Source organism: Prevotella marseillensis (assembly GCF_900625065.1).
In the GTDB taxonomy this organism is placed as follows: domain Bacteria; phylum Bacteroidota; class Bacteroidia; order Bacteroidales; family Bacteroidaceae; genus Prevotella; species Prevotella rara.
Window position 1 is genome coordinate 57,672 of record NZ_UYXY01000001.1, and the last position, 115,343, is coordinate 173,014.

The 115,343-nt window shown below is 49.0% G+C and carries 86 protein-coding genes and 5 pseudogenes (1 of these 91 only partly in view); 33 read left to right on the forward strand and 58 right to left on the reverse strand.

Features of this window, described 5'->3' with window-relative positions; all coding sequences use genetic code 11:
* The first annotated feature begins 665 nt into the window (after positions 1 to 665).
* Positions 666 to 2,441 (forward strand): hypothetical protein, encoded by a 1,776-nt coding sequence (locus tag EJL04_RS00250; protein ID WP_125103805.1) that lies wholly within the window; start codon positions 666 to 668, stop codon positions 2,439 to 2,441.
* Positions 2,442 to 2,462: 21 nt separating this feature from the next.
* Positions 2,463 to 3,872, forward strand: a complete 1,410-nt coding sequence (locus tag EJL04_RS00255) for a DUF5723 family protein (RefSeq protein WP_125103806.1) — start codon at positions 2,463 to 2,465, stop codon at positions 3,870 to 3,872.
* A gap of 429 nt (positions 3,873 to 4,301) precedes the next feature.
* Here EJL04_RS00255 and EJL04_RS00260 read toward each other — a convergent pair whose 3' ends face one another.
* From EJL04_RS00260 to EJL04_RS00270, 3 genes are all read right to left on the reverse strand, one after another.
* Positions 4,302 to 5,948: a fumarate hydratase gene (locus tag EJL04_RS00260; RefSeq protein WP_021853299.1), complete on the reverse strand. Its 1,647-nt coding sequence runs from the start codon at positions 5,946 to 5,948 to the stop codon at positions 4,302 to 4,304.
* A 762-nt stretch (positions 5,949 to 6,710) separates the two neighbouring features.
* A complete protein-coding gene (locus tag EJL04_RS00265) occupies positions 6,711 to 7,823 on the reverse strand; it encodes a hypothetical protein (protein WP_125103807.1) in 1,113 nt (370 codons plus the stop codon).
* A gap of 6 nt (positions 7,824 to 7,829) precedes the next feature.
* Positions 7,830 to 8,990, reverse strand: coding sequence for a S1C family serine protease (locus EJL04_RS00270; RefSeq protein WP_125103808.1), 1,161 nt, complete (start codon positions 8,988 to 8,990; stop codon positions 7,830 to 7,832).
* A 381-nt stretch (positions 8,991 to 9,371) separates the two neighbouring features.
* Between EJL04_RS00270 and nhaA the strand changes: the two genes are divergently transcribed.
* Positions 9,372 to 10,700 carry a Na+/H+ antiporter NhaA gene (nhaA, locus tag EJL04_RS00280; protein WP_125103809.1) on the forward strand — a complete coding sequence of 443 codons (1,329 nt, stop codon included), beginning with the start codon at positions 9,372 to 9,374 and terminating at the stop codon, positions 10,698 to 10,700.
* Positions 10,701 to 10,951: 251 nt separating this feature from the next.
* On the opposite strand, the gene EJL04_RS00285 is transcribed toward nhaA, so the two are convergent.
* The 3 genes from EJL04_RS00285 to hflX form a co-directional block, all read right to left on the reverse strand.
* On the reverse strand, positions 10,952 to 13,858 hold the full coding sequence (locus EJL04_RS00285) for a M16 family metallopeptidase (RefSeq protein WP_053397440.1): 2,907 nt from the start codon (positions 13,856 to 13,858) through the stop codon (positions 10,952 to 10,954).
* A gap of 68 nt (positions 13,859 to 13,926) precedes the next feature.
* Positions 13,927 to 15,753 carry a DUF4954 family protein gene (locus EJL04_RS00290; RefSeq protein WP_125103810.1) on the reverse strand — a complete coding sequence of 609 codons (1,827 nt, stop codon included), beginning with the start codon at positions 15,751 to 15,753 and terminating at the stop codon, positions 13,927 to 13,929.
* A gap of 12 nt (positions 15,754 to 15,765) precedes the next feature.
* A complete protein-coding gene (gene hflX / locus EJL04_RS00295; protein ID WP_125103811.1) occupies positions 15,766 to 17,010 on the reverse strand; it encodes a GTPase HflX in 1,245 nt (414 codons plus the stop codon).
* A 1,210-nt stretch (positions 17,011 to 18,220) separates the two neighbouring features.
* Here hflX and EJL04_RS00300 point away from each other — a divergent pair.
* From EJL04_RS00300 to fucO, 3 genes are all read left to right on the forward strand, one after another.
* The gene (locus EJL04_RS00300; RefSeq protein ID WP_125103812.1) at positions 18,221 to 20,185 is read left to right on the forward strand and encodes a glycoside hydrolase family 97 protein; all 1,965 of its coding nucleotides are present in this window, start codon (positions 18,221 to 18,223) and stop codon (positions 20,183 to 20,185) included.
* Between the two features lie 225 nt (positions 20,186 to 20,410).
* Positions 20,411 to 21,229: a KilA-N domain-containing protein gene (locus tag EJL04_RS00305; protein WP_021853923.1), complete on the forward strand. Its 819-nt coding sequence runs from the start codon at positions 20,411 to 20,413 to the stop codon at positions 21,227 to 21,229.
* Between the two features lie 344 nt (positions 21,230 to 21,573).
* Positions 21,574 to 22,728 carry a lactaldehyde reductase gene (gene fucO / locus EJL04_RS00310; RefSeq protein ID WP_125103813.1) on the forward strand — a complete coding sequence of 385 codons (1,155 nt, stop codon included), beginning with the start codon at positions 21,574 to 21,576 and terminating at the stop codon, positions 22,726 to 22,728.
* 90 nt (positions 22,729 to 22,818) lie between these two features.
* On the opposite strand, the gene EJL04_RS00315 is transcribed toward fucO, so the two are convergent.
* From EJL04_RS00315 to EJL04_RS00350, 8 genes and pseudogenes are all read right to left on the reverse strand, one after another.
* Positions 22,819 to 24,087, reverse strand: coding sequence for a BaiN/RdsA family NAD(P)/FAD-dependent oxidoreductase (locus tag EJL04_RS00315; protein ID WP_125103814.1), 1,269 nt, complete (start codon positions 24,085 to 24,087; stop codon positions 22,819 to 22,821).
* A 14-nt stretch (positions 24,088 to 24,101) separates the two neighbouring features.
* Positions 24,102 to 25,673, reverse strand: coding sequence for a glycoside hydrolase family 43 protein (locus EJL04_RS00320; RefSeq protein WP_125103815.1), 1,572 nt, complete (start codon positions 25,671 to 25,673; stop codon positions 24,102 to 24,104).
* A 454-nt stretch (positions 25,674 to 26,127) separates the two neighbouring features.
* Entirely contained in the window at positions 26,128 to 28,716 is a 2,589-nt protein-coding gene (gene clpB, locus EJL04_RS00325; RefSeq protein WP_125103816.1) for an ATP-dependent chaperone ClpB, read from the reverse strand.
* 771 nt (positions 28,717 to 29,487) lie between these two features.
* Positions 29,488 to 31,887, reverse strand: coding sequence for a TonB-dependent receptor (locus tag EJL04_RS00330; RefSeq protein WP_125103817.1), 2,400 nt, complete (start codon positions 31,885 to 31,887; stop codon positions 29,488 to 29,490).
* Between the two features lie 207 nt (positions 31,888 to 32,094).
* Complete coding sequence (locus EJL04_RS00335; RefSeq protein ID WP_125103818.1) at positions 32,095 to 32,985, reverse strand: YitT family protein; 891 nt, start codon at positions 32,983 to 32,985, stop codon at positions 32,095 to 32,097.
* A 130-nt stretch (positions 32,986 to 33,115) separates the two neighbouring features.
* Positions 33,116 to 33,697 carry a YitT family protein gene (locus EJL04_RS00340; protein WP_164511704.1) on the reverse strand — a complete coding sequence of 194 codons (582 nt, stop codon included), beginning with the start codon at positions 33,695 to 33,697 and terminating at the stop codon, positions 33,116 to 33,118.
* A gap of 34 nt (positions 33,698 to 33,731) precedes the next feature.
* Positions 33,732 to 34,013, reverse strand: a pseudogene (locus EJL04_RS16780) (YitT family protein); the annotation flags it as partial.
* 336 nt (positions 34,014 to 34,349) lie between these two features.
* Entirely contained in the window at positions 34,350 to 35,189 is an 840-nt protein-coding gene (locus EJL04_RS00350) for a helix-turn-helix domain-containing protein (RefSeq protein WP_125103821.1), read from the reverse strand.
* 223 nt (positions 35,190 to 35,412) lie between these two features.
* Between EJL04_RS00350 and EJL04_RS00355 the strand changes: the two genes are divergently transcribed.
* From EJL04_RS00355 to EJL04_RS00430, 13 genes are all read left to right on the forward strand, one after another.
* Positions 35,413 to 36,732, forward strand: a complete 1,320-nt coding sequence (locus EJL04_RS00355; protein WP_125103822.1) for a TolC family protein — start codon at positions 35,413 to 35,415, stop codon at positions 36,730 to 36,732.
* Between the two features lie 100 nt (positions 36,733 to 36,832).
* Positions 36,833 to 37,873, forward strand: coding sequence for an HlyD family secretion protein (locus EJL04_RS00360; protein WP_125103823.1), 1,041 nt, complete (start codon positions 36,833 to 36,835; stop codon positions 37,871 to 37,873).
* Between the two features lies 1 nt (position 37,874).
* Positions 37,875 to 39,410, forward strand: coding sequence for a hypothetical protein (locus EJL04_RS00365; protein WP_241209921.1), 1,536 nt, complete (start codon positions 37,875 to 37,877; stop codon positions 39,408 to 39,410).
* A 1,095-nt stretch (positions 39,411 to 40,505) separates the two neighbouring features.
* Positions 40,506 to 40,721, forward strand: a complete 216-nt coding sequence (locus EJL04_RS00385) for a hypothetical protein (RefSeq protein WP_005850429.1) — start codon at positions 40,506 to 40,508, stop codon at positions 40,719 to 40,721.
* Between the two features lie 11 nt (positions 40,722 to 40,732).
* Entirely contained in the window at positions 40,733 to 40,954 is a 222-nt protein-coding gene (locus EJL04_RS00390; RefSeq protein ID WP_005850431.1) for a hypothetical protein, read from the forward strand.
* A 12-nt stretch (positions 40,955 to 40,966) separates the two neighbouring features.
* Positions 40,967 to 41,563, forward strand: coding sequence for a hypothetical protein (locus EJL04_RS00395; RefSeq protein ID WP_005850434.1), 597 nt, complete (start codon positions 40,967 to 40,969; stop codon positions 41,561 to 41,563).
* A 15-nt stretch (positions 41,564 to 41,578) separates the two neighbouring features.
* On the forward strand, positions 41,579 to 42,001 hold the full coding sequence (locus EJL04_RS00400; RefSeq protein ID WP_005850436.1) for a PcfK-like family protein: 423 nt from the start codon (positions 41,579 to 41,581) through the stop codon (positions 41,999 to 42,001).
* 2 nt (positions 42,002 to 42,003) lie between these two features.
* Positions 42,004 to 43,293, forward strand: coding sequence for a PcfJ domain-containing protein (locus EJL04_RS00405; protein ID WP_005850438.1), 1,290 nt, complete (start codon positions 42,004 to 42,006; stop codon positions 43,291 to 43,293).
* A 24-nt stretch (positions 43,294 to 43,317) separates the two neighbouring features.
* Positions 43,318 to 43,575, forward strand: coding sequence for a hypothetical protein (locus tag EJL04_RS00410; RefSeq protein ID WP_005850441.1), 258 nt, complete (start codon positions 43,318 to 43,320; stop codon positions 43,573 to 43,575).
* Between the two features lie 20 nt (positions 43,576 to 43,595).
* Positions 43,596 to 43,829, forward strand: coding sequence for a DUF3873 domain-containing protein (locus EJL04_RS00415; RefSeq protein WP_005850444.1), 234 nt, complete (start codon positions 43,596 to 43,598; stop codon positions 43,827 to 43,829).
* Complete coding sequence (locus EJL04_RS00420; protein WP_005850448.1) at positions 43,826 to 44,071, forward strand: DUF6956 domain-containing protein; 246 nt, start codon at positions 43,826 to 43,828, stop codon at positions 44,069 to 44,071. Before EJL04_RS00415 ends, EJL04_RS00420 begins: the two co-directional genes overlap by 4 nt.
* A gap of 45 nt (positions 44,072 to 44,116) precedes the next feature.
* Positions 44,117 to 44,425: a hypothetical protein gene (locus tag EJL04_RS00425; RefSeq protein WP_005850451.1), complete on the forward strand. Its 309-nt coding sequence runs from the start codon at positions 44,117 to 44,119 to the stop codon at positions 44,423 to 44,425.
* A 117-nt stretch (positions 44,426 to 44,542) separates the two neighbouring features.
* On the forward strand, positions 44,543 to 44,764 hold the full coding sequence (locus EJL04_RS00430; protein WP_009276858.1) for a DUF7688 family protein: 222 nt from the start codon (positions 44,543 to 44,545) through the stop codon (positions 44,762 to 44,764).
* A 50-nt stretch (positions 44,765 to 44,814) separates the two neighbouring features.
* On the opposite strand, the gene EJL04_RS00435 is transcribed toward EJL04_RS00430, so the two are convergent.
* The 20 genes from EJL04_RS00435 to EJL04_RS00530 all read right to left on the reverse strand — a co-directional run bounded on the left by EJL04_RS00435 (position 44,815) and on the right by EJL04_RS00530 (position 60,204).
* The gene (locus EJL04_RS00435; RefSeq protein WP_005850457.1) at positions 44,815 to 45,798 is read right to left on the reverse strand and encodes a phage exclusion protein Lit family protein; all 984 of its coding nucleotides are present in this window, start codon (positions 45,796 to 45,798) and stop codon (positions 44,815 to 44,817) included.
* A 93-nt stretch (positions 45,799 to 45,891) separates the two neighbouring features.
* Complete coding sequence (locus EJL04_RS00440; RefSeq protein ID WP_005850464.1) at positions 45,892 to 46,419, reverse strand: glycoside hydrolase family protein; 528 nt, start codon at positions 46,417 to 46,419, stop codon at positions 45,892 to 45,894.
* The gene (locus tag EJL04_RS00445; protein ID WP_005850466.1) at positions 46,416 to 46,922 is read right to left on the reverse strand and encodes a DUF3872 domain-containing protein; all 507 of its coding nucleotides are present in this window, start codon (positions 46,920 to 46,922) and stop codon (positions 46,416 to 46,418) included. The genes EJL04_RS00440 and EJL04_RS00445 overlap by 4 nt, the downstream gene beginning before the upstream one ends.
* 18 nt (positions 46,923 to 46,940) lie before the next feature.
* The gene (locus EJL04_RS00450; protein WP_010185927.1) at positions 46,941 to 47,816 is read right to left on the reverse strand and encodes a toprim domain-containing protein; all 876 of its coding nucleotides are present in this window, start codon (positions 47,814 to 47,816) and stop codon (positions 46,941 to 46,943) included.
* Between the two features lie 8 nt (positions 47,817 to 47,824).
* Positions 47,825 to 48,400, reverse strand: a complete 576-nt coding sequence (locus EJL04_RS00455; protein WP_005850473.1) for a conjugal transfer protein TraO — start codon at positions 48,398 to 48,400, stop codon at positions 47,825 to 47,827.
* A gap of 2 nt (positions 48,401 to 48,402) precedes the next feature.
* The gene (gene traN, locus EJL04_RS00460) at positions 48,403 to 49,389 is read right to left on the reverse strand and encodes a conjugative transposon protein TraN (protein ID WP_005850475.1); all 987 of its coding nucleotides are present in this window, start codon (positions 49,387 to 49,389) and stop codon (positions 48,403 to 48,405) included.
* Between the two features lie 46 nt (positions 49,390 to 49,435).
* A complete protein-coding gene (traM, locus tag EJL04_RS00465) occupies positions 49,436 to 50,812 on the reverse strand; it encodes a conjugative transposon protein TraM (RefSeq protein WP_005850476.1) in 1,377 nt (458 codons plus the stop codon).
* Complete coding sequence (locus EJL04_RS00470) at positions 50,781 to 51,101, reverse strand: TraL conjugative transposon family protein (RefSeq protein WP_005850478.1); 321 nt, start codon at positions 51,099 to 51,101, stop codon at positions 50,781 to 50,783. The genes traM and EJL04_RS00470 overlap by 32 nt, the downstream gene beginning before the upstream one ends.
* 6 nt (positions 51,102 to 51,107) lie before the next feature.
* A complete protein-coding gene (gene traK / locus EJL04_RS00475; protein WP_005850480.1) occupies positions 51,108 to 51,731 on the reverse strand; it encodes a conjugative transposon protein TraK in 624 nt (207 codons plus the stop codon).
* A gap of 204 nt (positions 51,732 to 51,935) precedes the next feature.
* Positions 51,936 to 52,940, reverse strand: a complete 1,005-nt coding sequence (traJ, locus tag EJL04_RS00480; RefSeq protein ID WP_005850482.1) for a conjugative transposon protein TraJ — start codon at positions 52,938 to 52,940, stop codon at positions 51,936 to 51,938.
* A gap of 3 nt (positions 52,941 to 52,943) precedes the next feature.
* Positions 52,944 to 53,573 (reverse strand): DUF4141 domain-containing protein, encoded by a 630-nt coding sequence (locus tag EJL04_RS00485; protein ID WP_005850484.1) that lies wholly within the window; start codon positions 53,571 to 53,573, stop codon positions 52,944 to 52,946.
* 23 nt (positions 53,574 to 53,596) lie between these two features.
* The gene (locus EJL04_RS00490; protein ID WP_005850486.1) at positions 53,597 to 53,977 is read right to left on the reverse strand and encodes a DUF3876 domain-containing protein; all 381 of its coding nucleotides are present in this window, start codon (positions 53,975 to 53,977) and stop codon (positions 53,597 to 53,599) included.
* A gap of 49 nt (positions 53,978 to 54,026) precedes the next feature.
* Positions 54,027 to 56,531: a TraG family conjugative transposon ATPase gene (locus tag EJL04_RS00495; protein ID WP_005850488.1), complete on the reverse strand. Its 2,505-nt coding sequence runs from the start codon at positions 56,529 to 56,531 to the stop codon at positions 54,027 to 54,029.
* Positions 56,528 to 56,860 (reverse strand): DUF4133 domain-containing protein, encoded by a 333-nt coding sequence (locus tag EJL04_RS00500; RefSeq protein ID WP_005944155.1) that lies wholly within the window; start codon positions 56,858 to 56,860, stop codon positions 56,528 to 56,530. Before EJL04_RS00500 ends, EJL04_RS00495 begins: the two co-directional genes overlap by 4 nt.
* A gap of 10 nt (positions 56,861 to 56,870) precedes the next feature.
* Entirely contained in the window at positions 56,871 to 57,182 is a 312-nt protein-coding gene (locus tag EJL04_RS00505; RefSeq protein WP_005850490.1) for a DUF4134 domain-containing protein, read from the reverse strand.
* 201 nt (positions 57,183 to 57,383) lie between these two features.
* The gene (locus tag EJL04_RS00510) at positions 57,384 to 58,103 is read right to left on the reverse strand and encodes a hypothetical protein (RefSeq protein ID WP_005850492.1); all 720 of its coding nucleotides are present in this window, start codon (positions 58,101 to 58,103) and stop codon (positions 57,384 to 57,386) included.
* Positions 58,100 to 58,342 carry a DUF3408 domain-containing protein gene (locus tag EJL04_RS00515; protein WP_005850494.1) on the reverse strand — a complete coding sequence of 81 codons (243 nt, stop codon included), beginning with the start codon at positions 58,340 to 58,342 and terminating at the stop codon, positions 58,100 to 58,102. Before EJL04_RS00515 ends, EJL04_RS00510 begins: the two co-directional genes overlap by 4 nt.
* 19 nt (positions 58,343 to 58,361) lie before the next feature.
* Positions 58,362 to 58,709, reverse strand: a complete 348-nt coding sequence (locus EJL04_RS00520) for a DUF3408 domain-containing protein (protein ID WP_005850496.1) — start codon at positions 58,707 to 58,709, stop codon at positions 58,362 to 58,364.
* Between the two features lie 2 nt (positions 58,710 to 58,711).
* A complete protein-coding gene (locus tag EJL04_RS00525) occupies positions 58,712 to 59,152 on the reverse strand; it encodes a DUF3408 domain-containing protein (protein ID WP_005850519.1) in 441 nt (146 codons plus the stop codon).
* Between the two features lie 2 nt (positions 59,153 to 59,154).
* A complete protein-coding gene (locus EJL04_RS00530) occupies positions 59,155 to 60,204 on the reverse strand; it encodes a ParA family protein (RefSeq protein WP_075316682.1) in 1,050 nt (349 codons plus the stop codon).
* A 420-nt stretch (positions 60,205 to 60,624) separates the two neighbouring features.
* Here EJL04_RS00530 and mobA point away from each other — a divergent pair, with 420 nt between their 5' ends.
* From mobA to mobC, 3 genes are read left to right on the forward strand one after another with little or no spacing between them, the layout of a single operon-like run.
* Positions 60,625 to 61,053, forward strand: coding sequence for a conjugal transfer protein MobA (gene mobA, locus EJL04_RS00540; protein ID WP_004291488.1), 429 nt, complete (start codon positions 60,625 to 60,627; stop codon positions 61,051 to 61,053).
* Positions 61,032 to 62,279: a conjugal transfer protein MobB gene (gene mobB / locus EJL04_RS00545; protein WP_004291483.1), complete on the forward strand. Its 1,248-nt coding sequence runs from the start codon at positions 61,032 to 61,034 to the stop codon at positions 62,277 to 62,279. The genes mobA and mobB overlap by 22 nt, the downstream gene beginning before the upstream one ends.
* A 30-nt stretch (positions 62,280 to 62,309) precedes the next feature.
* The gene (mobC, locus tag EJL04_RS00550; RefSeq protein ID WP_004291482.1) at positions 62,310 to 64,328 is read left to right on the forward strand and encodes a conjugal transfer protein MobC; all 2,019 of its coding nucleotides are present in this window, start codon (positions 62,310 to 62,312) and stop codon (positions 64,326 to 64,328) included.
* Between the two features lie 131 nt (positions 64,329 to 64,459).
* On the opposite strand, the gene EJL04_RS00555 is transcribed toward mobC, so the two are convergent.
* The 7 genes and pseudogenes from EJL04_RS00555 to EJL04_RS00585 all read right to left on the reverse strand — a co-directional run.
* Positions 64,460 to 67,714: a P-loop NTPase fold protein gene (locus EJL04_RS00555; protein WP_125103824.1), complete on the reverse strand. Its 3,255-nt coding sequence runs from the start codon at positions 67,712 to 67,714 to the stop codon at positions 64,460 to 64,462.
* A 16-nt stretch (positions 67,715 to 67,730) separates the two neighbouring features.
* Positions 67,731 to 68,861, reverse strand: a complete 1,131-nt coding sequence (locus EJL04_RS00560) for an ATP-binding protein (protein ID WP_004291480.1) — start codon at positions 68,859 to 68,861, stop codon at positions 67,731 to 67,733.
* Between the two features lie 301 nt (positions 68,862 to 69,162).
* Entirely contained in the window at positions 69,163 to 69,768 is a 606-nt protein-coding gene (locus EJL04_RS00565) for an RteC domain-containing protein (protein WP_004304269.1), read from the reverse strand.
* Between the two features lie 238 nt (positions 69,769 to 70,006).
* Entirely contained in the window at positions 70,007 to 70,429 is a 423-nt protein-coding gene (locus EJL04_RS00570) for a dihydrofolate reductase family protein (protein ID WP_004291474.1), read from the reverse strand.
* A gap of 279 nt (positions 70,430 to 70,708) precedes the next feature.
* Complete coding sequence (locus EJL04_RS00575) at positions 70,709 to 72,031, reverse strand: sigma-54-dependent transcriptional regulator (protein ID WP_004291471.1); 1,323 nt, start codon at positions 72,029 to 72,031, stop codon at positions 70,709 to 70,711.
* A complete protein-coding gene (locus tag EJL04_RS00580; protein WP_004291467.1) occupies positions 72,024 to 74,342 on the reverse strand; it encodes a hybrid sensor histidine kinase/response regulator in 2,319 nt (772 codons plus the stop codon). Before EJL04_RS00580 ends, EJL04_RS00575 begins: the two co-directional genes overlap by 8 nt.
* Positions 74,342 to 75,460, reverse strand: a pseudogene (locus tag EJL04_RS00585) (tetracycline resistance ribosomal protection protein); the annotation flags it as partial. The pseudogene EJL04_RS00585 and the gene EJL04_RS00580, both read right to left, overlap by 1 nt.
* Before the next feature lie 56 nt (positions 75,461 to 75,516).
* Here EJL04_RS00585 and EJL04_RS00590 point away from each other — a divergent pair.
* Positions 75,517 to 76,557, forward strand: a complete 1,041-nt coding sequence (locus tag EJL04_RS00590; protein WP_125103825.1) for an IS630 family transposase — start codon at positions 75,517 to 75,519, stop codon at positions 76,555 to 76,557.
* 4 nt (positions 76,558 to 76,561) lie between these two features.
* Here the strand turns inward: EJL04_RS00590 and EJL04_RS00595 are convergent.
* The 9 genes and pseudogenes from EJL04_RS00595 to EJL04_RS00640 all read right to left on the reverse strand — a co-directional run.
* Positions 76,562 to 77,368 (reverse strand): annotated as a pseudogene (locus tag EJL04_RS00595) (GTP-binding protein); the annotation flags it as partial.
* 657 nt (positions 77,369 to 78,025) lie between these two features.
* Positions 78,026 to 80,662: pseudogene (locus EJL04_RS00600) on the reverse strand (helicase-related protein); the annotation flags it as partial.
* Positions 80,663 to 80,777: 115 nt separating this feature from the next.
* Positions 80,778 to 82,580, reverse strand: coding sequence for a reverse transcriptase domain-containing protein (locus EJL04_RS00605; RefSeq protein WP_008646012.1), 1,803 nt, complete (start codon positions 82,578 to 82,580; stop codon positions 80,778 to 80,780).
* A gap of 564 nt (positions 82,581 to 83,144) precedes the next feature.
* Positions 83,145 to 86,324: pseudogene (locus EJL04_RS00615) on the reverse strand (N-6 DNA methylase); the annotation flags it as partial.
* Positions 86,314 to 86,766 (reverse strand): DUF1896 domain-containing protein, encoded by a 453-nt coding sequence (locus tag EJL04_RS00620; RefSeq protein WP_004304266.1) that lies wholly within the window; start codon positions 86,764 to 86,766, stop codon positions 86,314 to 86,316. The pseudogene EJL04_RS00615 and the gene EJL04_RS00620, both read right to left, overlap by 11 nt.
* Before the next feature lie 162 nt (positions 86,767 to 86,928).
* Positions 86,929 to 89,016 carry a type IA DNA topoisomerase gene (locus tag EJL04_RS00625; protein WP_004291456.1) on the reverse strand — a complete coding sequence of 696 codons (2,088 nt, stop codon included), beginning with the start codon at positions 89,014 to 89,016 and terminating at the stop codon, positions 86,929 to 86,931.
* Positions 89,017 to 89,076: 60 nt separating this feature from the next.
* Complete coding sequence (locus tag EJL04_RS00630; protein WP_004291455.1) at positions 89,077 to 90,648, reverse strand: DUF3945 domain-containing protein; 1,572 nt, start codon at positions 90,646 to 90,648, stop codon at positions 89,077 to 89,079.
* 20 nt (positions 90,649 to 90,668) lie between these two features.
* Entirely contained in the window at positions 90,669 to 91,019 is a 351-nt protein-coding gene (locus EJL04_RS00635) for a helix-turn-helix domain-containing protein (protein ID WP_004291454.1), read from the reverse strand.
* Between the two features lie 3 nt (positions 91,020 to 91,022).
* The gene (locus EJL04_RS00640) at positions 91,023 to 91,448 is read right to left on the reverse strand and encodes a helix-turn-helix domain-containing protein (protein WP_004291432.1); all 426 of its coding nucleotides are present in this window, start codon (positions 91,446 to 91,448) and stop codon (positions 91,023 to 91,025) included.
* A 138-nt stretch (positions 91,449 to 91,586) separates the two neighbouring features.
* Here EJL04_RS00640 and EJL04_RS00650 point away from each other — a divergent pair, with 138 nt between their 5' ends.
* Positions 91,587 to 91,886, forward strand: a complete 300-nt coding sequence (locus EJL04_RS00650) for a helix-turn-helix domain-containing protein (RefSeq protein ID WP_004291426.1) — start codon at positions 91,587 to 91,589, stop codon at positions 91,884 to 91,886.
* A 31-nt stretch (positions 91,887 to 91,917) separates the two neighbouring features.
* Positions 91,918 to 92,223 (forward strand): helix-turn-helix domain-containing protein, encoded by a 306-nt coding sequence (locus EJL04_RS00655; protein ID WP_004291424.1) that lies wholly within the window; start codon positions 91,918 to 91,920, stop codon positions 92,221 to 92,223.
* 77 nt (positions 92,224 to 92,300) lie between these two features.
* Here the strand turns inward: EJL04_RS00655 and EJL04_RS00660 are convergent, their stop codons facing one another.
* A complete protein-coding gene (locus tag EJL04_RS00660; protein WP_004291423.1) occupies positions 92,301 to 92,663 on the reverse strand; it encodes a hypothetical protein in 363 nt (120 codons plus the stop codon).
* 11 nt (positions 92,664 to 92,674) lie between these two features.
* The gene (locus EJL04_RS00665) at positions 92,675 to 93,910 is read right to left on the reverse strand and encodes a site-specific integrase (RefSeq protein ID WP_004291422.1); all 1,236 of its coding nucleotides are present in this window, start codon (positions 93,908 to 93,910) and stop codon (positions 92,675 to 92,677) included.
* A 348-nt stretch (positions 93,911 to 94,258) separates the two neighbouring features.
* Between EJL04_RS00665 and EJL04_RS00675 the strand changes: the two genes are divergently transcribed.
* Complete coding sequence (locus EJL04_RS00675) at positions 94,259 to 94,933, forward strand: MgtC/SapB family protein (protein ID WP_053397514.1); 675 nt, start codon at positions 94,259 to 94,261, stop codon at positions 94,931 to 94,933.
* 309 nt (positions 94,934 to 95,242) lie between these two features.
* A complete protein-coding gene (locus EJL04_RS00680; protein ID WP_241209922.1) occupies positions 95,243 to 96,592 on the forward strand; it encodes a DUF1593 domain-containing protein in 1,350 nt (449 codons plus the stop codon).
* Between the two features lie 558 nt (positions 96,593 to 97,150).
* On the opposite strand, the gene EJL04_RS00685 is transcribed toward EJL04_RS00680, so the two are convergent.
* From EJL04_RS00685 to bcp, 6 genes are all read right to left on the reverse strand, one after another.
* Complete coding sequence (locus EJL04_RS00685; protein ID WP_053397515.1) at positions 97,151 to 97,585, reverse strand: PepSY-like domain-containing protein; 435 nt, start codon at positions 97,583 to 97,585, stop codon at positions 97,151 to 97,153.
* A 428-nt stretch (positions 97,586 to 98,013) separates the two neighbouring features.
* Complete coding sequence (locus tag EJL04_RS00690; protein WP_053397454.1) at positions 98,014 to 98,460, reverse strand: PepSY-like domain-containing protein; 447 nt, start codon at positions 98,458 to 98,460, stop codon at positions 98,014 to 98,016.
* Between the two features lie 111 nt (positions 98,461 to 98,571).
* The gene (locus tag EJL04_RS00695) at positions 98,572 to 99,852 is read right to left on the reverse strand and encodes a sensor histidine kinase (protein WP_125103826.1); all 1,281 of its coding nucleotides are present in this window, start codon (positions 99,850 to 99,852) and stop codon (positions 98,572 to 98,574) included.
* On the reverse strand, positions 99,849 to 100,526 hold the full coding sequence (locus EJL04_RS00700; protein ID WP_053397456.1) for a response regulator transcription factor: 678 nt from the start codon (positions 100,524 to 100,526) through the stop codon (positions 99,849 to 99,851). Before EJL04_RS00700 ends, EJL04_RS00695 begins: the two co-directional genes overlap by 4 nt.
* An 84-nt stretch (positions 100,527 to 100,610) precedes the next feature.
* Positions 100,611 to 102,671 (reverse strand): acetate--CoA ligase family protein, encoded by a 2,061-nt coding sequence (locus EJL04_RS00705; protein ID WP_021853904.1) that lies wholly within the window; start codon positions 102,669 to 102,671, stop codon positions 100,611 to 100,613.
* 86 nt (positions 102,672 to 102,757) lie between these two features.
* Positions 102,758 to 103,216 carry a thioredoxin-dependent thiol peroxidase gene (gene bcp / locus EJL04_RS00710; protein WP_053397457.1) on the reverse strand — a complete coding sequence of 153 codons (459 nt, stop codon included), beginning with the start codon at positions 103,214 to 103,216 and terminating at the stop codon, positions 102,758 to 102,760.
* 352 nt (positions 103,217 to 103,568) lie between these two features.
* Here bcp and EJL04_RS00715 point away from each other — a divergent pair, with 352 nt between their 5' ends.
* From EJL04_RS00715 to EJL04_RS00740, 6 genes are all read left to right on the forward strand, one after another.
* Positions 103,569 to 104,375: an SGNH/GDSL hydrolase family protein gene (locus tag EJL04_RS00715; protein WP_053397516.1), complete on the forward strand. Its 807-nt coding sequence runs from the start codon at positions 103,569 to 103,571 to the stop codon at positions 104,373 to 104,375.
* 735 nt (positions 104,376 to 105,110) lie between these two features.
* Complete coding sequence (locus tag EJL04_RS00720; RefSeq protein ID WP_125103828.1) at positions 105,111 to 110,693, forward strand: alpha-2-macroglobulin family protein; 5,583 nt, start codon at positions 105,111 to 105,113, stop codon at positions 110,691 to 110,693.
* A gap of 18 nt (positions 110,694 to 110,711) precedes the next feature.
* Positions 110,712 to 111,773 carry a DUF1573 domain-containing protein gene (locus tag EJL04_RS00725; RefSeq protein WP_021853900.1) on the forward strand — a complete coding sequence of 354 codons (1,062 nt, stop codon included), beginning with the start codon at positions 110,712 to 110,714 and terminating at the stop codon, positions 111,771 to 111,773.
* Positions 111,774 to 111,780: 7 nt separating this feature from the next.
* Positions 111,781 to 112,881 (forward strand): methylmalonyl Co-A mutase-associated GTPase MeaB, encoded by a 1,101-nt coding sequence (meaB, locus tag EJL04_RS00730; protein WP_021853899.1) that lies wholly within the window; start codon positions 111,781 to 111,783, stop codon positions 112,879 to 112,881.
* 322 nt (positions 112,882 to 113,203) lie between these two features.
* Positions 113,204 to 114,061 carry a 4-hydroxy-3-methylbut-2-enyl diphosphate reductase gene (locus tag EJL04_RS00735; RefSeq protein WP_125103829.1) on the forward strand — a complete coding sequence of 286 codons (858 nt, stop codon included), beginning with the start codon at positions 113,204 to 113,206 and terminating at the stop codon, positions 114,059 to 114,061.
* Positions 114,062 to 114,290: 229 nt separating this feature from the next.
* Positions 114,291 to 115,343 carry the start of a TonB-dependent receptor gene (locus EJL04_RS00740; RefSeq protein WP_125103830.1) on the forward strand. The gene runs 1,080 nt beyond the window's last position, so 1,053 of the gene's 2,133 nt are visible here — the first part of the coding sequence; it begins with the start codon at positions 114,291 to 114,293; the stop codon falls past the right edge of the window.

The window sequence follows — 115,343 nt, forward strand, 5'->3', positions numbered from 1 at the left end:
CTGGCGGTCTCAAAAATATGCAACAATCAGAGCAATCTGATAAAGTAAGAAAAAAGATGATTTGTGATAATTGCCCTTGAAGTGATGAGGAGTCTGTTGAAGATGTAAGCACTTGATTTGAGATTGATGTTTTTTATTTAAGATGAAAGGGGAAAGAAAGTAAATGCAGTTTGTTGATACGGATGTTTTTTATAATTACTCCTTATCGCTTTTGCTAAAGGGAATGGCGGCTAACATTTAGCCGCCATTTTTTGTGGCTAAAAAGCGTGTCCCTCTTTTGTCATATCTTCGTTATTCTGTCGCTTTTGTGGCTCAGAATTCATGTTTTCTTTGGTGCGCCAATGTGTCTTTGACTTTTATCATACTTAGTGTTTCTTGCTGTTTGTGCATATTGCGTGTTATATTATTACGGATAAAGTGAAAATGTATTCAGTCTGTTGTAGGATGTTCTTTTGGTAAAATAAAGTGGTTTAAAAGTTGCATTGTTTTAAAAAGTTTTTATTAAATTTGCACATCTTTTATAACAAACGCTGTTTATAGGTATTAAAAAATAGGTATGAAATAATTTTGTCGGTAAAAAGCAGGCATATTTTGCATTAATATTGAGAATGTTAATTGTTTCCTAAATAAATTGATAAGAAGAAATAAACCAATAAAAAGAACTAATGAGAAAAAGAACTTTTTCATCTAAGCTGTTCCTTCTTTTAGGAACGGCCGCAATCTTAGGATTTTCCGCATGTACGGATAATGACTATGATTTTAATGAGATTGACTCAACAATAGGTATAGGAGGCGATGGTCTCGAGATACCTTCGATGTCAACAGAGATTATCCCGTTGAAGGATGTTTTGGAACTGGAAGAGAATGGTAGTGTTATTGAAGACGAACTGACCGGCGACTACGTATTCCGTCTGGATGGTGCCGATGTAGCCCCGGTTCATCCTTTTATTGATAAGATTACTGTTGCTGAGCAGACGTCGACTTCTAATGATGTTGAACTTGTGTTCTCTACGCCTTCTGGTTCGCGCCGTCGCAGCCGTGCAACCCGTGCCGGAGGCGAAAGTCTTGTGGCTGACGGATGGCTTCAGGCATTTACTTATGAAGGCAAGCAGCCAGAAGAGGTGGTGGATTTGTCTGACGCTGAGGTAAGTTCTTCTGTAAATCTTCAGATAAACTTCAGCGACGTAAGGTCTGTTGTAAGCCAGTTTGACCAGATTGTCATTGCCCTTCCGGCGTTTATGACATTGTCTGACGTTAATTGCGGCGGTCATGCATATACGATGTCTGGATCAGAGCTGACGCTTAAGAATGTTTCAACTTCGTCGAACCTTACTATAACAGCAAACGTAACTTCTCTTGACTTTAAGGAAAAAGACACCACATACGGCTCGCTTAAACTTTCTGGCGGCAAGATTATGATGGACGGAAAAGTCTATATCAAGGCCGTGGCCACAAGTATCAATGCAGGTGCAGGCAGCACTACAGGCAAGAAGATAAGCAGTACAATGACCATGAGCAGCTTTGTTGTTAATGCAGCTACGGGTAAGTTTAACCCTGAGATTGCGCTTAACGACCTCGGCAGCGTAACCGTTAGCGGCATTCCAGACTTTCTGCTTGGCGGCAATGTGGTTGTCGACCTGTATAATCCGCAGATAAAGCTCACCATGACAAGCGACATGAGCGTGCCCGGCAAGCTTGACGGCGTGATAAAGTCTTTTAAGGACGGTCAGCTCCTGGCTACGGTGAACGTAAATGATATTCCGATTGATGCCAACAGAACCTCAACTGTATGCATATGCCGCAGGGCTGAAGGCGTTACCGGCTTCGACCATGTCATCGTAAACGAGAGTCTGTCTAAACTTATCGAGACTATACCTGACAACATCACTTTCTCTGCCAATGCAACGGCAGACAGCAAGAACGACTATCGCTTTGAGCTCGGACGCAACTACACGGTGCAGCCGGTTTACAAGGTAGACGCTCCTATCGCCTTTGGCGAGAATGCCAATATAGAATATCGCGACACGCTTGACGGATGGAACGACGACATTGAGGACTTTGAACTTGCTGAAGGTTCGTATATCAATCTTGATGCAAGCATAAAGAGCTGCGTGCCTGCTTATATGTCTATCACAGCAGTGCCTGTTGACGCCGACGGCAATGCTATCAGTTCAGACGAGCTTTCTGTTGAAGTAGAGGGTACAGTAGAGGCATCTAAAGACGGAGTGACTGAAACAGTTTCGCCTGTTAATATAAAGATTAGCCAGAGCAAGAGAGGCGCAATGAAGAAGCTCGACGGTATCGTGTTTGTCGTGTCGGGCAAGGCCAACGGTGCCAGCGGAGCCGTTACGGGCATTACGCTCAACGCACAGAAGCACTCGCTCAAGGTTGACGAAATTAAAATCAAACTTGTGGGAAAACTGATAGGCAACTTTAATTAATAAAAAAAACAACAGGCAAAAATGAAATCAATATATAATAAGGCTATCGTTGCAGCCTCAATGCTTATGGCATGCAGCGGCGCCATGGCTCAGGAACTTAACTCGGCCTACTATACAGAAGACTATAATTTCCGTCATGAAATGAACCCTGCTTACGGCAACGAGCAGAACTATGTGTCTATTCCTGCACTCGGAAATATCAACGTCGGACTGCACGGAAACTTCGGCTATCAGGATGTTGTGCTGCATAATCCGATGTATGGCATCGAGGGCGGAAAGAAGATGACAACATTCATGAACCCTTATATCTCTGCTTCAGAGGCTCTCGAAGGCTTTAGCACAGGCAACAACCGCATTGTCGGCGATGTAGGCGTAACGCTGCTTTCTGCCGGATTTAAGGCTTTCGGCGGATATAACACCATCACGCTGTCGTCTAAGACATCGTTTGGCGTGTCGTTGCCTTACGAGCTGTTCGAGTTTGCAAAGAACACAGGCAACAAGACTTATAACATCGGCGACATCAACGTAGGCGCCAAGTCGTATGTCGAGCTCGGCCTTGGCCATTCTCGTCAGATTAACGACAAGCTGCGTGTGGGCGCCAAGCTGAAGTTCCTGTTGGGCGTAGCCAGTGCCGACTTCCTGTTCAAGGATGTTAAGGCCGACCTGGCTTCAAACGACAAGTGGATAATATCAGGAACGGCTACTGCAGATGTATCGATGAAAGGATTCACTTATGAGTCGGAGACAGCAGAGTATAACGACCCCTCGAAGGGTGAATATGAGAAGATAAACAGTGCTAATGTTGACGGCGCAGGCATCGGAGGCTTCGGTATGGCCATCGATCTCGGAGGTGTCTACAAGATAAACGACGACTGGACTGTCAATGCTGCTGTGCTCGATCTCGGTTTTATCAACTGGAGCAACGACATGCAGGCCGTTAACAGAGCCGACAAGTTTGAGTTCAGCGGTTTCCGCGATTTGTCTGTTTCGAGCGACCACGGGTCAACCATCGACGACCAGCTCGACAGCTATGGCGACCAGATTACAGACTTTGTAAACCTCAGAGACAACGGCGACCAGGGCGGACGTACAACCGGAATAGGTGCAACCGTAAACGTCGGTGCTGAATATAACTTGCCTGTTTACCGCAAAATAACATTCGGAGCATTGAGCAGCACGCGCATCAACGGAGCCTACACATGGACAGAAGGACGCATCAGCGCCAACTGGACTCCGCTGAGCTGGCTCGACGGCGGCGTAAACTTTGCTGTCAACAGCTTCACTACAAGCATGGGCTGGGTGCTCAACATTCATCCCAAAGGCTATAACTTTTTCATCGGAATGGACCATGTCCTCGGCAAGAACAGCAAGGAGGGCATTCCGCTCAGCTCTAATGCAAGCCTTGCGCTTGGCATGAGCATTGCGTGGTAAACTTTTTTTACTTACAATAAAATAATAGAGGCTGCTTCGGATTCGTTCCGGGCAGCCTCTTGTTTTTTGCATCTTCATCATCTTTTGCCATTCTTTGGCTCATTGTGCTTAGGCGTATGGCGCAGTTTTCTTGCCTTAATCCTATATCTGTTATTGGCATTCTGCTGTATTGTCGTTGCCTATTTTCCGGCATATCAGGCTATATTCTGAAACAACAGCCGGTAGGAAGAAAATAGAAAAACTGCAGCCTGCTGAATGTATCTGCATTCTTGTGGAATTAAGCTATATGCGGACTAATCGTCGTTTTGGCTTACAATATAGCTGCGTGTGGCTCCGTTGCAGCCATGCATGCCATGAATGCACAAAAAAGGCAGACCGGACATCACGTCCAATCTGCCTGGAAAATGAAAAATATATTAGAAAAAATTATTATTTACATGAAGGAGTCCACGGCTTCAGCTGTTTGAAGAAGTCGTTGCCTTTGTCGTCAACGAGGATGAATGCAGGGAAGTCTTCAACCTGAATCTTCCATATTGCCTCCATGCCAAGCTCAGGATACTCAACGCACTCGATGCTCTTGATGCTGTTCATAGACAGAACTGCAGCCGGGCCGCCGATGCTTCCAAGATAGAAACCGCCGTGCTTCTTGCAGGCGTCGGTAACAACCTGTGTGCGGTTGCCCTTTGCTATCATTACCATAGAGCCTCCGTGATCCTGGAACTCGTCTACATACGGATCCATACGGTTGGCTGTTGTCGGGCCCATTGAGCCGCAAGGCATTCCTTCCGGAGTCTTTGCCGGACCGGCATAGAGTACGGGGTGATCCTTGAAATACTGCGGCAGATCCTCGCCTGCGTCAAGACGTGCCTTCAGTTTGGCATGTGCTATGTCGCGTGCAACGATGATTGTTCCGTTGAGGCTGAGGCGTGTAGATACAGGATACTGTGACAGAATCTTGCAAACCTCGCTCATTGGCTGGTTGAGGTCTATCTTAACGGCGTTGCCTTCGCCAGCCTTGCGCAGCTCTTCAGGTATCAGCTCGCCTGGGTTGTCGTCAAGTTTCTCAATCCATATACCGTCCTTGTTGATCTTAGCTTTGATGTTACGGTCGGCAGAGCAGCTTACGCCAAGACCGATGGGGCATGATGCGCCGTGGCGCGGCAGACGGATAACGCGTATGTCGTGAGCAAAGTATTTGCCGCCGAACTGAGCTCCGAGTCCAATCTTGTGAGCCTCCTCGAGCAGCTCTTTCTCCAGTTCTACGTCGCGGAATGCACGTCCTGTCTCGTCGCCTGTTGTAGGCAGGTTGTCATAATAGTGAGTAGAAGCCAGCTTAACTGTCAGCAGGTTCTTCTCAGCCGATGTACCGCCGATAACGAAAGCTATGTGATAAGGAGGACAAGCAGCTGTGCCGAGAGTCTTCATCTTCTCAACCAGGAACGGAACCAGCGTGCCCGGGTTCTGTATTCTTGCCTTTGTCTCCTGATAGAAATATGTCTTGTTGGCAGAGCCTCCGCCCTTAACCACGCACAAGAACTTATACTCGCAGCCCTCAGTGGCCTCGATGTCTATCTGTGCAGGCAGGTTGCAGCGTGTGTTAACCTCCTCATACATGCTCAGCGGAGCATTCTGAGAGTAGCGCAGGTTCTCTTCTGTATATGTCTTGTATACGCCTTTCGACAGAGCTTCCTCGTCGCAGAAGCCAGTCCAAACCTGCTGTCCCTTCTCGCCGTGGATGATGGCAGTACCTGTGTCCTGGCAGAAAGGCAGCTTGCCCTTGCATGCAACTTCGGCGTTGCGCAGGAAAGTCAGAGCTACATACTTGTCGTTGTCGCTTGCTTCGGGGTCGTTAAGTATCTTGGCCACCTGCTCGTTGTGAGAGCGGCGCAGCAGGAAGTTAACGTCGCGGAAGGCAGCGTTTGTGAGCATGGTCAGTGCTTCGGGGCTTACCTTCAGTATAGGCTTGCCTTCAAACTCGCCTAATGACACTCCCTCTTTCGTGAGGAGATAGTACTCTGTGTCGTCCTTGCCCATCTGGAACATCGGGGCGTACTTGAATTCTGGTGTTGTTGCCATAATGTTTTTATTTTATATAACAGTTGTTCGTAAGTCGCTTTTGTGGCCGTCTTGCGGTCTTTCCGGCTAAGGCTGTCGTATGTGTTTTCATGCCGTGTCAGCAGCGACAGTGTCGCGGCATGGTGTTTGACTGCAAAGTTATATAATTTTTTTGAAACCCCATTCTTTATTTCTGCTTTATTAAGTCCAAAATGTTCATTCCGGCGCAATGTTCACATTATTAAATCTTTTTACCCTTTTTTCAGTTTTATCCCTTTCCGGCGTTCCGTAGCATCGCATTTCTAAAGGAATCTCTTGCGCAGGAGTCAGCCTGAGTATGTTCGCATGAGCGCACTTGCCTGGCGGATCGTAATGACATATTTAGGCTATATGAAAATCTTTGAAATAAGACAGTTAAATTACAAGGGCGAAAAATTGAAAGTAAAATATATCCTTATGCTTAATGTCTGCGTAAAAGAGAAATATTATCAACCTTGATTGTAAGCAAAATGTGTTGTGTAAGTTTCAAACTGTTAACCTATCGTTTTTGAGTCGTAACTCGGCCACTTTTGTATCAAAAGTGACCGAGTTTTTAGTCGTAAATAAGTTAGTTTTTAGACTAAAAGGGTATCTTATCTATTATGATAAAAGTTGGTAATTTCCGTTTGATATTTATTATGGGATAAACAATTTTAATGTCATTTCGGTAGTTCCTCTACTTATATATGGTTAAGTAAATAGAAATAATAAAAACACATCAAAGAAATACTAGATACCAATAGTTCAAAAACCCAATTTCCTGTTCATACGACCAATTTTAAATCTTTTTGACAAAATGCTATCAAAATATAAATTAGGAATCTTTTGCCCGGAAAATTGAGGTAAAAGTTGATCAAGAAAACTTAATCCTATGCTGGAAAGTGTTGAGATTGTCCCAAGTGGTAAAGCTAATGATGCACAACTAACAATGGCCCATCTAAACCATTTTTCAATTTGTTTATTATTTGAGTATCCATTTAATAGAGCAGATTCTAATTCTCTAACATTATAATTGTGACTTTCCAACCAAGAAGTAAATTTTCCAAAAGCAATATTATCTCTAACTCGAATAATATCTTTCATTGAAATTATCTTATTAAAATATAAAATTGATAAATCTGGAATTTTTTTAGAATGAAGAACTTGGTTGAAATATTGAATAATACTGTCATTATAAATGTCACTTTTATAAAATAAGTATCGTTTTGCTTCCTTTTCAAGTAAAATCTCATCTGTCTTTAATTGTTTAGACCATTCTAAACTTCGTTCAAACAAGCATAATCTTACAGCAGACCAAGTGTCATCTTCATTTGAAATGGATGTAATATTTTCAGATTTAATTTTCAAAAGAGCGCGAATTCTATCATTGAAAGAAAAATCTTCATACATATTTTCTTGTGCTATGTAGTCCCAATAGTTAAATGTATTTGAATCGGAAGTATTGCATACGTTCTTTAAAACAGAGTTTATAAAATGTGATGCCTCAGAACCTTTGCGCTTAAATAGGCGAGAGCAAATCTTGTCTTGATATTGCTCTTGATGCATATTCATATATAAAACAGAGTCTCCGTTATACATAAAAGCTGGTACCCACCAATTGTCTAAAATCACAATTTCACCTCTATTATAAAGCATTCTGAATGCATCAAATCCAATACATTCAATCATTTCTTCTATTGAGTCTGTTCTAATGAAGAGTTTGTCATGTGTTAATAATATAGAAATAATTCTATTTAAAAAATATAGTTTTTCTGGTGTAGATATTTCAGGAAAGACATGCCCATGCCAACGGTCATAATATAAACCATCAGAAAATCTATTTATACGATAACTAAATTGATCAAATAATACAGACATTTTTATCTATTTATTTCTTGATGAACATTTAATAAAGTATACAAAATTTTTCAAACTCTTTACTTTTTCTGTTAATGGTAGTCTAGATATTCGATTGTTATTTGGTAATATTGAAGTAGAAATAGAACTTTCAATTAAATTTTTCAAGTAAGATGTTTTAATGGCATAACCTACGTTTTCAGCACCTTCATGTTTTGCATTTACAATACCAATGAGATTTCCATTCTTGTCAAATAAAGGACCGCCACTATTACCTGGTTGAATAGGTGCTGAAATCTGATATAAAGACACATCACCTTGAAATCCAGTTTTTGAACTTATAATTCCTGTTGTTAATTTTATCTCATCTCCCATAGTGCTAGTTAAAGGATAACCTAAAACAAAAACTTCTTCACCTACTTCAGAGACAGATGTTTTAACATTATATGGTATAGCACCAAAACCATTAAATCTATTGTCTGAAATTTGTAATAATGCGAGATCGTTATACTTATCCGTAGCTATAACTGTTACATTATATTTTTCCTGAAAGTTACTGCTTACACCTTGAACGGATATTGTCTTAGCATTTTTAATTACATGATAGTTTGTTACAATATATCCGTTTTGAAGAGCAAAACCAGTTCCAGACCATTCTTGTATCTCTTTTTTGGAATCTCTTTCTACATATACCTCTTTTGTTGGAAATATCTTTGTAGCAGTTACACAAACTTGCATCGATGCACTATTATTTGTTATTGGGTTTTCTTTAATGAAGAAAGAAAAGAAATCTCTCATTTTAAAATTTGTCATATGAGATTTTCCCTGACGATCCAAACGGTTAAATTTATAATATCCAGAATCTCCCAATTTACTGATGTCGCCAACAAGCCCTTCTAAATCTCTAGAAAAAGAATGTATAAAAAAGACTTTTTCTCCATCTTCTTGGGAAAGAAATTTAATGATACACTTTAAATGCTGTGTAAATGTTTCATTACCTGCATAATTTGACCAAATGTTATAAGTGATATCAAAATCGTATAAGCCCTCTATTGGATCTAACGACTTAGCATTGTCTCTAAAATAAGATATAAAATTCTCTATTTGTGAAGAATCCTGTGCAAATAGTCCTTGGGTTGATATTAGTATCAACAAGAGAAAAAATACAAGTTTCTTAATAAGATTCATTTTTATAAATTATCAGTTTTGTTTATATATATTCGTGAATATACAACCACATATTTATTTGGAAGTTATAAGAAACCTCACATACAGATTAGTGATAACAGCTCTCGCAGTATGTTTGTTAACCACTATGCCATCTGAGTAAGAAATTTGAAAATTTCCTACGTTTTCAAGTACAAGATAAGCATAACGCTTCTTCTTTCTAACATGTCTTGGATAGAGTTTTCTCAATCCGATGCAAATTTACAAAAAAATAATAATCATTCTATTATTATGGAAATTTTTTCAATGTTTTTCCGTAACTTTGCCCGCATGGATAACAGCCTCTTTTGCGTCTTGCAGTGTATAGCCGCGGCAGCGTGAAGAGATAAACATTTTTTAGTTATGATGAGACAATATCAAGACACAATCAACCACAGACTGATAATGCCTTTACAGCATTTCATCAATCAGGAAAAGTCGGGCGGAATAGTGCTCGGCATCAGTATTGTTATTGCCCTTGTGCTGGCAAACTCTCCTTGGAGCGACAGCTATTTTCATTTCTTTGAACATAAGCTCGGCTTTGTGTTCAACGGCGACAACTATCTTTATTACAGTCTTCACCACTGGATTAACGACGGACTGATGTCCATGTTCTTCTTTGTGGTAGGTCTGGAACTTAAGCGCGAGTTTATTGGCGGCGAGCTTGCCGACGTGCGCAACACCATATTGCCTATCGGTGCGGCCGTGTTCGGAATGATAGTGCCTGCCCTTATATATTTCTCTCTTAATGCCGGAGGCGACACGGCGAGCGGGTGGGGCATACCGATGGCTACGGACATAGCCTTCTCGTTGGCCATTCTTTATGTGCTTGGCAGCAGGGTGCCGTTGTCTATCAAGGTTTTCCTTACTACACTGGCCATTGTCGACGACCTCGGGGCGGTGCTTGTCATAGCGCTGTTTTATACTTCTGAGATTTCGTTCGCGAGCATAGCCGTCGGCGTGGTGTTCCTTCTCGCCATGTTCATTGCCAACAAGCTGGGCGTTAAGAATGTTATATTCTATGGCGTGCTGGGCATCGGCGGCGTGTGGATAGCCTTCCTCATGTCGGGCATACACGCCACTATCGCTGCCGTGCTGGCGGCATTTATGATACCGGCCGACGCACGCATATCAGAGCCTGTGTATCTGGCGCGCGCCTCAAAGCTTATCAACCAGTTCAGAGAGGCAAAGCCTAACGACGTGTCTACGCTCGAGCATGAGCAGGTGGAGATAATAGACCGCATGATGAGCGACTCGCGCGACGCCATTCCGCCGCTTCAGCGTCTTGAGCATTCTATGCATCCGCTCGTGTCGTTTGTCATAATGCCGATATTCGCGCTTGCCAACGCCGGCATATCTTTCGAGGGCATAAGCTTCGACGCCGTTATGGCCAACAACGTTGCGCTGGGCGTAATGCTTGGTCTGCTGATAGGCAAGCCCGTGGGCATTGTGCTGTCAACAGTGCTGCTGACACGCCTGAAGATTGCAAAGGCGTCAGACTCGATGACGATGCGCCGCCTTGTGGGCGTGGGCTTCCTTGCCTCGATAGGCTTCACAATGTCTATGTTTATATCTACTCTCGCCTTTGTAGACGAAACTTTCCTCATTCAGGCAAAGCTCGGAATATTTGCCGCCTCGATACTTGGCGGAGTGCTGGGCTACATACTGCTCAGAGGCGGGGAGCAGAAGTGATGTTTATATTACGTATAAAACGATTGGGCGCGCTGCATAGATACAGCGCGCCCAATCGTTTTTTGTTAATCCTAAGTTTGTTTGTGGTGTATATAATTTTGCCGTCTTGGGTGTAACGTTATGAGCCCTTTTGTCGGTTTATGAGCCGCCTGTTGACGGTTGCTCTTGATTTATGCAAATAAGTAATCTTACAGTCAGTCTGATTATGATACAAAACCGCCCGGAACGTGTGTCCCGGGCGGCGTTGTGTATTAATATCCGAAGATTTCTTCAGTTGTAAGTCTCTTAACAGGACCAATCTTCTCAAGAGCCTTCATGTCGAGCTGTTTCTCATCGCCGAGAATCATGTAGCGGTAAGGCTTGTTTGCCATGTTCTCTTTTTCAAACTTAGCAACATCCTCAAGTGTCAGTGAGGGCACAGCCTCATAAATCTTCTTGTTGATGTCGTAGTCGATGCCGAGGTTTTCTGCGTTGATGTATGCGTTGAGAATGCCGGTCTTGGTTGTGCGTGATGTGGCAAGACGCTTCATCAGTGCCTGCTTTGACAGCTCAAATGCCTTTTCTGACTGCGGCATGGTGTCCAAAATGCTGTTGAACGTGTTGATGCAGTCCATCATCTTGTCGTTCTGTGAGATGATGTATGTATATGCAAATTCAGTGTCGTCCTTGTAACTTGGTGTGCCGTACATTGCGAAAGCGCTGTAGGCAAGGCCGCGTGCCTCACGCAACTCCTGGAATACAACGGTGTTCATGCCTCCTCCGTAATATTCGTTGAACAGTGCAGCTATCGGCTCCTGCTCTGCGTTCCATGTATTGCCCTCATTGTGATACTGAATCATGTATATGTTCTTTGCGTCATAAGGAGCGATGAGCACTTCGTTCTGAGCAGTCTGCTGCAGCTTATAAGGCTTGTTCTGCGGCACGTCGGCAAGCTTCTTGGCTGTCTTGTGCTTCTTGTTGATAGTGGCAGTAAGAGTCTTCAGGTCCATCGGGCCATAGTACAGAATGCTGTGCTTGTAGTTTTTCAGGTCTTTTATCATGTCTACAAGTTTCTGCGGATCCATCTCCTTCAGTTCTGTTGACGACGGCATATTGCGTGCACCATTGTAAGGACCGTACATTCCGTACTGCTGCAGTCTGTTGAAGTTCACTCTCTGGTCGAGTTTATTGTCGGCGCGCGACTTTTCAACAATGCCTACATATTTGTCATAAGCCTCCTTGTCAACCTTCGCATTGGCAATGAAGTCTTCCATGAGTGTCATGGCTTCGGTCATATTCTCTGCCAGACCGCTGATGCTTACCTGCAGGGTTCTTGAGCCTACGTTGATGCTGTAAGAGCAAGCCAGCTCGTAGAACTTCTGTTTCAGCTGCTCGGCAGTCATCTTGTCTGTGCCGAGATAGTTGAAGTATTCAGTAGCGTAGGGCAGCCACTTGTTGCTTGTCTCGCCGAATTTGTAGTAATAGTTCAGCATGAAGCGGCCATTCTCGGTGTTCTTTACGTAGAGCACTGGCAGGCCTTTCTTAGTCTCGCCCTTTGTAAGATCCTTGTTGAAGTCAACAAATTTAGGCTGTATGGGCTCTGTCTTAGAGTTTACGATTTCTGTAACAAATGCGCTCTGCAGGTCGCGGTTGGTAGGTATCGCGGTGATATGCGGCTTGTCGATCTTCTTGATAGATGTGTCTTCGCCTATACGTTTGTAAACGGCGATGTAATTATCTTTGAAGTATTTGTTTGCAAAGTCTACAATCTGCTGCTTTGTTATTTTTGAAATTCTGTCGAGTCTGCCTACCACGTCGCTCCATTTCTGGCGGTTGATGAAGGCGTCTACATACATATTGGCACGTCCCTCGTTGCTTTCAAGAGTGTTGTAGAACTGCAGTTTCTTGTTGTTGATGACGGCCTTCAGCAGGTTCTCGCTGAACTCGCCCTTCTTTATCTTCTCAATCTCACCCAGGAGCAGCCCCTTGACGTCGTCGAGCGACTGACCCTCCTTGGGGAATCCGGCCATTACGAATCCTGAATATTCAGCCAGCGGATAAGTGAAAGCACCGCCGCCGAGCCATTTCATCTGCTGGTCGAGGTCGAGGTCCATCAGTCCGGCCTTGCCGTTAGACATCATGTCGCAGATAACGTCGAGTGTGTCGTTCTGGAAAGATGCAGCCTTGTCGAATCTCCATGCCATGTATATGCGCTCAGACTCCTGGCCTACTACGGTTGTGTCGGCCGGTGCAGTGCGTTCAGGTATAGGCGCATATTCGGGCTGTGAGAGGTTGGGGTTGGGCTTCCATGTGCCGAAATATTTGTCTATTATGGCTATTGCCTTGTCCGGATCGAAGTCGCCGGCCATGCAGATAGCCGTGTTGTTTGGCACATAATAGCGGCTGAAGTAATTCTTGATGTTTACTATCGACGGATTCTTCAGGTGCTCCTGTGTACCGATAGTGGTCTGTGTGCCGTAGGGGTGTCCGGGGAAGAGCATGGCGTTTAAGGCTGCAAACAGCTTGCGGTTGTCGTTTCCGAGGCTGATGTTGTATTCCTCGTATACGGCTTCAAGCTCAGTGTGGAATCCGCGTATAACCATGTTCTGGAAACGGTCAGACTCTATCTTAGCCCAGTTTTCAAGCTCGTTGGCAGGTATGTCCTCAACGTAGCATGTAACGTCGTTGCTCGTATAGGCGTTGGTTCCCTCAGCACCGATAGACGACATCAGCTTGTCATACTCGTTGGGGATGAAGTATTTGGCTGCAAGCTGCGACAGACTGTCAATCTGCTGATAGTAGGCGCGGCGCTGAAGAGAGTCTTTCAGAGTGCGGTAAACCTCAAAGCGGTTCTGTATAGAGTCGAGCAGCACGGCCTCTTTAGCAGCGTCGATGGTACCGAAGTTGCGTGTACCCTTGAACATGATGTGCTCAAGATAGTGGGCCAGACCTGTCGTCTCAGGCGGGTCGTTGCGGCTTCCGGTACGCACAGCGATATACGTCTGTATACGCGGCTTCTCGTTGTTTACTGACAGATACACCGTCAGACCATTGTCGAGGGTGTAAATCCTTGTGTTCATCAAATCGCCCTTGACGGTTTGATACTTGTATTCCTTGGCTGCGGCCGATAGTCCGCACATGAGAAGAAATACATAAATGAATACCTTAAAATTTTTCATTGCTGTTGTTATAATTCAGTTTTTCCTTTATTAGATTTTTTCTTCCGTTATTGTCCGCGCCTTCTCCGTTATTCTTCCTCAAGCTGTGTGATAAACTTTTCGAGCACGGCATGCTCCACATCGCCCATGCTGTATTCCTTTTCGGCGTCTTTGCGTATCTCGCTTATCCATGCCTCCTTGGCAGCCCTTCCTTGCTGTATAATCTGCTCTATGCCGCTTTCGGTCAGGTCGTCAGTGCCGAGTTGTGATGCAATGATGTTGCGTGTGAATGTTATGAGATATTCGCCGTAGCGCTCGTTTACGTTTTTCATGAACATGTCTATGTCGGCAGTGCTGCGCAGATAGCCGTTGCTTATGGCGTTCACTATGTTGCGCTCTTCCTGTTCGGGCAGCAGCATGCCTGCCAGGTCGCCCCATTCGCCCGTGCCGCAGTCGCGTCCTTCAGCCGTAAGGTCGTATCCCGCTGCGACGTCGCCGGCAAACAGCTTTATTGCCATGTCGTAGAGCCGGATGCCGCGTTCGAGCGAGTTGCGGCTTATCTTGCATCCTCCGCAGGTGTAGAAGGCCGTGTCTTCACCTTGAGACTCACGCATCTGTTCAAGAGTCTTCTTGCCCGCCATAATCTCGTTTATGGTCAGCGGACTCAGCCAGTCGTGGTTTATCAGGCTCTTGCGGCTGCTCTGTATTCTCACGTCGCGCCGCGGCCACTTGCGTATGTCGCGGTATAGGCCTACGGTGGTGATGTTTATTCCGGGTACGACGAAGGTCTCCCTTCCGTCTGATATGATATACGAGAACGGCAGGTTCCTCGTGTCGGGATGGTTGGTTATCTTGCCCAGGCACACCGAGAAGGCGCCAATGTTGGCCGGCAGCAGCAGATGAGAGCCGCTTGCCGTCTTTGTTCCGCGTTCAAGGCATCCGTAGTGTATAGGTCCCATCTTGTAGGCATGGTTGCTGAAGTTGGTGGCAGAGCCTGCGTTATAGAACGAGAGCATGCAGCCTATGAGCAGCGTGCTCTTGTGATGACTTGCCGAGAACGGGCCGCAGAAGGCGGCGCACGCCTCGCCGTTGCTCATGTAGCAGTTGGCGAAAAACAGGCTGCTTTCGGCCGTAAATCCGTTTGTTATCTGGCATGCCTCGCCCACAAAGCAGTTGGTTATGTTGGCGCCGTTGAGTACGGCAGAGCCGTCGGTGACGATAGAGTTTTCGCATATAACGCCCGAACCAATGAACACGTTGTCCTCGAGACCCGATGCCAGGGTGCAGTCGCTTATGCGGCTTGCCCCGTTAATCTCGCAGTTGTCGCTGATGTGCGTGTTGGTTATCTCGGCCGTGTTCACTATTTTCACGTTGTTGCCCACAGTGCTTTTCTCTCTCGCCCTGCGTTCTATGTCGTCTTTCACGATGCCCCTTATTGCCGCCGTAAACTCCTTGTCGGCCGCGTTGCGTATCATCAGCGCCGCCAGGTTGCTCGTCAGTCCGCTGAACAGTATGACGTTGCCGTTGCCGGCCTCGTTAAGCACGGATATGGTGTTGCCTTCGCCGTAGGTGGCTTCGGCCGTTGTCTCCATGGTGCACACGTTGCAGATGCAGCATTCTTCGCCTATGGCGTAGTTGTTTATATAGTTGCCAATGTTCTCTATCAGGCAGTTGTCGCCAATGCTCACGTTGCGCAGCGTGGCGTTTCTTATGCCCGAGTGTCTTATAAAGCCGTTGGACACCTCTATGTTCTTCTCGAACACACCCAGAAACACGTCGCCATAGAAGTTGACATTCTTTATGTAAGTAGGCTTGAAGTCGGCCGCAACATTTATGCTTGTCCAGTCTTCAGCCATGCATCCGTTGTCTTCGAGGATACTTATCTCCTCGTTGGTCAGCAGTCTGTATTCGTCCATAGCATTAAGTTTTTATTCTGTCGGATAAAGGAAGTCGTTATAAGGATACTTCTGCACGTGCAGTTCGCGCACCTTATTATATAGTGTCTCTCTCAGCTCGTCAATGTTAGTCTTGTTCTTTGCCGAGATAAACAGACAGCTGTCGTTAAGTTTTGCCATCCACGTCTTCTTCAGTTCGTCGAGCGTAACGTTCTCCTTCGTTGCCGGAGTGAGGTCGTCAGGGTCTTTCTCCACCCATGTGTATGAGTCTATCTTGTTGAAGATTATCATCGACGGCTTGTCGGCGCATCCGAGATCCTTCAGCGTGTTGTCTACAACCTTTATCTGCTCCTCAAAGTCGGGGTGGGATATGTCTACCACATGCAGCAGCAGGTCGGCCTCGCGCACCTCGTCGAGCGTGCTCTTGAACGAGTCTACAAGGTCGGTGGGCAGCTTGCGTATGAATCCCACTGTGTCGGCGAGCAGGAACGGCAGATTCTCAATGACCACCTTGCGCACCGTGGTGTCGAGCGTTGCGAACAGCTTGTTCTCGGCAAACACGTCGCTCTTGGCCAGAAGGTTCATCGTGGTCGACTTGCCCACGTTGGTATATCCCACGAGAGCCACGCGTATAAGCCTGCCCCTGTTCTTGCGCTGTGTGGTCTTCTGCTTGTCTATTTCGGCCAGCCTCTGCTTCAGCAGCGACATGCGCTGAAGGATTATTCGGCGGTCCATCTCGAGCTGAGTCTCACCCGGTCCGCGCAGTCCCACAGAACCTTTTCCGCCGCCCGAGCCGCTTCCGCCTCCCTGGCGCTCAAGGTGAGTCCACAGTCGCTGCAGTCGCGGCAGCATGTATCTGTATTGTGCCAGCTCCACCTGCGTCTTGGCGTTGGCTGTCTGTGCGCGCATGGCAAATATGTCGAGGATGAGCGAAGTGCGGTCAAGAATCTTCACCTTAAGTTCGTTTTCGATGTTGCGTATCTGCTTGGCCGACAGCTCATCGTCGAATATCACCATTCCGATTTCGCGTTCGGCGTCTTCCTCATCCTTTATATATTGTTTTATTTCTTCAAGTTTTCCTTTGCCTACATACGTGGTCTGGTTAGGGCCGCCCACTTTCTGCGTAAACCGCTTTACGGTTACGGCGCCTGCAGTATCTGCCAGAAACTCCAGTTCGTCGAGATACTCTTTTGTCTTGGCTTCGTTCTGTTCCTGGGTTATCAGTCCTACCAGTATGGCCGTTTCGGCTTTTACTTCAGAGATTACAAATTCTTTCATCAGTTGATTTCAATCTTTGATACATAATAAATACAAAGTTACATTTTTTATGTTGAAATACAAAATAAAACGAAACTCTTAACTCTTGCTTAACGTTACGGGCTGTTTAGCGGTGCTGACAAATTGTTTTTATTTTCGTCTAAAAAGTTATAAAATATAATCATATTCCGTAAACGTTTACGTAGTTTTTTTGACTAAACTACATATATTTTTGATTTGTGTCAATTTTTTTGTCTACCTTTGCTCACGATAATAAAGATTTTCAGAATTACATGCTACATTAATACTAAAGACTAAGACATTCAAACAGAAAGAATTTGCTCCGATGTGGTATCGGGGCATTTTTTCGTTTATGCCCCTTTGTGATTCTTTCCGTTTCGGTATAGCCGTGCGACATTAATTGCGGTCTGTCTTGACGCTATGGCGATAAAAGTTTTTTTGTAAAAACTCATCACTCGTCACAAGTGATGTTAATATCCTGACTGTCAGCTTTTTATAGTGTGATGAGTTGCATTTTCAACTCATCACGGCTCATCATGCAACATGTTTTTCGGCCGGTTTTTCATATAATTCAAGTATAATTTACGCCAAAATCAGCCCGTAATGGGAGGCTGTGACGAGTTGAAAATGCAACTCGTCACGCTATAAAGTGTTGAAATACAGTGTCTTATATGCCGATGTGATGAGTGATGAGTCTGTTGAAAAATCTTTTTATCCAAAATAGTTATTAAGATTTTTCCTCATTGTTGTTTCCTGTTGCCGGTTGACAGCGTCTGCGTGCGTGCTGAATTAAGACGCATGCGGTTTGATTGTCATATTGGGGCTATGTTGCTATGCCTCTGCAAAAGCATACCTTTTACGTTGCGATATGTGTCCTTTTGGCATGCAAAAGGTATGCTTTCAGACGCTGATTTGCCACCTTTTGCAGACCGGAAGATGGATGGCGCAGCGTATGGTAGACACTGCCGGGGCTTCCGGCAGCGAGGCAATGTTTTTTATTTGTATAAATTATGTCGATTATGTGTTATCGCGTTTGCAAATATTTTTGTAATTTTGTGGTGCCTTGTCTGCCGTTCCGCTTTTGTGGTGCAGCGTGGCAGCAGACCCTCTGGCCTTGTGTTATAGGCTTGCTGCTGAGGACATAGGGGCAGGGGTGAAGCTGAATGTGGCTTAATATGATTAAAACTGAGAATAAAAAATATAGAGAAAAATGAAAAACCTGTTTATTTTATCATTTGTCTTATTGGCTTCCTTGGGCGCAGATGCGGCCAAGGTGGATGTGAAGTCGCCCGACGGCAAACTCGTTGTCAGCATATCTGATGACGGCGGAAAGCCTGAGTATGAGGTGAATTACGACGGTACGGCCATGCTCGGCAGGTCGGCTCTTGGACTGAAAACTGATGTTGCCGACTTCACTTCGGGGCTGACAATCGTAGATTCTGAAGAAAGCAAGATAGACAAGAAGTATGATATAACGAGGACAAAGACATCGTCTGTGCATTATGTGGCCAACAGGCTCGACGTGGTTTTCAGAAAAGAAGACGGCAAGAAGATAAAGGTTACGTTCTGTGTGTCGGACAACGACCTTGCATATCGCTACACCCTGTTGCCGATAGAGGGCAGCGACTGCCGCTGCGCCGTGATATACAGTGAGGCGAGCAGCTTCAACTTCCCCGAAAACACCACCACATTTCTGTGTCCGCAGATAGGTCCCATGACCGGATGGATGCGCACAAAGCCGAGCTATGAGGAAGACTATACGGCCGACGCGCCCATGAACGTGAAGTCGGCTTTTGGCCGTGGATACACCTTTCCGTGCCTGTTCCGCATCGGCAACGACGGATGGGCGCTGGTGAGCGAGACCGGTGTTGACGCCGGCTACTGCGGCTCACATCTCAGCGACTATGCCGAGGGCCGTGGCTACACGGTGGCTTTTCCCGACAAGGGCGAGAACAACGGATTCGGGAGCGAGTTTGCCGCCATTCCCGTGCCTGGCTCAACGCCGTGGCGCACCGTTACCGTTGGCAGGACGCTGAAGCCTATTGTTGAGACAACGGTGTCCTTTGATGTGGTTGAACCGAAGTATGAGGCTTCAACCGACTACAAGCCCGGCCGCTACACTTGGAGCTGGCTGCTGTGGCAGGACAACTCGATCAACTACGACGACCAGGTGGCCTTCATCGATCTTGCTGCCGAGATGGGCTACGAGTATACGCTTGTTGATGCCGCATGGGATGTCAACATAGGGCGCGACCGCATGGCAGAGCTGAGCCGCTACGCGCAGTCAAAGGGCGTTAGTCTGCTGCTTTGGTATAACTCCAACGGCTTTGCCAACGACGCTCCGCAGTCGCCGCGCCACTGTATGAATACGGCCGTGGCACGCGAGCGCGAGATGAAATGGCTGAAGAGCATCGGCGTGAAAGGCATAAAGGTAGACTTCTTCGGCGGCGACAAGCAGGAGACGATGCGCCTTTATGAAGACATATTGAGCGATGCCAACCGCTACGGGTTGCAGGTGATATTCCACGGATGCACCATTCCGCGTGGCTGGGAGCGCATGTATCCCAATTATGTGGGCAGCGAGGCCGTGCTCGCATCAGAGAATGTATATTTCTCGCAGAGACACTGCGACCTCGAAGGCTTCGAGCTCACCATGCACCCCTTCTCACGCAACGCCATTGGAAGCATGGACTGGGGCGGAGTGATAATGAAGCACCGCATGGGGCGCGGCACCGACAGCGGCAACTATCGCCGCACGACCGACGTGTTTGAGATGGCTACGGCCATAACCAATCAGGCCAGCGTGCAGTGTATAGCCGTTCAGCCCGACAATATCGGCAGTCTGCCGCAGTTTGAGAAAGACTTTCTGAAGACCGTGCCTGCTGCATGGGACGAGACACACTTTATCGACGGATATCCGACAAAATATGTTGTTATGGCCCGCCGCCACGGCAACGACTGGTATGTAGGCGGACTCAACGGCACCGGCAAGCCGATGACCTTGACCGTCTGTCTGCCCATGTTTGCCGGGCAGAAGGTGAAACTTTATGCCGACAACAAGAAGAAAAAGGGCGAGGCCATAGCTTCGTCTGCGCTTAAAACCGTGAAGGTTGACTCTAAAGGCATGCTCAAAGTTACCATGCAGCCTTTAGGAGGCATCATCGTTACTAAATAAGAGTTATTAAATCCGCCGCCGTGCGGCTCTCTGTGCCTGCCCAGACATTGTCCTTGGCAGGCATTTTTTATGTTTTCAAGTGGTTAATTACAGCTTATAAGGTAGAAACATGTTCACAGAATACAATCAGAGTAATCAAAGAATGATATTGAAAAATTGTTCCGGCTGCTATGTTTTCATAAATTATCGTTATCTTTGTGAGGAAACTCAAAAACATTGATTATAATGGTAAAAATAACGGTTCAAAACACACAAATAAATGTTTTTCACAGGGAAGACCAAGATTACATATCCCTTACAGACATGGCTTCAGCAAAAGAAGGCGACAGCAGGTCGGCTGATGTCATTAAGAATTGGATAAGAAATCGTTATACAATAGAATTTCTTGGAACGTGGGAAATTATCCATAACCCAAATTTTAAAGTGGTCGAATTTGACCACTTTAGAAGAAATGCAGGTCTGCCGTCTTTTGTTCTTAGTGCTTCAGAATGGATAGAACGTACCGATGCCATCGGTATTTTTGTTAAAAAGGGACGTTATGGTGGTACGTATGCGCATAAAGATATTGCTTTTGAGTTTGGCTCTGCTATAAGTGTTACATTCAAGTTATATTTGATTGAAGAGTTTCAGCGTCTGAAGACCGACGAACTTCGTCAGTTGGGCTGGTCGGCTAAACGTGAACTGTCAAAAATCAATTACCGTATACATACTGATGCTATCAAGCATAATCTTATTCCAAATGAAGTTACTCAGAAACAAGCAAATGTTATTTACGCAAATGAGGCAGACGTATTGAATGTGGCTATGTTTGGAATTACGGCAAAACAATGGAGAGAAGCCAATCCTGATTTGAATGGTAATATTCGTGATTATGCTACCGTCAATGAGCTTATTTGCCTGTCTAATATGGAGAACCTGAATGCTGTGTTTATAGAACAAGGCATTTCTCAAAGCGAACGGCTTATAAAACTTAACCAAATAGCCATTCATCAGATGAGTATATTGGAAAGTGGTGATAATGGCGAGAGAAAATTATTGAAATAATTGAATGATTGGGTGTCATTGTATTTGTAGACGTTTATGGCTTGCTGATAGTATTTGTTTTCTTTTCATATCCAGAGGCGTAATGGCGCCGTCTGGATAATATGTTGTGATTGTTGTCTTAAAAAATATCAAAGTCTAAGGAAGTTATGTTCTTAGACTGTTTTGACATTCGACAACCTTAATAATAAGTGGCAAGAAATTTTATAATCTTAGTCTTGTGAAAGGTTGTGAAAATTACCCATGTAAAGTTATAAATGTATTATCACACGCAATAATAAAATAAATTTCGTAACTTTGCAAATGAGATTATTAATTACTAACCAATATTCTTTTTATTAAAAAACATGATTAACAGATTTATTCTCAACGAAGTTTCTTACTTCGGAGCCGGTGCACGCAAGCAGTTGCCGGAAGTATTGGCGCGTCTTAATCTTCACAAGGCATTAGTTGCAACAGATAAAGGACTGTTGAAAGTTGGTACAGCAAAGATGGTTACCGACGTTCTTGATGAGGCCGGATTTGCATACGACATATACAGCGAGATAAAGCCCAACCCTACGGTTACTAACGTTAAGCAGGGCGTTGACGCATTCAAGGCGTCTGGTGCCGACTGCATCATCGCTATCGGCGGAGGCTCGTCTATGGACACAGCCAAGGGTATAGGCATCGTTGTTGCCAATCCTGAGTTTGCCGATGTTGTTTCGCTCGAGGGATGTGCACCTACAAAAAACAAGTCGGTGCCAATCATAGCGCTGCCTACAACAGCAGGTACAGGTGCCGAGGTTACCATCAACTATGTTATTATTGACGAAGAAAATCAGAAAAAGATGGTCTGCGTAGACCCCAACGACATTCCTGCCGTTGCCATTGTTGACCCCGAACTGATGTATTCTCTGCCGAAGGGACTCACCGCCGCAACGGGTATGGATGCTCTGACACATGCCATTGAGGGATATATCACAAAGGGCGCATGGGTTATGTCTGACATGTATGAGCTGCAGGCCATAAAGATGATAGCCGAGAATCTGCCTATAGCCGTTGAGGAACCGCAGAATCCTGTAGGGCGTGAGGGCATGGCTCTGGCTCAGTATATCGCCGCTCAGGCATTCTCTAACGTAGGTCTTGGCCTTGTTCACGGCATGGCTCACCCGATGGGCTCGCTCTTTGATGTTCCCCACGGAGTTGCCAACGCACTGCTTCTGCCCACGATTATGGAGTTCAATATGCCTTGCTGCATAGAGAAATATGGTGTCATTGCACGTACAATGGGTGTTGACACTACGGGCATGACTGCCGAGGAGGCTGCACAGGCTGCATGCGATGCTGTCAAGGCATTGGCCATCCGTGTGGGCATACCTCAGCATCTGTCTGACCTTGGCATTAAGGAGAGCGACATTCCCGCTCTCGCCGCTCAGGCCATTGCCGACGTATGTACTCCGGGTAACCCGCGTGACGTTACGGAGGAGCAGATCGTTGAACTGTACAAGAAGGTGCTTTAATTAGAAAAGTATCATAATAATAAAGGAACACCAGGCGCCTGGTGTTCCTTTATTTTGTTTTTTATCCAGCCTGCATTTGTCTGACTGAAACTATAGTGTCCCGTATTTTTCTGCAACAGACTTTGCCGCAACATATCCCATTGTCCATGCCGCCTGAAGGTTGAAGCCTCCTGTTACGGCGTCAACGTCGAGCACTTCGCCTGCAAAATACAGTCCTTCGTGGCTTTTGCATTCAAGAGTCTTTGCGCTGATGTTGCCCAGGGCAACGCCGCCACAGGTAACAAACTCTTCCTTAAACTTGTTCTTGCCGTCTATTCTGTATCTGTCGTTTGTCAGTGTTGCCACAAGGCGGTTGCGGCCCTTGCTGCCAAGTTCGGCCCATCTCATTTCGGGTTTCAGTCCGCTCTGTGTCAGCAGATGCTCCCAAAGGCGGCTGTTTAGGTGTGCAGGGTATATGTTCGAAATCTGTTTCTGCTTGTTTTCTGCAGCCATCTCGCTTATCACGTCTGCCACCTCCGGCTCATTCATGTCGCCAAACCAGTTTATCCACAGCTCCGCCTTGTATTCGGCATCATGCAGAATTCGTGCGGCGTATGACGAAAGGCGCAGAATGGCAGGTCCGCTCATGCCCCAATGGGTAATCAGCAGCGGTCCGGTGGCTTTCAGCTTGGTGCCGGTGAGGCCTGCGGTAACGTCGTTTACGACGGTGCCCATCAGTTTGGTGACATTGTTTTTCGGCAGACATACGCTGAACAGCGACGGTACAGGCTGCACGATGTCGAGGTTGAGGCCCCGCAGAAAATCAAGTCCACTTGTCTTCGGGCTGCCTCCTGTTGTTACCAACACTATGTCGGCATGTTCCTCCGGCGCGTCGCTTCCGCTGAAACTTATACTGAAACGGCAGCCGTCATTGTTGTTTATTTCATTCTCGGAGATGTGTTCAATCTTGCTTACCCTGTGCCGTGTCTTTATCTTTACGCCTCTATGGTGCATCAGCCGTGTTAGTGTGCCGACAATTTCCATGGCGTCTTGCGATACTGGAAACACGCACTGGTCGTCTTGCGTTACGAGTCTTACCCCATTGCTCTCAAACCATCTGAAGGCGTCAACATTACTAAACTCGCGCAGCAGGCGCTTCATCAGTCGTGAACCGCGCGGATAAACAGCCTCGATGCTCCTCACATCCCTGAACGAGTTGGTAAGGTTGCAGCGTCCGCCGCCCGTTACGGCCACCTTTGCCAGCAGCTTGTTTCCGCTCTCATATACGGTTACGCATGCTTCGGGCATGCGCTCTTTCAGGCATATTGCGGCAAAGCATCCCGCCGCGCCGCCGCCTATTATGGCAATCCTTGTTGTCATTATGGGCTTATGTCTTATTTTTCTTCTTTCTTATATACAAATTTTTCTATGTCTACGTGTCCTCCCGGCTGTTTCGTGGCATAGTTAAACAGGGCATATCTTGTGCCCATGAACAGGCGGCGGTAGTCGAATTTCATCTTAAACTCTCCGCCTATAGCCGTCCATTTCTTTCCGTCGGTGCTGTAATAGAATGTAGCTATGTCGCGTCCGAGGTTGAAGTCACCGTCGATGCGCAGGAAAATTCTGTTGCCTGTTATGCTTATGCGTGCCTTCTCCTGCGTGTCAACACTGCTCACGAGATGCTCCTTCTCTGTAAGGTTCACCTGAGTCTGCGTTACGGTCAGCCATGTCTTGCTGTTGTCCTTCTCTATTGCCATTATGCCCGAGTGGCCGTTGAATGCGGCAAGTCCGGCGCGGTCGCCGTCTCTCATGCCGCTGAAGTCAATCTCTATATATGCGCTGCATTTAGGCCCTTCCATGCGCTGGGTCAGCGTGTTGGGTGCCATATACAGATTGTCGACCACTCTACATGTGGTCAAACGCAGGCGTCCGTCGGATAACTTCCAAAAATCATTGGCCGGATTATGGTTCCATTGCCAGTGCTTCAGGTCGAGCGTGTCGCCGTTGAAGTCGTCGCTCACCACCATGTCTATGTCTTTAAAGTCCTGCACAGGCTTGTTCATCACGAAAGGCACTTTGCCGTTCACGTTGCCGAGCATAGGCCATCCGTCGGTCCAGCGGCACGGCATGAGCAGCGGCACGCGGCCTACGGCTCCGCGGTCCTGGAAGATGAAGCCATACCAGTTGCCGTGTCCGTCGTCAACGATGGTGCCCTGTCCGGCATAGGGGAAGCCGGCAAAGTTGTCTTCAAGTATCACCTTCTTCTCATAAGGTCCGGTTATCTTGTCGGCACGGTAGCACAGCTGTCGGCGCGGCTTGTCCTTCGGCCATGAAATCATGAGCAGATAATAGCGTCCGTCGTGCTTTATCACGCGACTGCCTTCGAGCAGATTGTTCTCCTCTTCGTCGCGCACGTTGAGCGTGATGTCCACGCCGCCATCCTTCTTGGCCGTAAGGTCGGCGTTGAGTTCGGTCAGTTTGCCTGTTCCGCTGAACACATACACACGCCCGTCATCGTCGAAGAACAGCGATGCGTCGTGAAAGTGTGGCAGGCGAGAGTGCAGCGTCCATCCCTTGCGCGGGTCTTTTGTTGTGTAGACAAATGAGCGGAACGGCTCGTCGTTGGGTGAGAACAGGGCATAGAATGTGCCGTTGTGGTATCTTATCGACGTGGCCCATTGTCCGCGTCCGTAAACAGTTCCGCCTTGCATATTATATTTTGGCGTTTCGTCGAGCCTGTCGAAGAGATAGCTCACCGTCTCCCAGTTTACCAAATCCTTAGAGTGCATTATCGGTGCGCCCGGCATGAGGTGCATTGTTGTGGTTACGAGCCAGAAGTCGTCGTCCGTGCGTATCACGTCAGGGTCGGGCATATCCGCCCACACCACGGGATTCTTGAACGTCTCTTGTGCATAGGCCAGTGTGGCGGCAAGCATTATGGTCAGCGATATAAATAGTTTTTTCATGGTATTTATCTTTTTTCGTTTTGTCTCTCTATATATCTTGTCAGGCATATTATTTAATTGTATTTCTCATCAGAGTGGCTTAAATGTTATGTAAGGCACTGCTGATGTTACGTTTCTGCAAAGTTACAAATTTAATTCTACATTATTGCCGTTAATGTCTTTATTCTGTTTCAAAGTGTTGCATTGCATGGAGCTAATGTTTCTGTTTTTTGCTTTTTTGCGCAAAAATAGGTGCCTTTAATCTTGTGTAACATTGATAAAAATGTAGGAACCTATCCCCGGGTACGTCCACATAAAGGTATTGCCGCTTTCATAATAACTTGAATGCTTGTCGCACCTGGGGAGCCTCCCTCCGTTATTGATAGTTATGTTTATAATTATAAAAGAAAAGGGGCGGATAAAATTACTTATCCGTCCCTTCTTTTAAGAAATGTTCGATTATGCATATTTATCCTTAGTTTCTGAACACCAGTCCTGCGCCGTTGGCGTCGATTATTATCGGCTTCTCGCGGCTAACCTCCTCAGCAAGAAGTTTCTTTGAGAGGTCGTTGAGCACATACTCCTGTATGGCTCTCTTTACAGGACGGGCACCGAACTCAGGGTCGAAGCCTGCGTCGGCAAGCCAGTTGATGGCTGCGTCGGTGTATTCGAGAGTGAAGCCCTGCGGTTCAAGCATCTTCCTTACAGAGTCCATCTGCAACTTAACCACTCCGGCAATCTGCTCCTTCGTCAGCGGCAGGAACATTATCGTGTCGTCAATACGGTTGAGGAACTCGGGACGTATGGTCTTCTTCAGCAGCGTCATCAGCTGGTTGTTGAGCATCGACTGCTCATGGCTGTCGAGTTTTCCGCCGTGCTTCTCCAAGTCTTCACGTATCAGCTGGCTTCCAAGGTTAGAAGTCATGATGATGATAGTGTTCTTGAAGTTTACGGTACGTCCCTTGTTGTCGGTCAGACGGCCGTCGTCGAGCACCTGAAGCAGGATGTTGAACACATCCGGGTGAGCCTTCTCTATCTCGTCGAAGAGCACAACCGAGTAAGGCTTGCGCCTTACTGCCTCGGTGAGCTGTCCGCCCTCGTCGTAGCCAACGTATCCCGGAGGCGCTCCGATAAGGCGGCTGACGCTGAACTTTTCCTGATATTCGCTCATGTCTATTCGCGTCATCATGGTCTCATCGTTGAACAGATATTCAGCTAACGCCTTTGCAAGCTCTGTCTTACCTACACCGGTAGTGCCGAGGAAGATGAACGAAGCTATCGGGCGCTTCGGGTCTTGCAGTCCGGCACGGCTGCGGCGAACGGCGTCGCTCACTGCCGTTATGGCCTCTTCCTGACCTATAACACGTTTGTGCAGTTCCTCCTCAAGGTGCAGCAGCTTCTCGCGCTCGCTCTGCATCATTCGCGTTACGGGTATTCCTGTCCAGCGGCTTACCACCTCAGCTATATCGTCGGCTGTAACTTCCTCGCGCACCATTGCCTCGCCGCCCTGTGTGTTGCGCAGCTGATCCTGAATGTTCTTGATGTCGTCTTCAAGTTTCTTCAGGCTGCTGTAGCGTATCTCGGCCACACGCTCATAGTTGCCTTCACGCTCGGCGCGCTCAGCCTCAAACTTCAGCTGCTCTATCTGCTGCTTGTCCTGCTGAATCTTGTTGACGAGAGCCTTCTCGCCTTCCCATTTGGCACGGAACACCTTTTCCTGGTCTTTCAGTTCGGCAATCTCTTTGTCGAGCTGTTCAATCTTAGGCTGGTCGTTCTCACGCTTGATGGCCTCGCGTTCAATCTCGAGCTGTTTCAGCTTACGCGTAATCTCGTCGAGTTCCTCAGGCACAGAGTCGCGCTCCATTCTCAGCTTAGCTGCAGCCTCGTCCATAAGGTCGATGGCCTTATCAGGCAAGAAACGGTCGCTGATGTAACGCTCCGACAGTTTGACGGCTGCTATGCAGGCATCATCCTGAATACGCACCTTGTGGTGGTTTTCGTAGCGCTCCTTCAGACCACGCAGTATGCTTATTGCGCTAAGCTCGTCAGGCTCGTCAACCATGACGGTCTGGAATCTCCTTTCAAGAGCCTTGTCCTTCTCAAAATACTTCTGATATTCGTTAAGTGTCGTTGCACCTATGCTGCGCAGTTCGCCACGCGCAAGCGCAGGCTTCAGAATGTTGGCGGCATCCATAGCGCCTTCGCCTCCTCCGGCACCAACCAGCGTGTGGATCTCATCTATGAATAGGATGATACGGCCGTTGCTGTTGGTAACCTCCTTGACGACGCTCTTCAGACGCTCCTCAAACTCTCCTTTATATTTAGCTCCGGCAACCAGCGCACCCATGTCGAGCGAGTAGAGCTGCTTGTCTTTCAGGTTCTCCGGCACATCGCCGCGGACTATACGCTCAGCCAGTCCTTCAACGATGGCTGTCTTACCGGTTCCCGGCTCACCTATCAGTATAGGGTTGTTCTTTGTACGGCGTGACAGAATCTGAAGTACACGACGAATTTCATCGTCACGGCCAATCACAGGGTCGAGTTTGCCCTGACGTGCCTCCTCAACCAGGTTCTTGGCATATTTCTCCAGGCTCTGATAGTTTTCGTCAGCCGACTGCGACTGCACCTTCTGTCCCTGCCTCAGCTCGTTTATGGCTGCGCGCATCTCCTTCTCGGTGCATCCTGCATCTTTCATTATGCGGCTTGCCGTAGAGTTTACATCAAGCAATGCCAGCATTACAGGTTCAACGCTGACGAACTCGTCGCCCATTTTCTGCGATATGTCTACGGCCTTCTGAAGCACGCTGTTGCTCTCGTTGCTGAGATAAGGCTGTCCGCCCTGAACCCGTGGCAAGCGGCTAATCTCACGGTCAACCACTGTCTCAACCTGCATGGCGTTTACACCGAGTTTCTGAAACAAAAAGTTGGTGACGTCTTTAGCCTTGTTCATAAGGCCCTTGAGCAGGTGGACCGGCTCAATCGACTGCTGTCCTGAGCGTTGTGCGGTGTTAACTGCCTCCTGAACAGCCTCTTGCGCTTTGATTGTGAATTTGTCGAATGTCATATAATAGTCTCCTTTCTTTTCTTTTTCTTATTTGTTATTCCTGAATACAATCTTTTTACGATTGTCTGCTATCAGAGAATCAAAATACATGCCCGTAGCCGAGTTCTGACATTTTGTCTTGTTTGCATGACAAATTTTCAGTCTGATTGATTCTCTGCTGCTGTATACATAATTAATATATAATGCCGGCTTCGTTCTGTTTGGCATATTGTCGCCCTTTGATGCTATGGCCTTACACTTTGATTTCTGTTGAGGCTCTCATACTGGGATATTTGAAAATTTAAATCATTTGGCCGTGAATATGCCCCGAAAACGTGTGCAAACGTAAGTAGGTGTGTTACATGTTGTTATGCAGCTTGTGCCGTATATGTGCAATGTTTTTTGTCCGAAATGGGACAAAAAAGCCTTTATTTCAATAAAAAAACAGGTTGGTTTTCATGCTGAAAGCTGCCCGTTTCCGGGTAAAAAGTTGCCGAGTTGTTTTATAAAAGCTTACCTTTTATGTCCAGATGTAAATATTCTTTATCATCATATGGCGCATAGCCTGTCTGATTTTTCTATTTCATCAGAAAATCATGACAAAACTAAAGTGACATAATGATGCGGCTTTTTGTGAATATACTTTCATATTGGTTGATGTTGCATGTGCGCTTTCTGCTTGTTCGTGCGTATAGATGTGATTGGTTTTGGATAAATAAAAACGCAGAAGTTATCAACAGGCAATATCGAAACTGTTGATAACTTCTGCGTGAATGTATGTTTCTGTATATGTCAGAAGCGCACTGTTATGCCGATGCTGGGCAGCAGCGTGCCGCTGTCCTGACTGATATACTTCATCTTGTAGCGCTGTTCGGCTGCCGGAGCGTCAGGATTTTCAATGACGCCAGTGCTCATCAGCACGTCGGGCTGGCTCAGAACGCTCTTTGTTATGTTCTGTATGTCGAGATAAAAGCCGAGCATCCAGCCTTTGAAGTAATAGTTTTTGTCAACACGGATGTCAAGTTGGGCAAAGGCGTCAAGACGTTCGGTGTTAAACTTCGAATAGTCGTAATACGGTCGTCCCTGTGCGTCCCATGCCTCCACGAGCGACGACTTGTCAACGTCATACGGCGTATACGGACTGCCGCCTATCGCACTCAGCTTGGCTCCTATGCTCCAGTTGCGCGGCAGCTCGTAGGTGGCGCTCACGTTGGCAATGAAGCGGTTGTCCCATGCCGAGTTGATGTATCCGGCGTCTGAGTTGTTCTTGTATTGACTCTTGAATAATGTGAACGACGCCATAGACACCAGTTTGCCCGGTATCTGCCAGCGCATGGTGGCTTCGAGGCCGTAAGCCCTGCCCTTGGCCGACGAAACGAGCAGCTCGTTGCCCACAACGCCATAGTCGTTGCCCTTGCATGAGAGCGGAATGTTGTCGGCAACGGAGAGCGGAATGTCAGTGTAATGTTTGTAGAAACCTTCCAAACTCACTGTTATCTGCTTGCCCGGTGTCCATTCAACGCCCAGCGCCGCGTTCTTTACGCGCATATATTCGAGCGACTTGTTGGCCAGTTGGCCGTTTTCGTCTTTATATCCCAGGGCTGTGTATGGCGGCAGCTGATGATACATTCCGGCGCCGATGTTGACGGCCCACGACGGCAGAAACTTGTAAGACAATGATACGGTGGGCGAGATGTGCTCCCAGAAGCGCGCTGTCAGGTCGGAATAAGAACATCCGTCGAGGCGCAGGCCCATGTTGGCCGTAAGTCTTCCGTCTTCACTCGTATAGCGCGCCGAACCGTAGGCTGCCCATCCTGCAAAGCTGATGTCGGTTGAGTATTGCGATATTGAGCTTTCGTTGTGATAAACTTTTTGGTATGTGTGGTCGTTGTAGAAGGCATACCATGCTTCAACGCCCTCGCGCCATGTCCAACGGTCGTTATATGTGCGGTTTTCGGCTCTCAGCGATAGCTTCTGTTCGCGCGAACTGAGGTCGAGCGTAAGGTTTTCGGGAGCCGAATCGTCGTTGTTGCGGTACTTAAGATTCTGGTTGCCCAGATAGTTATAGCCGAGCGAAACCGTTGTTACGTTCTTTCCGGCATAATGTTTATAAGATGCGCCGAGCGTAAACGTCTGCTGCGTTATGCGGGGCAGGTAGCTCAGCATGTATTCGGCGTCCTCTCCTTCTTGGTCAGTATTAAGCTTCATGTTGTCGATGCCCGTAAGCCCGAGGAAAGTTATTTCGTCTTTCTTTCCCAATTTGGTCTTTATCTTAAACTGTCCGTCTATGTAGTTTGGCAGGAAGGGCAGGCCGATCATCTTGAATAGCAGTTGCAGATACGACTGGCGCACAGAGAACAGATATGTAGTGTTGCTGCCGAAGTGGCCCATGCCGCTGAGCGACACTTCTGATGCTCCGAGAGTGGCCTTGAAAGAGTTTTCGTCGGTGTTGCCGTCGAGAAGACTGATGTCCATTACCGAACTTAATGCGCCGCCGCGGTCAGACGGGAATGCGCCTGTATAGAACTGCACTTCGCGTATAAGGTCGGCGTTGAGTATGCTCACCGGGCCGCCCGACGCACCCTGAGTGGCAAAGTGGTTGATGTTAGGTATCTCTATGCCGTCCATGAAGAAGCGGTTTTCCGACGGCGAGCCGCCCCTTACGATGAGGTCGTTGCGATAGCCGATAGGAGAGAACGACACGCCTGGCACCGACCTCACAATGCGCGAGATGTCGCGGTTGCCGCCCGGACTTTTCTCTATCTCGCCGAGTCCTATTATCTGCATGCTCACCGGACTTGGCTTTACGCGCCTTATCACGGGCACGCTAACCGTAACTTCGTTGAGATGCTTTGAGTCTTCGTCGAGTTCAATCTCTATCGTAGGCATCTTTGCCGACACGAAATATTCGGCAGACAGCACGCTCTTGTAGCCTATGCACGTAACGTAGAGCCGGCAGATGCCTGGATTGACGCCGCTTATGACGAACACTCCGGTGGTGTCGGTGGCTGCTCCGACGCCCTGCAGCCCCTGCACCGATACGCTTGCGCCTATGACAGGCTCGCGCGACAGTCTGTCTACGATGCGTCCGCGCACCGTAAACTTCTCTGATTCGGCATGCATGGCCGTTATCTGGAAGATGCAAATAAGGATGAATGCTATTCGCTGAAATGTGTGTAGAATGTATTTCATATAAATAATACAGAAGTTTTAAAAATGTAGTCGTGTCTGTTGATGCGTTCTGCGAAAGGCATCTGGCACTGTAATAAAAACGAAGTTAACGGACAAATCGCCATGTAGGAGATATAAAAACTGTTGTCCGTTAACTTCGTTCGTTTCTTTTGTCCGGCTGTTATTCTTTTCTTTGCCGGCTATGCTTGGGCCATGTGGCCGCGGGCATTATTTCATCTTGTCGAAGCCTTCACCGAACACGCCATGGCAGAATGTCTGTGAAACCATGGCATGGGGGTCGATATTCTTAATATAGTGGAATATTTCCTGAGACTCATATTTTCTTGCCAGAACGATAAGTATGTCCACTTCCTTCTTTGAATACCAGCCCTTGCCCTCAACAACGGTAACACCTCTGTGGGCGCTTTGGTTGATCTGGTCTGCAATCTTCTCATAATCCTTTGATATGATGATAAACTGCACAGTCTGGCGTGAACCGTTGACAACGTAGTCGCAGACATAACTTGCAATCAGAGTGAACGCGATACCGTAGACGATTGTCTCGGTGCTGTGGAACAGCAGATAAGATGAGCTGATAATCGTAATGTCGATAAACTGCATGGCACGTCCGAAGCTCAGGCTGAAGTATTTGTTCAGCAGGGCTATCAATATATCGGTTCCTCCTGTAGAGCCGTTATGCGAGAACACCAGACCGAGGCCTCCGCCGGCCATTGCACCTCCGAGAATAACATGCATAAACTTGTCTTCTCCGGCCGTGATTATGGGATATGCCTGGAACAGGGGCTGAAGTACGCCCACAAATACCGACATGATTGACACGCCGATGATGGTTCTGATGATAAACTGCTTGGTGAGTGCCTTGCAGGCAATGATAAGCATAGTCACGTTAAGCACCCAGATCGAAATACCGGGAGGAAATCCGAAGGCATAGAACAGCAGCGCCGATATACCGGAAACGCCTCCCATCACAACCTGTTCGGGAAGGATAAAGGCCGTATATCCGAATGAATAAAGTAATATTCCAAATGTAAGGAAAAAAAGATCTTTATAAAAAGAATTCTTTACTTCGGCCTTGCCCTTTTTTTTGATATCATTCATAATAATTATGGTTAAAAATTAAAAAAACTATCACTTTCATGTACAGCGGCAGAAAATGACCTGTTGCTGTACATGAAAGTGTTATATCACGAGTATGTGTGTATTTAATACTTTCAGAATTATATGTAGACTATTTTATCTTTTCGAAGCCTGCCCCGAACACACCGTGACAGAACGTCTGTGAAACCATCGCGTTAGGATCGATCTGTTTGATGATAATCATCAAGTCCTGAAGCTCGTATTTATGCGCGAGGATTATCAGCAGCTTGACATCGTTCTTTGTATACCAGCCCTTACCCTCTACGACCGTTACGCCACGATGCATGCCTCCTGACACATTATTGGCGATTTCCTGATATTCTTTAGATATTATCAGCAGCTGCACGGTTTGCTTTGAACCGTTTACCACGAAGTCGAGCATGAAACTTACCACTAATGTGAACACGATACCGTAGATAATCGTTTCCACGCTGTGGAATACAAAGTAAGATGAGCTTATGATTGTGAAATCTATGAACTGCATGGCGCGGCCGAAACTGATGTTGAAATATTTGTTAAACACTGCCATCAGTATGTCTGTTCCGCCTGTAGAACCGTTGTGTGTAAACACGATGCCAAGTCCTGTTCCGCAGAGCAGTGCTGCAATGAGGACATGCATGAATTTGTCTTCTCCGGGAGTTATAATCGGGTGAGCGGTGAAGAAAGCCCACACAGAGCGACAGCATCGTGACGCCTATCACCGTCCTTATTACGAACTGGGGTGTAAGAGCCTTGATTGCTATGATGATCATCATGGCATTGAGCACCCAGATGGAGATACTTGGAGGAAAACTCGTTGTGTAGTAAATGAGTGCTGAAATACCGGCAACGGCTCCCTGCACAACTTTTTCAGGTAATATGAATGCTGTGTAGCCTGTAGCATACATCAGTACTCCGACAAAGAGAAAAAAGATGTCTTTGCCTTGCTGCTTCCAGTTCGTTTGAGCGATAATGTTAGTTATCTTGTTCATATCAATGATTGTTTTCATGGCTTTCACATATTTTTCATAATGTCTTGGCGCAAGTCTTTGCGTGCGTAAGAGTTTAGACTATGTGGTATGCCGCATGTCTGTTATTTATTTTTTTGCAAAGATAGTTTAATTTTGCAAAGTCGCAAAGAAATATTGACTAAATGATAGAGGGTTTTTGCATTAAATCTGATAAAAAAATAAGTGCGCTCAGCCGCCTCTGAATGCATGCTTTTGGCATATTGTTTTTGTTATGCGTCAACGGATGATAATATGCATACGCTTAGTCGGAAATATGTGCCAACTATGCTTCAAACAAGCGTCGCAGTTTAACAAAAATGTAAGGCCTGTCAGGCATCATTGTTGCTTGATATTTTTTCTGAATTGCTGTGGCGTAAGGCCGGTGTGCAATTTAAAGTATCGACAGAAGAACGACTCGTCGCTGAAATTGAAGTCCCATGAAAGCTGCTTGACGCTTTTCTCACTGTTACGCAGCTGCAGTTTTATCTGCAGAGTTACATATTGGTCTATAATATTTTTTGTAGTGTGTCCGGTCATATTTCTTACAATGGTGTTAAGATATTTCGGCGTTATGTTAAGCTTTCCGGCATAGAAAGCCACGTCGTGCGACTTCACGTAATATTGTTCGATGTCTTCCATGAACATGTTGAACAGTTCGTTGGTGCGTCTTGAGCCGTAGCCTTCTGGCTCCTCGTGCCTGTTGCGTACCATCCAGTCGTAGAAACCGAGAAAGAAGGCCTTGAGCTGGTAGAGCACAAGCTGGTCGAGACATGTGCAGTCCTTCTGTATGAAATACAGTCTGAGCAGGCTGAACATGTTTTCAATTATCAGCGTAACCACCTGTTTGTCAGTGCGGCATCTGTCCTTGCGCAGCAGTGAGTACACGGTTTGCTCCAGTTGCAGGCTCGCCTCCCTCAGCATCGTCTTGTCGTAGCGCAGCATTTCCACCTCAAAGTCGTCCGAAACATTGTGCAGCATCACCATGTCGTTCGGGAATAGTGTTATTACGGCATCCTTTTTCAGATGCCAGTCTTTAAAGTCGATGCGCATTGTTGCCGTACCACCTTTACATAATATTATTGCACCATAGTCGATGACGTTCGATTCTGCTTCAAGTTCTTTCAGCGATGTAGTGCAGAGCTGCGCCTTGTCTGATGCGAATGTTTCAAATTTCATGGGCTTGTCGTATGTTGCTTTTACTTATGTCTGAAATATGCATATCTCCGTTTTGTGCTGCAAATATCGCTATATTGAGTGATAAAACACCATATTTGTTCCGAAAAATCCCATTTCTCGCGAAAAAATTAAAATCATTTAATTGTTAAATAGTCTTACCTTTGCACCCGGTTTCAGACCATTTCTCTGGATTAATGGAAAATATAGTGAAAATATAAAAGTGATGATTAGATGTAAATTTGTTTATGCCGTATTGTCCGGCGCACTGCTTCTTCAGTCAACAGATGCATTGTCGCAGACACAGCGCACAATGACGGTGAGCGAGTTGTTTTCTCTTGTTGAGACGGGCAGCAGACAGTTGCGTGCCCAAAAGTCGGAAGTTGACGTGGCACATAATGCCATTTCGGAGGCAAAAAGCCGGCGTCTGCCTGATGTTAATGCTTCGTTGTCTGTTAGTTATAACGGCAACGTGCTTATGACCGACCGGGATTTCAGCAATGCCAAAGGCATCACCCAGCCACACTTCGGCAACAGTTTTGCGCTCGAAGCTCAGCAGGTGGTTTATGCCGGAGGAGCCATCAACACGGGCATACGCCTTGCCGAACTTCAGAAAGAGCAGGCAGAAACAGGCGTTGCCCTCAGCCGCAGTCAGCAGCGCTTCATGGCTCTCGGTCAGTATCTCGACTTGGTTAAGCTGTCAAACGGAATGAAAGTTTATGACAGCAACATTGCGCTGACCGAAAAACTTATTGCCGATATAAAGGCAAAGCACGAAGAGGGCATAGCGCTGCGCAACGACGTTACACGATATGAACTGCAGATGGAGTCGCTCAAACTCGGACTGCGCAAGCTTCAGGATCAGCGCAGCGTGCTCAACCATCAGCTCTGTAACACCCTCGGACTTACTTCTGATGTTGTAATCATGCCCGACACAGCAGAACTTAAAACCGCATCAGACAATGGTAACGAGGCCGACTGGCAGAGCCGGGCATCAGTTTCGTCGCCGTTGCTGCGCCAGTCGAAACTCGGTGTGGATATGGCCCAGCAGCAGCTGCGCATGGCAAAGAGCGACCTTATGCCTAAGGTTGTGGTGTTTGCTACTGACAATTTCAGCGGTCCGTTCACTTACGACTTGCCGCCTATAGACAACAACTTCAACATCTGGTATGTCGGTATCGGCATAAAATATTCGCTCAGTTCGCTGTTCAAGGGCAACAAGACGGTGCGCAAGGCTAAGGCGCAGATTGTGCAGAGCAACGAGAATCATGCCGTTACGGCAGAGAGTGTAGACAACCAGATGCAGCAGGCATACACGCTCTATCGCCAGTCGTTTGTCGAACTGCGCACACAGCAGAAGAGCGTAGAGCTTGCCGCTCAGAACTATCAGGTGGTCAGCGACCGCTACATGAGTCAGATGGCGCTGATAACTGATATGGTCGATGCGTCTAACATAAAGCTTAACGCCGAACTTCAGGAGGTTGACGCACGCATCGGCACCATTTACGCATACTATAAAATAAAATATATTGCAGGTGAAATCTGATAAGGCACCTGTGTAAATACATAAAAACAATACCGGCCGCGCTGCCTGAACCGATATAGGCACGGCTACGGACAGAAATTACAAATAACAGACATAAGATATGAACAACAAGAAACTTATAAAAAGAATATACAATGTAGTAATCATACTGTTGCTCATCGGAGCAATAACGTATGTCGTAACCCGCTTTGCCCATCCGGCAAACACAGAATATACTGACGATGCCCAGGTGCAGCGCCACATAACGCCGATAAACACCCGTGTGCAGGGATTTATCAAGGAGATACGCTTTGAGGAATATCAGCACGTGAAGAAAGGCGATACGCTCGTTATCATCGAAGATGCCGAATATCGTCTTCAGCTTGCTCAGGCTGAGGCCAGCTATCGCGGCTCACGTTCGGGCTCTTCTGCCATATCAGCCGGAATGAACACTACGACGAGCAACGTAAGAGTGGCTTCTGCAGGCATAGAGGAGGCAAAGGCAGACATGGACAACGCCCGCCGCGACTATGAACGCTATGCCTCGCTGCTGAAGAAAGACGCTGTTACCCGTCAGCAGTATGACAACGCGCTGACAAGATATAAGGCGGCGAAGGCACGTTACGAGCAGGCAAGCGCAAGCCGCCGCTCTACATCGCTCGTAAAGAACGAGCAGGCTCACCGCCTGAGTCAGAACACGGCAGGCGTAAGCGTGGCCGAGGCTGCCGTAAATCTTGCCCGTCTTAACCTTTCTTATACGGTTATCGTGGCTACAAGCGACGGAGTGATGGGCCGAAAGGACATTCATGTTGGTCAGCTCGTTCAGCCCGGACAGATGCTCGCACGTATTGTGGACGACGATCAGGTGTGGGTTATTGCCAACTATCGCGAAACACAGCTGAAGAACATCTCTGTAGGCGATGCCGTTGAGTTTACTGCCGATGCCATTCCGGGCGTTACATATAAAGGTGTGGTTGAGTCGCTCAGTCCTGCCACGGGCTCGGCTTATTCTATGGTTCCTGCCGACAATGCCACGGGCAACTTCGTGAAGGTTGAGCAGCGTGTGCCGGTGCGTATAGCCATTGTGGGAAAGAACAGCGAGGCCGACCTGAAGAAACTCCGTGCCGGACTGAATGTTGAAACGTTGGTAATGTATAAGTAATATGCCGCCTATTCCTACAGGACCGTTCACGATGCCGATGATGAACGGCTTCGTGCCTAAGAAAATACAGCCGTGGATATATGTCGTCTTTGCCTTCTTTTTTCAGTTGGCGGGAGGCATGTATGCCGGAGCTATGCCTCACGTGATGGGCGACATGTGTATCATGCGCGAGGATGTTACGATGATTGTGCTGTGCGGCGTTATCGGCGTTAACATGCCTTTCCCGTTTCTTTTCCGCTTTAAGTTCAGGTTCACCAACCGCCAGCTGCTCATAACGGCAGCTCTTGCCATTGCCGCATGCAACTGGTTGTGCATGTACACCGAGTCGGTGCCCGTGCTGTGCCTTCTCTCTTATGTTGCAGGATTTTTCAAGCTTTGCGGAACGTTCGAGTGTCTGTCTAACGTGCAGCTGTGGATGACATCAAAGCGCGACTTCACAATATTCTTCCCGTTGCTTTATTGTATTGTTCTCGGCGACATGAGTCTGTCGTCTTGGATAACCGTCCACCTTACATATATATTCCAGAGCTGGTATGCCATGCACTGGGCTATGACGGGCGCAATGCTCTTCATTGCGCTGATGGTGTATGTGCTCACCCATGATTTCCGCTTCATGAAGCCGCTGCCGCTGATAAGTCTCGACTGGCTGGGCTGCGTGCTCTGGTCGGCTTTGTTGATTGAAGTAGTGTTCCTGTTCAATTACGGTGAGTATTACAACTGGTGGGACGGACGTCCGTTTCGTGTGGTTACGTTCATGGTGCCCGTAACGTTCTACTTTGCGTTGCAGCGCATGCGCCACATCCGCCATCCCTATATAGCCCCCGAGGCATGGCTCTATAAGCGTCTGCTGCCCCTGCTTGCTGTGTTTGCGCTGGTTGAACTTATCAACTCAACCCCTAAGATATTGCAGAACACGTTTACGTCGGGCGTGCTCCATTTCGGCGCCATGTCCACTTCCGTGTTCTATCTCGTAGAATGGGCGGGCACAATATGCGGCTGCATGTTCGTGATGTTCTGGATAAAGGTGCTCAGGCAGAAGTTTACGCGCCTGCTCACCGTAGGACTCATGGCCCTGTTGGCCTATGAAGTGCAGATGTATCTCATGGTTACGCCCGGTCTTGACATCGCGAGCTTCTATCTGCCTATATTTTGCAGAACCTTCGGCGTGGCTATATTCTTCACGGCCCTTACAATATATCTCGAAGAACTGATGCCGTTTCAGCATTTCTTCATGGGGCTAACCATGGTGGGATTCATCCGCAACGGCGTGGTTGACACTATATGTTCGGGCATATACAGCTTTTCGCTCAGGCATCACATAGCAGAAAACTTTGCGCGCGCCATGCCGTACGATGCCACGCAGGTGATACTCATCAGTCTGAAACAGCTGTTCGGCGTAACGTGTATCATAGCCACAGTTGTGCTGCTCATCTTCCTTGTATGGGACATTCAGCCCGTTAGGGATACGCTGAAAAGGATGCCTTACTGGAGCGTTGTCGGCCGTCTGCTCCGCAGGCAGATGTCGTCAGGCAAGTAGGGCAGGGAGACTGTTACCGTCAGTAATCTGAAAAAGCGGCGGCCGGACATTGGATATTCGGAAAAAATGTGTATGTTTGCAGTCTGAAGTTACGAAAAGAGTGTAATTCATTGGAAATGAGCGTAGGTTAATTGCTCATGATAGTAATAGGTTACGATTTAGTTAGTTATCTACTGCATCATCTTTCTGCGCGTTGCGTAACCTTCAAAGAACTCTTCATATGCAAAAGTAACAATAAAACGGGAGATTTTGAAATGAATCTCCCTAATTTTTTTTCTATCTCATACAAGTTTTTCCGTAAAAGCTGTTTTATCCGTCGGCACACCATCGCCCAAAAGAATTTTGGATGAACGTATGCCGACTGCCGCATAAGCGGAGAAAAGGGCTTTGCCTCACGCCTAAACAACAGTTTAGACTGATGATGCAAGGCCCATTTCTTTTGTGCTTATGCCAGAGAGGTGCTTTTACGGGTTCGCAGACGATTTCTTTTTCGCTGTTCCTTTGAGCCGTAAGCGGAAAGCCGTGTCTGACCGCCCGATCCATAAATGGAACAAGCCGTTATGCACGGCAGGCAAACCGGGAAGAATGATTTTATATGTCCGACCGGACACGCTCGGCCAGACATATAAAATCATACTTCCTTGCCGGTGGTTTGCCCGGTTTCACGCTTCCGGCTATGTCCCTTTTTTTCCTTTTGGGGATTTCTTTTTTTCACAGATTTCTCTTTTGAAGTTTTCCTGTCTAATCTGCCTCCACTTCCGTTTACCTCCATTTTCGCGTCTTTCAGTGACGCCGCATCAGGCAGTCATTTCCGTTCTGGGCGCAAAGGTAATTCCGGGATTGGACGGGAATGCAAGGTCAAGCCTCCTGTTTTCGGCAAAAATCTCCAGCCCTGCGGGTAGTATTTTTCCCGAAAAACCTTGCATCCCCTAATCCCTACCTTTTCAAGCACCCGAAACGAAAACGACCGATGCGACAGAAAGACGCATAAAAAAAATGTCGGATAAACGAGAGGCAGATAAGATAGTTTGAAACTCAACTCCCTCAGCTCTTGAATCCGCATTAAAAAATAAAAAAATCAAAAACAGCGAAGATATGACGGCAACGGCAAATTTCAGACAAATGGCACAGTACATAGGGCTTGCGATATGCGGCTTGATGGTGCGCACCGCCTTCGGGGTGTTCGGCATCCTTTGGGGCATCATTAGAGAGATTGTAAACGGAGTGTTCCGAGTGGCGATAGGCGTAATCGTGGCTATCCTTTCCGCAACCGCCTTCTTCGGTTTCATCCTTTGGTTATTCACCCTTTAACCCTTACCGACATGGCAAAGAGAAGCAGCAAAACGGCAGCGCAGCAGTGCAGATACTACGAGGTGGACAATATCTTCGTGTATATGGTTGAAACGTACATCAACGGCAACATATCCGTGTTCCGTGAACTCTACCGAGAACTGAACAAGGACGCACGGAGGGACTTTACAGACTTCCTTTTGAGCGAGGTGCAGCCGACCTATTGGAGAGAGATACTGAAACAGACCATCTAAAACGACAGCGATATGAGAACGATAACAAGGACATACGACCTTTTCCAATTAGCTGAACTCTCCGCAGCAGCGAGAGATACCGCATACAACGAATGGTTGCGCACCTTTGAATACGGTTGGGACAGCGACAACCGCAACACGCTGGAAGCATTTGAAAGTGTGTTCAAGGTCAAAGTGAACGATTGGAGTTACGACACGTGCCGTTATTCCTACCGCTTCACCTCACGTTACAGCGGAGAGGAAGAGGAACTCTGCGGCATACGGCTTCTGAAATACATCGTCAATAACTATTGGCATACCCTATTCAAGCCGAAAGCCTACTACCTCAAAGGCAATTACAAGAAAAGGCGCAAAAGCAGGGTATTCACGGACAACTGTTGCGTACTGACAGGCTATTGCGCAGACGAGGACATCCTGCGACCCATCTACGACTTTCTGAAAGCCCCCGACACCCGAACCACTCTGTACGACCTCATGGACAAGTGCCTTGACAGCTTCTTCAAGTCGTGCCGTGACGATATGGAATTTCAGTGCAGCGAGGAGAGTTTCGAGGAGAGTTGCGCAGCCAACGACTACGAGTTTTTGGGAAACGGAAAAATGTATAACTGATAAAACGACAGCGATATGAAAGGAACAGACCATTTCAAGAGAACGATACAGATGTATTTGGAGCAGCGTGCAGCGGAGGATGCGCTCTTTGCGAAGAACTACCGCAACCCTGCCAAGAACATAGACGATTGCGTCACCTACATTCTCAACTACGTGCAGCGGAGCGGTTGCAACGGCTTCACGGACGGGGAGATATTCGGGCAAGCCGTCCACTACTATGACGAGAACGAGATAGAGGTAGGCAAGCCTATCCAATGCCAAGTGGCGGTGAACCACGTTGTGGAACTCACGGCAGAGGAAAAGGCGGAAGCACGGCAGAACGCAGTCCGCAGATACCAAGAGGAAGAACTCCGCAAGTTGCAAAACCGCAGCAAGCCGAGAACCGCCACCAAAGCGACCGCACAAGAAGTACAACAACCCAACCTATTCAATTTCTGATTATGAAACCGAGAACACCCATACAGCAGGAAGTCGCACGATTGAGCGAGCGACTGCCGAAATTGACCGCCATACAGAGGGCATACGCTTTCCGCCATTGCTTCAAGCATTACGCCATCAAGAGGGCGGACGGCACGAACATCTGCACCGAGTGCGGACATTCGTGGAGGAGTGAACACGACCTTGCGGACACCGTTTGCGGATGCACCTGCCCGCATTGCGGCATGGAGTTGGAAGCGTTGCGCACCCGAAAGAGCGTGTTCAGCGAGAACGAGTATTTCTCCATCGTCACCACCTGCAAGCAGTATCAAGTTATACGCTTCTTTTTCGTCAAGTCCCGATACAAGGCAGGACAGGCAGCCGAGTATTCCATTTATGAAGTGGTGCAAAGGTGGATTTCGCCAAAAGGTACAACTACCACCGTTGCCCGACTGCGTGGAATGTCCATACTTTACTATGACCTATGGGCGGAATACAGCGACATGGAAGTACGCAAGAACAACAAACTACGTGCATACGATATAAACCCCGTCTGCACCTATCCCCGACAGCGTTTCATACCCGAACTGAAACGCAACGGCTTCAATGGCGAGTACCACAACATACTGCCTTACGACCTTTTCACGGCTATCCTTTCCGACAGCCGAGCCGAAACGCTGTTGAAGGCAGGGCAATACCCCATGTTGCGCCACTACATCCGCAGTTCCTTTGACATGGAGAGGTATTGGGCATCCATAAAGATATGTATCCGCAACGGCTACACCATTGCTGACGGCTCCATGTGGCGTGACACCATAGACCTCCTGCGGCATTTCGGCAAGGACACGAACAGCCCGAAATACGTCTGCCCTGCCGACCTCAAAGCCGAACACGACAGACTTATGCACAAGCGCAACAAGGAGATAGAGCGCAAGAAATTGGAAGAACGCATCCGCCAAGCGAAGAAACACGAGAAGGCATACCGCAAACTCAAAGGCATATTCTTCGGCATTGCATTCACGGACGGCACTTTGCAGGTGCGTGTGTTGGAGAGCGTGGCGGAGTTTGCAGCGGAAGGGACGGAACTGCACCATTGCGTGTTTTCCAACTCCTATTTCCTTGAAAAGAACTCCCTTATCCTATCCGCCACCATTGACGGCAAGCGCATAGAAACGGTGGAGGTTTCCTTGAAGACATTGGAAGTGGTGCAAAGTCGTGGCTTGCACAATTCCAATACCGAGTACCACGACCGCATTGTAAACCTTGTGAACAGCAATGTGAACCTTATCCGCCAGCGGATGGAAGTGGCATAGTATTAACCTATAAAACCCAACAAAATGGAAGTAAGAATTGAAAGCATGGTTTGTCTGTGGGACGATAAAATCCCCACGATGTTCCTTGAATTTGTGAACCTCCTCACTCTTGCAACGAGTGAGGAGCAGTTAAGACGGAGTGTAAAGGACTTTGCCGAGAAGCACGGACTTGACAGGTTTTTCCTTTACGGCTTCGGCTCCCACCATTTCTACCTGCACCAACGCTATACGAGTGACCCCGAAATGGTGATGCGCAACAGAGTTTTGTCAGTACATTTTTAACCACTCTAAAATCAACGATTATGGCAACACGAATGACCATCAACGGTATAAGCACCTGCACCGAAGCAGGTACGGAGAAATATGAGCGTTTCCAATTAGGTATCGGCAGACGCAAGCGGACACTTGTGCAGTACGACTACCGCCACCCCACAGACGGAGAGTTGTTCTCTTGTGTCAAACCCACATTGGACGAGTGCCGAGCCGCACGGGATAAGTGGCTCACGGCAAAGGATGGAAAGGAGGACAACCGATGAACACAGCCTATCAAACGCTGATAGTGAAATTCAGCGAGCCTATCAAAGTATTGGACGGCATCTTTGACGATGCCGAAGCGTGGGGAGTTGATACCCTAAAAGGGTGGATAGACGACTACGAGAGCAGCAGGTTTACCGCCATCAACAGCCATACGGCAGTCATCACAAGCGAGTACAATATGGAGTGCCTGATGGAATGGTTGAAACGAAACACACCCATTGCCGAGATAACAGAATGTTAAACAAGTTGGCGGTGTCCGCACCGCCAACCTAAAACCAAGAAAAGCATGATAGCAAAGACGATTTTACAGCAGATAGGCGGCAGACGCTTTGTCGCCATGACGGGAAGCAAGGACTTCATAGACATGGGCAACGGCTTGCGCATGAGCCTTGCAAGGAACAAGACGAGCGCGAACCGCCTTGACATCATCTACGATGCAGGATTAGACCTCTACAATATGCGTTTCTACCGCAAGACGTTCAGTAAAAAGACATTCGAGTGCAAGACAAAGGACATTGCAACGCACGATGGCATATACTGCGATATGCTGGAAGAAATGTTCACGATGGTAACGGGACTTTACACCCGTTTTTGAGTGGCGACGGCGAAAGCCGCCCTACTTTCTTTCGGTGAGCATGATGGCGGACAAAGAAAGTAGCAAAGAAACCGCTGTCCCAATCTACGATAGTATTCACAAAAACAAGTTTCAATCATGGAAGAAATCAGACAGAACGGAAAAATCATCCTGCACAGCGATGACGGAACAAGCATAAGGATGATTTTCAAAAACCTCACGGGGAGGAATTTTCAAGGTCAGGAATATGCGGAGTATATCCGGCATATCGCAATCGGGGAGATGGGATTTTCGCCCGGCATCATAGAGCATTGCAGGGACGGTGAGGTAATCGGCAAAGGAAAAATCCCGAATGTATGAAAAGCGGAAACTCCGATGAAGTTGCGGCTTCATCGGAGTTTTTAATTTAGCTATATATCCCAATCAGGTTTTACAATTTTGGGATAACGTTGTTGTCTAACTGTTTTCAATTTCTCCATGTAAAATAAATAAATCTCCTTATATGAGCCAAAACCGGGCTGTTGCATATCCTCTTCGATAGACAAACCACCAAATACCAGCAACCATAATCTTAATGCAACACCTAAGTAGCCCCAAAGTGGATCCATTTCATGTAATTCCAGTTTAGTAACCAAATTTTCTATTCGGACATCCATATCTGGATGAGTTCCATCACCAGAAATAGAATCTTCGCTCATCAATAAAATGGCTGCTAATACAGTTGCGACACCTGCCTTATATGTATTTCCCCATGCAGAGTCATATTCAGTTTGAATAAAACTAATTGCCGTATCATCTGCGGCAATTTCATCATCTATAGTATGGGGAAACGTCTGTTGTATTTGTGTATGACCTAAATAATTATGTGAAAATTCGTGGGCATATATAAATGCTATCGCAGCACAATATACACCATTTGTGTGACTTATAATATTTTCAAATTGCTGGGGATTACAGATGTTGGGTGTTACCCAATAAACATCCCTATTGAAGTTATGCAACAATTGCCGTCCTCTAAAAAAGCAATCATTAGCATACTCTACATCAATCAGATTGGGTTTATAACCATATTTGTTTATGCCAACAGCATCCATTATTGGAATATGTATGACATTCTCAAAATAGGCATTAAGATAAATACATACAGACCATAAATACTGACAAAAGTTTTCGTTGATATAGATATGATTTAATCCATTGCTATCTTTTTTTATTTCCGCAACATCGCTAATAGCTTTTCCTTCCCTTATGAATGTAAATCGACGAGAAAAGTTATTGATATTGCAATCGTCTTTTATCGCATCTAACAGTTCAACAACTTTTTCAATACATTGAATAGCATCATCAGATAGCTGTTCAACAGGTAAATAATATATTTCTTTCGCTTCTTTCATTTTACAAATTTTACTTGCAAAGGTAATGTGTTAATTTGTATTAGACGCTAAAATTCCTTGCGATATTGTTTACCGCAAGGAATTTCAGTCGTATCACAGGATATACAGCAGCGCAAACTCCGCCTTTCTCCGTTTGAGCAGCATGGCGTGCCGTTTACCTTTGTAGTTGCAGAAAGCGATATATTCCCGGTAAATGTTCCTGTCGCCCGCCTCCAATTTTCGGATCAGTGTGCTTTTGGGTATCTTCCCGCTCCCCAAAAGCCGGTATGGACCGACATTGTAGGCGAGCGTGGCAAGGAGCAGACTGTCACGCCCGAACTTGCGGAACATGGCGCAGAACTTCCGCAAGTCTTTCCGCAGGAGTGCGTCCGCCTGCCGCTTCGTCATGGTGCGTGCCGAATACCTTTCCCCCGGCTGCACCTGATGCCCCCAGCCCACGTATGGGTGGTGTTTCTCCGAGTGCCAGCCTTCAAAATACTTCGTACAGCGAACCGCCCGCTCGAAAGGCGGCAGGCGGTAGATTGACGCCTGCCCGTCCGTCCCCTTCTGACAGCTGTCCCGTGCGGACACGGAGCAGACCGCCAGAAGGGAACAGAGGATAGCCATGAATACACGCATCATCGTGTAAGGGGTTTGAAGTTTCCGATTGGGACAATAGAGATAGCCCCGTCATCCTTCACGTTGCGATTGTTGAAGTCAAATTCCAATTCGTAGGAGTTGCTGAAATTATCTTCCACCACTACGATGAAGTTGTGCACCTCGTCACCTTGCGCCGTGTAGTACAGCCGGAACTTCTCGTTTTCGAGCAGGTAGCGGTCGTTGGGCAGGAACGTAATGCCGTTGTCCATTTTCAATGTTCCTTCTCCCTCGAATTGGAAATACCGGATGGTATATAGGGTGTTGGCGTAATCGCCCGTCTTTTTCAACTCACAGCGGATTTCCACCGTCTGCCCCTTCGTTACCTTGTTAGGCACGGGCATGGTTTCCACTGTGAAGGGATAGGATTGCTGGATGTCCATGTCATCGTCACACGATGCGAGCGTGAGCAACATGGCGGCGAACAGGCAGAGTGCCAACGCCTTGAAGATGGATGTTCTCTTGTTCTTGTTGTTCAGTATGTTCATTGTTCTTTGATTTTTAAGTTATTGTTCATTTTTTGCTGTCAGTTGCAGATACTCGTTCAAGTCCTTGTAACCGTCATGGAGTGCGGAACGGTCGGTGACACGTCCGCCGTAATATCCTTTGAGGGCTTCCAGCGTCCTCCGTCCGGCTTCGTCACGGTCGAGGAAGCAGTCTATGCGCCCGTACCCGTCCAAGTGTTTCACCGCCTTACCCACGTTGGCAACGGAGTTCAGCACAAGGCTGTCGCTATTGCCGCCTATACCGAGTGCAGCAGCGGACAGAAAGTCCATGAAGCCCTCAAACACGCTGCATACGTCAGAGGCGGTATCTTTCGGTTTTATCAGTGACACATCTTTCGGTGGTACGCAACCCTTGAAGTAGCGGCTACGGATTTCATAGCCGCCAGCCACGTTCGGGAAACCGATTGCGAAATACCGCTTTCCACGCACGCCGTAGTTCAGGCGGCAGCAGTGGCGGGATGCAACGGCATAAGGGATGCCCCGTTCCGCCAGATACTCTGTTAATGGTGAGCGGAGCAGCGGGACGGCTTCCACTCCCTCAAAGGCAGGTTCGGACGGCTCCGGCAGGAACAACGGCTTTTCCGATGCGACAAACGGCATACGGGCGGTTTCCGCTATGAATCTCGCCTGCGCCATGAAGTCGCCGCTTCGGGCAAACTCCCCGGCAAGCGTGAAGATGTCACCGCCCTTGCCCAAACCGAAATCGTACCAGAGCCGTTTCGCCACGTTCACGCGGAAAGAGGGCGTGCGCTCATTGCGGTACGGCGCGAGATACCACAGCTCGTTTCCGCTTCTCCGTACAGGCTCATGTCCCAGCCGTGCGAGAAAGTCCGCGAGGGATATTTGCCTCATGGTGTCTATATCCGTCCGTTCCATGCGGCGCATCAGTTGATGATGAACTTGATGCCGACCCCGAACTGCGTGTGGAACTTTCGTGTGTCGCCACCCCACAGGCAACGCTCCCGGAGATTGGCGAGCAGGGCGATACGGTCAGCCACGTAAAACTCCACGTCCAGCGTCAGCGCACCGCCATAGATGAAGGCGTCCCGGTTATGCAGGGTCGAGCCGTCTTGCAGCACCTTTTCGCCCCAATTCACCGATTCATATCCGACGAGAGCCGAAGCCCCCGCATAGACGAACATGATTTTACGGGCATCGGAAAGTATCTTGAAATAGTAGCCGCCTTCCGCCGTGAACTGCACCACAGGTATGGCGGTATCCTTGTACGGGTTGTTCTTCAGGAGATACTCACCTCCGAACATCCATTTGTTGCCCTTCTTCGTGTAGGTGGAGAGAGCCGCCCCGAAACTGTACCCGCCGTCGTTGCCGCCGGGTTTGAAGCCGTCCGCCAGATTCGCCCTTACCTCGATGCCCTGCATTTTCGGCAGACATCGCTGGGCGTACGCCTGCCCCGTGAACAGGGCAAGCGACGCGATGATGATTGCGATGTACTTTCTCATGGTCAGCGCACTTGGAGTTCGTTGATGTTATTGGCACGCACCAAATCCTCATTCTCGATCACGAAAGACTGATGACGACCTCCGTTCTTCTCGTTCAGCTCCACCACGAGACACTTGCCGTCGGGGATGGTGAACTTCGCCATCGTGAAGACCGTGCGTTCGCTTTTTTTGCCCGGCACGAGCGTGGCGTAGTTCTGCGCACGGAGCGGCAGGATGATACGCTCCTGCACTGCGGTACGCTTCATCACCTTCTTGTCCACGATTTTCCATGTGATGTAGTCCACATCGAAAGGCACGTTGCTCTGGTTCCTGATTTCCGTGTGGAAATACAGAAGCCCGTTGTGCGTGTAGATGCCTTTCAGAAGGTACTGGATGCCGAAACGCTTGCAGCCGATATGCTTCACCTCACGTTTGTTCTGCTTGTGGATGGACTTCATGATAAGGCGCACCAGCATGGGACTTTCACTGCCCAGCTCTTTCAGGTAGATTTCCTGCGCATTGTTCGGACGGTTCACCGCCTCGCCGTCATGGATGAAGTCGCACATCTCCACGTTGAGCAGCAGCGGTTCGGTGGCATACTTCACGTTGAAGGTGTAAAAACTCCCGTCCTCCGTGATTACGGACATGTTGGTTTCGTTCGGGAAGTTCCTCACGGTAGCCTTCACGCGGATGACGTTCTCCGCACCTTCGGCTTTGCCCGCAATCAGGTCGGGCGAGCCTAAATCGACATAGCGCACTTCCGCCGGGAAGATGACATGCACGGTCTTGTCGTAGGTCACTTCCAAGCCGTGCGGGGGAACCATGCGGTCAAAACCCAGCTTTCTCGTCAGACCGTGATACAGGTCGCCGTCCGCCTCCTTCTGCGGATAGACCTCCTTTGTCAAGGTCGGTTGTTCACTTCCGTTGCTTTGCCCAACGGTTACGTTTTCCTGCGCGTTGGCAGTTGCGATGCCCATAGCGAGGGCAAACATCATGATTACTTTTCTCATTACTTTGGATTTTTAGTGGTAAATAAAAATTTGATTGATTGTTTTCTTAATTCACTTCCTGATAGAGCATGACCCTGTACCCGGCTTTCAGATGCACCTTGACGGTGCGCATCTTCTTGGCAATGTACTGGCTCGTGCCTTGTATCAGCCCCTTGCCCAAGTCGGAGGCGAGCTGCGCCCCGGCATTGGTGGAGATGTTGATGCTGCTGCCGAGCGAGCCGCCCATGTTGGCGGCAACCTCCCTGACGGCGTTCATCTCCATCGAGTTGGGGATGAATATGCCGGGCTGCCCGTCCGTGTCATAGACCTCCAACTCCACCGGGATAATCGTACCGTCGTGTTCCAGAGAGGTGATTTCGATGCCGAGCCGTTCGCCCTGAATCTTGGCTGCGCCGACCACCACCGCATTACGGGGGATGATCCGGTCTGCTACCGCCATCGGCTCCAGCAAGCGCAACCTGACCGCCTGCCCGTCCGTCACGCTCTGCGTCCCATAGACATATGCCGGTATGGTGTTCCTGTCCGATACGGTCGTGACGCCCACCGCCGTGTTGAAACTGCGGTTGCGCTCCTGCGAGAAGGAAGCGACAAATTCGGCATTGCTCACGGGCTGTCCGAGCGAGGACACCACCTGATGCGTCACCTGCCTGACGGGTTTTGCCGTGTTCTTTCCGGCTTTCTGCACGGGGGACGGCTCTGCGGTCTGTCCCGCTGCCGCCTGCGTGCCGTTCTGCCCGCCCATGTACTTCGCCGCCAGCTCGTAGGATTTTTCCATGAGTGCCACCTGCTCGTCCATCGTGGAGCTTCTCTCTTTTCCGCTTTCCAGTTCGGATTCGAGGGTGGCGATGCGTTCCAGCAGTTCGTCCATCTCCGCATTGTCGTTTTTCGGCTGCTCGTAGAAGTTGCCGAGCGTGGCATTGAGGTCACGGTAGGCGGCTGCCGAGGATTGGATGGTCTTCGGTGTGGGCTTCACGGCCTCTTCTGTTCCGCCGGGATTGGCAAGGTCGAAATCGCTGTCTCCATCCGCTGCCGCAGTTTCGCGGTCGAACAGGTCGCCCAACTGCTGCATGGCGCGGCTGCGGTTCTCCTGCCTTTCCTCCATTGCGCCCTGTTCGTAGGCTTTCGCCTTGTCACCGATAATCCGGCGGTTCTCCTTGTCCGCGTCGGGCATCTCGATGTTGTAGCCGCCTGTTCCCGGCTCCTGCTCTTTGCCGGAGGACGGGGCGAATATCAGCCACATCGCCCCGATGAATACCAGCACCATAGCGGGCAGCACTATCATTTTCTGACGTTTCAGCCGTTGGGCTTCGGTCAGCGGCTTGCGCTCCTTTTTCGGCTTCCCCTTGTTGTCGGGTGCAGCCGTGCTTTCGGACTTGCTCTCCGTCTTGTTCTCAATCTTCGTTTCGTTCTTCGTCTGTTCCATATAAATAAGGTGTTACGTTATGATTGTTATCCGTCTTCACGGACAGTTCCACCTGTCCGGCATGGTCTGTCACCATCCGGCTGCCGTCATTCCTGCCGATGTCATACACGGCTTTGCCGAAGGTGTAGAGGGCAAGCGCGGAGAATGCGGCGAGCATCGCCAGCACGATGCGCCTGCGTGTCTTTGGCGGCAAGCCGTCCAGATAGCCCCTGAGCCTTGCCACCAGCATTTTCTTTTTGTCGTGGAGTTTCCAATATGCGCCCCAAAATGATTTCTTGATTTTCTTCATATCCGTTTACCTTTTGATGGTTTGTAAATCCTTGTTCTCGATGATGGTGAATCCCTCGATGGTGAACCCGTTCGGGTTGTTGTCCGAACGGGACGAGTTCAAGAGGCGGCACGTGGTCACGAGGCTGCGCTCGGTGACGTTGCTCTGCCGGATAATCTTCTGCGTGGCGTAGGTCACGGCACGGTAGGGATAGCCGTTGAAGTCGCATACCACGCTGTCCACCTTCAGCACTTGGTTGATGTTCCCGGCGATGATGCGGTTGTAGTACCCCTTCTCGGCGAAGTCCGAATAGTAGTTGTACACGCTCTTGTCCGCCAGCAACAACGCACGCTTTACGTTGTGTTCTATCGCGCTCTTTTCGGGCGAGAGCGTGAAAAACAGTTCGTGGAAGCGGCGCACATGCTCCCTCGCTTCCGCCGGACGGTTCTGCGACAAGTCCTGCGAGAGTGCCAGCATCAGCGACTTGCCGTTGTCCAGCACATAGATCTTCTCACGCTGCCGTTCCGCGAAGCGGTAGGAACTCCACACGCTCCATACCGTTATCACGGCGCACAGCGAGAGGAAGACGATACCGAACAGGCGTATCTGCCTGAACGATGATTCGATGTTTTTGAGTGACTTGAATTCCATTGTCTGATTTTATTTTTCGGTTCTTAATTCGTTATACAATAGGATTGGTATGCGGTCGTTTGCCACATACGTATGTAACGGGTTACCACATACGTATGTAATGAGCCGCTGCATACGTATGTAACAGGCTGCTACATACGTATGTCATGACAGGCTACATACGTATGTTACTTTTATGCGGATGCCTCTCCCGTAATTCAGCCTCTATTTCAGCAGTTTCCCGGCACGTCCGACCATGTTGCCTGCGGTAGCACCCGCCACGCTGCCCGCCATGCTTCCGGCTCGTCCTGCCGTCTGGTTCACGTTGCGACCGTAGCTTCCCATGCCTCCGGCTTGGATAATCCAGCCTGCCACCGTCGGGATGGTGAAGTAGCCGATGATGCCGATTATCATGAAGACGATGTACACCCCGTCGCTCGAATCCAGCGAGAAGTTCGGGTCAGCCTGCATCCGTTCGATGTCGCTTTGCAGCATCAACACCTGAATCTTGGCGAGTATGGTGCTGAATATGTCCGACACGGGCAGCCACAGATAGACCTGAATGTAGCGGCATATCCACTGCGTGAGCGTGCTTTGGAAGCCGTCCCACACCGATATGGCGAAGGCTATCGGACCGAGTATCGCCAGCACCACAAGGAAGAACGTGCGGATGGTGTCTATCACGAGGGCGGCGGCTTGGAACATCAGTTCCAGTATCTCGCGGAAGAAATCGCGGATGCCCTTCTTCATCTTGTACATCCCCCGGTCGATATACATCCCCGCCATCGTCACCATGTCGGAGGGCGACCAGCCCAATTCCTCCAGTTGCTTGTCAAACTCCTCGTTGGACACGAGGTAGGCGGTTTCGGGATTGCGCACCATCGCCTCGTATTCCAGCCTGTCCTTCTGCTCCCGGTACTTGTTCATGTCCAAAGTCTGCGTTTCGAGCAGTTTCGCCGTACCCTGCACGACGGGCGAGAGGACGCTGTTTATCGTGCCAAGCACCACCGTAGGGAAGAACATGATGCACAGACCGACGGCAAAGGGGCGGAGCATCGGGAAGACGTCTATCGGTTCGGCTCTCGCCAACGACTGCCATACCCGGTAAGCGACATAGAAGAGCGCGCCCAGCCCGGCGATGCCTTTCGCCACGCCCGCCATGTCGGCGCACAGCGGCATCATCTGCTCGTAGAGCGAGCGGAGAATCTGGTGAAGGTTGTCGAACTCCATAGGCTACCAGTATCTTTCGTTCATACTGCCGTACAGCCCCATGATGCGGTCGAGGTCGTTTTTCTTCTTCGCACGCAGGTAGCTCACGCTGATGTTCTTGTTGGTGTAGTAGCTCACGAGGTTGCGGTAACGCTTCATCTTGGAGTGGCAGCGTTCCACCACGTCCATGCGCTCCTTGTCCGTCATGGAGAGCGTGGTGATGTTCACCACGTTCTTCAGCTCCGTCAGCACGTCGTTTGATTCCTCCAGCAGCTTCGTGTAGCCGAAGGCGATGGCTCCGAGTTCCTCCACCGTGAAGTTGTCGTCGCGCAGCATCTTCTGGAAGCTGGTCACGTAGATGTCCGTGATGTCGCCCACCATCAGGATGGTCTGCTGCACCTTGCGTGCGTCCTTGACCAGATTGTTCACCGATTTGAGGGCGTCGTAATACTTCTTGCCCTGCTCGTAGATTTTCACCGTTTCCTGAAAGTTGTTCACCATGTTCGTGGCGGTCTTCGAGGTATGGATGATGTTCTTCGAGGCGTTGATGATGCCCTGCGCCAGATTGCCCGGATCGCTCACGACCCATTGGGCGGAAGCCCTGCCCGCGAAAAGCAGGCACAGGCAGATGACGAATGTTATTCTTGTTCTCATGTTTCTTTGGATTTTAGCGGTTCTTATTTTTCTGCCGGAGTTTCCGGCTGCGGCTTCACACGCACGTAGTCCCCGTTGGGTGAGAAGGTCAGCACGTCGGTAGCCTCGTTATACGCCACGTCGATGCGGAATCCCGTGTTCATGAACAGGTTGCCGTTCTCCTCCTGCAAGAGGTAGGTTTCCGGCTTCAGCCTGCGGCGGATGCCGCTCCGCTTGAAAACCGTCACCTTGTAGGCTTCTCCCTCCTTGTAGATAAGCACGTCGGGTTTGCCCTCCACGCTTTCCCAGTTTCCGCACAGCAGGTCGCGGCGGTTCTCCGCCACGTCGCAGGATTGCAGCACCATGACCGCCAGCCCGATTAAACACTTGCTGACTTGCAGCATCTTCATTCTTGATATGCTCATACGCTTTTCTTTTTTTGTTGATAAATCTGTTTTACTGATTATTGATTACTTATTGCTTGTTTCTCCGCCTTTCGGCAAGTTGCCGGATGGCGGCTTCGATGTCACCGCCCAATTGCTCTGCCAGACGGTACACCTCCACCTTTTCCGTTTCCTCGGTGGTGTACGCCAGATACTCTTCAGCACTGACCTCGGTGGCATAGACCGCCGACTGCGTGCCGCCCAAGCCTATCCACACCTCCTTGTAGAGCCGTGAGGGGTTGTTCGCCATGTTGATGGAGAGTATCTGCGACTTCTCCTTCTCCGTCAGTCCGAGCAACGCCTGAATCTGGTCGAACTTGTTCATGTACTTGCGCTGGTCGAGCAGGATTTTACAGTCCGAGTTGTTGATGATGCTCTCCTTGACGACGGGCGAGGAAATGATGTCGTCCACCTCCTGCGTCACCACGATTGCCTCACCGAAATACTTACGCACCGTCTTGTACATATAGCGCAGGTAGTCAGCCATATTTGCCGAAGAAAGAGCCTTCCAAGCCTCCTCCACGATAAGCTGCTTCCGCACCCCTTTCAGACGCCGCATCTTGTTGATGAAGGCTTCCATGATGATGATGGTCACTACCGGGAACAGTTCGCGGTTGTCCTTGATGGAGTCAATCTCGAAGACGATGAACCGTTTGCCCAGCAGGTCGATGTTCTCCGCCGAGTTGAGCAGGAAGTCATAGCGTCCGCCCCGGTAATACTGCCGCATGGTGGTGAGCATGTTGTCGATGTTGAAGTCCTCCTTCTCCACCTTGATGTCACGCTCCGCCAGTTCCCGGCGGTAGTCGTCGCGCATGTACTCGTAGAAGGTGTTGAACGAGGGGACGATGCTCCGGTCTGCCCTGATGCGCTCGATGTAGGCACTCACGGCACTGCCCAATTCCCCGCTTTCGGTTTTCGTCACCTTGTCGTCCTCCGACTTCCAGAGCGTCAGCAGCAGCGTCTTGATGCTGTCCTTCTTCTCCACGTCGAACACGTAGTCGTCGGTGTAGAACGGGTTGAAGCTGATGGGCTTCTCCTCCGTGTAGGTGAAATACACGCCGTCCGTGCCGCCCGTCTTGCGCCGTATCATCTCGCACAATCCCTGATAGGAGTTTCCCGTGTCCACCAATACCACATGCGCGCCCTGCTCGTAATATTGTCGCACGAGGTGGTTCATGAAGAACGACTTGCCACTGCCCGAAGGACCTAATACGAACTTGTTACGGTTGGTGGTGATGCCCCGCTTCATCGGCAGGTCACTGATGTCGAGGTGCAGCGGTTTTCCCGTGAGCCTGTCCACCATCTTGATGCCGAAGGGCGAGAGCGAACTGCGGTAGTTGGTTTCCTCCGTGAAGAGGCACACCGCCTGTTCGATGAAGGTATGGAAACTCTCTTCCGCCGGAAAGTCCGCCGCGTTGCCGGGCATAGCCGCCCAATAGAGTGTCGGGCAGTCGATGGTGTTGTGGCGAGGCACGCACTCCATGCTTGCCAGCTGGCTGCCCACGTCGTTCTTTATGTGTTTCAGCTCTTCCGCGTCGTCGCTCCACGCCATGACGTTGAAGTGCGCCCGCACCGAGGTCAGCCCGTAGGAGTGCGCCTCGTTCAGGTAGCGGTCTATCCACTCGCGGTTGATGCTGTTGCTCCTCGAATAGCGCGAGAGCGACTGCATATTCCTTGCGGACTTCTCGAATTTTTGGAGGTTCTCCTCGCTGTTGTCGATAATCACGTACTGGTTGTAGATGTGGTTGCAGGAGAGCAGCAGCCCCACCGGGGATGCGAAGGAGAGGCGGCAGTCCGAGCGGTCGGTGGAGAGTTTCTCATACCGGGTGTCGGTAGCCACCGTGCCGGGCAGATCCTCCGCGTCGGACAGGGTGTGCAGGCACAGGCGGTTGTCGCCGATGCGCATTTCCCGTGCCGAGAGGTCGATGTCCTGCAACGTGGCGTCGCCTTCGGGCATGAGCGAGAAGTAACGCTCTATCAGTCCGGCTTTGCCGTCCGTCCCCACAATCTCGTCGGTGGAGAGGCGGCGCAGCCTGACAAAGCCGCTGTCGTTGATGATACGCTCGAACTGTTCCGCAGCCTCCATGAACTTCGCGGCGGTTTCCTTGTCCAGCTCCTTCGGGATGATATGCCCACGGCACAGCGTGCTGAAATTGCTCTGCATCCGGTTACGCTCCTTCGTCGTCTTGGTCAGGTAGAGGTAGCACGTGTGCTTCAGGTACGGACGCTCGTTGAAGTGACGCTCGAAAGAGCGGCTTAAAAAGCTCATGTCGTCCTTGTGAAGTTCCGGCGTGTACTTCTCCTTGATGAACCAGTCCTGCTTGTGGACGACGGAGAAGTCCGGCAGCACCTTGATTGCCTTGCACCAGCAGCCGTGTATCGCCTCGTACTCCGCGCCCGTCACGGTGTAAAGCTCCGGCAGCTCCACCTCGAAAGCCACCGTGATGTCGGCGTCTTTGGAGATGATGCAGCCTTGTTCCACCGCCAATAGCGGGAACTTGTTTTCCAGTGTTGTCATTTTGGATGTATTCCTCATGTCGTTTCTTCCTTTCGTTTCCGTTTGAATAATCGGGTGATCCGCCGCCGGTTGATAAGGTATCGGGGATGGCTCCTTGTTGCCCCTAATTTCATAAGCCCGTGTTCGCCGTACCGGGCGTTCAGCGCGAAGGTCTGCCATACGAGGACGGAGGACGATGCCACGCCGAAGCCGATACATACCCACTGGTCGATGCCGACCATGTAGAGGATGACGAACAGGACGAAGAGAGCCAGCAGACCTCCGCAGAAGATGAAGAGGTACTGAGCCTTCAAGCCCTTGAATTCTACCGGACGGCCGATACCCTTGTTTATCGGGTATTCAGCCATACATCGTTTATTAAAGGAAGAATGAGCGCAGGATGGTGGCGGCGACAATCAGGAAGATGCACGCCCCGAACCACGAGGCGGCAGTCTTGGAGGTGTCGGGGTCGCCGGACGAGAATTTCCCATATACTTTCACGCCCCCGATAAGCCCGACTACCGCGCCGATGGCGTAGATGAGTTTCGTGCCGGGGTCGAAGTACGAACTCACCATAGAGGTGGCTTCGTTGATGCCCGCGATGCCGTTTCCCTGTGCGAAGGCGGAGGCGGTTGCGGCAATCATAAGTGCCGCAGAGAGGATAAACTTTTGTCTGATGTTCTTGTTCATAAACTGTTCTTGTTTTTGCCGTCAAAAGAGTGGATGGTCCTTTGTCGGGCAGTTGATACTCGGTTACTTTACTTTGGTTTAGTGGATTGCCCGTTTGTTTCTACGGACTTGGGTGTGTCCGTTGCGGACCGGCTGTACCTTGTACTGCCGTGCGCGTGGGTGATGCCGTCTTACGTTTTCATTTTCATTCTTTTTTACTCGTTATACATAGTTGCGGATGTCGAAGTCCTCAATATTGTCCGGGACTACAAAATCCTTTTTCGGTTTCTTCAGCCGGATTTCGATAAGCCCCTTGATGCGGATGCTCATTTCAGACGAGCCGGTCATCAGCTTCTCGTACAGCTCCGTCCCTTCCATGTCGGTGAAGACTTTTGCCGCCCGCTCCCGTTCCGTCGTTGTCGCTTCCGGGTTCTTGGCGGTTCTGACCGCATCGTCTATCTCGTCGAAGCTGCTTCCGGATGCCCTCGGTGCGTCGGACGTTTCTTCCTCCGGCTCGTCCTCCCCGAACTCCAGTTCCGAAGGCGTGAGGCTCGTGAAGGTTTCGTCGAGTTTATCCTCCGGGACTTGGGCGGGACGGGATACGGTTTCCGTGTTTCCGTCGTCAAAAGTAGCCTCTTCCTCCGTCAGCTCAATGCCTTTTTCCGAAGTGGCGGCTTCTTGCGTCGGTATGGCAGCGGTTGTCCGGGTCGATGCCATCCTGAAACGGCTCTTGCCGATGATGTCCGCTGGGGTCTCTGCGGGCGGTGTTACCCTTGCCGTTTCGGGCTTTGCAGCCGTGCCGCCCAACGACCGCCACAGTCCGGCTATGCTTCTTAGGAAGCGGACAAGTCTGGTTTCCATGATCCTGTCATAAAGGAGCAGGAACAGGAACCACAGGTTGCAGCCGACCGATACGGTCAGCAGAATCATAGTCATGTTCATAGCTCTACTTTGGGGACTGAATCCAACATACGGTTGATTTCGGCACGGTGTGTCTGGAAATGTTCGTTAAGCACATTGTCCAGATAGTCGGCGATGGTCAGGTTTCCCTTACCTAATAAATAGGTGATTTCGGTTATCACGCTGTGGTTTGCCAAACTGATGTACACTTGCTTTCCCTCTCTCGCCTTGATTCCTGATTTTTTCAGGAAGGCGCGATAATCATTCTTCTTTCCTTTCATGTCTGTTACTTTTTGAGGATTAAAATACTGCGTCGTAATTCCGGGCGTAAAGGCTTTTTATCGCCTCCTCGCACTGGTTGAAGTGGTGCGTAAGCACATGGTCGATGTAGGCGGACAGCGACAGCCGGTCATGCCCGATCACACGGGTGATACGCATGATGCGGTCGTGATACTCCGGGCGCACATACGCCATCTTTCCCTCGCGTGCCTTCACTTCGGCTTCACGGATGAACAGCCGTTCATAGTCCTTCTCACCGCATTTGCCGCCTAACGGCACGGGAGAGAGGATTTCCACACTCGCCTGCACTTGGGCAAGCATACCGCCGCCGTCATGCTGCGGACTTCTGTTTTTCTGGTTCTTTTCCATATTCAAATCAAGTCTTCACGTTGTTTCTTGTACAGTTCGTTTATTTTCTCCTTGTGCTGTTCCAGATGTTGGCGCAGCACGGTGTCCACGTAGCCGCCTACCGAGATTTCACGTCCGGCGATGTCGTTCACGATTTTGAGAATCTTGCTGTGGACATCGCGGCTGATATAGACGCACTGGCGCGTCTTTATCTCGTTGCGGCGGAGGAACAGCCCGGAATAGTCGTCCTCCTGCCGTTTGCGGCGGACGGTGTCCCTCTGCGGTTTTTCTTTTGCCGTGGATTGCACGGGCGGCGGTTCCGTTTCCGGGACGCTTTCTTCTTCGGGAGCAGGCGCGGGCGGCTCCTGCGCGTGGTACAGGATCCCGTCCTGCCTGCGTCTGCCGATGGAGGCTATCAACAGTTCCTCGTCGATGCCTTCGGTGTTCACTTTCCTGCTGCCCATGATTATTGAGGTCTGATGATACGGCTTATCTCTTCCGAGAACTCACGGATGCCGCTCCCTTTCAGCAGGGACGCATCCATCGGGAAGATGGTCGAGCGGAACACGCTCTTGCGCTCTTCCGAAAGGTCGCGCCGGAACTTCTTGCTGTCGGGCAGGCGGGTGGACAGCACCGGCAGCCCCATCTCGGCGATCACATCCTCATACAGGTCGTAAAGCCCGTTCTTCTCCCTGCCGTCCACCATCGTCCAGAACAGGTACAGCCCTTTTGTTTTCGCCTGTCCCGTCGTCATGAGGTTGTCACGGAACATCACGGCGAATTGCAGGGTGCTTTCCACGACAAAACGGTCGGCACTCATGGGCGCGAAGATGTAGTCCATCTGCGAGAGGGTCTTGACCACGCCGTTGCTTTTCAGGGTTCCCGGCATGTCGAAGAACACGACGTCGGGTTTCACCTCTTCTGCGGCAAGCATCCTTTCGGCATCATCGAGGGCGTTAAGGGCGTCGCTTGCGATGACCGGGTAGGCGTTCTTCCTTATCTTGCGGAAGTGGTCACACGCGAGTGCCTTGAAATAGAGGCTTCCGCCGATAAGTCCCGTTTCACGTTCACGCAACCCGTGTATGCTGTGTTGCGGGGCGTCGCAGTCCATGACGGCGACATTGTGTCCTTTCACGTTGTGGAGGTAGTTGGCGGAAAGTGCCGTGACGGTGGATTTGCCGATGCCCCCTTTCTGTGTTGCGAATGCAACGAATGTTTCATTACTCATGGTTCTGTTGGTTTTAATGGTTGATGAATTGTTTTCCTGCTCCGATACGGAATCGGTGACATGTATATCCGCGTCAGCGAATCTCCGCCTGTCCGGTTCGTCACGTATCCGCTTCAACGGTGAGGCAGGGATTCGGATAACTGGTGAATGACGACATTGCGTCATGAAGTCATTGAATCCGTGAATCACCGCGTCATTGGAAAGCCGGGTATCCGAAGGTTCGGGTATCCGGTCAGGCAAATAGCCGCCAAAGCGGTTTGCCGGGTATTTGAAAGCCTCATTTTTCATATCTTCAAATCGTTCGTTTCTTGAATCATGCTGCAAATAAACAAGGATATTTTTGAATCCGTACCACTTCCCCGGCAAGTGGCGGCATGTTGCGCCGGTTGGCACTGACTGTCCGGGTCAAGCCTCTGTCCGATACCGCTTTAAGGGCGTAACTTTGCACCCGAACGGCAGGGTTCGCCGCAGGTGGCGCAGCCCGGAGTTTGAAAGGCATTCCCCCAATCCGTCCCCGACGGATTTTTATGTTCGCCGGAACATAGCAAGATGTCTTTTCAGCCGCTCAAAATATTTTGAGCAGCCACGAAAAGCACTTGCCCTTGCAGGGGGCGGGCTTTCCCTCCGAAGTCGGGAAGCCTTTCAGAACTGCGGTGCTGTAATCCGAAGCGGCGGCTTATGCCGTCAATCCGCTAAATCCAAAGTAATATGAAAGAGAAAAGGAAAAGCAAATCAGGGAGAAATCCCAAACTTGATCCGGCGGTGTACCGGTACACCGTCCGTTTCAACGAGGAGGAACACAACCGTTTCCTCGCCATGTTCGGAAAATCGGGTGTCTATGCACGGTCTGTTTTCCTCAAAGCGCACTTCTTCGGGCAACCGTTCAAGGTGCTGAAGGTGGACAAGACGTTGGTGGACTATTACACCAAACTGTCGGATTTTCATGCACAATTCCGTGCCGTGGGTACGAATTACAACCAAGTCGTGAAGGAACTGAGGCTGCATTTTTCAGAGAAAAAGGCGATGGCGTTGCTCTACAAATTAGAGCAACACACCGTCGAACTCGTGAAACTGAGCCGCCGGATTGTGGAACTTTCAAGGGAAATGGAGGCAAAATGGTCGCAAAAATCAGTGTAGGAAGTTCGTTGTACGGCGCGATTGCCTACAACGGGGAGAAGATTAACGAGGCGCAGGGGCGGCTTCTCACCACCAACCGCATCTACAATGACGGTTCGGGAACGGTGGACATAGGCAAGGCGATGGAGGGTTTTCTCACCTTCCTGCCACCGCAGATGAAGATCGAGAAGCCGGTGGTGCATATCTCTCTCAACCCGCACCCGGAGGATGTGCTGACCGATATTGAGTTGCAGAATATCGCCCGCGAGTATCTGGAAAAACTCGGTTTCGGAAACCAGCCTTATCTTGTATTCAAGCACGAGGACATCGACCGCCACCACCTGCACATCGTGACGGTCAACGTGGACGAGAACGGGAAAAGGCTCAACCGGGATTTTCTCTACCGCCGCAGCGACCGTATCCGCAGGGAACTGGAACAGAAGTACGGATTGCATCCGGCAGAACGTAAAAATCAGAGATTGGATAATCCGTTGCGCAAGGTGGCCGCATCGGCAGGTGATGTGAAGAAGCAGGTAGGCAACACCGTGAAGGCTCTGAATGGGCAGTACCGTTTCCAGACGATGGGCGAATACCGTGCGCTCCTTTCCTTATATAATATGACGGTGGAGGAAGCGAGGGGCAACGTGCGCGGACGGGAGTATCACGGGCTGGTCTATTCCGTCACGGACGACAAGGGTAACAAGGTGGGCAACCCGTTCAAATCCTCGCTTTTCGGGAAGTCCGCAGGCTATGAAGCCGTACAGAAGAAGTTTGTCCGTTCCAAATCGGAAATCAAGGATAGGAAACTGGCAGACATGACGAAACGCACCGTCCTTTCCGTGCTGCAAGGCACTTATGACAAGGACAAATTTGTATCCCAACTCAAAGAGAAGGGCATCGACACCGTACTGCGCTACACAGAGGAAGGGCGCATCTATGGGGCTACCTTCATCGACCACCGCACGGGATGCGTGCTGAACGGTTCGCGCATGGGTAAGGAGCTTTCGGCGAATGCCTTGCAGGAACACTTCACCCTGCCATACGCCGGACAACCGCCGATACCGCTATCCATCCCTGTGGATGCTGCGGACAAGGCACACGGGCAGACCGCCTACGACAGTGAAGATATATCGGGCGGTATGGGCTTGCTCACTCCCGAAGGTCCGGCGGTAGATGCCGAGGAAGAGGCTTTCATCCGGGCGATGAAGCGCAAAAAGAAGAAAAAACGCAAGGGCTTGGGTATGTAATCAGAGTATCAACAATTAAAAAATCAATGTATGTCACAACAAGAAGACGATTTGAGGGCATTGGCGAAAATCATGGATTTTCTGCGTGCCGTGAGTATCATTTTAGTGGTCATGAACGTGTACTGGTTCTGCTACGAAGCCATCCGGCTGTGGGGCGTGAACATCGGCGTGGTGGACAAAATCCTTCTGAACTTCGACCGCACGGCGGGGCTGTTCCATTCCATTCTCTACACGAAGCTGTTTTCCGTCCTTTTGCTTGCCTTGTCCTGTCTGGGTACGAAGGGTGTCAAGGGTGAGAAAATCACTTGGGGGAGAATCTGGACAGCATTTGCCGTCGGGTTCGTGCTGTTTTTCCTGAACTGGTGGTTGCTGCCCCTGCCGCTGCCGCTTGAAGCGGTGACGGGACTGTATGTCCTTACCATTGGAACGGGCTATGTCTGCCTGTTGATGGGTGGTCTGTGGATGAGCCGCCTGTTGAAACACAATTTGATGGAGGATGTTTTCAACAACGAGAACGAGAGTTTCATGCAGGAAACGAGGCTTATCGAAAGCGAGTATTCGGTCAATCTGCCGACACGTTTCTATTACAGGAAACGCTGGAACAACGGTTGGATCAATGTAGTTAATCCCTTCCGTGCGTCCATCGTGTTGGGTACGCCGGGCAGCGGCAAGTCCTATGCCGTGGTAAACAATTTTATCAAGCAACAGATTGAAAAGGGCTTTAGTCAATACATCTACGATTTCAAGTATCCCGACCTATCTACTATTGCCTACAACCATTTGCTGAACCACCCGGACGGCTACAAGGTAAAGCCGAAGTTCTATGTGATCAACTTCGACGACCCGCGACGCTCTCATCGGTGCAATCCCATTCACCCGGATTTTATGGAAGATATTACGGATGCCTATGAGAGTGCCTACACAATAATGCTCAACCTCAATAAAACGTGGGTGCAAAAGCAGGGCGACTTCTTCGTGGAGTCACCTATCATTCTGTTTGCCAGTATTATCTGGTATCTCAAAATCTATCAGAACGGGAAGTTTTGCACGTTTCCCCATGCTATCGAGTTTCTGAACCGCCGTTACGAGGATATATTTCCGATACTGACCTCTTATCCGGAGCTGGAGAACTACCTTTCGCCGTTCATGGATGCGTGGCTTGGAGGGGCTGCGGAGCAGCTCATGGGTCAGATAGCGTCGGCAAAAATCCCGCTTTCGAGGATGATTTCACCGCAGCTCTACTGGGTGATGTCAGACAGCGAGTTTACGCTGGACATCAACAATCCCGAAGAGCCGAAAATCCTCTGCGTGGGTAACAATCCCGACCGTCAGAATATCTACGGTGCGGCACTCGGTCTGTATAATTCCCGTATCGTGAAGCTCATCAACAAGAAGGGGATGCTGAAGTCATCGGTCATCATCGACGAGTTGCCCACAATATACTTCAAAGGGTTGGACAATCTTATAGCTACCGCCCGAAGCAACAAGGTTGCCGTGTGTCTGGGCTTTCAGGATTTCAGCCAGTTAGTGCGTGACTACGGGGACAAAGAGGCGAAAGTGGTGATGAACACTGTCGGCAATATTTTCTCCGGTCAGGTGGTGGGGGAAACAGCCAAGACGCTCTCCGAGCGGTTCGGTAAGGTGTTGCAGAAACGGCAGTCCATCTCCATCAACCGGCAGGATGTTTCCACCTCCATCAACACGCAGATGGACGCGCTCATTCCACCGAGTAAGATTTCCGGGCTTACGCAGGGAATGTTTGTCGGTTCTGTATCCGACAACTTCAACGAGCGTATCGAGCAGAAGATTTTTCATTGCGAGATTGTGGTGGATGCCGAAAAGGTGAAACGGGAAGAAAGTGCCTACAAGAAAATTCCCGTCATTACAAACTTCACGGACGAGGACGGCAACGACCGCATGAAGGAAACGGTGCAGGCGAACTACCGGCGCATCAAGGAAGAGGTGAAGCAGATTGTGCAGGAGGAACTGGAGCGTATCAAAAACGATCCGGTGCTGTGTAAACTGCTACCAGATAATGAGACTGTCTAACAAGTCCCCAAAATTGAAAATTATCCCTATCGAAGTTTGAAGTGACCCCCAAAAGTTGGATACAATTTTTTTGGGGGGCACTTCAGTTCTGACGGGTAAAATCGTAAAATTCGGACTTGTTAGACAAATACTTACGCGGTTTCAACCTCAGGTACTGAATCTATCGAATTGACAAATTTAACCAATTGCGGATCTGAATCTTTTTGTATGAGGTTTCGGAGACTCTTTTTCAATTCATAAGCATCATCCCCTGCTGTATTTATTAAATCCATATAAAAATCTTTGTTTTGCAGAATCAATGAACGGCATGCCCCATCGGAAATTACAGGTTTCACTATTTTATCAATAACGTCTCCAGCTTGACTTTTCAAATTACCATGCGATCTAAGCCATGTTTCGAAAAATTGAAACTTTATTGCATTGATAGTCTTTTTACCGATGCAGAAATCATTTCTTATATCGGTAACTGTCGATTTAATTTTTCGTTTATCCAATCTTTCAACTATATTCTTGAAACAATTAGGGAAAGGATTCAAACTTTGAGTTCCAGAAGCAATATCCATCAGAATCTTTTTGCCAAATTCAGTCAAGTTATCTGGCAAGGATTTGATTTTAGCCAGTAAATGTTTTATTACGACAAACCAATAATATGATGTATGTGCTGTTCTTTGGGCGTATAATGTATCAACACTTATTTCAGACAACGCTTCGAACGCTATTTTATTGATATGATCGGTCAGGACATTGCTTATTTTAGTGGTCAAATCGTAAAAAGATGCGTCAGGAATTACATCTTTAATATTGTTCTTAGTGATATACTTATCCAAATCGGTATTCCACTCTGCTAAATGCTCGATAAATACCTCATCCGTTACACCTATTCTGTTCTTAATATCTTCAAATTGGGGCAATATGTCTGAGAGCAATAATTTATAGCCAAGTTTATGATTTACCATGTATTGTAGTGTTTCATTTAATAGCGGTATATTCCATCCCACACTATTTACTAATAAGTCTCCATGATCCACATAATAGTCCATGAGTTCTGCAACATATTTTATATCTCCACCCTCTATTAAGGAAACGGAATGACCATGTGCCAATTGCATGGCGACTAAATCGTAATATCCAGACTCTTTAATGTTTCGGCCATCAGTTTCTAATTCAGAATGCAACTGATTTATGTAGGTTGAATCTAACGTTACAGGTAAAGGTCTTTCTTCGTCAGATGCCAATAAACGATAGGTTGTAAATATAGCCCCTATATTATCTTTATTTACATTCTGTTCATCAATGCAATTCGTGATCGCTTGCAAAAGCGTTGGAAACGTATAGGTAGAATTATCTTTTAACGTTTTTACAATATCTGCATGGTCGAAATTATCGGGTAGTAAGTTTGCCAAATAATTATCGAGCGCCTCCGAATTTGTTGCTACTTGATAATATTTATATGCTTTAGTTGTCGCGTTATCCCGATAGGCAGCATCTGTTGCATTTGCAGCTTGAATATAATCGATAAATGTATTTGGCTTGACTGTTTTTGCTTCAATCAATGACGTAAAATCGCACGCCAACTTATTTTGCGCAATAAACCTGTCTATTGCATCTAACGTTTTGAAATAGTCGCCGCCATTGAAGTCATTGAACCGAACTATCTTCTTATATAATTGAGCAATCACATGGTTTTGGCTTTCCGTGTCTAAATGCAACAGCAGTTCTTGGTATTCGACAGGGAACACCTGCTTCTCTATGGATTCTTTTAATTTCAATTGTGCTATTCTTTGCCATACACGCAGAATAACATCGCTCTTTCGAGTTAATTTATGCAAACAATGTATAATCTTATCGATAAGCGCATTGTCCATACATTGTATAACTTCTTCTAATACAGTGTCAAATTGTTTATTAGTCTCTGCATATTGATTTATGTCGTGGTCTTCTTCTCCGTTGATGCAGCCTTCAATATATTTTTTCAATGGAATTTGTCGAGCATCTTCAACATCGACACCATATACCAAAGCTGCAATTTCGCGTTGTGTTTGCAGATCATTGTTAATTATTGTTTGAATGCCATTCAGATAGTCGCCGGACAATATTTGTTCTACTGGATTTGCCAGAATATCCGTCTTCTTCAAACAGAACAATGCTATGTTTATCATCAAAATTTCGTTACACCACTCTTGTTTAAGAGCGACCATCTCATTGATATATGATATAATTTCCCTAACATTGGCATTAGGATTTACCAATCTGAATATCCGATTTATAGTTTCTTTCGCTTCATTTTCTGTTTCTCCAAATGCTTCAACAAACAGTTTGTTGAATATACTTCGATAGTCGGTAATAACAGGAGGAGCAACACGATAAACAATAGGGAAAGTTTTATTGATAAAATACTTGGTCAGTTGTTTCGTTTGTTCGTCGGTCTCATCTCCGAATGCACAAGCTAAATGTGTTTCATCGAAAGGAATAACAGCCCAAACATTTTCAAAACCGCTATCGGCGAAGAACGTATGGATAGAAGACCATAATTCTTTTACTTTTTCAGCGGGGAGACGATCCATGTTGTCAAAAACAAGGACTAATTTACGTTGTCCTTTTTCCTTGATAAAATCAGAAATGTCTTGCATCCATGTTTTGAACTCGTAAACCGTTGGTTCGTCTTCGCTCAAAGTCTCATAGCAAACGTCCTTTTCGACTTTATCTTGATAAATAGCTAACATATAACTCCATCCATATTTATGATCTTTGCTATATGCCCATTTCCAAACGCACAATGCAATAAGAACTGGCAGTGCAGCTATGATAATAGACAATAAAGAAAACCACCATGTTGTGGGTGTAGGTTTTACTGCATACGCAATAAATGTAAATATCGGAGTTAAAACTGCAACCAAAAATGCCGCAACCATACCATTACTGATAAGGGGATATTTTTCGGTTACGGTCTCCGTTTTACGGGCTAATAAATATTTCAGCTTTTCAGACCATGATACGGTTTTCGTACCTCCACCTTTGACTTTTATTGTTGCATTTCCAGATAGGATACCATCATCAATAAGTTTGCTTGTAAGCAATTCCAATATAGAGCGGCGTTGCAAGTCCTCTTGATGTCCCCATGCGTCATACTCAAAAAAGTAATAGTCGTCTGATAATTCACGTTCCAACATTTTAACCACGTTGGATTTTCCAGATCCCCAAATACCTTCGATGCCGATAATTCGAGGTAAAGTACATTCCTCATCCAATGAATCATTCTGACAAAAATGGCGAGCAATAGTTTTTGCCAACCTTTCTTGCGAACCTCCATCGAATTTGTCAATACCACACGGTTTATTTTGGATAAACCGCGGATATTGCTGTTTGGATTGTAGTTTTGTTTCCATATACGTAATTTATTGATTATACGAACTCCAAATAATTCTCCCGATTTACCACATGAAACTCGGCATAGGGATAGGCTTCTTGGAAGGCTTTCGGTGCGGCCGGCATTTTATTTCCCCACTTGAACTCCAAGGCGGTAAGACTGTCGGCACTCTCCTCAATCAGGTCGATTTCCTGTTTGTCGTAGGTGCGCCAGAAATAGAACTCCCTGTGCAGTCCCTCATTGAAGTTCGCTTTGCGCCGCTCTCCGATGATGTAGTTCTCCCACAGCGCACCGACATCCTGCCGAATGGCCAGCGGTGAGAAAGCCCCGATAATGGCATTGCGAATGCCGTTGTCGTAGAAGTACCACTTGCCAGCTTTTGTAACCTCCTTGCGTAGGTTACGCGAATAAGCCCCCAGACGATAGATAACGAAGACCTTTTCCAATAGGTCGAGGTATTTTTCAACGGTCGTCTTGCTCATGCCGAGTTGTTTACCTAACTCTTCGTAAGAAACTTCGCTGCCCAACTGAAAAGCTATCAATCGCAGTAGATCGCGCATCTTGCTCGAATTTTTTAAGCCGTCAATTGCTAAGATATCTTTAAGCAGGTATGCACCGACAATATCACGTAGGTAGTCTGTTTTACGTTCATAGTTCTCCATCATTACTACTTCGGGATAGGAACCGTAAATCAAGCGCGCTTCGAGGTTCTGGCGGGTTTCAAGTGCCGTTTCCGTCTGTGCGATTTCCCGTTGCGAGAATGGTGTAAGGAGAAATTGCGTACTGCGGCCGACCAACGGTTCACCAGTCTTATTCAGCAAATCGAATGACGAAGAACCACTTGCCAAGACACTTATTCCCGGTATTTCATCAACTATCAACTTCAGAATACTACCGATTTGTGGTATGTTCTGTGCCTCATCAATAGCCAGCAAATCAATACCATCCAATAAATGCCGATAATTGGCTATTGAGCGATTCTCCAATAGTGCTAATGTGTCGTAGTCTTCGCCGTTGAGCATCATCGTCCTACCTGAATAGTTGTCCACAATTTTACGCATCATTACCGTTTTACCAACACGGCGAGCACCAAAAATCAGTACTGCTTTATTGGGCGCGATTCGTGCTGTAATCTTCTCTTGAAGTATTCTATTTACTGTTTCCATACCTTATAAAATATAATGCAAAGATAATCATATTTTTTTAATTGGCGAATTTTACAAAAAAAACGGGCCATTAAATGGCGATTTTTACAACCACAATCTTATGGAAGTTGTTTCATTGTTTTTAGTAATGATATATGTTCATACTATGATGACTCAATAATTTACCAGACATACGTTTCTGAAATTTGTCCTTATAGGAATGAAAAACTCACATATATTGTGCTAATTAATATATAATTAAATGAAAATAAAAAGACAGGATACGAGTATTCCTGTCTTCTCATATGTAATGGATATTTTTTTATTTTCTCATCCGCTCCAACTCCTCATCACGCAACATTCTCTCGTTCAGTTTTTCCTGCATCCTGTCAATGAAATAGGTGCGGCTTTCGTTCTTCCGGCGTTTGATATCAGTGTAGAAGCGGTAGCAGTCTTTAGAATCAACCCCGAATATCTTATAGAGAAGTGGGGCGAGCTGTTTGAGCGGCATATTGCCGTTGTTGATGCAGCCCATCACGTCTATGCCGTAGATAAGTTCCACGAGGTCGATGGCATTGCCCGTCCATTGAAGAAGGCTGGCGGTGGTTTCTGTTGCGTTGTTGGCGGATATTAGTGGTGGCACTTGGGGCGTGGCAAGGAATTTCTGCATCTTTCTTACGAAAGACAGAGCCTTGCTGACGTAGGCGGCAATCTCTCTTTTTTCTTCTGACAGATTACGTACGGGATGGTGCTGCAACTCGATTTCGATGTAGGCAAGCGCGATGACGGTAAGGTTCATGTCCATGCCGCCGTTGCACAGTTCGATCACTTGGGTGGCGAAAGCCGTGTATGCCGTTTCCATATTGCAGTCGCCGGCTTCGTTTATCAGGCGGAAAAAGTCGGTTTCCGCCAGCAAGAAATAATTCATGGTTCTGTCAATTTTGAAAATTACACTTTGTTTTCTGCGTGCGCACATGAATATAATTGGCAAAAAACGCGGCAGAAAATAAAAAATCCAACACTCAATTTTACAAAGTGCTGGATTTCAGAGGTATAAAATTCAGTATTTTTTCACAAGGACAAATTATCTCCGACTTAAATTGTTTGTAATCGGAACATTTATTCTATTCCTGAAAATAGAAATGTATGCTTGCCGCACATTTTGGCTATCTTGCTTTTTTATCAAGGATATAGATAATGCGACATACACCGTTGGGATAGCTTTTCAAAGAGGAAAGCGTCCAGTGTTGCTCTGGCAGAGCCGACTTAAAAAAATGTCGTCCGCTTCCGGATATGAAAGGAACGGTGTATAGTATGATTTCATCCACAGCGTGCATCCGCAGCAGTCCGTTTATATAGTCTGCCGTGTCCGGTGTGGCTTCCGCGAGGTAACGGATGTTTGTGCAGTCTTTTCTCCATTCGTGCAGCATTGAAATGGAATAGTCCGGTGTCACACGGTAAAAGGCTTTCTTCCTGATTTCATCAAGACCGCAACGGTCAAGGCACAAATCCTGATGTGCTTTATCATATAACTCTGAAGAAAGACATCCGTCCATCGTCAGTACGGCGAGAATCTGAACTTTACCCATAATCGTTTCCTTTCGTTAGGCAAGGGTAAAAAAGTAGCGTGCAATTCACACTACCTTCAAGCGATGGCTCTGGTAAAGCCTTTACGGAGAGTACGTGAATGCACGCTATGCGTAAGCATAGCATAAGCATCACGCAATCGTCTCCGTAGTTCCAATTTACCAGATTTTCGCTTGAAACGCCTTGCGGTCTTATCCTATATGTTGGCGGCGAAAAGCTCCTGCCAATCGCCGTTTTTCTCAAATGTTATGCAAAGATAGCCAAATTCAGTGAATTACGGGCTATGATTGCTTGAATTTATATTTAAGTCCATACTCTTCAAGTTTGCTGTATAGTGTTGTCCTGCCTATGCCGAGCAGTTCTGCGGCGACACTCCGGTTGCCGTTTGCCTGTTTCAACGCACGCAATATCCGCTCCTTATCCTCCGCGTCATTGCGCAAGGCGAAGCTGACAGTAGAGGTCGGTTTCGTCACGGCAAGTTCCAGATGCTCTTTCATGACAACACCTTCCTGCGCCTGCAATACAGCACCCATAACTTTCTGCCGAAGTTCCCGCACGTTGCCCGGCCATGCGTGTGTCAGCAACGCTTTACGTGCTTCGGAACTGAACCCGCTCACGCTACACTCCAGCTCTCTGTTTGCCATATCACGGAAGAACTCTGCCAGCGGCATAATGTCTTCTTGACAGTCACGCAACGGAGGAACGGTTATCCCGAAGTCGTGCAGGCGGTACAGAAGATCCTGCCGAAAACGCTTTTCATTCACCGATACCTCCAAATCTTCATTGGTAGCAGCGATGATGCGGACATTGAAATTCCGGTCTGCCTTGTCTCCGACCGGGCGATACCGCCTCTCCTGTATGGCACGGAGCAACATCTGTTGGGTTTCCAACGCGAGGTTTCCTACCTCGTCCAGAAACAACGTGCCGCCTTCCGCCTCATGGAAATATCCTTTCTTGGCATTGTCCGCACCTGTAAATGCACCTTTGACGTGTCCGAAGAAAGCCGACGGTGCAAGCTCTTTGGAGAGTGAACCGCAGTCCACCGCCACAAATGGCTTGCCTGCACGTTTGCTCTTGTCATGCAACAGGTGGGCAATATGCTCCTTGCCCGTGCCGTTCTCACCAAATATCATCACGCTCATATCGGTGGCGGCTACCAGCCTTATGCGGTGCATGATTTTCTGAAAGGCGGAACCTTCACGGGCGAATATAGGCATACGGCGTTGTCCTGCCTGACGTTCTTTCAGTATGGAACGGATCAGGGGGACAAGTTTATCCTCCACAAGCTGTTTGGGAATATAGTCTATCGAGCCGAGTTTCATGCTTTCCACGGCGGTATTAACTTCGGCGTAGTCGGTCATAATGATGAAGGGCTGCATCTTTCCCTCCTTTCGCATCCAGCACAAAAGGTCTATGCCACTGCCGTCAGGCAGACGCAGGTCGGCAACCACGATATCATTATCTGTTGCCTGTTGCAGATGTTTCTTCGCGGTTGAGAGGTGGTAAGCCTTCATATTGCGGTAGCCCTCCCGTGACAGCATATTGCAGACATATTCGCAATACACGATGTTGTCTTCCACCACAATTATTTTTGTCTTATTCATCTTCGTATTTTCTCCTTTCCTCTTCTGCCAACCGTATTATTTCCACTCCCTTATCCAGCACGGCAGTCACGGCATGGCTTAACGCTTCACCATCCGGGAGAGCATCGCCACGAAGCAATCCGTAAAGTACATTCAGCGGTTGGTCGGCACGGAGCACCTCCCACGAACTGCGCAGGTGGTGGATCAGGGAATCCAGCTTTTGCAGGTCTTTTTCTTTTGCTGCATCCCGTACCGCCTGCATTTCCTTTTCTGTTTCAGTTATCAACTTTTCCAGCATGACGGCTTCATTGCCATAGGACAATAAGGCGGAAAAGTCCGGTTTCCCGTCCGGTGTCGCTTTTATGGCACACCTGTCGGAAACCTCCATCAGTTCCGATATGGAGAACGGTTTGAACAGGCATCCGGCAAAGCCTTTTGCCAATAGTTCCCCTTTGTTACAACTGCCCGAAGCGGTTGCCACAACCACCGGGATTGTTGGTGAATTGCCCACGTTGGACGAACGCAACAGTTCCAGCAATTCGAAACCGTTTATATCGGGCATATTCAAGTCTGTCAGCAACAGGCTGTATTCTTTCTGGCGTATCATTTCCATCAGTGCCGCAGCATCGGTGCAAGTGTCGCAGTGTATTCCTTCTTGGGAATACATCTCTTTCAGCATCAGAAGTAATACCTCATCATTGTCAATGGCGACAACATCATGGAATTTATTGTTATGATAAACAGGTGTATTGCTTGTATATCCAAGCTGTTCTTCAGCTTCCTGCATAGAAATTTCAACTGTGAAACGACTGCCTTTCCCTTTCTTGCTGTCTAAACGGATTGTTCCGCCAAGCATCGACACAATATTACGCATTATGGCAAGCCCAAGCCCGAAACCCTCCTTTGCGGCGGCATTTGATAGACGTTCAAACGCACCGAACGCTTGTTTCTGTTCCTCTTCTGTCATGCCTGTACCTGTATCTTCAACGACCAGTGTCAGAACTCCATTATCATATTCAGTAATCAAAGAAACACCGCCTTCTTCTGTGAACTTGACAGCGTTTGACAGCAGGTTATTCCCGATTTGTATTATTCGCTCTTTGTCGGTCAATACAATGGCATCGTGTCCAGTCTTCACGGACAAGGACAGCCCTTTGTTCACGGCAACAGGCATGAACTCCGTTTCAAGTGTGTGCGTGATTGCTGAAATCCGGCAGGGTGACAGACGGGGCTGTTCCTTGCCGTTGTCCAGGCGGAAGAAGTCAAGCAAAGTGTTAAGCATATCCCGCATACGGTCGGAGGATTGCAGTATGTTTTGGATATACTGCCCGGACTTATCCTCACACTGTTCTTTCCGTATCAGTCCGGCATAGCCTGTTATTGCTGTCAGCGGTGTGCGCAGTTCATGGGTGATAGTATGTACCGCCTTCTTCCTTGACGTTATCAGTGCCTCGTTCCGTTGTACGGATTGTTCCAGTTGCCTTATCAAATCAGTTGTCTTGTGCTTGTATTGTTTAATGCTTTTTGCATCACGATGTATGATGATGTAGGAAATTAACAACAATAGAAGAACGAATCCCATTAAACCGCCTACTTGCATAAATGACTTTTCACGCATGGCAACTATTTCGTTTTCCCGGCTTTGCAGTTCGGTTTGTACCTTTTCTTCTATTTGGCAAATCAATTCTTGCAGTTGTCTGTTAAGTTCTGCATTACGAGCTGCAAGGCTGTCGGCTTGTTCCGACAATTGGCGATCCTGCACTTTCTGTTCGCTGATTACGTTTCTATTGACCGAATGAAGGATAGTGGTTGATACTGCTGGAGTTACTTCCTTTTTTTTGCCGAATATGCCTAAGAAACCTTTTCGTTTTGGCTTTTTGGACTGTTCCTGCACACTTTTCTGTACAATAACCGGAATTTGATTGGCTATCTTCTTGTTAATAGATTGTTGTTCATCCATTAACCGGACTATCTGGAACATCTGTCGTTCCTTATCCTCTAAAAGACTGCGCACACTATCGATGCGCTCTGCTGGATAGGTGGCCTTGAAACGGCAGAGCATACTGTCCATTGCCATACGCCGTGCATGGTAATGCTCGATATCTTTATCGTTCCATTCCAGTATTGTTTCACCCAATAGAGAAAATTTTATCATTTGAATATTGATATTGTTTATTTCTTTTCGGAGCTCGTCTATTTTTTTATTGCCAAGTTCTAATGCTTCTATCTCCTGCCATTCATAGAGGCTATTATATGCCATACATCCGATAAGAATGGAGATAAGTATATATCCCAACCGTATTGCCTTATAGAAATTTCCTGACCGCTCCATTATTTTAATGACATTGATTTTTGGAACATGAATAAAAGTTTATCTTTTTCGTTCATGCGGATATTATCAGAATAACCGTCTTTTGTTATTTGATACCCACATGGCTTAACCATAAAAATGCCTAAGCCCTTAGTGTACGAACTTACTTCTGAGGCATAGTCTTTACTTGTATTTAATGGAACTTTCCCTTTAATATGACACCACTCATTATTACAACTGATGTCTTCAATCTCAGACATCAGTTTTTGCAAATCTGTAATAGCTTTGGAACTCGCTACTTGGGGTATCTGCAACTCAAAACAGAGCATCGGTTCGAGAATGTCCACACCTGACTGTTGCAAAGCCAGCCTGAAGACATAAGGGGTCAGCTGTCTGAAATCAGCAGGTGTACTTACCGGGCTATAATACTCGGCTTGAGTAAAAGTTACTTTCAGATCTGTCACTTCCCATCCATGTAAACCAGATTGGCAAGACATACGAATCCCTTCAAAAACGGCATTTTGAAAAGAATGGTTCAGATAACCATAGGAGATGTCACTTTCGATTTGCAACCCTGCCCCTAACGGTAAGGGTTCAAGAGTCAGCCCTATTGTGGCCCAGTAAGGGTTGGGTGGTACTTCGATCTGAATAATCTTATTGACCTTTTTTATAGGTCGTTCTTTGTAGATAGTCTTGATCTCATCAAAATGGACCTTTACGGAAAATCGTTCTTCCAGCAATGTCTGTATGATTTCCTTTTGGGTCAAACCATATAACGAGATTTCCAATTCATCACTATATGAGTTTATGGAAAAGGACAAAGACGGGTCTTCAATCCACAATGTATTCAGAGCGGATATCACCTTGCTTCTCTCTTCGGGCTTATTTGGCCGGACGGAGGATTTGAGAGCGGGATGCTGATGAGATAATCCTTGAATCAAACAAGGTTTAGCACCTAAATAATCTCCGATTCGAAAATCTTCTATATCTTCTACAATCGCGATATCATTGGCACCCACTTCATCAACATTTATCTCTCTGCCCTGATAAATAGTCTTTAGATTTTTAATCTTGATGAATTTTTCCGAATCGTTGATTCTTACAACGTCTCGAAGTCTCAGACTTCCGTCAATTATTTTATAGTCAAAAGTAAGTGAAATGCGAAAAATCATTCAAAAAATAGTATCTTTGCACTATGGAAATTCAGTTGTCGACATCAGAAATGGAAGTTTTGCGTAAACTTCAACGGAATTTAGCCGGAAGTTCCGACTATGCCCGTGTGACTTGCATTCTGATGTTGGGCATGGGTAATACGCCCTCTTTCGTGTCCTCATGTCTTGGAATAGACGTTTCCACTGTATACCGTTATCGTTCCGCTTATTTACATGGTGGTGCTGATGAACTTCTGGAAAACCGTTACAAGGGTTATTGGGGGCTTCTTGACAGCCGTCAGCTGGCAGCCTTGTGCAAGGAACTACGCGAGCACATATATACGGATGCCAAAGGTGTGGCGGCCTGGATAAAGTCCGCATTCGGCGTTGAATACACTCCCCAGGGGGTTGCAGACTTGCTGAACCGCATCGGATTTACCTATAAGAAGACATCGGAAGTCCCTTGTGAGGCTGATGCCTCAAGGCAGGCGGCCTTTGCCGGGAAACTTTCAGAAATTCTTTCCGGTATGCCGGAAGATGCGGTGGTTTATTATGCGGACGGTGTCCATCCGACCCACAACAGCCGTTCCACTTATGCGTGGATAGAGAAAGGCGAGAGACTTGAACAGCCGACCGTCAGCGGTCGTGACAGGGTGAACATCAACGGGTTGCTTAATGCATATGACGTGACAGATGTGATAGCGCATGACTGTGAGAGCGTCAATGCCGAATCCACCCGGGATGTTTATCAGTCAGCCTTGGAAAGGCATCCCGAAGCTTCCGTCATCTATATCATCTCCGACAATGCCCGCTATTATCACAACAAAAAGCTCAAGGAATGGGTAAACGGGACGAAAATCAAACAGATATTCCTGCCGCCTTACTCGCCGAACCTCAATTTGATTGAAAGGCTTTGGAAGTTCCTCAGGAAGAAGGTCATTAACACCGGATTCTACAGGACAAAAGAGAAATTCAGACAGGCCATCAAGGATTTCTTCGACAATATCGGAAACTATAAAGAAGAGTTGGAGTCACTTCTAACTCTCAAATTTCGTTTGTGTAATTCGCAAACCATTTCTTTTTAACTATAAGAAAACTTCTTTTATGCCCTTTGGGGTCATGCTCTATCTTATAGAGATAAGCTGAAAGTCTGTTTGAGACTGATGCCGGAGGAAGTATAAAAGAAGAAATGGCGTCCAACAACTCATTGATACCGATATTGAACATTGCTGATCCATGTAGCACCGGATAGACTTTGGCTTTTGCCACAAGAGCGATTATCGTATTCCAATAATCAGCCGGTGAAATTTCGCTATCCGCCAAATATCGTTCTAATATATCGTCGTCATGGTTGCATACAAATTCTTTGTATTCTTCCTTTATATATGTTTGGGAGCAAACCGGATAAACCGATCCATCGACAACAGTTTGCATAAACAGGACATCTTGCGACAGATTTGTTTTTATATCCATATACAAACGCTCCAAATTCACACCGGCACGGTCAATCTTATTGATAAATATAATTGTCGGGATTTGCAGCTTTTGTAAAGTACTGAACAGCAACTTTGTCTGCGCTTGTATGCCTTCCTTTGCGGATAAGATGAGGACTGCTCCATCAAGCATTTTGAATGTCCGCTCCACTTCCGCAATAAAATCCATGTGTCCCGGAGTGTCAATGATATTGCATTTCACTCCATTCCAGATAATAGATGTCGTAGAAGCCCGGACAGTAATTCCTCTACGTTTCTCTATATCCATAGAGTCCGTTATGGTGTCACCATTATCCACACGGCCGCACTTTTCCGTTGCTCCACTGGCAAACAGCAGATTCTCGGTTACGGAAGTTTTTCCTGCATCAATGTGAGCAAGAATTCCTAAATTTATAATATTCATTTGGATTAAGCAATAATATACTACAGTAGATGCATTGTCGAAACGCACCTTTTAATACCTCCTCGTAGCATATGAGAACTACAGGATTACTAACTCGTATTAATATGTATATTATTACTGCCGCATAACGATTACAAAATTACACAAAAAAATATATCTAACAAAAGTGGGAGGATTTTTTAACTTTTTACCATAGACATTTTATTAGGGAAGCGTAGGTTCAACTGGCAAGTACAAATAAGTAGAAATGTTTGAACAACACCGTTTTAGGAAGTTGAAAAATCAAGTTTCTCTCTCGGTATAGCGTTTATTTTGGCCAATATCTTCTTTAGTTTAGCATTTGTGTATTTCCCATTCGTGTTCTATTTAGCTCCTTATTATGAGTATGTAGCAAGTTACTTATCAAATTCAGCCTCTTTGAGGGTCAAATATGGTTTTGCAAATGGTGACTGACAAGACATAAACAAGGTCAGCAGGAATTTTTTACATAAATGGACATGAATGTATATAACCTAAAATAAGAATAAATTTTAATAAGGGCTGCCCAAAAAGAAAAAAATGCAGTTGCCATCCTATAGATACTTGCAGAAAGGATAAAATTTACTTTTAGACCTTTTGGGATAGCCCTTATTAATACTTCAGATAAAATTCCTTAGGTTATATTTTCAATCCTTTGGACCGGGTTTCCTCCTTGGCATACAGTCCCGGACGCCCGATTATGACATGGTTGGCAACGATACTATCCGCCGGACTGCGTATCTGCGGCGGTGCATTTTCGGGATATTGCGCCTGCCTGTTCCTCACATCTTCCGCTTCCGGCTTGAGCTGTTGCCCTTCATTCTCCTTTTCTGCGACTTCGGGCGTGGGTGGCGCAAGCTCCAGCTGAATTTTTCGGTCAAGGGCGGCAAGTTCGGACTTCAACTGCTTCAGCTCGTCCTCCTTCTTCCACACCTTACCCGCTATCTCCTGTAACTGCGGTATCTCCATCTCCAGCACCTCGTTCTTCGCCTTGTACTGGTCGATGATGGAGGGTATCCTCTCCATCGCGTTGAGGAAGTTGCGGGCGGCGGCCAACGGGTCAGCCATCGCCAGATGCCCGTTGTTGTAGGTGTACTTGTAGTTCCCCTCGACCACGAAGCGGTTGTCGGTGAACTCCAATCCCTCTTTGAGTATCCTTTCGCTCACCACCTTTATCGGAAAACCGTAAAGTTCACCGACCTGCGTGTACAACCCTCCGGTCGTGGCATTCTTGGCTATCTCCTGCAAACGCTTTCCGATGACCTTCTCATCGGCGGAATCCACTCCGTCCACCTTTATTATATTAAGGCGGTTGCCCTCCTTGTCGGTCTGCACCACCGACAGGAAGCGGTTCCAGTCCTCCGTCATGGCATCTATGAAAGCCGTGTTGTTGCGCAACTCGCCGGTCTTTGACTCCAGCTTGAACTCCGAATCACGCTTGCCCTTGTTGAACGACTTGCGTTCCCCTTCGAGCGATGCGATCCGCTTTTCCAGTTTCGCCTTGTCCAACAGGTCGGTATTGCCGGAGAGCAACGCCATGTATTCCGAGAAATTCATGCCCGATTTTTCGTCCATTGCCCCCTCGTCGATGGTACGCGCACCCATCGCACCGCTTTTGAGCTGGCTTATGAAAGTCTGCTTGCAGTGCAGGAGGTTGAACTTGTAGCTGTCCAGTGACTTCTCCACCGCGTAGATGATTACATCCACGTTGTTCCCGGCGAAATGTTTGGCAATCTCATTACCTGCCCTAACTCCGCGTCCGTCACGCTGTTGCAAGTCGGACGGTCGCCACGGCGTATCGAGATGATGGATAGCCACACACCGTTTCTGGGCGTTCACACCCGTTCCGAGCATAGAGGTAGAGCCGAACAGCACACGCACCGTCCCGGCGTTCATGGCGTCTATCACCGCCTTCCGCGCCTTGTCGGTCTTGCACTCCTGAATGAAGCGCACCTCGCTTGGCGGTATACCGTAGTCCTCCGTCAGTTTGCGCTTGATTTCCGAATAGACGTTCCACCCGTCGCCCGGCTGGTATGTCCCCAAATCAGAGAAAACGAACTGCGTGCCTTTCTGGGCGTCGTATTTTTGATAATACTCCGCGATCATCTTGGCACAGTGACTCGCTTTGTTGTCGGGATGATCTTCGTAATTCGGGTCTATCATGCGCATGTCGAGTGCCATTTTCCGGGCATAGTCCGTGGCGATGAGCATCTTCGCCTTTTCTTCCGTTTCCGAAAGCGGCAGCCTGCCCAACAAGGTGGCATCGCCCGTCTTGGCGAACTGCATCAGTTTCTGTATGAAGTCCTCCTGTTCCGGCGTGGGCGGTATATGGTGCAGTATCTCGTTCTTGGCAGGACGGTCAACGCCCACATCCTCCGCCGTGCGGTAGTCCGTGATTTCATTATAGAAGGCGGCAAGCTCCGGCACTTTGATGAAGTAGCGGAAACGCTCCTTCTGAACGATATTGTTCGTTACGTTGAACTCAAAATCGGTCGTCTTTTTGGCGAAGATGGCAGCCCAAGCATCGAAACAGCGGATGTCCTGCCGTTCCAGTTCGTTGGGGCGCAGGTATTTGAAGAGCAGGTACAGTTCCGTCAGACTGTTGGAAATGGTCGTGCCCGAAAGGAACGTAGCCCCCAAGTCCTTGCCCGTGCGTTCCTGTATGGTACGGATGGCAAAGAGCATATTCAGGGCCTTCTGGCTTCCTTCCGAGTTTCCCAATCCCGCCACACGGTCATGACGGGTGTTGAAAGTCAAGTTCTTGAACTGGTGACTCTCGTCAATGAAGATGTGGTCGATGCCCATCTGCTTGAAGTCCACCACATCATCCGTGCGGGACTTGATAGCGTGTTCCACCTTCTCCAGCTTCGCCACAAGGTTGTGCTTGCGCTTCTCCAGCCCTTTCAGCATCGCCCGCGACACGTTCTTGCCCTGCTGCCGCAAGACTTCGAGGTTTTCCTCCACCGTATCAAGCTCCGCCTGCAGGATGCGCTGCTGCAACTCCGGTGACTGCGGTATCTTGCCGAACTGGTCGTGCGACATGATGACGCAATCGTAATCGTTATTTTTGATGTTGTTGAAAAAACGCACGCGGTTGGCGGTCGAGAAATCCTTTTCAGAAGCGTAGAGAATCCTCGCATTGGGATATGCCGCCTGATAGGTGGCGGCATTCTCCGCCACATACGATTTCAGCCTAATAATCATCGGCTTGTGCGCCAAGTTCAGACGCTTCATCTCATGTGCCGCTATGCACATTATCAGCGTCTTGCCGGTTCCACAGGCTAAGCGCAAAGCGCCTTGCCGTCCTTTCGGACGGTAGGTTTCTAAACGCTCGCCACCGAACCGTACGTACACGTCTCCATGTATACGGCTCTCCATGGTTATTTTCAGTCTATTTCTTTTCATGAATCTTACGATAACAATTTTCACATACTGCTATTGTTTTTCTCTGTCTGGCAATCATGAAGCGTTCCCACTCCTGTTTGCCTTTCAGGTCTTTTAGCTTGCGGACATGCACCATTCTAAGGTTGTCCTCCGCTCCGCAATATTCACATTCACGGGCTTTCAACCGAGCCATAAGGCTGGTACTTTCAGTCCCGCGATAACTGGGCATGATATGCGCATTGTCAATACGCGCGTCTTTTCTCTGCTTGAACCCTCCATGATAAATAGTACGTTCCAACATTTCGCCCTTGTTGTTTTCATACCTTACTGTAAAGACTTTATTCCGGCAATATTTACGGATTATTTTCCTTACGGTTGATTCATACTTGGATGATAATGTTTTATACATACTCTCTTTCATGTAGTAATAGAAACTATTGAGAATGTTGACATTGTTTGCAATACAGTAGTAGTTATAGATTCCCCGAATTTCCGAATTGTATCGGTTGAGTATTTCAAGGTCATCATTACTACGGAGATACGGGCGTGAGGTCGATTCCCATGCTTCCTTGCCATTCTTGATTATTATGCGCATCGCATTATAGTCAAGCAGTTTCTTTCTCATAACCTCATAAGGCAGGAGAAGAACCACTTTATGGTCAAGTGAGCGTATGGGGATTCCTCTGAAATCCTTTCTCGTCTTGTCCGTACTGCGGACTGTAACATCAAAGCCGAGAAATTTGGCTGCGTCGTGTGAGTTGGTGATTAACGTCTTTTCATCCGAAAGTTCGAGTTTCAACGTATCTTGCAGAAAGGTCTTAATGTCCCCCTTTGCTTTTACACAGTCCTCTTTACTTCCGATTACGCAAATCAGAAAATCATCGGCATAGCGTACATACCTCATGCGTTTGAAGTTTTCGTCCATGTCAAGAGTTGCAGGAAGTTGTTGCATCTCACGGTGGAGAATGGCTATCTCCCTGCGCAATGCTTCTTTCTTCTGCTCGTCTGTTTCATTCTTCAGTTTCTTTACACGTTTGTCCTTACGATTTGCAACCCTTTTATATTCGGGGTTGCGTACACGTGCTTTACCTTTATTGAAGACGTTTATGTAGTTCCGCATAAATTTATCGAGTTTGTCAAGATAAATATTCGCCAAAATCGGACTTATTATGCCTCCCTGCGGTGTTCCGATATAGGAATTTTTGTACTCCCATTGTTCCATGTAGCCTGCTTTGAGGAATTTACGTATCAGTCGCAGGAAACGCTCGTCATTGATTCTTTCAGCAAGGATTCCGATTAAAACATCATGGTTGATGTTGTCAAAGAAACCCTTGATGTCTCCCTCGATGAACCAACGTGCTCCCGTACCTCCCTTTTGTAAGGAAGCCATAGCCGTATGACAGCCACGGTGTGGTCTGAATCCATGCGAGCAGTCTTCAAAATGACCTTCGTAGATGGATTCAAGAATCATCCTTACAACTTCCTGTACAAGTTTGTCCTTAAAGGCTGGTATGCCTAAAGGACGTTGCTTGCCATTCTTTTTGGGAATGTAAATTCTCCGTGCAGGGCACGGACGGTAACTTTCGTCTTTCAACTGTCCAATGATAGAGTGAATGTGCTTTATGCTCATTCCGTCTATGGTCTGCCCGTCTGTGCCTTTCGTATAGTTGCCCGCATTCTGCGACAACTTTTGATAGGCAAGTGCGTACAGATTTTCATTGAACAGCAGTCGGTAAAGCCGTTCAAACTTGTAATTAGGGTCTTGGCTGTGCCCAGCCAGACTGTTTAATACATTTGCTGAATCTCTCATAATGTCTCACACATCATTCGTTAAACATATTAAATAATAACTCACTGTCTCCCTTCGCCATGTACAAGGCTTTCCCTTGCTCGGACTACTACGGAGACTCTGTTGTCATATAGGATATTCAGGGGGCAAACCCCATAGCCTTTCGGCATTCCTACTTAGACAATCCCCATTTAGACATATAGTAACATAGCTCAATAGATTGTCGGATGCGATTTTCGTCCTTTTCCGCTTATTGCGGCTGTTCTGCAATCGGTTTTCGGCTCTCGTACTTGAGGTAGGAAAGTAGAAGTATTGCAGCCCGACGTTTGTAACTATCTTCCGTCGGGGTTTACCAACTAACAACTCGGACTGTCGTTCAAACAGTATAGTCTTCATCCTCATATCTATCATTTCATTTAGACATTCAGTAGCAGCATGATAGTTAGCTGACTTATGCCGTTTCCAACATGCGACACTCCCCACCGCCTTTCGGCTAAGTGGATAAGTTGGCTAATGACCGGCGTTGAAAACCCTTGCCGGGTAGGTTGCTAAGCCTACATTTACTATATGCCCTTATGGGCGCAGCACCTCGTGGTCGCAAATTCCGCCGCCGTTCTGTTTCAACATCCAGACGCAATCCATCTGTGAGGGATAGACGCTCTTGATACCCCGGCTTGCCAGCCCTTTCAGGTTGAGGTCGGGAAAGGTCTGATGGGAGCCGTCGTAGCGCGGGCGCACGAAACAGTTGAACTTGCGGTTATACATCGTCACAAGCCGCTCCTTGAACTGCGGCGACTGCTCTTCGAGCCATTCGGAGAAGCCGTTTCGTATCTCGTCAATCTTGGCGTTGGCGAGTTGTATTCCCTCGCTGTCGCGCATCTTGATGTCGTTGCCATGCTCGTCCTTGCCGATGGACTTCATCATGTCAGGGCAGGTGTTGTGCAGGGCGTGTTTTAGGAGGTGCATACCGTCATAGTTCCGGTAATACCCCTTCACCAGAAACTCGTCCGTGATTTTCATGGTGCGGTAGCCGCACACCACCGAAAACTCGTCCATGCTTGCGGAATAGGCGATTTTCACCTCCGTGTCGAACAGCCGGCTCATGTAGGCGGCATAGACACCCGTCGGAATCCAGCGTTCCCCGAAATTGAAGTCCAGATCCTCGAAGGCGATGCGCTGCGGCTCGGCATCTTTCAGAGCCTCCAACGCCTGCTTCACCTCCGGCATACGCTCATTTTCGGGATTGTCACCCATCCATGCCTCTATGCGTTCCGCTTTCTCTATGACATTTCCGGCGATGAAACGGTCTTTGATTTCGTAACCGGTCACGAGCGGATTGTAGTAGATGCGCCCTTGCAGGGCAGTGAGCAAATCCTCCGCCGTGCTGTCGGTTATCTCCCGCATATAGTCGAGATTGACCGTACCATATTTGTTGAGCGACGCAGACAGGGCTTCTTCGGGAGAGCCTACGTTGGCATGGCTCTCCACCGCGAAGGAAACAGGATGCTCGAAGATGTCCGCCTTGACGAACTTTCCGTTTTCCATCCGTTCCAGCGAAAGGATGTCGCGCCCGCCCGCATCCATCATCACTAACTTCACGTTCTGCTTGGCGTTGAGGTTGCCGTAGCGCATGACAAACTCATCGTAACAGGTATTCAGATGCTCTCGCCACGGAACATTTGCCTCGCGCCGGAGCGATTCATAACGGTACAGACGCTCGTAGGCGTCACGCAGCGACACATACAACAACGCCTTTTCCTTCTGGTATCCTTTCAGGTCGAGCGGCTGGAATGTCGCCCCGTATGGCGTGATGTCTTTCAGGTAGCCGATGTTATGACGCCCCCGGTCAGCCACCAGCGACCCTTCGCGCAGGTGCATCTCCGGCGTGCGGTGGTAGGCACGCGGAGAAAGGTCCACGACTTCCTCCTTCGGCTTTTCCGCTTCGATGTCGGGGAAAAGGAAAGTCCCCACCGCTTCCGATGGGGTATCTGTAACGGCAGGTGCGGCGACTGCCTCCGGCTGTGTTTCCTCCTGTCGTGGCTGCTCACGGGAAGTTTCCGGCACGGCTTTCACTTCCGTCTTTTCCGCCACTTGTTTCTCTTTATGCTGCCTTGCCAGTTCCCGAAGTTCTTTCCTACGCTCCGGCGTCAAACCCATCATCATTTCATAGAAACCGTTGATGGGAGGATTGGTATCCCAGTCCAGTGTGGCATAGATGTCGTCCGGGTCGGCAGGCTTGGCGGTGTTCTCCGCTTTCACCTCCTTATTCTCCATTGCGGGTTTTGCAGTTGGAGCTGTCGGTGTAACCGTGACTTTCGGTTTGGGCGGAGTGGACTTTGCCGTAACTGCCTTTTTCACCGTCTTTTTCTTTTTGGAGGTTTTCGGTTGGCTGACCTCTTCCGTCATCCCCCAGAGGTCAAGCAGGGTGAGCTGCACGCCTGCGGAATATTGCGGGCGCGGTTCTATCTCCGGCTTTTCATCTGCGGGTTGCGGCTTTTCTGTCGGAGTTTCCACCGTCTGCGCCGAGGATACTGTTTCCAATTTTATGGCAGGACGCTCTACTTTATTTTGAACGGCAACTTTTTCTTCCGTTCCTGCCTGCCGGATTGAACCCGAATACAAGCGCATGGCAAGCCTGTAATGGAAATCCTCGTCGAGCATACGGCGCAAATCCCCGGCGATGCCTGCTGCCTTGCCCTCGTGCAGATAAACCATAGCGGGCTTCCCGTAGGGGTCTGTGTCAAGTTTCGCCATCGTATGCACGATGCGTTCCGGGTGGTGGATGAAATAGGCGTTGTCGGTCAGGGCGGTTTTCGTGTCCGTCTGTATCACGGTCATCAGCCGCTCGTCCTGCGACATTTCCTTCTTGCTGAGGTTCTTTTGCAGGACAATCAGGTCACTGCCCACCTCCGTGCCCGCGTTGTCCGTGAACAGGTTGTTGGGCAGGCGTATCGCGGATACCAGATTGGCCTGACTGAACAGCTCGTTACGCACGGAGGTCTTGGTGCTATTCAATACCCCTTGCGAGGTGATGAACGCCACGATACCGCCGTCACGCACGGCATCCAGTCCTTTGAGAAAGAAATAGTTGTGGATGGTTTTCTGGGCGGAGCGTCTGCCGAAAGAGTCGCTCCGCTGAAACTCCGCGTCGAACACGGCAATGTCACCGAACGGAATGTTGGACACCGCCAAGTCGAAATAATTGTTGAACGGTCTTTCGATTTTCTCAAAACCGCAGGTGCGCATTTTCTGGTCGGGATAGAGATGCCTCAAGATTGTACCCGTGAGCAGATCCTTCTCGAAAGCCATCACATCCGCATTGGGGCTGTGCCGCAGCATGGAATCCACGAACACGCCGACACCTGCCGACGGTTCGAGCATACGGGCGGGGCGGACGCTGTAATCTGCCAGCACGTCCGCGATGGTGTCGGTTATCTCTTTGGGGGTGTAGAAAGCGGTCAGCACGGACGCTTTCAGCGAATCCACAAACCGCTTGTACTCTGTTTCGTCCTTGCTGTTCTCACGGATAAGCCTGTGCAGCTCCACCGTCGGGGCGAACAGTTCGAGGTCGGATTTCGCCCACCGGACGGCATCCGTCAGTTCCTTTGCAGGGTTGAGGATACATTTCAGACCGCCGAAACCGCAGTACCTTTGAAGTATGGCACGCTCTTCGGTTGTCGCTGTCCTATTTTCCCTGTCAAGGATGAATGCCGTCCGTATCGCCTCGATGTTGTCCCGCAGTTTCTGTTTGCGGTTAAACGCCATATTCGTCTAAGTAAAGGACGGTTGCTCCCGTCAGCTCCGTGTAGAGCAGGTCGTAATCGGAAGACAGGGCGAAATTGTCATCCGAGAGGTCATAGACGGAGAACACGTTGCCGACAAGCGGCAGCAGTTTCAGGACAAAGGCTTCACGCTTCTCTTCCGGCACTTCATCGGCAAACTCGTTTTCCACGACTTCGCGGAGGATGGCGTAACGGGAATAATGCAGCCCGCGCAGCAGCGTGTCCATCGCCAGTTCCTGCGCACCATCGGCGGGATAGCCTTCAAGCCGTGCCCTCTCATACGTTTCGGCGGCACGGTCGGCCCGTTCCCGTATGAAAGCGGTGTCGTCAGCCTGTTCAAACTTGTTCGTGCGGAGATAGTCCAGCAGGTACAGACCGTAATAGGAAAAGTCGGTCTGACCCTCGTTTTTCTTCTTGTTGTTCATTACTTTGGATTTAGCGGATTGATAATTAACGGGATAATCGGTTGGAAAAAGGAAGAAAAAGGCACTCGGTATCCCTCCGAGTGCCACCACTAAATCCAAAGTATGAGTGTAATCCGGTATCGAAGAACAATTCATTACTCTGAACAAGTGGCAAAGTTAATACTATTTCTTCCGTCCTGAAAATTTCTTGTCCTTTTTAGCCTCCGGGAACACAAAAGTCGTGTTATATTCCCCGTCAAAGGCGACAACAGCATCGAAACTCTTGCCCTGTTTGCTCTTGAACCCTTTGAGCAGCTTGGTATGCCCTTCGGTGAGCAGGTCTTTGATTTCATCGTCGGACAGGGTGCGTCCCGCTTTCAGCCGGAACACGGGCAGTCCGCACTCCGTGTTGTCGCAGCGTACCACCTTGCCGTAGAACCGCATCCTGCCCGTGCCACACTTGGGACACGCGCAGCCGGAGTCACGGCTGCCGAAGAGCTTGTCGCACGAGATCAGTTCGGAGGTTATCTCACGTGTGTACGCCTCTATCTCCTTGCGGAAGGTGTCGTCGGACAGTTCCCCGCGCTCGATACGCGCCAGCTCCTTTTCCCATTCGCCCGTCATGGCAACATCGGCGATGCGCATCGTCTTGACGACGGAATTGAGGGCAAGTCCTTTTTCGGTGGGAACAAGCGACTTCTTGCAGCGTTCCATGTAACCGCGCTTGAAAAGCGTTTCGATGATGGAGGCGCGTGTGGCGGGAGTACCGATGCCACAGTCCTTCATCGCCTGCCGCAGTGCGTCGTCCTCAATTTCCTTGCCCGCCGTTTCCATTGCCGAGAGCAGGGTGGCTTCGGTATGCAGCGGCTTGGGTTTGGTCTTTCCTTCGGTAATGGACGAGCCTTTCGGTGTCAGCGTGTCGCCTTCCTGCCAGCCGGGGATGGTAATTTCCTCTTTTTCCTCGCCATAGACGGCACGCCATCCGGTTTGCTTCACGACGCTGCCTTTTACGGTAAACTCCACTCCGGCACATTCCGCCGTGACAGTGGTCACATCCTTGACGCATTTCTCAGAGAATGCCTCGACCATGCGCCCGGCAATCATCTGATAGATGGTATTGTCCTCTTTGGAGAGGAAGAGCGGTTTCTCACCCGTGACGAGCAGGGCATGGTGGTCTGTCACCTTGCCGTCGTCCACGCTGCGGCGTGTCGGGGCGGCTTTTGCCCGCACCTTGTCTTTCCATTCGGGCTGTGTGCCGATGAAAGCGAGCAGTTTGGGAATTTCGGCAAACACGTCTTCGGGGATGTAGCGGCTTCCCGTTCTCGGATAGGTTATCAACTTCTTTTCGTAGAGTTTCTGCGCGATTTCAAGCGTCTGTTCCGCCGTGAAGCCGTGCTTGGCGTTGGCTTCTTTCTGGAGCGTGGTCAGGTCGTAGAGCAAGGGAGTTTCCTCCGTCTTCTCCTTGCGCTCGGCTTTCGTGACAGTGGCGCAACCTGCCGCCTTTACCTTATTATATAGTTCCATCGCCGGTTCTTTCTCTTTCCATTTCTCGGAGGATGAGAATTTCACGACTTCGCCGTCGCAACCGTCCGTTGCGATATGGAGCTGCCAGAATGCTTCGGACGTAAAGCGGCGGTTCTCCCAGTAGCGTTCACATACCATAGCCAACGTTGGTGTCTGCACCCGCCCCACGGAATACGTGCCGTGTCCGGCGGCGATGGATAACGCCTGTGTGCCGTTGATGCCCACGAGCCAGTCGGATTCGCTCCGCGCTTTGGCGGCGAGGTAGAGGTTGTCGTATTTGCTGCCGTCTTCGAGTTTCCGCAGTCCCTCGCGGATAGCTTTGTCGGTGAGAGAGCTGATCCACAGGCGCACGAAAGGAGTGGTGCAACCCGTATAGTGGTAGAGGTAGCGGAAGATAAGCTCTCCCTCGCGTCCGGCATCGGTCGCCACGATGATATGTTCGCTTGTGTCGAACAGTCTTTTGATGACTTTTATCTGCGACACCACGCCGCTGTCGGGCTTGTAACCTTTCTCCGTCCTGACCTGACGGGGGACGAGCGTGAATGTGTCGGGAATAATCGGGAGGTTGTCACGGACAAATCCGCGCACGCCGTAGCCGTCGGGCATGGCAAGCTGAACGAGGTGTCCGAATGCCCATGTCACGGCATAACCGCCTCCCTCGAAATATCCTTCCTCTCTCTTTGTCGCGCCCACGATGCGGGCGATTTCACGTGCCACGGAGGGCTTTTCTGCAATGATTGTCTTCATGTCTTCTTCTTTTTTGTTGATACTTTGGATTTTATTTTGGATTCAGTGGCGGACACGGGATTACATTTTCATGCCCTTGCCCGTTTTCTTCTGCGGCTTCTCCTGCTGCTGTTGCTGGCGGGCGTCCTTCGGGTTGGTCTGACCTTTCTGCAACGGCTCTCTCAGATTCTTTGTAGCCTCGTTGGTCTTGCCATCGTTGTTCACCGCCACCTGCGTGCGGCTCTCGTTGGACGGAGCAACCTGCTGTGCATTGTCAGGGTTCGTGTCGTAGCGGTACGGGCGTCCCTTCTCCGGGTTGAACTTGATATACATCGTGGCATGGAAGCCCTGCTTGTCGGTCACGTTCTCCAGCTTCACGGCTTTACCCGCCACATAGTCGGCTTTCTGCTGGTCGGTGAAGCTCACGCCGCTCCATTTGCTGATGGGGCGGATGCTGCCGTCCTCGTTCGTCCACGTGTTGCGGCGTTGCTCCTTCTTGGTCTGTGCGGCATTTTCCCCGCCCTGCGCCTGACTTTTCGATGTGTCGCCTTTGGTTTCCTGTGTCTGTGCGGTACGGGGCGACTTGCCGGTTCCCGGCACGAACTCCACGCCGCGCTGCTCCACGTTCACTTGCAGGGTGGTGACGAACTTTCTGCCGTCGTTGCGCTCGATGAGCTTGTCGCGTACGGGCAGTCCGGCGCGGAGCATGTCCCGCTCCTGCGTGGTGATTTCCGTCTTGCCGATGCGCTCCGGGATGCGCACCCTGCTTGCCGGAATGTCCGTGATTTCATTCGTCTTGCGGTCGATGCTGATGTAGGAGGGGATGATCTCGCCCGTTTCCCTGTCCACAATGTCCACGACCCTACCGAGATTGCCCGTTTCGCGGAGGTTCTTCCGGTCATTGTCGGAGAATTTGTGTTCCTTGTACTCATCCAGCTTCTGCTCCTTGCGGATGAAGTGCGGCACGAGGCTGATGTTTCCCTCACCGTCCTTCTTGAAGGAGAGGCGGGCGTCCAGCTCGAATGATTCGCCGCCGAAGGTCGGTTTGACCTTTACCAAGTCGGACTTGCCATAGTTGAGCATCTTCGTAAGGTCGCCGGACTTTTCAAGGTTGTCCCGCTTTACGCCCCATCTGTCCTCCAGCTCCTGCCAGTTGATTTTACTCTCGTCGATGGGCTGGTAGCCACGTTTGCCCTGCATCTGTTCGGATTTGTCCTGTTGCTGTTCTTTCCGTTGTTCCATGTTCTCCTGTTTTTGAGGTTCTTGTTTCTCTGTCTGTTGTGCTGCCATCTCTTCCTGCACCTTCTTCTCATAGTCGGAGGTGTCCACCTTGTGAGGGGCGAGCAGCTCCTTGTTCGCTTCGGGGTCTTTCAGCAGTTGCTTCATCACCTCTAAGAGATTTTCAGCTTGGTCTGCCGCAATGCGGTAGAAACCGAAGCGGCTGGGTTCCTTGCACTGCCGGAAGAAGTTCTTGAAGAAGTTGTCCAGCACGTCGCCATGTCGGTCGAATTGCAGGAAACTCTGCGCGTTCTCCGCTTTTGCGGGGGTGCGCTTGGGTGTGCCGTCCGCGTTCAGCCCGGCTACCACGCTGATCTCGCCTGTCTTCTCGTCACGGACTACCAGCACGTCCTTTTCGTCTTTTTTCTTTGCCATCTGAAAAATGTTTTAATGGGTTATTTATGAAAGAAATTATGGATACGAGCCTTGTAGAAGGCTATATCTTCCTTTTTGAAGTCCTTGATATGGTTGGAAAGGAATGTCAGCACGTCCTCCTCGCTGTAATAGGTCTTCTTGCCCAGCGTCTTGTAGGGCAATGCGCCTACGCTGCGGTAGCGTTGGAGGGTGCGTTTGCTTATCTGGAGCAACATGCACAAATCCTGATTGTCGAAAAGGCGGATGCTTTCCGTGATAGTGGGCTGTTTCCCCTCAGCCTTCATCGCCAGCAGCAGTTCGTCCTGACGGTCGAGCCGTTCCATCAGCTTCTGCATCCAGCCCTCGAAGTTGTTTCGTGTGAGCAGTTCCATGACCTATGTCCTCCTTCCTTTTGGTTTGCCGCCCGTGCGCAGCGTGTGGTTGTGGAACAGGGTGTCTATTGTCCCTTCCTCGTTCCTTACTGTGTTGTCCTCCAATAGCCGCAGTATCTCGGAAAGGCGGTAGCGGCAGCTTCCGCGTACCACCACATACTCGATACGGTGGTCGGTGCGCATACGCTGCATGGTGCGCTTGCTCACGTTGAGCATCTTCGCCGCCTGTGCCGTGTCAAGCAGCTTGTCTTCGGTTTCCCGCTTCCGTTTCTTCTCGTCCCTTGCCTCGCGGATGTACCCTGCGATGTTCGCAATCTGCGCCATCATCTCCTTGTAGGCGGAACTTTCCATTGTTATCACTTTCATGTTCAGTCCTTTCTTTTTGTTTCTGCGACAAAATTCGGCAATAAACAAAAGGGGCTTTAACAACTCACTACGTGACTCACGTAAGATTTTTGCGGAAGATGGCTCCGTAACCCGGTCAAACGGCGCAACAGGCAGCCTTTCAGCGGAAAACGATACGTCTTGTATGCCGTTTCGTTACCTTTGCGGCAAACTCTAAATGACATGAATATGGAAATAGTATCTATCGAGAAAAAGACTTTCGAGATGATGGTGGCGGCATTCGGCGCACTCTCGGAGAAGGTCGCCGCCCTGAGGCGCAAAAGCGACACGGGGCGCATGGAAAGATGGCTCACGGGCGAGGAGGTCTGCGGGCAGTTGAGAATAAGCCCGCGCACGTTGCAGACGCTGCGTGACAGGCGGCTTATCGGCTACTCGCAGATAAACCGCAGGTTCTATTACAAGCCAGAGGAGGTGAAGCGGCTGATACCGCTTGTCGGCACGCTCTATCCGCACGGCAGATGATTTGATTTATTCACCCACTGAATCCGAAGTTATGATGAACGAGAACAACGATGTTTTTACGATGGAAGACGAGCCGATAGCCTCTGTGGTGCAGGATATGCGCAAAGGCTCGAAATGGCTGTCCGCATTTCTGGAAAGCTACCGTCCTCCGCTGGACGGGGAACGTTACCTGACGGACGGCGAGGTGTCGGAACTGCTCCGTGTGAGCCGGCGCACCTTGCAGGAATACCGCAACAACCGCGTGTTGCCCTTCATACTTTTGGGAGGGAAGGTGCTTTACCCGGAAACGGGGCTGCGCGGGGTACTGGAAGCGAACTACCGCAAGCCGCTGGAGTGAGGCGGTTTCATGAAAAAGTAAACGGGTGACACCTTTTGTGGTGCTACCCGTTTACTTGTCTTATGGGGTATGTGCAATCAGCAATACCCGGCTTTTCCGTTCTGTATGAACATCACGTATGTCTGCCGTTTCTCTTGTGAGAGTGCCTTTCCCACCAGCCATGTGCGGAACAGGTGGGTGTTGTAGGTATTCACCCTGAAAGCGACCGGGATGATGATTTCAAGGGCGTACACGTCCGCGTGCAGCCCGTTTTCAAGCTGCATGTAGCGGCACACCTCGTAGTCGTTCAGCACGTCCGACTTGCGGACGGCTCTGATGGCGGCGTTCACTGCCGGGACGGTCGTATGGAACAATCCGGCTATTTCGGTGGCGGTCATCCACACGTCGTTACCGGTTACGCTGACTGCCTTGTCCTCGATGATGATTGTGTCACGTTTCATGGCTTTTCTTTTTAGATGGTGCAACCTGCAAATTCCTCGACGCCGTTCAATCTTGCGGCAAGGTTCTCCATGTCCTGATTGAGCTTCTCTTTGGTTATCTTTGCGTAAATCTGCGTCGTCTTTATGCTCTTGTGTCCGAGCATGGAGCTGACCGTTTCGATGGGAACACCGTTGGAGAGGAATATCGTCGTGGCTGCCGTGTGGCGGCTCTGATGCCACGTGATATGCTTGGTGATGCCGCAACGCTTGGCGACGGCACGGATACCGGCAAGGCACGTGTTATAATGCGGAACGGGAAATATCCTGCCGTCCCCGCACAGTCCCCGGTATTTGCCGATTATGCGGTTGGCGATGTCGAGCAGGCGGATGTTGGACACCACGCCCGTTTTCTGGCGGTTGATGTTTATCCACTCGTGTTCGTCGAAGTAGGTGCGGATATTCTCTTCCGTAAGGTTGCGCATATCCGCGAACGACAGCCCCGTGAAGGCGCAGAACAGGTAGAGGTCGCGGTACAATTCCTGTTTGGCGTTTTTCAGTTTCCCCTCCATCAGCAGGCGGATCTCATCTTTGGTCAGGAAACTGCGTGTTGTTTCCTCCTTCTTGATTTCATACTCGCGGAACGGGTCGCGCGTCAGCCACTCGTTGTTGATGGCGATGAATACCATCGTCCGTAACGGGCAGACGTACAGCCACACGGTATTGGTGCAGCAGTGCTTGTCCGTGCGCAGGAACATCTCGAAGTCGGAGATGAAAGCCGGGGTAAGCTCTTTTAGGGCGATGTCCTTCACATGGTAGCGGATGTCGAGGAACTCTTGCATGTGCTTGTAAACGGTGCGGTACTTCAGCAGCGTGCCTTTGGCTTTCATGCCTGCCTCCACCTGCTTCTCGTAGTCCTCGTTGTGCTGGCGGAACACCTGCATCAGCGTGTGGTAGCGGTGTTCCAGTCCGAGAAAGGCGTTCTTCACCTTCTCCGCCGTGACGAAGTTGTCACGCTCCATGATTTCCTGATAATGCCTGTTGATGCGTACCCGCATCTTGTCAAGCATACGGTTCGTTTCGAGTGCCGCCGTGCTTCTGCCCGTGACACGTCCACCTTTGGTGTCCCACAGTTTCGGATCGACAGTCAGTTTGCAGCTGAACTGTGTCTGGCTGCCGTCCACCGTGATGCGTCCCATGACGGGAACTGTCCCGTCCTTTTTCACTACCTGACGCTTGAGGTAGTAGATTACTGAAAATGTACTCTTCATTGTCCTTAATTTTTGGGTTTCAAAATTAGTTGGTGAAGAGTCCGGTGTTGGTACGCAAAACGGGGAGGAACGGCGCAATCTTTTTCCGTAACCTGATTTTTCGCATGAGTTATGGATAACTCACTATTCCTTAGAGCCTTGTTTCGCTATTCGTACCCGTTTGTCGCATTTTCGGGCATGGTTACGAACAAGTAACGTAGCGGCGTCAGGATTTGGCTTCGGCAGGGATTGTAATGGCTTCACGGATTATCGCCACTTCAACCAAAACCCTTGTAACTCAATTCTATCACTATATCTTTCCGCATTTCACTTTTTTGTAGTAACTTTGCATAAAATAGTTATATGCTTATGTTTACTACTACCGAATTCATCTTGCGCATAGCCATTGCCGGTGTGCTGGGCGCTGCTGTCGGCCTTGAGCGGGAGCTGCGGGCTAAGGAAGCCGGTACGCGTACACATTTTCTTGTGGCGATGGGGTCGGCTCTTTTCACCATCCTTTCACAGTATGGCTTCGACGAGTCGCTGAAAATCTACAGCTCGTTTGCCTCTTTCGACCCGTCGCGTATTGCGGCTCAGGTGGTTACGGGTATCGGATTTATTGGTGCCGGCACCATAATCTTTCAGAAACATGTGGTGAAAGGGCTTACCACGGCTGCCGGACTATGGGCTACTGCTGCCATAGGCATGACTGCTGCCACCGGGCTTTATGCCCTCGCCATAGGCAGCACGGTGCTTGTGCTGTGCTGTCTTGAGGTGTTCTCCTTTGTGGTTAACCGTTTCGGAATGAAAAAGATAGCCGTAACGTTTTCCACACGTAGCCATGACACAGTGCGTCAGCTGCTCAGCGAGCTGCAGGCTGATGGCGTTGACTTTGACAACTACGGGATGAAGCAGATTGTGGTTGACGGAGAACGGCAATATGAGGTTACGCTCGAGATGAAGCTGCGCCGCAGGAATTACCGCACCCGCATTCTCGATTTTGTCAAGGAGTTCAACGGAGTAAGCATCGAACTCATAGAATAGCCTGTGTCAGGCTCATGCCGTGTCCGGTCGTCAGGCAATCTGCCTACTGCATTTTTATCCTTTTTGTGCCTTGTCCTGATTTCGGGGCGATGTGCAGAAAGGTTATTTTTTGTGAAACAGAATTACCGGCTTGATTGTTTTCGTATGGATATGATAATTTTTTTGTATCTTTGAAAAAGATATGAAACGGCTAGGCAAAGTCTGCTTAAAAATCACAGGTTTCTTATCTGTCATTGCACTTGCCTTTTGCCGTATTTGTATATAACGTCAATAACATATAAAGATTTTTTATCATCAATTTTATTATCCATGATTAAACACAATTCCTTATTCAGATTATTATTTATTCTTTTATCATCTTCATTCATGCTTGCCGCCCCTTCGTGCTTGTTTGCGGAGAAGCACAGGCTAATCGTTACTACCGACATCGGCGGAACCGATCCCGACGACGAGCAGTCTATGGTGCATCTCTTGCTCATGTCTGATGATGTTGACATCGAGGGACTTATATGTAACGTGGCATTTGTGAAGACGCCTCTGGGCTTGCCCGTGCTGAATAAGATTATAGATGCATACGAGAAGGCTTATCCTAATCTTATTGTTCACGACAAGGGCTATCCTTCGGCCGCCAGTCTGCGCTCTGTAGCCGTTGCCGGTCAGGCTGGAGTGGGCATGGCCGACGTAGGTGAGGGACACGACACTCCGGGCTCAGAACTCATAATACGTGCCGTTGACAGCAAAGATCCCCGCCCGGTATGGGTTAACGCATGGGGAGGCATGAACACGGTGGCTCAGGCGTTGTGGAAGGTGAAGCACACAAGGGGTGCGGCAGATGTGGCCAAATTTGTGTCGAAGCTGCGCATCTATGACGTGCTTGGGCAGTGTGATGCCGGAGCATGGATAGCCAGAACCTTTCCCGACATCGTATATCTTCGCAATACTGCCGTGTACGGCTGGGCGCCGTCAGACAGTTGGGTAGACGACAATGTGCAGAAGTATGGCCCTCTCGGCGCTGCTTATCCTGACAGGATGTGGGCCACAGAGGGCGACAGCCCTGCCTTCATGTATCTTGTTGACAACGGGCTGAATGTGCCGTCGGAGCCTGAATACGGCGGCTGGGGCGGACGCTTCGGCACGGAAAAGGTGGCAGGTGTAAGAGGTATGGACTGGGTTGAGAAGAATAATCTTGACGAGAAACAATATGATCCTTACTATATGTTCACCAATTCGGGCGAGGGCAGTGAGGCAATTGCCCGATGGAAGACAGCCATACTGAACGATTTTGCGGCACGTGTAAAATGGAGTGTGTGTGCTGACTATAATGATGCCAACCATCATCCTGTAGTACGTTTCAGTGACGAGAATACTGACACCAAGGCTGTGAGATATGTTGACGCTAAGCCCGGCGACCGGCTGCAGTTCGACTTTTCGGGCTCTTATGATCCTGACGGCAACGAGATAAGCTACAGGCTTTATGTCTATGATGACGCTACCGACTGCGGTCAGCGTCTTGAAGTGAGCGATGCTGCCACGGCGCGTCCGTCTTTGTCAATACCGGAATCAGTGTCAAAGGCTACGATACACCTCATTCAGGAAGTTACAGACAACGGCAGTCCGGCTCTGACGTCATACCGTAGGATAGTCGTCAGGGTGAAATGAGCAGCGTGGTACCTGGCGTTATACTGATGAAGTAAAACTATTTTCTTAAAAAACTCATCACTCGTCACATTCGCATATAATGCGCTGATTGTCAATGATTTGAAGCGTGATGAGTTAAATTCTCAACTCATCACATAACAATGTCAGGGCGTGGCGTGACGAGTTGAAAGGTCAACTCATCACAGTATATCCTGTTGATATCCAGAATGTTACGCAGGAATGTGACGAGTGATGAGTTTTTTAAGAAAATATTTTCTGCCTACAGTGTGCCGATGTATATTCGTATTGCATGCCCTAATGTCGTCTTTTGCATTATGAAAGGTGCCCTTTTGCCGTGTGAAAGACGGCATATTGCAATGCAAAAGGCCGTCTTTTGGAGGGCAATATGCCGCATATGTACGGATGAACGGTAAGGAATTATACGGCAAGAGCACGCCTCACATAAAGTCGGGAGGTGTGCTCTTGCATTATTATCTAGATTGTAGATATATCGTTTTCAGTATGTCATGCGTCGGCCATGGTGCCTGTTGCTGTTTGCTTTTATAGAATGTAGGTTTATCATTCAATGTCTATGACCTGGAATTTCTTGTTGAACGTTATCTCTATGCGGTTCGACAGGTCTATTTCGTATTCCTTTGCGTCTCTTTCAATCTTAATTATTATGCACCCCGGATAGTTCTTCTTGACATACGAACTTATTTGCGGCGGAACTATGCTTGCCGGCACGGCCGAGCGCTTGCAGCTTATTTCGGTCCAGTTGCCGTTGCTGTCAAACTCTATTTTCTCACCGTTGGTGAAGATAACGGTATATTCTTTTGAGAAGAATCCCGATTCCACTTTCGCCAAGGCCACCTTCTTGTTGCTGAAGTGCCTGCTGAGCAGCTGCTGTGCATTATGCGGCATCTGGCTTACACTGATAGGTTTCTCGTTGCCGGCCGCGGCATTTAGTGTTACGGCCAGGAGCAATGTTATCATCATTGCAGCTTTTTTGATGTAATCTTTCATAATGTATTCTGCGGGTTTTGTTAAGTTACTGTCTGTCATATAGAGATTATCCGGCTTGTCCCGGAGGGTTGCCTCTGCCCGTTTGCCACATTGCCGTCTGCTGTTTTGTTGCCTTTCCGTTTTATGTCATATGTCTGTTTGTCCGTTTTGACGCAGGCGTAGCTGGCTACGTCAACGCAAAATGGTCAAACAGACTGCGGCAAATACACAAAGTGTAATATATCAGTCGGCATACGCCTGTGGGCTAGCCCGGCGCAGCCTTATGGCTTACTTGGGGCAAAGCTGGCAGACATGTGCCTTGCGTTGTTGCTGTGGCTCTGTCTGTCAGCTTTTTGCAGTTCTGACGCCTTAAGGCTGCTATAGCGCCGGTTTTGTCATTGCAGGCATCAGATGCTTTATTGTCATGTCAGTTTTATTTAGTCGATGTCTATGACAACGAAGTTCTTGTTGAAGGTTATCTCCATGCCGTTGGCCAGATTAACCTCATATTCGTTGTTGCCCTTTTCAAGCTTCAGCACCTTTACTCCCGGATAGTTGGATTTCAGGTAGCTTGCTATTTTTGCGGGGATGAGCTTTGCCGGCACGGCTGAGAGCTTGCAGTCAATCTCTTTCCAGTTGCCTTTCTTGTCAAACTCCACCTTCTCGCCGCTTGTGAACACAACCTCGTAGTTCTTGTCTAACAGTCCTGTCTCCTGCTTTGCCATAGCCACCTTCTTGCCTGCGAAGTGACTTTTTATCACCTGCTGCGAAACAGCCGGAAGCTGACTTACTGCTATTGGCTTGTCGTTGTCGGCAACAGCTTTAACCTGGAACGCTATCATGCAAACTAATGCAACTACACATGTCTGGATAATTCTTTTCATAATCTTCTTTTTTTTAGGGTTTGTAATCATTGTTTGTTCTTTTGTTTGATGCAAAGATGCAAGGGGTTTCTGAAAAGAATCTGAAAAAACGGTTCGGAATCAGGTTTTTAACTAATTTTTGCTTTTCCTTATTTCGAACGCATGTTTTCCGTTGCTGAAGCTGTAGGTTATCTCCATGCCGTACTGCGAGCAGATGGCCTTGACGATGGCAAGTCCCAGTCCGGTTGACGATTTCTTGCCGGCTGAATGATAGAAGCGTTCAAATATCTTGTCGCTGTCAAGCCGCTCGGGCTGTCCGGTGTTCTCTATCTTTATGTGTGAGCTGTCCGACGTGATGTTTATCTCGCCCCCTTCTATGTTATGCACAAAGGCATTTTTCACGAGGTTGGTCATCAGCACGTTGGCCAGCTGCTCGTCCATGTCTGCCACGGGAGCCTCTTCGCACATGTTGCTGACGGTTATCTTCATGCGCGAGTATACTGGTTTCAGATTGTTTACGGCATGCGCCGTAACCTCCTTAAGGCTTACAGGTCCGTGAGCGGCAAACTGTCCGTTGTCTATCTTGCACAGAAGCAGCAGCGAGCGGTTGGTCTCCGTCAGCTCTTTCAGTGTGTGCAGCGTCTTTATTATCTCCGCCATCTGGTTCTCCGTAAGTCCTTCTTCGTCGAGCAGCATCTCGAGCCTGTTGCGGCATACGGCCAGCGGCGTCTGCATCTCATGCGACGCGTTGGCTATGAAGAGCTTCTGCTGTTCATATTGCTTCTCGTTTCGCTCAATGCTCCTCATCACCGTTTCGTTGAGCTTTCTGAATTCGGTTATCCTCGTGTCGTTCTCCAGCGGCTTTATGTTCTTGCCGAGCTTATACGTGTCGAGCCATCCGAAGAGCCTTTTCAGCGGTTTCATGCTGTGCCTGATGGTCCACAGATTGACGATTATCATGCCCGTGAGCAGACCGAAATACAGCACCACAAGCCATATGAAAATAGAGTTTTTAAGGTTCTGCTTGTCTATCGTTGGCGTGAACACCGTAAGCTCATGATACTTGTCGTCGTTCGACTTGAAGATATACGTTACGGCCCTTGTCTGTTCAAACTTGTTGTCGTTGGGCACATACGTCTCCATGTCGCGGTATCTTATGTGCGAATGGCTCTCGGCATACTCGTCCGACACGGTGTGTATATAGTAGTTGTTGCCTGCGCCGTTGTGGGTGTCGGGCAGGGGCACTCCTGCCAGATAGTCGGTTATGAGCGCTTCGGCATAGCTCGTCAGGCTGTCGTCGGTCTTGTTGTTGATTTCTTTTATTATCGCAAAATAGAAGCCTACGGCCCACAGGGCAATGCCTATGGCCTTTAGCACCGACAGTCTGAAGGTTAGGACGTTCTGCAGCTTCATACCTTAATGAGCTTATATCCGAAACCGTATATCGTCTTTATCTCGATGTCGGCGCCAGCCGTCTTCAGCTTTTTGCGCAGGTTTTTTATCTGTGCATATATGAAGTCGAAGTTGTCGGCCTGGTCGATGTCGTCGCCCCACACGCCTTCGGCCAGCGTCTGCTTCTCTATCAGGCGGTTTGCCCGGTTGACAAGATAGTGAAGGATTTCATACTCCTTTCGTCCGAGGTCGATGTCCTGTCCGTTCACCTCCACCTTGAATGTGTCGGGATGGATGGTCACGTTGCCGAACTTTATGTTGTTCTCGCCGTTCTGTGTGTGGCGTCTCATCACGCTCCTGATGCGTGCGTGCAGCTCAGCCAGATGGAAGGGCTTAGCCAGATAGTCGTCGGCGCCGAGTTCGAGTCCGGCCACCTTGTCGTCGATAGAATCCTTTGCCGATATTATGATGACGTTCTTGCGCTTGCCGCGTTCTGCCAGTTCTCTCATCAGGTTAAGGCCGTTGCCGTCGGGCAGCATAATGTCCAGCAGTATGCAGTCGTATTCATAAATAAACAGCTTGGTGTGAGCCGTAGCGTAGTCGGGGGCTGTCTCCACCACGTAGCGCTCTTTTTCGAGCGAGCGTACAATGATGTCTCTCAGGTCGGCGTTGTCTTCTATTACGAGTATCTTCATTTCCTTTAAATATAAGTTTTATGCCAGGGGCATTTAATGAACGTCGGGCGGCATCTGCCGACGCCGCCCGATGGTTTGTTATTGTTATTTTTCAATACGTATTCTGGCGTCTACTGCCGTAACGTTGTCTTCGTCGGCCAGCAGCGGGTTGATGTCGAGCTCCTTTATTTCGGTGGTAAACCTCAGAAGTGTTGACAGGCGCACGATAATCTCTGCATACTTCTGCTCGTTGAGACCCTTCTGTCCGCGCGTACCCTTTATTATCTTGTATGCGCGCAGAGAGCGTATCATTGAGTAGGCCTCGTCGTAAGACAGAGGAGCAAGTCCGCTTGAAACGTCCTTCAGCACCTCGACGAATATGCCGCCGAGTCCGCACAATACGATGTGCCCGAAGCGCGGTTCGTATTTGGCTCCGATAAACAGCTCCTTGCCTTTGATCATCTTCTGCACCATGATGGCCTTTGCGCCTTCAATCTTCATCATGCGGTCGAACTCCATTTCGAGATGTTCCGCACTCATTATGTTGAGCGCAACGCCGCCCACGTCGCTCTTGTGTACAGGGCCTACGACCTTTGCCACTACCGGATAGCCAACCTTGTCGGCAAATGCAGTAAGTTCGCCTTTAGAGTCGCTCACCATTTCGGGCACCATAGGGATGCCTGCGCACTCGAATATCTGATGCACCAGTTCGGGGGCGATGTATCCGTCTTCCTTGATGCCTGCTATAATCTCTCTTATCCTCGGGATGTCAACGCCGAAGAGTTCTATCTCGGGTGATGCCGGCTTTGGCGTCTTCATAATCTGTGTGAGGGCTGTTGCGAGCGTAACCTCGTCGCTGAAGTTTACGTGTCCCTTCTTCAGGAACTCTGCCACTTCCGGTCCTGCTGTGTGCAGACAAGGCAGGATGGGGAATATAGGCTTCTTGCACTCCAGAATCTTCTTGTGCAGCACGTCGTAAGCCTCATACAACTGGACGAGGCCCGGTGTGCCGAAGATTACGAATATGGCGTCGATGTCCTTAAACTTGTTTTCGCAGTAGTCGATGGCTATGCCCAGATGCTCGGGTGTTCCGGTTGCAAGGATGTCGATGGGGTTAGCCACTGATGCTCCGGGGAAGAGCAGGCTCTTCAGCTCGTCGGCGTCGGGACCTTCAATCTTCGGAACGTTGAGTCCGCCTTTAGACAGCGCGTCGGTAAGCATCACGCCGGGGCCTCCTGCGTGGGTTACGATTGCAAAGTTGCGGCCTGTGAGCGGCGGAAGTGTGAAGATACAGCCCACGGTTGTGAGTTCCTCTCTTGAGAAACAGCGCACGATGCCCGCCTTGCGGAACAGTGCCTCTACGGCTGAGTCGCTGCTGGCAATGGCTCCTGTGTGCGATGATGCGGCACGGCTTCCGCTCTCGCTGCTGCCGGCCTTGATGGCTGCTATGCGGCATCCCTTGCGTATGAGCGATGAGGCGTGGAAGAGAAGCTTGTCAGGATTGCTCACGTTCTCGATGTAGAGCAGCTTGACGTGTGAGTCTTTTTCCGGGTCGAAGTTCTCGTCCATGTATTGCAGCACGTCCTCGATGCCGATCTGCTTGCCGTTGCCGATGCTCCATACAGAGTTGAACGGCAGGCCCTTTGTTACGGCCGACTCGAGGATAAACACTGCCGTTGCGCCCGAACCGCTGATGAAGTCGACGCCTTTTTCGTGCAGTGTAGGTATTGGTTTGGTGAACACGCTGTGATGCCATGAGTTGAGCAGACCGATACAGTTAGGTCCTATGAGTGCTGCTCCGTGGCGTTCGCAGGTGTCGAGTATGTGTTGTTCGAGCTTTGCTCCCTCCTTTGTCTCCTCGCCGAAGCCTGCAGATATTATTATGAAGGCCTTTACGCCTTTGTCTTCAGCCAGGCGGTCTACTGTTTCGGGGCACATGTGCGATGGTATTACGAGAATAGCCAGGTCGGTGGGCGGCAGTTCGCTTATGTCGTGAAATGCCTTTACGCCTTGCACTTCGTCTTCTTTAGGGTTGACAATGCGCAGAACGCCTTTGTAGCCTCCGTTGATAATGTTGCGCACGATGGCGCCTCCGGGTTTGTGAACGTTGTTTGAGCCGCCGATTACGACGATGCTCTCCGGGTGCAGAAGTTGTCGGTTAATCATGAGTTTTATGTTTAGGGTTAATAGGGTTTTGCCGCTTGCGCCCCCTTGCTGTAGCGGGAGCGTTGTGGCGGCTGTTATCTTTTATGTTATTTCTGTTCTCCGATAATCTGTTCGGCGTGGTTCTTCACCTTGATCTCCTTTGGCGAGATTATGCGCTCAATCACTCCGTTCTCGTCAATGATGAAGGTGGTGCGGAAGGTGCCCATGTAGGTGCGGCCGTACATCTTCTTCTCGCCCCACACGCCAAACTGCTCGACGAGAGTCTTCTCTGTGTCGGCAATGAGGTGGAACGGCAGTTCGTTCTTTGCTATGAACTTAAGATGCTGCTTGCCGTCGTCCACGCTTGCGCCAATCACCTCGTAGCCGAGCTCCTTCAGCTTTGTGTAGTTGTCGCGCAGGTTGCACGCCTCGGTGGTGCATCCCGACGTAAGGTCTTTAGGATAGAAATATAGCACCAGCTTGCGGCCTTTGAAGTCGCTGAGCCTTATCTCGTTGCCGTTTTCGTCGTGCCCGAGTATTTCGGGCGCCTTGTCTCCAATATTCATATCTCGCAGTGTTTAATTGTTTTGCTTTTATTGTGGCGGCTGACGCATCTGCGCTGTTGCCTGTTGCGCTGCAGAACGGCATCATGCCTGTGCGTGCAACCACATTGCAAATATACAATAAGAAAATGAGAAACTGCCTAAAATGAAAGGATAATATTTCTTAATACTTGTCAGCGCTGCTGCCTCAGATGTGGCGTGGCGGAGCTGTCCGTTGCCGTTATATGTGCCGTTTGGCTCTATTTGTCAGGATAAGTCTTGTCGTTACGAATAACTTTTGTTACCTTTACGGCCGATTAACAAACTAATTGAAATGAACAAATTTTTTTTATTGTCTCTTGCTTTTATGGCGTGCATGGCGCCAGAGGCTTCGTGTCAGACTGTATTGAACGACAACACTGCCGTTAAGAGCGGATATGTGCGCCATCCGTGGGCAGGCAAAAGGGTGGGGTATATCGGCGACTCGATTACCGACCCGAAGAACAACAGCAATGATATCAGGCAGAAATACTGGGCATATCTGCAGCAGTGGCTCGGCATAACGCCTTATGTCTACGGCATAAGCGGCCGCCAGTGGGACGACGTTCCGCGTCAGGCAGAGAAGCTCAGCAAGGAACATGGCAATGAGGTTGACGCCGTAGTGGTGTTCATGGGTACAAACGACTTCAACGCCGGAGTGCCCGTCGGTGAGTGGTATGTTGAAACTGAAGACACCGTTACTGCTGCCGTGCATGGCAAGAAGCAGGTGTATAAGCGCAAAAAACGTACTCCGGTGATGACCGGCGACACCTTTAAGGGCCGCATAAACATAGGCATAAGCAAGCTGAAGACGCTCTTCCCCGACAAGCAGATTGTGCTGCTGACACCCTTGCACAGGGCTTACGCCACATTCGGCGACACCAACATACAGCCCGACGAGAGCTGGCAGAACATCTGTGGAGAGTATTTCGACGCTTATGTTGAGGCTGTAAAGGAAGCCGGAAACGTGTGGGGCGTACCTGTGATTGACCTCAATTCGGTCAGCGGACTTAACCCGATGGTTGAGGCTCAGCTGCCTTATTTCCACGACAAGGCCACCGACCGCCTGCATCCTTCAACCGAAGGGCAGGAGCGCATGGCGGCAACGCTGATGTATCAGTTGCTTGCTCTTCCTGTCAAATAGCATCTTCTGCTGTGTCGGCATACCGTTGTTGTTATGCTGCCAGCAGTAAAATGATAAGTAAAAATATGTTAACGCAAGTGCTTTTGCGTTAACATATTTATCTCACTTTTTGCAATCTTACGGCCGAAATGCCGTTTCCGTATGAAAAACTCGCATTTTTTCGATTGTTTTAGTATGTTGCTGATAATCAGAGGTTTATGTCTGATTGTGATTTAAAAGTTCTTTTTCTGTATCCCGTAAATACTCCAGAAAGGCCATAAATCATTGCTTTTTGCACTTAAAACAACTGTTTTTTGTCATGCAAAAGGCAATGTTTTGCGCTCCAATATGCCGCATTTCGCATCCTGAAAGCATAGCTTTTGCATCCTGTTTACATGTTTCTTGCCTTGCAGAGGCTTCGTCTGCATGATAAAACGGCATATCTGCGCTGACGTTATTCCTATAATGCCGGCTTCCGGCGTGTTAAAATCTCGCTGCTTAAAACTTCTGTATTGGTAAATAAAGTTAATTTATCAGTGCCCAATGCGTAATCTTCGACAATAATCAGGTTTTAGTTTTTGAAAGTTAAACGGCAAAAAACATTAAATCGTTTTGTCAGCTACGATTAATTAGTTACCTTTGTAGAAATATAGGAAACATCGGCGGCAGACGCCGCAGCAGGGGCACAAAGCATGCATCATGCAGCCCTGCGGACGTTGATGCCGTGTTGTATTAAGAATAAAAACTTTGTTGATTATGAGAAAAACCGCTTTCCTTTTACTTACGGCTTTTATGCTGGTGCCGGCTGCAATGTTTGGCGACAGCTATTCGAAATTATGGAAACAGGTAGACGAGGCAGCCAATAAGGACCTGCCGAAGACACAGATACAACTGCTGCAGACCATTGCCGACAAGGCTGAGGCCGGCGGCGACTATGGCCATCTGCTTAAGGCAGAGACGTGCATGGCGTCGGTTTGGTATTCTATCTCGCCCGACTCGCTTCCTTCAAGGCTTGCCCGGCTTGAAGACAAGGCCGAAGCATGTAGCAAGTCAGACGGCGCTCTGTCGGCTGTCTATTATGCGGCGCTGGGCAAGATATACAGTTCTTACCGCAATTTTAGTCCGTATGCCGCTGTCGGAATAGACAATTCGGCCAAGGCAGCCGAGTTCTTCCGCAAGTCGCTGGCCGACCCTGCGTTGCTCGCATCAAAGAAGGCACTCTGCTATGAGCCGTTTGTCGTAAAGGGACGCGACGGCAAATACTTCAACGACGACCTTCTGAGTCTTATCGGATATACGGCAGAAGACTATGCCACGATGCATTCTTACTATGCAACTACGCAGAACCGCACAGCTACGTTGCTGACGGCTCTGGCTATGGTCAGGCAGAACAATCAGCGCAACGGCGGCATCTATTTCCGCGAATTAAAGAAGTCGCGCTATGCCGTGTCGCTCGATTCGCTCATAAACATCTATTCTGATCTCAATGCTTGTGGCGAAGTGGCCGTTGAACGCTATAATTTTATGCAGAACTGCAATGACGTTAACGCCGACGACCTGGTGGCTTACATCAATAACGCCGTTAACCGCTGGGGCGAATGGCCGCGTATGAACGTGCTGCGCAACGAACTTAAAAGGCTGACAAATCCGCAGTTTGTAATCAGTCTCACCAATAATGTTGTGTTGCCTTACAAGCGCAACGTCATAAAAATGAATCTGCGTAATGTCAGTGAGATTAAGGTTAAGGTGGCGCGTCTGGCCGTTGACGGCGACACAGAGCTTAATCCTTCGCAGGATGACGGATATAAGGAACTTCGCAAGAAGATTGTTCCGCTGACAGAGAACGTGCAGACGAAGCGCTATCCCGGTCAGCCTGAATACAAGATAATCAAAGACTCGATCGTGCTTGCCGGCATGCCGGTAGGCGTTTATATGGTTGAAGTTTCTTCAGACAATAAGAATCTTGAGCCGCAGAGGCGCCTGCTGTATGTAACAGACATGTTCGTGGTGCATCATCAGCTGCCCGGCAACAAGCTGCGCCTCGCAGCTCTTAGTGCCACAACCGGCCAGCCTATGCCCGGCGCAACCATCGTCGTGCAGACAAACGGCAAGAAGACGCATACTCTTACATGCAATGATAAGGGCGAAGCCGTGTTCAGTATGGGTGGCGACGGCATCAGAATGCTGCGCGCTTACACAGAGAGAGACAAGGCGGCGCCTATGCTTGGCACATGGAGCAGCTTCTCTTATTATGCCCAGAAGGGCGACCGCGACGTGCTGAACATCTTCACCGACCGTAAGATTTACCGTCCGGGACAGACTGTTCATGTGGCAGCCGTGGCATATAACACTCAGAAAGGCATGGAAAGCAAGGTCGTTGCAGGCAAGTCATTCAAGCTCACCATGAGAGACGCTAACTATAAGGTGGTGAGCGAGGCCACTGTAACCACCGACGAATATGGTACGGCCAGCACCGACTTTGCGCTGCCTTCGGGCGGACTTACGGGCCGCTACACCATACAGGGCGACTTCGGCATCAATGCTTCTGTAAACATCACGGTGGAAGAATACAAGCGTCCTACATTCCAGGTAGAGTTCCCCAAGATCAACCAGAGATATCAGAGTGGCGACACGCTTGTGGTTACGGCTCATGCAAAGACCTATGCCGGCGTGCCGGTTCAGGGCGCAAAGGTCAGCTACACGGTTAAGCGCAGCCAGTCGCTGTGGTGGCGCTATTATGCATCGGCTTACACTAACGGTTCCGGAACCGACGTGCTCGTAAAGGGCGAGGCCGTTACCGATGCTGACGGAGCTTTCAAGATAGAGATGCCTATGGTGCTCCCCGCATGGGCAGATACCGACGGCGGCATTGACGAACGCACGTTCAACAGCATTGCACGCTTCTATACAATAACCGCTGATGCCGAAGTTACCGACCAGGCAGGCGAGACTCGCAGCGGACAGCTGGCGCTGCCTTTGGGCAATAAGCCCGCCGCACTGAGCACCACTTTGCCCGGACGCATACTCCGCGACAGTCTGAAGACAATAAAGTTTGTATACAAGAATATGGCCGGTGTTGACATCGACGACAACGTGAGATATTACATCGACGGCTCGTTCAATGCCTTCAAGGCAAGAACCAACCGCGACGAGAGCATCACATGGAACACGGCGTCGCAGCTAAAGTCGGGCCGTCACAAACTCGTGGCTATCTGCGGCACAGACACGCTGAAGCAGGATTTCGTCGTGTTCAGCCTCGACGACACTAAGCCTTGCGTTGAAACACACGACTGGTTCTATCTTTCAGACACCAAGTTCCCGTCAGACGGCAGTCCGGTTTATCTGCAGGTAGGCTCGTCTGATGCCGACACACATATCCTTTACACCGTCATTTCGGGCGATAAGGTAATTGCCGACGGCGCAACAGACCTTAGCAACCAGCTGTCAACACGCGCTCTGACATATAAGGAAGAGTATGGCGACGGCCTGAAGATAAACCTCGTATGGGTGAAGGACGGCAAGGACTATAATCATAGCGTGTATATCACACGTCCTGTTCCCGACAGACGACTGATGCTGAAGTGGACCACTTTCCGCGACAGACTTACTCCGGGACAGAGCGAAGAGTGGACGCTCAACATAACAAGACCCGACGGCACTGCTGCCAAGGCACAGCTCATGGTTACGCTTTATGACAGCTCGCTCAACCAGATAACTCCGTTCAGCTGGTGGTTCTACAATGACATGGCCATCAGTGAGCCTTACACTCAGTGGCGTTCTGTATATCAGAATGGTCTGCACTTCTCAAGTGCGGCCGACATCAAGCTGCTCGATGTGGACGACTTCGATATGAACAGGTTTGACATTGATAATTTCTTCGTGTCGAATATAATGTTGAGAGGCTATGGGGTTAATGGAGGTCTGAGACTAAGTCTTGCTGGCAGCGCAGTTAAGAAGCAGGCAGTGGCTTCCGATTCAGCCATGTCGGCCGGCGAGAGCGAATCTGCTTCGGTTAAGAGCAAGGAAGAGCTTGCAGAGCCTCCTGTAACAGCCGACAACGGTTCTGCTCAGGGCCGTTCTGCCGACAACGTTCAGTTGCGCGAGAACCTTAATGAGACGGCGTTCTTCTATCCCGCACTTCAGTCAGACGACAAAGGCAACGTGAGCGTTAAGTTTACTCTGCCCGAAAGCATAACAACATGGACGTTTATGGGACTTGCTCACGACAAGGACGTAAACTTCGGACTTATCGAGAGTGAAACCGTTGCGCGCAAGACCGTTATGGTGCAGCCCAACATGCCGCGCTTTGTACGTGTAGGCGACCGTGCTTCGATAGCAGCAAGAATATTCAACACTTCAGAGAAGAGTGCAGAGGGTACGGCTGTTATGCAGCTCGTAGATCCTGAGACAGACAAAACGGTGTTTGAGCAGAAAAAATCGTTCAAGGTTGCTGCCGGACAGACAACAGCCGTATCGTTCGAATATTGCCCTGACGCCAACAGTTCAATGCTTGTGTGCAAGATATTTGCAAACGGACGCAACTTTAGCGACGGCGAGCAGCACTATCTTCCGGTACTGGCAGACGAGGAACTTGTAACCAATACGGTGCCGTTCACACAGACGCAGCCCGGCCAGAAGACGATAGACCTTGGCAATCTGTTCGCTAAGGGCGGCAGAAACAACAAACTGACGGTTGAATACACCAACAATCCTGCATGGCTCGTGCTTCAGGCTTTGCCTTACATAGGCACCGCCAGCGACAACAACGCCATAAGTCTTGCCACGGCATATTATGCCAGCAGCATAAGCAACTACATACTGAAGAACGCTCCGCAGGCTAAGACAACGTTCGAACAGTGGAAGCGTGAGGCAGAACAGACAAGTCTGTTGAGCAGTCTGGAGAAGAATCAGGAACTTAAGGACATCGTGCTCAACGAGACGCCTTGGGTGGCAGATGCCGACAATGAGGCTGAGCAGAAACGTCTCCTTGCCAACTATTTCGACAGCTCTTCGCTCAACAACAACATTAGCTTGATGCTCGGCAAACTGCAAAAGCTGCAGAATCAGGCCGACGGCTCTTGGTCGTGGTGGCAGGGAATGCCTTACGGCTCGCCGTCGCTGACGGCAAGCATTGCTGAGCTGCTTACCCGTCTGAACACAATGATAGGCGTTCAGAACGAGACAAAAGGCATGCTCGACAAGGCAATGACTTATCTCGGACGCGTCGTTGTGGATGAAGTTGAGAAGATAAAGGAGGCCGAAAAGAAAGGCAACGCATACGGAATACGCGACTACTCGGCACTGCAGTATCTGTATATCTGCGCCCTTGGCGACAGACAACTTACGTCGGCAGAACGTTCTGCGGCAGACTATCTGCTCGGATATCTTAAGACAAAGAACACTTCACTTAACCTTTACGGCAAGGCTCTCATGGCTGTTGTATTGTCAAAGAACGGCGAGAGCAAGCTCGCAGGTGAATACCTGAAGAGTCTTGAGGAATATTCGGTTAAGACAGAGACTATGGGCCGCTACTACGACTCGCCGCGCGCAGGTTACAACTGGTTCGATTACCGCATACCTACACAGGTTGCAGCAATAGAGGCGATGAAGCTTGTTGACGCCAATGGCTATTCGGCAGAAATCGACGAGATGAGACAATGGCTGCTGCAGCAGAAGAGAGTGCAGGGCTGGAACACACCGGTCAACAGCGCAAATGCCGTTTATGCATTCTTAAGCGACAACATGTCGGTGCTGAACAAGGGCGAGAAGGCAGAGATAACGCTCGACGGCAAGAAACTCGACATGTCGCCTGCCACCGCAGGTCTGGGTTACGTCAAGTCGGCAACAAGCGTTGCCAACCCTGGCAAGCTGACCGTAAGCAAGACATCTGAAGGCACATCATGGGGCGCCGTTTATGCCCAGTCAGTATGCAAGGTTTCTGATATAGACGCCGCTTCATCGGGCTTCAAGGTTACAAGAGAAATACTTTCTGCCGACGGCACTACGCCCGCAAGTCTGAAAGTAGGCTCACGCATCAAGGTGCGCATAACCATAGTAGCCGACCGCGATTACGACTTTGTTCAGGTGAGCGACAAGCGTGCCGCCTGCATGGAGCCGCTCAGACAGCTCAGCGGATACGCCGGCGGATATTACTGCACGCCGAAAGACAACGTTACGAACTATTATTTCGACCGTTTCAGCAAGGGAACGCATGTTATAGAGACAGAATATTATGTTGACCGTGAAGGCACTTACGAGACAGGTACATGCACCGTGCAGTGTGCTTACTCGCCTGAATATTCAGGACGTGCAGTGTCTAAGGTTATTGTTATTGAATGATTGAAAGAGAATTGAATTATGAAAAGAAAAATAATACTGACAGCCCTGGTTGCCGCCTTTGCCTTCGACATGGCGGCACAGCGCATATCTGCCAAGCATGAGGTTATCGACTGCGGAAGCGTTCTTTATGAACAGCCCGTCACGGCGAAGTTTGAATTGCGCAACAAGGGCAACGAACTGATAATCGACACAGTTAGGACGAGTTGCGGATGTGCCATTGCGAGCTATCCGCGCGGCAGCATCATGAAGGGCGACAACTTTACGGTTGAGGTTACTTATGATGCACGTCAGCTCGGACATTTTGAAAAGGAAGTAGCCGTTTACAGCAATGCTTCCGACAAGCCCTTCTATCTGAAGATGAAGGGAGTGGTGGTTGACAAGCTTATCGACTTCACCGGAAAGTATGACTACACTATCGGCAGCGTGAGGACAGACAACAACAACATCGAGTTTGATGATGTCAACGTGGGCGACATGCCTATACAGAAGATACACATCATCAACAGCGGCTCAGAGAGTGTCAGTCCGGTTGTTATGCACCTGCCTGATTACCTTACGGCGTCAGTGTCGCCTACAACCATTGCTCCTGGACACACCGGCGTGGCAACGATAACCCTCAACTCGCTGAAGCTGCGTGATTACGGACTTACGCAGTCGTCGGTATATCTCGGAATGTATCCCGGCGACAAGGTCAGCGCCGACAAGGAAATATCGGTTTCGGCCGTTCTGCTCCCCGGATTTAGAAACATGTCGGAGACACAGAAGCACAATGCGCCGGTGATAAAGCTGTCGTCAGAGACTCTCGACCTCGGCACGTTCGGCGACAAGGACGACAAGAGCGGAACGATAATCATTGAAAATAACGGAAAGAGCAGGCTCGACATACGTTCAATGCAGATGTTCACAACAGGTCTGAAGGTGAAGCTGAACAAGTCGAAGCTGCGTCCGGGCGAATCGGCAAAACTGAAGATCACGGCTTACAAGAAGCAGCTGAAGAGCGCAAGGAGCAAGCCGCGTGTGCTGATGATAACCAACGACCCGGCAAAACCAAAGGTTGTTATACATGTAAAAGTGAAATAATATTGTTATGGAACATCCAGAAAACAGCAGTGAGTATAAGGGGCTTACGGTTAATTCCGGAGTAGAGCAGCCTTCAACAGTGAATCCCTATCTTAACCGCGCACGCTACAGGCGCCGTGAGTATACAGTGGGCGAGATGGTGGAAGGCATCCTTAAAGGCAACGTTACGGTGCTAAGCCAGGCCGTTACGCTGATAGAGAGTGTTAATCCCGACCACCAGCAGAAGGCTCAGGAGGTTATCGAGAAGTGCCTGCCCTACAGCGGCAAGTCGCTGCGCATAGGCATCAGCGGTGTGCCGGGTGCCGGAAAGAGTACCTCTATCGACCAGTTTGGCGTGCATGTGCTCGACCGTTTTGGCGGCAAGCTGGCCGTCCTGGCCATCGACCCCAGTTCTGAACGCTCCAAGGGAAGTATTCTTGGCGACAAGACCCGTATGGAAAAACTCTCTTTGCGTGAAGAAGCCTTCATACGTCCCAGTCCTACGGCAGGTTCGCTGGGAGGCGTGGCGCGCAAGACCCGCGAGACAATCATACTGTGTGAGGCTGCCGGATACGACAAGATATTTGTCGAGACGGTGGGCGTAGGGCAGAGCGAGACGGCATGTCACTCTATGGTTGACTTCTTCCTGCTCATTCAGCTGGCCGGCACGGGCGACGAGCTTCAGGGTATAAAGCGAGGCATCATGGAGATAGCCGACGGCATAGTTATCAACAAGTGCGACGGCAACAACGTGGACAAGTGCCACATTGCCGCCACCAACTTCCGCAACGCCCTGCATTTCTTCCCGCCATCAGACAGCGGCTGGCAGCCCAAGGTGCTCTGCTACAGCGGCTTCTACGGCACAGGCGTAAAGGAAGTGTGGGACATGGTTTATCAGTATGTCGACTTTGTTAAGCACAACGGCTACTTCAATTACCGCCGTAACGAGCAGAGCAAATATTGGATGTATGAAACCATAAACGAGCATCTGCGCGGCAGCTTCTATAACAATCCGCTCATACAGCAGAAACTGAAGGCGTCAGAAGACTCGGTGCTGGCTGGAACAAAGACTAGCTTCGTGGCAGCAAAAGAACTGCTCGACACATATTTCGGCACAGAAAGACCGTAAGGCTTATGCCGCGACAGGCAAATATAGAGCTATAGGAATATATTATTACGGTCAGAATGCCTGTTTGTTTTTATTCATGACCGGCTCAGTCCGGTCATGAATTATCCCAAATCGTTATTATGATTAGGCTCTGATTTTTGCTTTATATTGAGCTGATCTACGTTAATTTTTTTGCTGGTATAGTTGACTATTCAAGAAAAATCTAACGGAAATCTGCCGATAGAAACAAAAAGACGGGCTGAAAGCATGAATGCACAAGACAGATAATACTATGTGCGGTCTAATGACGGTTTGGGATTGTTTTATAAGAAACATCAAGAAGATGGTACAGATAGAAATCGATGACGGCAGCGGATTCTGCTTCGGGGTTACCACTGCCATAAGAAAGGCCGAAGAAGAGCTTGCGGCCGGAAAAACATTATACTGCCTGGGCGACATTGTGCACAACGGAATGGAGTGTGAACGCCTGCGCAGCATGGGACTTATAACTATTAACCACGACGAGCTGAAGGCTCTTCATGACGTGAAGGTGCTGCTGCGTGCCCACGGCGAACCGCCCGAGACTTACGAGATAGCGCGCCGCAACAACATAGAGATAATAGACGCCACATGCCCAGTGGTGCTGCAGCTGCAGCGGCGCATCAAGCGCGAATACGATTCTAATCCGGATGCGCAGATCGTAATATTTGGCAAGCCGGGCCACGCCGAGGTGCTCGGACTTGTAGGACAGACCAACAGCAAGGCTATCGTCATAGCCGGAATAGACGATGCCAAGGCGCTCGACTTCAAGCGCGACATATATCTATATTCGCAGACAACGAAGTCGCTCGACGAGTTTCACCGCATAATCGACTATATCCAGGAGCACATCTCGCCTGAAGCTACGTTCAGGAGCTTCGACACGATATGCCGTCAGGTGGCCAACCGCATGCCAAACATCAGTTCGTTTGCCAAGCGCCACGACCTCATTCTCTTTGTCTGCGGCCGCAAGAGCAGCAACGGCAAGGTGCTCTTCAACGAGTGCAGGAGCGTCAATCCCAACAGTCATCTTATTGAAGGCCCCGACGAGATTAAGCGCGAATGGATTGAAGGCATCGACACGATAGGCATTTGCGGAGCCACGAGTACGCCCAAATGGCTAATGGAGAGGTGCCGCGACAGAATAATTAACGGCATTTAGCAGTGCCGGTAAATACGGAAATGCCCGGCAGTCGTCATTCTGTTTATCATAATGGCGGCTGAAACAGAATATATTTTTGTTAAAAACTCATCACTCGTCACATTCTGTTTCAATACGTTGAATGTCAGAATGTTACAATGTGATGAGTTGATGCTGCAACTCATCACATTCTGCTTTCATCCAGGTTGAGCAGGTTTAATGGAAATAAAAACAATATATGAATATAAATATGAAAGATTTTGTAAAAAATGATATTGCATATTTACCGGGAGCATTTTTGTCATTATGGCTAGTATGCACATTTCCTGTAAAAATGACGGCTCAAACTTCAGACAGCATACGCACAAAAGAAATTGACGAAGTGGTGGTCAAGGCCAAGATGCAGCACACCAATGCCATGTCGTCAACATACATTCCGACGATGAAGCAGAGACAGTCAGCGCAAAATGCGATAGACCTTCTACAACAGCTCGCCCTGCCTCAGATCAACATTAATCTGATGGACAATGCCGTAACTACCACAAGCGGGCAGAGTGTGGCTATATATATCAACTATATTCCTGCGTCGGCCGAAGAGATGGAAGGCATCTTGACTTCAGATGTACGCCGAGTTGAATATCTTGACTTTCCCGCAGATCCGCGTTTTCAGGGAAGTGAGCATGTCGTTAATTTCATAGTGCAGAAATATGAATACGGAGGTTATACCAAGGCCACTCTGAATGAAAATTTCCTTACCGGCAGACTTTCAAACCGGGCTTCGGTATATTCAAAGTTTGTGTATAAACGCATGACATACGATTTATATGCCGGTACCTCCAATCACGACATTAATCATTACGGCAATTCTGTTGAGGGTATTTACAGTATTGAGGATGAAAATGGTCAGGCTTTTCAGACAACAAGAAACGAGGCGTTGGACTATTCACGTTTCAAGTATAACCAGTATCCTGTTTCTTTCCGTGCTGTTTACGATACCGACAAAATGCAGATAGCCAACACCATAGGTTTTAATTTTGACCAGTCGGCGATGGCCCGGACCGGCGGAACATTGTCGTTTGTTCCTCAGAATAATGCAGACTATTCTTATTTGAAGAACGAACCCTACGTGAGCCGTTATTTCGTATGGTCGGGAAATTATTATTTTATCCTGCCACACAACTTTCATGTCAGCGTGTCTCCCGGCATAAATTACGGCCATACCAATTATTCATACAACTATCAGACCTCGTTGCCGGGCAGTGAGGCCATAGCGAACAATTCAAAAGAAGACGTATGGCAGTTT

Excerpts from the sequence above, each read along its gene's own strand:
- EJL04_RS00700 (WP_053397456.1), bottom strand. The coding sequence starts at position 100,526 with ATGAAGATACTCGTAATAGAAGACAACGCCGACCTGAGAGACATCATT.
- clpB (WP_125103816.1), bottom strand. The coding sequence starts at position 28,716 with ATGACATTCGACAAATTCACAATCAAAGCGCAAGAGGCTGTTCAGGAG.
- EJL04_RS00485 (WP_005850484.1), bottom strand. The coding sequence starts at position 53,573 with ATGAGAACAAGAATAACATTCGTCATCTGCCTGTGCCTGCTTTTCGCG.
- EJL04_RS00285 (WP_053397440.1), bottom strand. The coding sequence starts at position 13,858 with ATGAAAAATTTTAAGGTATTCATTTATGTATTTCTTCTCATGTGCGGA.
- EJL04_RS00715 (WP_053397516.1), top strand. The coding sequence starts at position 103,569 with ATGGCGCCAGAGGCTTCGTGTCAGACTGTATTGAACGACAACACTGCC.
- EJL04_RS00735 (WP_125103829.1), top strand. The coding sequence starts at position 113,204 with ATGGTACAGATAGAAATCGATGACGGCAGCGGATTCTGCTTCGGGGTT.
- EJL04_RS00695 (WP_125103826.1), bottom strand. The coding sequence starts at position 99,852 with ATGAAGCTGCAGAACGTCCTAACCTTCAGACTGTCGGTGCTAAAGGCC.
- EJL04_RS00725 (WP_021853900.1), top strand. The coding sequence starts at position 110,712 with ATGAAAAGAAAAATAATACTGACAGCCCTGGTTGCCGCCTTTGCCTTC.
- EJL04_RS00530 (WP_075316682.1), bottom strand. The coding sequence starts at position 60,204 with ATGAAAAATGAGGCTTTCAAATACCCGGCAAACCGCTTTGGCGGCTAT.
- EJL04_RS00315 (WP_125103814.1), bottom strand. The coding sequence starts at position 24,087 with ATGACAACAAGGATTGCCATAATAGGCGGCGGCGCGGCGGGATGCTTT.
- EJL04_RS00720 (WP_125103828.1), top strand. The coding sequence starts at position 105,111 with ATGAGAAAAACCGCTTTCCTTTTACTTACGGCTTTTATGCTGGTGCCG.
- EJL04_RS00365 (WP_241209921.1), top strand. The coding sequence starts at position 37,875 with ATGCCGCCTATTCCTACAGGACCGTTCACGATGCCGATGATGAACGGC.
- EJL04_RS00445 (WP_005850466.1), bottom strand. The coding sequence starts at position 46,922 with ATGAACATACTGAACAACAAGAACAAGAGAACATCCATCTTCAAGGCG.
- EJL04_RS00260 (WP_021853299.1), bottom strand. The coding sequence starts at position 5,948 with ATGGCAACAACACCAGAATTCAAGTACGCCCCGATGTTCCAGATGGGC.
- EJL04_RS00680 (WP_241209922.1), top strand. The coding sequence starts at position 95,243 with ATGATTAAACACAATTCCTTATTCAGATTATTATTTATTCTTTTATCA.
- EJL04_RS00270 (WP_125103808.1), bottom strand. The coding sequence starts at position 8,990 with ATGAATCTTATTAAGAAACTTGTATTTTTTCTCTTGTTGATACTAATA.
- EJL04_RS00415 (WP_005850444.1), top strand. The coding sequence starts at position 43,596 with ATGGCAACACGAATGACCATCAACGGTATAAGCACCTGCACCGAAGCA.
- EJL04_RS00705 (WP_021853904.1), bottom strand. The coding sequence starts at position 102,671 with ATGATTAACCGACAACTTCTGCACCCGGAGAGCATCGTCGTAATCGGC.
- meaB (WP_021853899.1), top strand. The coding sequence starts at position 111,781 with ATGGAACATCCAGAAAACAGCAGTGAGTATAAGGGGCTTACGGTTAAT.
- EJL04_RS00430 (WP_009276858.1), top strand. The coding sequence starts at position 44,543 with ATGGAAGAAATCAGACAGAACGGAAAAATCATCCTGCACAGCGATGAC.
- EJL04_RS00300 (WP_125103812.1), top strand. The coding sequence starts at position 18,221 with ATGAAAAACCTGTTTATTTTATCATTTGTCTTATTGGCTTCCTTGGGC.
- EJL04_RS00385 (WP_005850429.1), top strand. The coding sequence starts at position 40,506 with ATGACGGCAACGGCAAATTTCAGACAAATGGCACAGTACATAGGGCTT.
- EJL04_RS00400 (WP_005850436.1), top strand. The coding sequence starts at position 41,579 with ATGAAAGGAACAGACCATTTCAAGAGAACGATACAGATGTATTTGGAG.
- traK (WP_005850480.1), bottom strand. The coding sequence starts at position 51,731 with ATGGAATTCAAGTCACTCAAAAACATCGAATCATCGTTCAGGCAGATA.
- EJL04_RS00320 (WP_125103815.1), bottom strand. The coding sequence starts at position 25,673 with ATGAAAAAACTATTTATATCGCTGACCATAATGCTTGCCGCCACACTG.
- EJL04_RS00555 (WP_125103824.1), bottom strand. The coding sequence starts at position 67,714 with ATGGAAACAAAACTACAATCCAAACAGCAATATCCGCGGTTTATCCAA.
- EJL04_RS00525 (WP_005850519.1), bottom strand. The coding sequence starts at position 59,152 with ATGGGCAGCAGGAAAGTGAACACCGAAGGCATCGACGAGGAACTGTTG.
- EJL04_RS00305 (WP_021853923.1), top strand. The coding sequence starts at position 20,411 with ATGGTAAAAATAACGGTTCAAAACACACAAATAAATGTTTTTCACAGG.
- EJL04_RS00650 (WP_004291426.1), top strand. The coding sequence starts at position 91,587 with ATGAATATGGAAATAGTATCTATCGAGAAAAAGACTTTCGAGATGATG.
- nhaA (WP_125103809.1), top strand. The coding sequence starts at position 9,372 with ATGATGAGACAATATCAAGACACAATCAACCACAGACTGATAATGCCT.
- traN (WP_005850475.1), bottom strand. The coding sequence starts at position 49,389 with ATGAGAAAAGTAATCATGATGTTTGCCCTCGCTATGGGCATCGCAACT.
- EJL04_RS00495 (WP_005850488.1), bottom strand. The coding sequence starts at position 56,531 with ATGAGGAATACATCCAAAATGACAACACTGGAAAACAAGTTCCCGCTA.
- EJL04_RS00605 (WP_008646012.1), bottom strand. The coding sequence starts at position 82,580 with ATGAGAGATTCAGCAAATGTATTAAACAGTCTGGCTGGGCACAGCCAA.
- EJL04_RS00420 (WP_005850448.1), top strand. The coding sequence starts at position 43,826 with ATGAACACAGCCTATCAAACGCTGATAGTGAAATTCAGCGAGCCTATC.
- EJL04_RS00655 (WP_004291424.1), top strand. The coding sequence starts at position 91,918 with ATGATGAACGAGAACAACGATGTTTTTACGATGGAAGACGAGCCGATA.
- EJL04_RS00250 (WP_125103805.1), top strand. The coding sequence starts at position 666 with ATGAGAAAAAGAACTTTTTCATCTAAGCTGTTCCTTCTTTTAGGAACG.
- EJL04_RS00570 (WP_004291474.1), bottom strand. The coding sequence starts at position 70,429 with ATGGGTAAAGTTCAGATTCTCGCCGTACTGACGATGGACGGATGTCTT.
- EJL04_RS00410 (WP_005850441.1), top strand. The coding sequence starts at position 43,318 with ATGGAAGTAAGAATTGAAAGCATGGTTTGTCTGTGGGACGATAAAATC.
- EJL04_RS00580 (WP_004291467.1), bottom strand. The coding sequence starts at position 74,342 with ATGGAGCGGTCAGGAAATTTCTATAAGGCAATACGGTTGGGATATATA.
- EJL04_RS00500 (WP_005944155.1), bottom strand. The coding sequence starts at position 56,860 with ATGGCTGAATACCCGATAAACAAGGGTATCGGCCGTCCGGTAGAATTC.
- EJL04_RS00435 (WP_005850457.1), bottom strand. The coding sequence starts at position 45,798 with ATGAAAGAAGCGAAAGAAATATATTATTTACCTGTTGAACAGCTATCT.
- EJL04_RS00360 (WP_125103823.1), top strand. The coding sequence starts at position 36,833 with ATGAACAACAAGAAACTTATAAAAAGAATATACAATGTAGTAATCATA.
- EJL04_RS00660 (WP_004291423.1), bottom strand. The coding sequence starts at position 92,663 with ATGAAACGTGACACAATCATCATCGAGGACAAGGCAGTCAGCGTAACC.
- EJL04_RS00625 (WP_004291456.1), bottom strand. The coding sequence starts at position 89,016 with ATGAAGACAATCATTGCAGAAAAGCCCTCCGTGGCACGTGAAATCGCC.
- EJL04_RS00630 (WP_004291455.1), bottom strand. The coding sequence starts at position 90,648 with ATGGCAAAGAAAAAAGACGAAAAGGACGTGCTGGTAGTCCGTGACGAG.
- EJL04_RS00405 (WP_005850438.1), top strand. The coding sequence starts at position 42,004 with ATGAAACCGAGAACACCCATACAGCAGGAAGTCGCACGATTGAGCGAG.
- EJL04_RS00560 (WP_004291480.1), bottom strand. The coding sequence starts at position 68,861 with ATGGAAACAGTAAATAGAATACTTCAAGAGAAGATTACAGCACGAATC.
- EJL04_RS00395 (WP_005850434.1), top strand. The coding sequence starts at position 40,967 with ATGAGAACGATAACAAGGACATACGACCTTTTCCAATTAGCTGAACTC.
- mobB (WP_004291483.1), top strand. The coding sequence starts at position 61,032 with ATGGTCGCAAAAATCAGTGTAGGAAGTTCGTTGTACGGCGCGATTGCC.
- EJL04_RS00440 (WP_005850464.1), bottom strand. The coding sequence starts at position 46,419 with ATGATGCGTGTATTCATGGCTATCCTCTGTTCCCTTCTGGCGGTCTGC.
- EJL04_RS00455 (WP_005850473.1), bottom strand. The coding sequence starts at position 48,400 with ATGAGAAAGTACATCGCAATCATCATCGCGTCGCTTGCCCTGTTCACG.
- EJL04_RS00590 (WP_125103825.1), top strand. The coding sequence starts at position 75,517 with ATGGAAATTCAGTTGTCGACATCAGAAATGGAAGTTTTGCGTAAACTT.
- EJL04_RS00350 (WP_125103821.1), bottom strand. The coding sequence starts at position 35,189 with ATGAAATTTGAAACATTCGCATCAGACAAGGCGCAGCTCTGCACTACA.
- EJL04_RS00520 (WP_005850496.1), bottom strand. The coding sequence starts at position 58,709 with ATGGAAAAGAACCAGAAAAACAGAAGTCCGCAGCATGACGGCGGCGGT.
- mobC (WP_004291482.1), top strand. The coding sequence starts at position 62,310 with ATGTCACAACAAGAAGACGATTTGAGGGCATTGGCGAAAATCATGGAT.
- traJ (WP_005850482.1), bottom strand. The coding sequence starts at position 52,940 with ATGGAGTTCGACAACCTTCACCAGATTCTCCGCTCGCTCTACGAGCAG.
- EJL04_RS00635 (WP_004291454.1), bottom strand. The coding sequence starts at position 91,019 with ATGGAACTGCTCACACGAAACAACTTCGAGGGCTGGATGCAGAAGCTG.
- bcp (WP_053397457.1), bottom strand. The coding sequence starts at position 103,216 with ATGAATATTGGAGACAAGGCGCCCGAAATACTCGGGCACGACGAAAAC.
- EJL04_RS00450 (WP_010185927.1), bottom strand. The coding sequence starts at position 47,816 with ATGGAACGGACGGATATAGACACCATGAGGCAAATATCCCTCGCGGAC.
- mobA (WP_004291488.1), top strand. The coding sequence starts at position 60,625 with ATGAAAGAGAAAAGGAAAAGCAAATCAGGGAGAAATCCCAAACTTGAT.
- EJL04_RS00335 (WP_125103818.1), bottom strand. The coding sequence starts at position 32,985 with ATGAATGATATCAAAAAAAAGGGCAAGGCCGAAGTAAAGAATTCTTTT.
- EJL04_RS00390 (WP_005850431.1), top strand. The coding sequence starts at position 40,733 with ATGGCAAAGAGAAGCAGCAAAACGGCAGCGCAGCAGTGCAGATACTAC.
- EJL04_RS00675 (WP_053397514.1), top strand. The coding sequence starts at position 94,259 with ATGTTTACTACTACCGAATTCATCTTGCGCATAGCCATTGCCGGTGTG.
- EJL04_RS00510 (WP_005850492.1), bottom strand. The coding sequence starts at position 58,103 with ATGAACATGACTATGATTCTGCTGACCGTATCGGTCGGCTGCAACCTG.
- EJL04_RS00505 (WP_005850490.1), bottom strand. The coding sequence starts at position 57,182 with ATGAACAAGAACATCAGACAAAAGTTTATCCTCTCTGCGGCACTTATG.
- EJL04_RS00490 (WP_005850486.1), bottom strand. The coding sequence starts at position 53,977 with ATGAGCATATCAAGAATGAAGATGCTGCAAGTCAGCAAGTGTTTAATC.
- EJL04_RS00470 (WP_005850478.1), bottom strand. The coding sequence starts at position 51,101 with ATGAAGAAAATCAAGAAATCATTTTGGGGCGCATATTGGAAACTCCAC.
- hflX (WP_125103811.1), bottom strand. The coding sequence starts at position 17,010 with ATGAAAGAATTTGTAATCTCTGAAGTAAAAGCCGAAACGGCCATACTG.
- EJL04_RS00425 (WP_005850451.1), top strand. The coding sequence starts at position 44,117 with ATGATAGCAAAGACGATTTTACAGCAGATAGGCGGCAGACGCTTTGTC.
- EJL04_RS00255 (WP_125103806.1), top strand. The coding sequence starts at position 2,463 with ATGAAATCAATATATAATAAGGCTATCGTTGCAGCCTCAATGCTTATG.
- fucO (WP_125103813.1), top strand. The coding sequence starts at position 21,574 with ATGATTAACAGATTTATTCTCAACGAAGTTTCTTACTTCGGAGCCGGT.
- EJL04_RS00690 (WP_053397454.1), bottom strand. The coding sequence starts at position 98,460 with ATGAAAAGAATTATCCAGACATGTGTAGTTGCATTAGTTTGCATGATA.
- traM (WP_005850476.1), bottom strand. The coding sequence starts at position 50,812 with ATGGAACAGACGAAGAACGAAACGAAGATTGAGAACAAGACGGAGAGC.
- EJL04_RS00355 (WP_125103822.1), top strand. The coding sequence starts at position 35,413 with ATGATTAGATGTAAATTTGTTTATGCCGTATTGTCCGGCGCACTGCTT.
- EJL04_RS00565 (WP_004304269.1), bottom strand. The coding sequence starts at position 69,768 with ATGAATTATTTCTTGCTGGCGGAAACCGACTTTTTCCGCCTGATAAAC.
- EJL04_RS00620 (WP_004304266.1), bottom strand. The coding sequence starts at position 86,766 with ATGAACAACAAGAAGAAAAACGAGGGTCAGACCGACTTTTCCTATTAC.
- EJL04_RS00515 (WP_005850494.1), bottom strand. The coding sequence starts at position 58,342 with ATGAAAGGAAAGAAGAATGATTATCGCGCCTTCCTGAAAAAATCAGGA.
- EJL04_RS00665 (WP_004291422.1), bottom strand. The coding sequence starts at position 93,910 with ATGAAGAGTACATTTTCAGTAATCTACTACCTCAAGCGTCAGGTAGTG.
- EJL04_RS00330 (WP_125103817.1), bottom strand. The coding sequence starts at position 31,887 with ATGAAATACATTCTACACACATTTCAGCGAATAGCATTCATCCTTATT.
- EJL04_RS00290 (WP_125103810.1), bottom strand. The coding sequence starts at position 15,753 with ATGGACGAATACAGACTGCTGACCAACGAGGAGATAAGTATCCTCGAA.
- EJL04_RS00575 (WP_004291471.1), bottom strand. The coding sequence starts at position 72,031 with ATGAATAAGACAAAAATAATTGTGGTGGAAGACAACATCGTGTATTGC.
- EJL04_RS00265 (WP_125103807.1), bottom strand. The coding sequence starts at position 7,823 with ATGTCTGTATTATTTGATCAATTTAGTTATCGTATAAATAGATTTTCT.